Source organism: Bradyrhizobium sp. USDA 3262, assembly GCF_054060035.1.
This window is the reverse complement of the sequence record NZ_JBSSCT010000001.1, coordinates 5,511,166-5,623,116: the sequence shown is the minus strand read 5'-3', so window position 1 is coordinate 5,623,116 and position 111,951 is coordinate 5,511,166. Positions and strand designations below refer to the sequence as shown.

Here is a 111,951-nt window from a genome sequence, read left to right as displayed (position 1 = left end):
CGATGCAGGCGTCGTTGCCGCTCGGGATGATCGCGCCATGCAGGAGATCGTCGACCGAGACCTTGCTGTTGATCGCCGCGAACATCGTCGAGGTGCCGGACGGCGCCCCGCCCCGCCGCCAGGCGCTCTCGCTGATCCGGTACTCGTCCGTGAGCTTGATGTCGCCCTTCTTGAGGGCGTCGAACACCACCTCGGCCGTCATCAGCTTCATCATGCTGGATGGCGCGCGCAGCTCGTCGGCGTTCTTCTCGAACAGCACGCTGCCGCTGCTGGCCTCGACCAGAATCGCGGTCGGCGCATCGCCGTCGAACCCGCCCTCTTCCTTCTTGGCGCCCTGGACGCTGTTGTTGGCGGCATAGACCATTCCGCCGCAACCGATCGCCAGCGCGACCGCGGCCGCGACCAGGCCGCGCCAGCAACGCCCGGCGCGAGCTGACAACGTGCGGGGAACTGCGGTTGGGGCTGCCATCGGCGATGTCCTGAAAGACTGCGTTCTAACAGCTGGAAGTATCGCAAACAACTGAGGTTTCTGCGTTTGTGCACGGCAAGCTGGATTGCCGCCTGCGTTGAACGTCCCTATCCTCGGAACCAGCTAACGTCAGCAGAACCGGCAAACAAGGCGGAAACGCGAATGTCATCCTCCCGCACCATTTCCGCCAACGGCATCGACATGTTCGTGCGCGAGGCCGGGCAAGGCCCGCTGGTCGTGCTCTGCCATGGCTGGCCGGAACTGTCCTATTCATGGCGGCACCAGATCGCGGCGCTGGCCGCGGCAGGCTTTCGGGTCGTCGCGCCTGACATGCGCGGCTTCGGCCGCACCAGCGCGCCGGCCGAGGTCGGTGCTTACACGATCTTCGATACGGTCGGAGACATGGTCGCGCTGGTTGCCGCCCTCGGCGAGACCCGCGCGATGATCGTCGGCCATGACTGGGGCGCGCCGGTGGCCTGGCACGCCGCCCTGTTCCGTCCCGACATCTTCACGAAAGTCGCCGGCCTCAGCGTGCCGCCGCCATTCCGCGGCCGTGGTCGCCCGCTCGAGACCCTGCGCGACGGCGGCATCACCAATTTCTACTGGCAGTACTTTCAGCCGCCCGGCGTGGCCGAGGCCGAGTTCGAGCGCGACATCGCCCACACCATGCGGCTGGTGCTCGGGCGTGGCGTCTCCGATCCAAGCTCGATGTTCGTCGACGAGGCCAAGGGCTTCCTCGGCAAGCTGCCGGCCGGAATGCCGTTGCCGGCCTGGCTGACCGAGGCCGACATTGCCGAATTCGCCGAAGGCTATCGGCACTCCGGTTTCCGCGGCGGTCTGAACTGGTATCGCAATCTCGATCGCAACTGGGAGCTGACCGCGCCCTGGCAGGACGCGCAGATCCATCAGCCGTCGCTGTTCATCGCCGGCTCGAACGATTCGGTGATCACCGGGCTGATTGGCGCCAAGCGGGTCGCGGACATGGAGCGCGTGCTGCCGAACCTCAGGCAGAAGCTGATCATCGAGGGCGCCGGCCACTGGATCCAGCAGGAGCGCCCCGACGAGGTCAACAAGGCGCTGATAGCGTTTCTGAAATGATCAGGCCAAGGGCTTGATCTGTAAGCGCATGGCTCAGTAGAGCCCGCGCCCGCTCAGGACTTCGGCCGGCCCCCGCGCGTCGATCGGGACATAGGCGGCTGCCGGGTTCGGACTTGCGGCATAGCGCGCGTCACCCTCATAGGAGACTTCGCGCGGATTGTTCGTGGCGCGCCGGTGCGAGCGGCTCGAGGCCGACATTTCGGAGGTGGCGCTCACCGAGGCGTAATCGGCCTGGGTGTTGCCGAGGCTGTAGGGCCGTCCCTCCGGCAACGGAACGTCGCCGCGAACCCGGCCCGAGGAGGACGACATCTCAGGCACGAACGGCCGTGCGGAGGCGACCCGGACCATCGACGGGGACGGCGCTGGAGTACCGGTGCGCAAGGTCGCCATCAGCTGGCGGTCGTCGGACCCTTCGAGCGGCGCCCGGCCGACATATTCGACGCGGACGCGAGCCACGCCATTGCCTTTGAATTCAAGCAGTTCTGCGGCTTTGTTCGAGACGTCTATGAGGCGATTGCCGTGGTACGGGCCGCGGTCATTGACCCGAACGACGAGCGATCTGCCATTGCTCAGATTGGTGACGCGGGCATAGCTCGGCATCGGCAAGGTCGGATGGGCGGCCGTGAGCGAGCCCATGTCGAACACCTCGCCATTGGCGGTCAGGCGGCCATGGAAGTCGTCGCCGTACCAGGACGCCATGCCCTCGGCGCGGTAGTTCTCATTCTCCTCCGGCACATACGTGCGGCCGGCGACAACATAAGGCTTGCCGATGCGATAGGTGCCGCCGCCTTTCGGCACGGGGTCACCCAGCGCCACCACGCGCGGACTCGACGACACCCCGTATTTGGGGTCGACCCGGCTGGCGAACTTGTTCGAGGAGGCACAATTGGCGAGGACGAGGCACGTCGCCACCGCAACGGCGCCGCGCGCCGTCCGGATCATCGAATCTGGCCGTCTAATCCCCATCTGCCCCAAGTACCATTCTGCCGGACCTGCGCCTACTCCGAGGCGTCGAAGTCCCTTGCCGTCGCTGTGCGGCCCACCTCCGCACCAGAGCGTGACGATATCGCAACCGGAACACGGCGGAAATGGGGAGAGCCGGCGGGCGGTGGCGTCTTGGTGAATGGTCTGTTGCGCCTCCTCCGTCGTTCTACTGACCTTCGTCTCCGCCCAACGCCCTCGCCTGTCCCGCGATCAGACACACTGTTGCAGCAAATCATCAGTCGGGGGGCATCTTGGATTCCAACAATTGAATCTTTTTGACTGTGCAAGGCTGCAATCGTTTTCTCGTCCGCGTGGGGCGCAAAGGAAGTTTGCGATGATCGAGACGGTTACAGCGGTGATGGGCCTGGTGAGTGCGGCGATCTTCTTGGCGCACGCCGTGGAAGGCTATCGGTACCGGGCCTGACAGTCCGTTGAAGGCGGAAAGACGCGTCACCTCTTTCCAGGAGTGAATGTTCGGAAAGCTTTAATCAATTCGGATGAGCATCGATTGAAGGCAGGTGTGTCATGCGTAATCACGATTTGGTCTCCGACGGATTTCTGACCCTGACCGCAGCGAGCCTCGTGCTGCTGTGCTCGAGCCTGCTGGCGTTCGCGTTCGGCTGAACGTTTTTGAGACCTCGGGCGCGATCGGCGCCCGTGCGACTGTGATCGATTACCCCTATCTCACTCCCCGCCGATCGGGTTGCGGCAGGCGTGCGGTCTTCCCCCCGCCCCACTCGTGACGCATCCTCGCCTTTTCCAGCAGAGGATGCACGGATGACCGGCAGTGTCAGAGAGGGAACGTCCGCCCTTCTCGTCAGCACAGATGGCCGGCTGCTCATGCAACTGCGCGACGACCTCCCACATGTTACCGATCGCGGAAAGGTCAGCCTGTTTGGCGGACGGCGGGAAGGCGCCGAGACCTTCCTCGAATGCGTGGTGCGCGAGATCCACGAGGAGATCGGCTACTATTTGCCGCCGGAGCGTTTTGAGTTGATCGGCCGCTATTCCGGCGCCGATCATGCAACGCCAAACGGCACGCTTCGCGGCGAGGTGTTCCTTGCGCGCGATGTGCCCATCGACCAATTGACGGTGACCGAAGGCCGCCTTGAGATCGTCGCCATCGACGACCTCGAACGCATCAGCGGCATGCTCGCGCGCCCGGCTACGTTTGCGCTGGAGATCTTCCTGAAGCGCGAACCGATGACCTGAGCGCTGAAACCAGCGCGCGGATGTGATCGTCGATCATGGCCAACGCGACTGACGGATGAGCAAAGTCGATATCGTCTACGTGCCAGTAAGTCACCCTGTCGGCGACCTCGGGGAACCGGCGCTCGATCAGCGGACGGTGCTCGGCCTCCTTGAGCGCGATCACGAGGTCGGCGTCGTCGAAGTCCGCCAATGAACAGGGCTGCGGAAAGCGCGCTGCGCCTTCCGGCACGATACCGCTGGCGCGAAGACGATCATCGGTGAAGACTGACATGGGCCCGACATTGTCGGGCGATCCCCGCTCGGCCGCGCCTCTGGAGGACGCGCGCCACGCCAGTTGTTCGGCTCTTGCAAGATGATTGAACAGTTCCTCTGCGTATCGACTGCGATAATAGTTGCCGGTGCAGAGAAAGAGGACACGCTTCATGGGCGTCATGATGGCCAACGTGGGCCCTCGCGGTCAATGGCGTTGCGAGCATGAGCCTCTTTCAGCTCACGGACCGGGCGAATGACGGGCCGGCCCGGGGGTTCTTGAAACGACGGAACCGACCAGTCCTCAATCATCCCTGCCCGTCCCGTTGAGTTGGGTGCCAATTGCGGTGCCAATTTTGAGCAGCGGGCCGCAAACGAAAACGGCCCCAGCGTGGGTTGCTGAGGCCGTCATTCCGTCTGCTGGGGCGCGGGCGCCAGTGAGCAGGCCGCCTCGGTTCAGCAGAGCGCCGGTACATCCGCGGCTGTCTGAATTGTACTCGATGTCGTAGCGTGCCTGGCGAGGTCTCAGGGGGTACCCCACAGGGCGCATCCGGAAATGAGACCCGTTAGCAAATCAGCAACGTGATCGGCGCAGGCTTCTCTGAGGGACGGGACCGTTGGGGACGCAGCACGGTCACGTTTCGGAGGAGCTGGCGCGCCGGCCCTGAGCGTCGGCTCCTCTTTTGGACCTTGTGTGAGTTAGGCAACAGCCGTCACTCCGGGTACCTGCTAAGCAAGTGACGTTGGGAATTTCAGGGCCCTAGCGCTGGGAATGACAGGGCGCCGCCGGGACAAACCATTTCGGGCCCGGCGGCGTAGTTTTTGAGATTTGCCGCGCTGACGCATGAGAGGCGTCTCGAGAATGTCTGGCGACAAGATTGCTACAAAGACCGTGCTGTTAGCGCTGGCCATAGGCATTGCGGTATGGGCAACCATGGGGGCGCCCGAGCCAGGCACAAATTCGCCGATGCACGTCGCCAGCAGGCGATGAGGCCCTGCCGGCACGACCCATGCAGTTAAATTGACGCTGGGGATTTCAGTGTCCCAGTTCAGGAAGGAAACGCCGCCGGGCGTGTATTTTTGAGACCGGCGGCGTCTTTTCCTCGCACAGCAAGCTGGCGCGATTGCCCTGCCTGCCCGTCTGGCGGTTTAGTCGCCTTGGGAGATTGGGCGCGCTGTCGCTTTAGGTCGGCGTCATTCGAGCGGTAGAGAAAGCGCGGGCAGCGGCTTATTGCCCTGCTCGCAACCTGTTCGCCCCTTGAGCGGTAGAACCGGCGTTGAGGCATCCGCCGCAGTCCGGCCCATGAAATGGGTCAGATTAACGCCCGATGACCACTCCACATAACCAACAGCCGAAAAGGTAACCGCTCCCACGATGACAATACTGAGCACTGAAGCGGCGGCTGCTGACGCCAAGCTTTGGCTGCTGAAAAACGGCATCACGATTCTCCGACACCGAGCTGCCACCCGCTCATGCATTAGGCCAACTCGCGATGATCGAGTGTGAACCGCCTCACATTTCACGGGCACTTGATGCCGAGACCGGGCCCGCCGATGCCGGTTCACGGCCGGCGGGCCATTTTTGCCAATTCAGATACAGGCCGCTGCCCAGCCGGGCAGATACGTTCTTTGATCCTCGGCCGCAATTGAAGCGCTTCCGGCCGCCTCAATTGGCGGCCTCTTTCAACCGCAATTCATCGAATGGCGCTCAATTGCCTAGCGTTTTCGAACCTTGCTTGGGCCTCTCAGAGGGCACTGTCGATGGCGAGTCCCAGTCAATCATTTTCAGGCAAACGAGGAGTTCGACATAGCTTTGCACTTGCCCTGACCCCGCCAAGAGTTCGCAACTTTCACGCGGTCCTGCCGGGACAGTTAGCCAGATCGAGTTTAGCTGCTGCCGCGCAACCGTCTCGTCACTCACGCACTTGCTCGCGTCCTTGGGAAGTCCCGACGCTTCATCGTCAACGGAAACGTCCGCGCAGAGCGCCTTGATGTCGAAGTTGGGAACACTGTCTGAAACTTGTACGGGCGGCTGAGCAACGAGCGACAATGCCAAGAGCGCTGCCTTCATAAGATCTCCCTCCCCGTCCGGTGCGCCCAGCTGGAAGGCGGATTAAGCCGGGACTGGCGCGGCTTCGGAGGCTGAAGCGGCCACCCTCCGCCCACGACGTTACATTGCGCCTTTTTCCCAATTTCTATCCACCACGAACCGCAATGCTGCGGCGCGCTACTACTTTTGCGCACGCGATTTGCCTGCCCGTCTGTTGGTTAGGACTAGTTCGGAATGGCAATTGCCGCGGCTGCCCCGCCGGTTTCGAAGCATGTTCAGCGGGCGCGATCGACAAAAATAGTGCTGTCCAGATCACCCCGACAGTAACGGCGGGGTTGGCGGTGTATCCGCAAATCCACGGTTCGCCACCTTAACGTTAAGCCGAAAACCGATGCCCGCACCGACGTGGCGTCGTGTAGTGTCTGAGATATTTCATTTTTTCTTCGTCAAGGCCAATTGCCAAAGTTCAGCGATTTAAATCAATGATCGTGGAGTTCGGTATCGCGAGCACGATCGTGGGATCGGTGCTCGCCCTTTATGCGAGACGGCATCGTTCAGTCATCTTGGAAGCGTGCGCAGGCGCGCTGCTGATTGTCGGCCTCGCCTGCATTGGCGCGGGGCTGCCGCATGTGTGAGCTGTTCCTTCAGCAGGGACCGGGCGAATGACCGGCCGGCCCGCGTTTCGCTGCCAAGTTCGCGTTGCGTTCGGCGCAGCCCTACGCTAAGGGCCTGATCCTTGATCCGGAAGGGTGGCCGAGTGGTTTAAGGCACCGGTCTTGAAAACCGGCGTGCCCGCAAGGGTACCGTGGGTTCGAATCCCACCCCTTCCGCCACAATTTATTGAATTCACTTTGTTATTTGCCCACGACGATTTCGTGCGCCCAAGTGATCCGGCCCACGGGGCCAGAACCGACAGCCGCATTGATACCGGCGTCGATGCGGCCGTTACGACAATCCCACTATTGTTATGACGCGGGGCATTGCGGACCAGCTGACATTACGCCGCCGAGACAAACCGTTTCGGCCCCGGCGGCGTAATTTTCGCGTACTGCTCATTCAAAGTTCAATCTCGATCGCCATGTTCGCGCGCACGAGGGTGGTCAAGCCCGCCTTCAATCTTTTCGCTTGCCAAGTGTGGAAGGCTGGATCGGCGTTGAGTTTGTCAACCGCCGCGCCGTAAGCCGAAAACGTCTCGAAATTCACTGAGAAAACGAAATTGCCGGCTTCACCGACGGCGACAGACCAGAACCTTGGTTTGCCACCGTGCTTGCGCCAAAGCCCGGCGCTCTCCTTTGCCAATTCGAGTATTCCTGCGAGGTCGCCGCCTGGATTCGGCTTGACCACATACTGCACGACGACTGCCATGCTACCCTCCAATTGAAATGACAGGGGGCCCGCATATGACGCTGTTCTCGATAGATGGGGCTTGATCTAGGTCAAGGAATCCAGCGATGCGGCATGCATACTTAGCCGTCCCGCGTGAACCGATGGCATCATCTCTGCACTTTTGACGGTGCTGGGGATTTCAGTGTCCCAGTCCAGGAAGAAAACGCCGCCGGGCGTATATTTGTGAGACCGGCGGCGTCTTTTCGGGACAATGCCACGATCAGGCCGGCGTCACAGCGTCGATACCGAGCGATTCAGCACCGCGCGAAGTCGGCCGGGCTCAGAGCTGAGACTAAAGCGGCTGCGCGATATCCAACCACCGGATGGCCGCAACGATGGTAACGGGTTGCGCGCCGCCGTATCCAGCAACCTCCCGCAGGACGTGATCCGCATAAAGTGATCGCTCCGGCGTTGTGCGGTTGTTTCTGAATATTGCTCGGGCTGGAGCCGCGATGGTAGCTCTGACGAACAATGCGTCGCGCACTACCTTGGGTTTTGGCCGTTACTTTTCTGATTGGTTTTGTCGCTTCCTTTGCGGAGCTGCAGAGGATGCGCAACCGCTTCGGTGAAGTGTCTCAGCACGCCTTTCACGATCATGCCGCGGTGCGCGAATTCATGATACGCGCCGCGCTCGCCGACGCGCCGGCGCCGATCGTTGTGCTGGGCGATAGCATCACCGAAATGGCTCCGCTGCCCCGGCTGCTCTGCGGACGTCCGGTCGTCAATGCCGGCGTTGGCGGTCAGACCATCCCGGAGGCAAAGCAGCTCGCCGGGCGCGTGCTGCCGGACCAGGGCGCATTCCTGCTCGTCCTCGCGGTGGGCGCGAACGATGCCGGATCGCCAACGGCGCAACGCGACTTCACCGACCTCATCGATGCCGTCAAGCCGCTGTCGACGCGGCCATTGGTGGTCATTGCCGTCGCAGCTGACGAACGGACCAACCGCGCGATCGAAGCTGCCGCAGTTGCGCGCGGTGTTCGGTTTATCGACCCGCATTTGCCGCCCGGCGCGAAGATGGCCGACGGCATTCACTTCACCGCGGCCGCCTACAAGGCCTGGGTGCCGGCACTTGAGGCGGCGATCTCGGCGGAATGCACGATGTGACGTGCGACGGCCGGACCGGCTGGCACTGCCCACAATACAGGAGCGTCGCACGGTCCGTGCTGCCCTGCCCGCAGTACGCGATCAGACGCGCAGTCACGTCTGCCAGATGAATTCCGCAATCAGGCCGGCGATTTCCTCAGGCGCATCCTCGAAACAGTAATGCCCGACACCGGCAAGGCGCCTGACCGGTGCCGTCGGGAAGATTGCGGAAAACAGCGGCAGGAAATGCTCTGCACGTAGCGTGCGGTCCGCCTCGCCCCAGATCGCGAGCGCAGGCTTGCTGCGAATCAAACGGTCGGCGGCGGGATCAGGCGTCTGGAATTGATGCGCGCCGGTCGCAAAACCCTTGGCCCAGCCGATCGCACCGAGGCAGTCCGCCGGACGCGCGAAGTGCGCGCCGTAGGCGGCGAGCCAGGCGTCGGTGATGACGGCGTTGTTCTCGAATCCGTTGAGCTTCAGCGTGCTCAAGATGTTGAAGCCGAGCTGCCCGAGAACCGGCTCGAGGTCGCCGCTCGCCTCGGCCTTTGCGATCCATTGAAACCACGGCGAGGCCTGCGCGTTGGCGGCGACGCGATCGAACAGATCGCTCTGCCCGAACGGCGTTGGCCCATTGGCGGAAACGATGCGGCGGATCCGGTCCGGATGCCGGGCCGCTAACCCCATGCCGACCGGGCCGCCGAAATCATGCATGACCAGCGTGATGTTGGTGAGATCGAGCGCGCGGACCAGCGCTTCGAGATTGTCGACATGGTCCTGCAGCCAATAGCTGCGATGCGCCGGCGTCGCGCTCTTGCCAAAGCCCATGTGATCCGGAACGACCACCCGGTGCGTCGCACTGAGGCCTGGCACCAGGTGGCGGAACAGATAGCCCCAGCTTGGCTCGCCGTGCAGGCAAAGCACCACCTCGCCGTCCCGCGGGCCTTCGTCGACATAATGCATCTGAAAGCCCGGCGCCGCGCTGAAATGCGGCGAGAACGAAAAAGTGCCGTCGAACGTGGCGTCGGCTTGGATCACGGCTCTGACCTCGTATGGTTTCAAGTTGAAACCGACGTGTAACGCTTGAGGTTTTAGTTTGCAACCAATATATCAACCGAACGATCCGGGTGGTTTTCCGGCCGCGCCGCTGAGCGCCGATCACCCCCAGGGAATGAATATTGAGGATCACGATGGCCAAGCGAGTGAGCCACAGGGACTCGATGTGCGGCGTCGCCCGGCCGCTGGATGCGATCGGCGACTGGTGGTCGCTGCTGATTGTCCGCGATGCGTTCGACGGGCTGCGCCGCTTCGGCGAGTTTCAGAAGAGCCTCGGGCTTGCCAAGAACATCCTCTCGGCCCGGCTCCGCAATCTTCTGGCGCACGGCATCATGGAGACGGCGCCCGCACGCGATGGCAGCCCCTACCAGGAATATGTGCTGACCGAAAAGGGACGCGGGCTCTTCCCTCTTCTCGTCGCGCTCCGGCAGTGGGGTGAGGACTTCTTCTTTGAACCCGACGAGGCGCATGTGCTCCTGGTCGACCGCAAGAACGGGCTGCCGGTGCGGCGGCTCGAGTTGCGCGCGCAAGACGGACGCGTCGTTGGCGCGGAGGACACGATGGTGCGGCTGCCGCCGGCTCCGCCTGAGTGAGAAGCGCGCGTGTCGCGCGCGCCATCAACTGCAACCGGATGTTAACGCTCCGTGCCGCAGCATCCGCGCGTGGAGGTTCGACCAATGCAAACATTCCGGATTTCGCTGAGCGATGGGACGCGGCAATTCCACACGGCGATTCAGGCGCCGGATCCCGCTTCCGCGCGCATCAAGGCCGCCTACTTCTTCGATATCTCGAAGTGGCGGATTCTGAGCGTGTCGCTGAGTGGAGCCAGCGCCGCGGCGGCGTAATCGCTGCGCGCTCTACGCCATCCGGTCGAGCTCCGCGGCGGCGAGCTGTGCGATGGTAAGGTCGATTTCGGCGAGCGGATCGCCGTCCCCCAGAAACCAGGCTGCCGACAAGCCGTTCCAGGCCACGATCCATGACAGCAGGCGCCGGCGATCGAGCCGCGCGGCTTCAACGACAAGGTCGAGCCGCCGGGCAAAGCGTCCGGGTTTGGTCGCGACCGGCCGCGTCGGATCCGCAAGATCCGGATTGGTGAAGATGTTGGCGAAGTCGAACCCGCGCTCTCCGACGAGATGCTTCGGATCGATCGCAAGCCAGCCGCGCGCGCCGAAGTCGAGCACGTTGTCGTGGTGCGGGTCGCCATGCAGGACCACGATCCCACGCTGATTGCCCAGCAGAGCTTCGGCAACTTCCGCCGATCGGTTCAGAATGCCGCCATGTGCCCTTGCCGCGGGCCACAACTCACGAAACCAGTGCGTCAGCGGCGTCAGATCCGGCCGCGGCTTCGCTCTCTCGGCGTGAAGCCGATCGGCCGTTGCACAGAGAATCCTGCAGGCCTCGTCGTCCCGGCCGGTTCGCGCCATTTCGCTGAGCGAAGCCGATCCCATCGCCCTCTCGAGCAGAAGGGCGTCGCCGTCACGGGCAAGAACCCGCGCCGCACCTTCGCCGTCCCACCACTCCATCACGACGGCGCCGAGGCGTTCGTCCGGCTCGTGCGAAAGCTTGAGCATGGCCGGCTCCCCATGCCGGCGCACCGGCAGCAACCGTGCGGCGTGCGTCACGGTCGGGTCGCCGTCGGGGACAAGACTCCAGGCCGAGAGATAGGGAGCGAACATTTGGGTGGACTGACCGGGGACGAAGAAGCGAGCCTCGTGGTTCTAATCATTGCTTCCGCGCGCTGCCACGCCGGTTCCCTGCGGCGCATCGTGGCAGGGCCACGCGAACCGGTTCCCCGCTGCCCTGCCCATGTTGGCTGATGACAGCCCCCACCCATCTCGCGCTACAATGTCGCAGCCGGTGCTACGGAGGGTGTGGCGATGCCGCGAAAGGGAATTACCGGACACGACGAATGGGTGGTCACGGAGGCCCTGGCCACAGCGCTGGTGGCGCTCGAACAGTTGCCGTCAAAGCATCAGCCGCGCGCGCATATGGAGGATGTCCGAAAAATCCTGACCGCCAGATGTGAGGCCGGCGCCGTCACGCTGCATCTTGCGCAGGCCAAGTGCCGGTTGTTTCCCGACACCGATCCCCTGACCATCTACGAGGAATATGGCCTCAAGGACGGGCTCGGCTAGCGCGCGCCGTCTGCAGCATTAGTCGCGGCTGACGCGCCAGATCGTGCCGTTGCCGTCTTCGGAGACCAGCAGTGCGCCGTCGCGCGCGACCGTCACACCGACCGGACGGCCCCAAACCTCATTGTCGCCGATGACGAAGCCGGTGACGAAATCCTCGTACTCGCCGGTCGGCACGCCGTCCTTCAGCCTGATGCGAATGACTTTGTAGCCGGTGCGCTTCGACCGATTCCACGAGCCGTGTTCGGCGGCAAACGCATCGCCGCGATATTCTGGCGGAAAACTGCTGCCGGTGTAGAAGGTCAGGCCAAGCGACGCCGAGTGGGCCTGCAACAGCACGTCGGGGACCGTCACCTTGTCCTTCAGGTCGGGCCGCGCGCCGGCATGCGCGGGGTCTTCGTTGCCGCCGATGTAGTACCAGGGCCAGCCGTAGAACGCGCCTTCGCGGACCCGTGTCACATAGTCGGGCACAAGATTGTCGCCGAGGCCATCGCGCTCGTTGGTCGAACACCACGGCGTACCGCTTCCGGGCTGGATCGCAAGTCCGACGCAGTTGCGGATCCCTGTGGCAAACAGCTTCTGGTTCTTGCCATCAGGATCGAAGGCGAGCACGGCGGCGCGGTCGGTCTCGTCGCCCCAGGCAGCGCCGAGCGCGTGGTCGCGGCTCCAGGCCTCGATCCCTTTCGGCGGGCGGCCCAGCCCCTCGCCTGCGTTGCCGGCGGAGCCGACCGATACCAGCATCCGCTTGTCGTCCGGCGTGAACACGATATCACGCGTGGAATGGCCGTAGCCGGGCGGCAGCCGGGCGACGATCGTCTCGGGCTTTCCCGACGCCTTGAGATCGCCGTTACGGTAGGCAAAGCGCACGACGCTGCCGGTGTTGGCGACATAGAGCCATTGCGGAGCGTCGCCGCTCGGGAAGAACGCGATGCCGAACGGCTGGTTCAGGCCGGTTGCGTAGACTTCATTGGTCGCAGGCTTGGCGGCGCCGTCGGCGCTGCGCAGGATACGAATGCGGCTGGAGCCGGTTTCCACCACGAAGATATCGCCATTGGGCGCGGCCCGGATGATCCGCGGGCCGCTGAGCCCGCTCGCAAACAGTTCGACCTTGAACCCTGCCGGCACCTGCGGCGCGGCCGATGCAGGTCTCGGCATGACGCGCGGAAACTTGCTGCTCGACGCCGTTGCCCCGGGCTTGGGTAAGTCCTGCGGCGTGATCAGGCGCACCCTGCCCGGCTTGTCGCGTTGCCAGCCGCCGAAGGCTTCCGCGCCTTTCAGCACGGGCTCGGCGCCCGACCGCGTGATGCTGATCGCCGCGAGGAAGACGACCGACAGACCCGCAGCGGCAAGACTCGTCCTGGGCATATGCTCCTCGCGCGATTTCCCTTCGGCCACGCCGTTCATAGCGCGGTTCGGCCGCTCCCGCGTTCACAATGTCGTCTGCTCTAATGTCCCTTGGGTGGCGCCGTCAGATCGACCGGTTTGATGATCAGCGCCAGCGGGATCATCACGAGGCCGATGATCGAGAGCATCCAGAACACGTCGATATAGGCGAGCAGGTCGACCTGCCGCTGCAAGGTCTGGCCGACCCAGGCGACCGCCTGGGACGCGGCGTCCGATGCGTTCGACCCCTGCGCCTGAAAGAAGCGCGTCATCGTGTCGATGGTCTGCTGATACCCGAGATCGGACGGCGCGGCATGCTCGATCAGCCGGCTCTGGTGGAATTGCTGGCGTTGCGCCAGTGCGGTCTGGGCGAGTGCGACGCCCATCGACCCGCCGATATTGCGCGCGACGTTGATCAGTGCCGAGGCCTGGTTGGTCTTGTCCGGCGGCACGCCGTCATAGGACGCCGTCGTGACCGGCAGAAACAGGAACGGCAGCCCGGCGGAGAGGAAGATGCGCGCGAGCGCGGCGTAGCCATAGGTGATGTCGCCGTTCAATCCCGTCAGGTGCCACATCGAGAATGCAACGATGCAGCCGCCGATCGCGATCAGATATTTCGGCTGAACGCGGCTGACGAGGTTGCCGACCACCGGCATCAAGATCAGCGTGACGATGCCGCCGGGCGACAGTGCGAGCCCTGCCAGCAGCGCAGTATAGTTCAGCTCGGTCTGCAACAGCTGCGGCAGGAGCTGCGTCGACGAGATCAGCACCGCGCCGGTGCACAGCATCACCAGGAAGCACGATCCGAACTGGCGGCGTCCCAGCAGACGGAGATCGACGATCGGGTCCTTGCGCGTCAGCTCCCAGGGAACCAGCGCGATCAGACAAATCGCCGAGGCCAGCGCGAAGCCGACGATCATGTTGGACCCGAACCAGTCCTTGCGCTGGCCTTCGTCGAGCACGAATTCGAGCGAACCGAGCCCGATCGCGACCAGCACGAAGCCGATGTAGTCGACGCGCAGGCCGTTCTTGAGGAGCTGCTTGCGCTCCTGCTCGGCACCGGAGGGCTCCTTGACCAGCGTCCCGACCAGGAACAGCGAGAGCAAGCCCATCGGCACGTTGATCAGGAAGATCCAGTGCCAGCTATAGGTATCGGTGATCCAGCCGCCGAGCGTCGGCCCAACCACGGGAGCAACCACCACCGCGACGCCGTAGATCGCGAACGCCTGGCCACGCTTGGCCGGCGGAAAGGAGTCGGCGAGGATCGCCTGCTCGCTCGTCGCCATCCCGCCGCCGCCAAGGCCCTGGATGATCCGGAACAGAACCAGCGCCTCCAGGCTCCAGGCAAGCCCGCAAAGCAGGGACGCAAATGCGAAGGTGCCGACGCAGATCATGTAGAAGCGCTTGCGGCCGATCACGGTCGAGAGCCAGCCCGAGATCGACAGCACGATCGCGTTGGCGACCAGATAGCTGGTGATGACATAGGTGCTCTCGTCGATGCCGACCGCCAGGCCGCCCGCGATATGACGCAAGGCCACATTGGCGATCGTGGTGTCCAGCACCTCCATGAACGTCGCGATCGAGACGACGAAGGCGATCATATAGGGATTATGTCCGCCGGCAGCCGAACGCTCCGGCGACCAGGCCGCGCCGCCGCCTGCCGCAACGTCGGTCATCGCACCCTGGTCCAGGGCACGACCGACATGCCGGGTCCGATCGGAACGTCATCCGGCCAATTGTCGATCACGATCTTCACGGGAACGCGCTGCACGACCTTGACGAAATTGCCGGTCGCGTTCTCCGCCGGCAGCAGGCTGAACGCAGTGCCTGAGCCCGGCTGAACCGAAGCCACGCGGCCGGTGAGCTTGCGCCCCGGATACGCGTCGATCCTGATCTCGACCGGCTGGCCCGGGCGCATGTCCGTCAGCTGCGTTTCCTTGTAGTTGGCGGTGATCCAGACCTCGTCGGGAACGAACATCATGACGCTCTGGGCCGGCGCCACATAGGTGCCGACCGCGCCACTCAGTTTGACGACGCGCCCGGATTGCGCCGCGACGATGCTTGTATATCGCAGGTTCAATTTAGCCTGATCGAGCTGTGCCTGCGCCTGCTCCAGCGATGCCTTGCTGCTCTTGAGCTGAGCCTCGAGCGTCTTGACGCCGAGTTCGGCCGCGGTCACTGCCGTCCTGGCGCGGCTGGCATTGGCCTGCTGGGCGTCGAGATCCGAGCGCGTCTGCTGCTGCCGCTGCACCGTGCCCGCGCCCTTTTCGACGAGGTTCTGGGCGCGCTCCGCCTCCTCCCGCGCGAACTTCAATTGCGCCTCGGCCTGCTGCTGCTGCGCCTTGGCTTCCTTGATCTGCTCCTGCTGGCTGTCGATCTGGGCCTCGACATTGGCGATGTTGGCCTCTGCGACCGCGACTTGTGCGCTGGCCTGATCGACGGCGATCTTGTAGTCGCGCTCGTCGATCCTCGCGAGGAGATCGCCGGCATTGACGTGCTGGTTGTCGGTGACGGGGACCTCGACGACGTAGCCGCCGACCTTTGCCGCCACCGCAAAGCTGCGTGCGGCCACGAACGCGTCATCTGTCGATTCATAATGACGGGCATCGAGCCAGTAGCTCACGCCACCGATGATCGCGAGCAGGAGCAGACAGGCGCCGACTGTGGCAAGCAGCCAGTGCTCGCGCAGCCGATCACGCATCGATGGCTTGCGCCCGGTCTCCTGCTGCGGCAAGGATTCGCGGTCGGGTCGCGTTTCTTGCTCGGGATTGCGCTCAGGCTGCCGCGGCTTCTCCGCGGACGGCCCGCGCTCACGGGTTTGGGCATCCACGGCAGCACCTCAAGCCACGAACGGAGCGGTCAAGCTTCGTTAACCGCAGCGTCCGGCGCTTGGTTCCTGTTCGGCCGCGACGCGCTACACGGCTCTGGAACTGGCCAAGGGCTTGCGTTCGGCTGCCGACGGTTCGCGGAACGCCGGCGTCTCGCCGACAAGCGCCTTGAGCGGAACCGTGAGCCGGCACACCAGGCCCTCGGCGCGCCAATCGAAGTCGGCGCGCCCGCCGAGCTGGGTTTCGATGCTGGCGATCACGCTTCGGGTGCCGAAACCTTTCTGCTTCGGCTTGGTCACGGGAGGTCCGCCGGATTCCACCCAGGCCAGGATCAGCGTGTCATCGTGCAACTCCCAGGTGATCGCGAGCCGGCCCGACAACACCGAGAGGCTGCCATATTTGGCGGAGTTGGTGACGAGCTCATGCAACGCCAGTGCCAGCGTCTGCGCGGTCGCGGGCTGCAACTGCACCTCCGCGCCGTCAATCTGGATCTGCCCGGCCTCCGAATACGGCGCGATCTCCTCGGCGACCAGCCGCCGGATTTCAGCGCCCTGCCAGCTCGACAGCGACAGCACGGTGTGAACGCGCGCCAGCGCCGTGATGCGGCCCTCGACCGCCCGCACGTAGGCGGTCACGTTCTGTGCGCGCGTCAGCCGCACGATCGATTGCGCCAGCGCGAGCGCGTTCTTGGCGCGATGGTCGACCTCGCGGGTCAACAGGCTCTGCCGCTCCTCGGCCTTCTTGCGATCGGTGATGTCGACGGTGACGCCGCTCACCCGAACCACCTTGCCGTTGCGGTCGCTGGTGGCCGCGGCCGTGCCGACGCACCAGCGCACCTCGCCGTCCGGCCGCATGACACGGAATTCGGTTTCGTAGGACGTCTGGCCCTTGCCGAAGCCGGTCCAGGCTTGCCGGAGGTGTTCGACATCGTCGGGATGAAACAGCGCCTGTATATTGTCGGAGGTGAGCTTGAAGGACTTCGGGTCGACGCCGAAGATCTTGTATTGCCCCTCGTCCCACATCCAGTCGCCGTTGACCCAATCCCAGTCCCACGAACCCATCTTGCCGGCGGCAATCGCCATGCTGCGGCGCGCCTCGCTCTCGACCAGCCGCGTGGTCGATTGCTCGAGCTCAGCGGTGCGTGCGCGCACCCGGTCCTCGAGCTCCGCGTTGAGGCGTTCGAGCTGCCGTGTCTTGCGGTAGAGCTCGGCGAACACGCGAATCTTTGCCCGCAGCACCTCGGGCACGACAGGCACCGGGACGTAATCGACTGCGCCCATCTCGTAGCCGCGAAGCCGGTCGATATCGCTGACCTGGATTGCCGAGATGAAGATCATCGCGGTCTTCTGGAAGCGGGGATGTTCGCGGATCATCGCCGCGAGCTCGAAGCCGTCGAGCTCTGGCATGCAGACGTCGACCAGGATGACCGCGACTTCGTTCTTGAGCAGGAACTCCAGCGCCTCGCGGCCCGACGACGCGGCGACGAGCGTCTCGCCGAGCTCCTTCAGGATGACCTCATAGGCCAGCAACTTCGCCGGCTGGTCATCGACCAGAAGGATGTTTACCTTTTCGTGGTCCATCATGTTCGATCGCCGATCAGCGGTGCAGCCACATGCGGATCGCCAGCAGCAGTTGCTCGGTGTTCACGGGTTTCGCCAGATAGTCGGACGCGCCTGCCTCCAGGCATTTCTCTCGATCGCCTTTCATCGCCTTCGCGGTCAGCGCGATGATCGGCAGCCGCGCGAAGGTGGAGTTTTGCCGGATGGCGCCGATGGTCTGGTAACCGTCCATCTGCGGCATCATGATGTCCATCAGCACGATCGCAATCTTGGGATTGGATTCGACCAGCGAGATGGCCTCGTGACCGGTCGTCGCAGTCAACACCTTCATACCTCGCCGCTCCAACACGCTCGAGAGCGCGAAGATGTTGCGGGCATCGTCGTCGACCAGCAGCGCGGTCTTGCCAATAAGATCCTCGTCGGAACTATTGAGCTTCTCCAGCATCCTCTGTTTTTCGACGGGCAATTCCGTGATCACACGGTGCAGGAACAGTGACGTTTCGTCGAGCAGACGCTCCGGCGATTCCACGCCCTTGACGACGATGCTGCGCGCCATCGTATGCAGTTCCGCGTCTTCCTCCGCCGAAAGTTCCCGGCCCGTAAACACGACAACGGGAATATTGGAAAGCGTCTCGTCCTTGCGGATGTGATCCAGCACCTCAAAACCGCTCATGTCGGGCAGGCGCAAGTCGAGCACGACGCAGTCGTACGGATTTTCGCGCATCGTTGAGAGCGCCCCTGCCCCGGTGCCGGTGGTCACGATCTCGATATCCTCGTGCCCGAGCAGTTCGGTAATGCTGAGCTGCTCGGCCGCGTTGTCCTCCACAATCAACAGGCGCTTGCGGCGTGGTCTGGCGTATTCCTTGATCTGCGACAGCGCGGCGCTGACGCCTTCCGTCGTCGTCGGCTTGTTGACGAAGGAGAAGGCGCCGCGCGCCAGCGCGTGCTGTCGGTCCTCGTCGAGCGTGATGATCTGAACCGGGATGTGACGGGTCAGCGGACTGTGCTTGAGCTGGCTCAGCACCGTCCAGCCCAGCATGTCGGGCAGGAAGACGTCGAGCGACACCGCGCTCGGCTGGAACTGCTTGGCCAGGTCCAGCGCCTCGGCACCGCGGCTTGCGACCAGCACCTTGAAGCCCTTGTCGCGCGCCAGATCGATCAGCACCCGCGCGTAATGCGGATCGTCCTCGACGATCAGCAAGATGGTGTCGCCGGGCTCGAGATTGAGCCGGTCGTCCGGAAGCTGCTCGATCACACGGTCCTGCGCGCCTGACGCCTGCAGCGCCGGCGCCGGCGTGTGCGGCATCGGGAACGGCTGGGCCTGCTGACGCAGCGCCACCGAGGGGCCGGCATATTTCAGCGGCAGATAGAGCGTGAAGGTCGAGCCCTTGCCCGTCGCGCTGCGCAGATGGATCTCGCCGCCGAGCAGGCCTGCGAGCTCACGGCTGATCGCCAGTCCAAGACCGGTGCCGCCATATTTGCGGCTGGTGCCGGCGTCGGCTTGCTGGAACGCCTCGAAGATCAGCTTCTGCTTGTCTTGTGGAATGCCGATGCCGGTATCCGACACCTCGAACGCAACGACCGCAGGCGCCGCATTGAGGATCGGATGCTCCACACTCCAGCCGCCGAGCGCGGCCGACACGGTCAGGCTGACGCCGCCTTCCGCGGTGAACTTGAACGCATTCGACAACAGGTTCTTGAGCACCTGCTGCAGCCGCTTGGAGTCGGTCACCATGCTGCGCGCAAGATTAGCGTCGACATCGATGCTGAACGAGAGATGCCGGTTCTCCGCCTCGTGCCGGAACGGTCGTCCGACGGTCTCGAGCAGGCTCGATGTCAGGATTTCCTCGGCGTCGACCGTCACCGTGCCGGACTCGATCTTGGAGAGATCGAGGATGTCGCTGATCAGGTTCAACAAGTCGGTGCCGGCACCGTGAATGGTGCGGGCGAACTCGACCTGCTTGCCGGTCAGATTGCCGTCGGGATTTTCGGTGAGCTGCTGGCCCAGGATCAGGATCGAGTTCAGCGGCGTCCGCAACTCGTGCGACATGTTGGCAAGGAATTCGGATTTGTACTTCGAAGTCAGCGACAGCTCGGTCGCCTTCTCTTCCAGCGCGCGTCGCGCCTGCTCGATTTCCTGGTTCTTGCGCTCGACGTCGACGTTGCGTTCGGCAAGCTGCTGGGCCTTCTGCTCCAGCTGATCGTTGGTCTGCTGCAATTCCTTCTGCTGGGTCTGCAGCTCGCCGGCGAGCTGTTGCGACTGCTTGAGCAGCGCCTCGGTCTGCATCGTCGCCTCGATGCTGTTGAGCACGATGCCGATGCTGTCGGTCAGCTGTTCGAGGAAGGTGATCTGCGAGGTCGTAAACGAGGAGATCGAGGACAGCTCGATCACCGCCTTGACCTGGTTCTCGAACTGCACCGGAAACACGACGAGGTTCTTCGGCATGATCCGCATCAGCGCCGAATTGATCGGCACCGCATCGCCGGGAATCTCGGAGACGAGGCGCTGGCGCTTGTCGAGCGCGCATTGGCCGATCAATCCCTCGCCGAACTGGACGATCTGCGGATGCGGATTGCTGCTGTCGCTGGCATAGGCCGACAAGAGGCGCAACTGCGCATTCTCGGGATTGTCGACCTGGTAGATCACGCCCATATGCGCGTTGATCAGCGGCGCAAGCTCGGTCAGCAATAGCCGACCGACGGTCGCAAGATCGCGCTGGCCCTGCAGCATGTTGGTGAAGCGCGCCAGATTGGTCTTCAACCAGTCCTGCTCGGTGTTGCGCTCCGTGGTGAGACGGAGGTTGCCGATCATCGTGTTGATGTTGTCCTTGAGCTCGGCGACCTCGCCGCGGACGTCGACCTGGATCGAGCGCGTCAGGTCGCCCTTGGTCACGGCGGTCGCCACCTCCGCGATCGCGCGCACCTGGGAAGTCAGGTTGGCCGCGAGCAGGTTGACGTTGCCGGTGAGATCCTTCCAGGTGCCGGCCGTGCCGGGCACGTTGGCCTGACCGCCGAGCCGTCCCTCGACGCCGACCTCGCGCGCCACGCTGGTGACCTGTTCGGCGAAGGTCGCGAGCGTCTCGGTCATGTTGTTGATGGTGTCGGCGAGCGCGGCCACCTCGCCTTTCGACTTCACCGTCAGGTTCTGCTTCAGGTCGCCGTTAGCGACCGCGGTCACCACCTTGACGATGCCGCGCACCTGCTCGGTCAGGTTGACCGCCATGACGTTGACGGTGTCGGTGAGGTCCTTCCAGGTGCCGGCAACGCCGCGCACCTCGGCCTGGCCGCCGAGCTTGCCCTCGGTGCCGACCTCGCGCGCCACGCGCGTCACCTCGCCGGCGAAGGCGTTGAGCTGGTCCACCATCGTGTTGATGGTGTTCTTGAGCTCGAGGATTTCGCCCTTCACGTCGACCGTGATCTTGCGCGAGAGGTCGCCGCGCGCCACCGCGGTGGTGACTTCGGCGATGTTGCGCACCTGGGTGGTCAGGTTCGCGGCCAGCAGGTTGACGTTGTCGGTGAGGTCCTTCCAGGTGCCGCCGACGCCGGGTACCACGGCCTGGCCGCCGAGCCGTCCCTCGGTGCCGACCTCGCGCGCCACGCGCGTCACTTCGGCGGCGAACGAGCGCAGCTGCTCGACCATCGTGTTCAGGGTGTCCTTGAGCAGCAGGATCTCGCCGCGCACGTCCACGGTGATCTTCTTCGACAGGTCGCCGCCGGCGATCGCGCTCGCGACCTCGGCGATGTTGCGGACCTGCGCGGTCAGGTTCGACGCCATGAAGTTGACGTTGTCGGTCAGATCCTTCCAGGTGCCGGCGACGCCGGGCACCTCGGCCTGGCCGCCGAGCTTGCCTTCGGTGCCGACCTCGCGCGCCACGCGCGTCACCTCGCCCGCAAACGCATTGAGCTGGTCCACCATCGTGTTGATGGTGTTCTTGAGCTCGAGGATTTCGCCCTTCACGTCGACGGTGATCTTGCGCGACAGGTCGCCGCGCGCCACGGCGGTGGTCACCTCGGCGATGTTGCGGACCTGCGCGGTCAGGTTGCCGGCCATCGAGTTGACGTTATCGGTCAGGTCTTTCCAGGTGCCGGCGACGCCGGGCACGTTGGCCTGTCCGCCGAGGCTGCCGTCGGTGCCGACCTCGCGCGCCACGCGCGTCACCTCGCCCGCGAAGCGATTGAGCTGGTCGACCATCGTGTTCAGCGTTTGCTTCAGCTGAAGGATCTCGCCGCGCACGTCGACCGTGATCTTGCGCGACAGGTCACCGCCGGCGATCGCGGTCGCGACTTCAGCGATGTTACGGACCTGCGCCGTGAGATTGCCGGCCATCGAGTTGACGCTGTCCGTCAGGTCCTTCCAGGTGCCGGCGACGCCGGGCACCTCGGCCTGGCCGCCGAGCTTGCCGTCGGTGCCGACCTCGCGCGCCACGCGCGTCACCTCGCCCGCAAACGCGTTGAGCTGGTCGACCATCGTGTTCAGCGTTTCCTTCAGCTGAAGGATTTCGCCCGACACGTTCACCGTGATCTTCTTCGACAGGTCGCCCTTCGCCACCGCGGTCGCGACCTCGGCGATGTTGCGGACCTGCGCGGTCAGGTTCGAGGCCATCGAGTTGACGCTGTCGGTGAGATCCTTCCAGGTGCCGGCGACGCCGCGCACCTCGGCCTGGCCGCCGAGCTTGCCTTCGGTGCCGACCTCGCGCGCCACGCGCGTCACCTCGCCCGCGAAGGCGTTGAGCTGGTCCACCATCGTGTTGATGGTGTCCTTCAGCTCGAGGATTTCGCCGCGCACGTCCACCGTGATCTTCTTGGAGAGGTCGCCGCCCGCGACCGCCGTCGTCACGGCGGCGATGTTGCGGACCTGCGCGGTCAGGTTCGACGCCATGAAGTTGACGTTGTCGGTCAGATCCTTCCAGGTGCCGGCGACGCCGAGCACATTCGCCTGGCCGCCGAGCTTGCCTTCGGTGCCGACCTCGCGCGCCACGCGCGTCACTTCCGACGCGAAGGCGTTGAGCTGGTCGACCATGGTGTTGAGCGTTTCCTTCAGCTGGAGGATCTCACCCGACACGTTGACCGTGATCTTCTTCGAGAGGTCGCCGCCGGCGATCGCGGTCGCGACGTCGGCGATGTTGCGGACCTGCGCGGTCAGGTTCGACGCCATGAAGTTGACGTTGTCGGTCAGGTCCTTCCAGGTGCCGGCAACGCCGGGCACCTGGGCCTGGCCGCCGAGCTTGCCTTCGGTGCCGACCTCGCGCGCCACGCGCGTCACTTCCGACGCGAACGAGTTGAGCTGGTCCACCATCGTGTTGATGGTGTCCTTCAGCTCCAGAATCTCGCCGCTGACGTCGACCGTGATCTTGCGCGACAGGTCGCCGCGCGCCACGGCCGTGGTCACGTTGGCGATGTTGCGCACCTGGGCGGTCAGGTTGCCGCACATCGCGTTCACCGAGTCGGTGAGGTCCTTCCAGGTACCGGCGACGCCGGGCACGATCGCCTGGCCGCCGAGCTTGCCGTCGGTGCCGACCTCACGCGCCACGCGCGTCACTTCCGAAGCGAACGAACGCAGCTGATCGACCATCGTGTTGATGGCTTCCTTCAGCTGCAGGATCTCGCCGCGAACGTCGACCGTGATCTTCTTGGACAGGTCGCCGTTGGCGACCGCGATCGTCACCTCGGCGATGTTGCGGACCTGGCCGGTCAGGTTGTTGGCCATCGAGTTGACGCTCTCGGTCAGGTCCTTCCAGACGCCGGTCACTTCCGGCACCTGGGCCTGGCCGCCGAGCTTGCCCTCGGTGCCGACTTCGCGCGCCACGCGCGTGACCTCCGAGGTGAACACCGAGAGCTGCTTGATCATCGTGTTGACGATGTTCGCCGACTGCAGGAATTCGCCGCGCAGCGGCCGGCCCTCGACGTCGAGCTGCACGGTCTGCAGCAGGTCGCCCTGCGCCACCGCGGCGACCGCGCGGGTGACTTCGCGGGTCGGCCACAGCAGATCGTCGATCAGCGTGTTGACCGAGCTCTCCATATCGGCCCAGGCGCCGCTGGCGAGGCCGAAATTGACGCGCTGGCGGGTCTGTCCCTCGCGGCCGACGACCTGGCCGACGCGCGCCAATTGCTGCGCCATGCGCTCGTTGGCGGCTGCGATTTCGTTGAAGGCGTCCGCGATCTTGCCGTCAATGCCGAGATAATCGCCACGCATCCGGACCGAGAAGTCGCCGGCGCGCATCGCTTGCAGCGACTGCAGCAGATCGTGCGAGGAATCGAGGCTTCCGTTTGATGATTGGCTGCGGCGTGTATCAGCACGGGGACGAGGCGGCGAACCGAGATCGGTCATGTAATTTCCCCTACGCGCTGGCCGCGAATCCAGAGACTCGGCAATGCCAGTGTGACCATAAGAATGACTGCCCTTGATCTATTCAAGCGGGAAAACGCCAAAACCGCAATTTGTGACGCAAACCGAGTACCTTAATCGCGACTGGAACCAAAAAGTTCCAACCGCCGGCGGGACTTTTCTGAAGGCCAACCCAAGCCGGTCGGATTACCCCGCAGTCCTGGTGTTCGCATGGAACATTGGCTTCCCCCGCGCGTTTCGGGCGGGGGCAGGATCGGTGATGGTTAAGAAATCAGAACAGCTCGAACACGGTATTGTTGCGAACCGGCGCAATTTTCGGCCAGCGGCTGGCGGCGTGGTCGACTACGCCATTTGCGTGCTCGCTCCCGATGGCCGGGTCATCAACTGGAACAAGGGCGCTGAGCGCATCACCGGCTATCCGGCCAAGGCGATCCTCGGCAAGCACTTCTCGATCTTCTATCCTGCCGAAGACCGCGCATCCGGCGTTCCAGCGAAAGCGCTGCAGATGGCGCGGAAGGAAAAGCACTCAGCGGCCGAAGGCTGGTGTCTCCGCAAGGACGGATCGCAATTCTACGCCGCTGTGGTCATCGATCCGATCCATGAGAAGCGCAAGCTCGTCGGCTATGTGATGGTCATCCGCGACATCGCCGAGCGGCATCAGGCGCGCGAGGACCTCGAGGCCAGCGAAAGTCAGTTCCGTCTGCTGGTGAGCAATGTCACCGACTATGCGCTCTATATGCTGACGCCGGCCGGCATCGTTGCCAATTGGAACGCCGGCGGTGAGCGCATCAAGGGCTATTCGCCCGGCGAAATCATCGGCCAGAGCTTCTCGCGGTTCTATACGCCGGCCGACCAGGCCGCGGGCAAGCCGGCCCGCGCGCTCAAGATCGCCGAAGAGACCGGGCACTATGAGGAGGAAGGCTGGCGGGTTCGCAAGGATGGTTCGTTCTTCTGGGCGAGCGTCGTGATCGATCCGATCCGCGATAGCGACGGCAGCCTGGTCGGCTTTGCCAAGATCACACGGGACATTTCCGAGCGGCGCGACGCGCAACAGAAGCTCGAACAGGTGCAGCGTCAGCTGGCGGAGTCGCAGAAGATGGATGCGCTGGGCCAATTGACCGGCGGCGTCGCGCACGACTTCAACAACCTGCTGATGATCATCTCCGGCAATCTGCACCGGATCAAGCGCGAGGTGACGAGCGAGCGGAGCAAGCTTGCGCTCAGCGCGATCGAAACCGCATCCGAGCGTGCCGCGTCCCTGACCAGGCAGCTCCTCACCTTCGCGCGTCGGCAGAGTGTCAATCCGCAGACCATCAATGTCACTGACAGGATCACCGCGGTGCGCGAGGTTTTGACCAGCGCACTCGGCGGCGCGATCAAGCTGAACATGGAGATCAGAGCGGATCTCTGGCCGATCTTCGTCGATCCGACCGAATTCGAGACCGCGCTGATCAACCTCGTGGTCAATGCGCGGGATGCGATGGCCGGCGGCGGCACGCTGACCATCGCGGCGCGCAATGTCCCGGAAGCCGCCCAGGTGGTCGTCAGCGTTACCGACACCGGCGAAGGCATTCCTGACGATGTCATGAACAGGGTCTTTGATCCCTTCTTCACTACCAAGCCAGTCGGCAAAGGGACCGGCCTTGGGTTGTCCCAGGTTCACGGTTTCGCGCACCAGGCGGATGGCCGGGTCGAGATCACAAGCGCGCTCGGCAAGGGCACGACGGTCAGCATCTACCTGCCGCGGGGCACTGCGGCCGCAAAGTGCACGGCTACGGGGCGCAGCGTGCCCGGCTCGGCCACGATCCTGCTGATCGAGGACAATCCCGCCGTCGCCGATGCGAGCACGGGCCTGCTCGAACAGCTCGGTTACACCGTGCATTGGGCGTCGAACGCAGAAGCCGCCTTGTCGGAAATCGACGCCAACGGGATCGATCTGGTGTTCAGCGACATCGTGATGCCCGGCAGGATCGACGGGCTGAAGCTGGCGCGCACGATCCGCGACCGGAAGCCCGAACTGCCGATCCTGCTGACGACAGGCTACAGCGAGAGCGCACGCGACGTCAGGTCCGACTTTCCGGTGCTGCGCAAGCCGTACCACATCCACGACCTCAGCCGCGAACTCGCGAAGTTGACGGGGCACGGGGTCGACAACGCGACGAGTAGCCCGTCCGCCGACGCTTCGGGCGAGTTCGATGCCATCGCGCGCGACGTCGCGGCCAGACAAAAGGCGAAAGCCCGCTCCTAGTGCAAAATGGAAAGGCTAGCGTTCCGCCGGCCAGCTACGCCGTACCAATTGCACCCGCTCGATGCGGCTGCATTGCTCGCAGCGGTACTGAAGGATATCCCTGCCCTCACTGCCCGGATGGCTGCTCTCGAGCCGCATCGTCCTGATGCAGCTGATGCAGGAGATCAGCGTCAGCAACGGACTGCGATCGTCATTCATCGATGCCCGCGGTGGCGCGGTCGGATCGGCGATCATGGCGCTGGGCGATGCTATGGTATTGGCTCTCACCACAAGAAAATGCAGATCCTGCGGCTCGGGTTCCAGCCTTGAAACCTATTTGGGCCTGAGCCGGTGTTCAAGGCTCCCTTCTTTGGTCGAACGGCCCGATCACACCCGAGCGTTGCTGTGACTGGGCCCGGGCTTCTTCGCCTTGTCCAGCTTGACCTTCGCACCGGCACGGTCCTCGAAGCTCCGGCTGAGCCGCTCCCGCACCGTGGGGAGACGCTCGCCGCCGCCGGCGGCCTTCCACCGGCCGACGAGCTCGGCCACTTCGGCTCGCATCGCCATCAGCCGGTACGACGCTTCACTGCAATCGAGGTCGCGGTTGACCTGATCCCGGATCGACGCCTCGACCAAGGTCATCTCGGCTCGCAACGTGCTGATCTTGCGCCGAATTTCATTGATTTTATTGTCCATGGCTTGTTAGAACAAAAATAGAACATATTGTCAAGTCACGATCCAGCAAGCGAGGCAAGCAATGAGCGTGGCAGCGGTAAGATATGGTGGGGTTGCGGAGCGCCTTGGCGGGCTGATGACCCGCGCCCAGGCGCTGCGGTTGAGGAGCCTTGCCGAGGAGGCCTATCAGCCGAACCAGTACGCGCGCGACCTGACGTCCGAGGAAGCCGAACGGCGCATCGATGCGCTGAAGGCGGAGATCGCGCTGGCGGATTCTTTCTGAACCGTCCGCTCCAACCAGGCCGGACGTCCCCTTAAGGCTTTGATATAGCGGCGCAGCTAGGTCTGTTCCTGTTATTGCTGCTTTGTCCTATTGCTGCTTGGTCCTGGGGGAGCCTGACGTGCTGGAGCTGGAGAAGCGGTCGCCGCTTGCGTTCCCGATTACGCTGAAGGACGGGCGAACGCTCGCGACGGTTGGCGACGCTGCGGACTACCTGTCCGCGCTGAACCTGGATCAGCGTGAGCGCAGCTACTGGAAGACGGCGATCATGATGTTCAACAACGCCATGCGCGAGCCGGGCTATCTGAAGATCGCAACCATGAACCTCCGGTCCGCGCTCGTGTATGACCGCCTGGTCGACGACGTCGGCTCCTGATTGTGGTGCGGCGGCTACAGCCGAATCGGCGGTGGTTGCGTAAGGCCCTGTTCGTTATGGCCGCAAACAAGGTAACGGCGGTACACGCGACGGCCGGGTGCGCAATGCGCTTCAGCCGCACTCTCGGGCCGCCTTGGAGGGCCAAGGGAACACCAAGGCGGCCCATTTTCCTTTCAAAGCAATTTCGCGCGGACGAACAGGATCCGCAACGCGTTGGTCGCCTGCACCGTCAGCATGGCGTTGCCGGCCGCCATCTCGAGCGCAACCAGCGCCTCGTCATGCAGCGAGCGGAACTCCATCCATTCGACGGCGCTGAGATTGCTGATGAAGTGATAGGCCTGGCCGACGGTCGCGAGCGTCACCGTCTCGCCGTTCAGCCGCACCTTGAACGTCGCCTTCAGCGGCGTGTCGGATTTGGATACGTCACCCATGGCGGGGTTGTGCGCCGCGCCACGTTAATGTCAATCTAATTTCTCTGCGTCCGCCTCGGCGCGTCGGCCCCAATGAATCGCAATGTCTGTTAGCGTTTCGTGGGGGTGATTCGTGACTGATCTTGCCAACACTGCCTATCTCGATGCGCTCAATGCCGAGCAGCGCCGTGCTGTCGAGCACGGGGTCGGCAAGGATTGCATCGTCGGCGCGCCGCTGTTGGTGATCGCGGGCGCGGGGTCCGGCAAGACCAACACGCTCGCCCATCGAGTCGCACATCTGATCGTCGCCGGCGCCGATCCGCGCCGCACCCTGTTGATGACCTTTTCGCGGCGCGCCGCCGCCGAGATGGCCGGCCGCGTCGAGCGCATTGCGCGCCGCGTGCTCGGCGATCGTGCCTCGGTCATGACCGACGCGCTGAGCTGGGCCGGCACGTTCCACGGCATCGGCGCGCGGCTGCTGCGCGAATTCGCCGAGCGTATCGGCCTCGACCCGGCCTTCACGATCCATGACCGCGAGGATTCCGCCGACCTGATCAATCTGGTCCGCCACGATCTCGGTTTCTCCCGCACCGAAAGCCGGTTCCCCACCAAGGGCACCTGCCTTGCCATCTATTCGCGCTGCGTGAACGCGGAGATGCCGATCGAGGCCGTGCTCGGCCAGTTCTTCCCGTGGTGCTCCGGCTGGGCCAGTGAATTGAAACAGCTATTCGGCGCCTATGTCGAAGCCAAGCAGCGGCAGAACGTGCTCGATTACGACGACCTCCTGCTCTACTGGGCGCAGATGGTGACGGACGCCGCGCTGGCCGAGGAGATCGGCGGCCGCTTCGACCATGTGATGGTCGACGAATATCAGGACACCAACCGCCTGCAGTCCTCGATCCTGCTCGCACTCAAGCCCGCGGGACGCGGGCTCACCGTGGTCGGCGACGACGCGCAGTCGATCTATTCGTTCCGCGCGGCCACCGTGCGCAACATCCTCGACTTCCCGGCCCAGTTCAGCCCGGCCGCCGAGATCGTCACGCTCGACCGCAACTATCGCTCGACGCAGCCGATCCTTTCGGCCGCCAATGGCGTGATCTCGCTCGCCAAGGAACGCTTCACCAAGAACCTGTGGACCGACCGGACCTCGACGCGCAAGCCGCTGCTCGTCACGATCCGCGACGAGGCCGATCAGGCCCGTTACATCGTCGAGCAGGTGCTGGCCAATCGCGAGGAAGGCACCTTGCTGAAGCACCAGGCGGTGCTGTTCCGCACCTCCTCGCACAGCGGACCGCTGGAAGTCGAACTGACCCGCCGCAACATTCCATTCGTGAAATTCGGTGGCCTCAAATTCCTCGACGCCGCGCATGTCAAGGACATGCTGGCGCTGCTGCGTTTCGCCGCCAATCCACGCGACCGGGTTGCAGGTTTTCGTATCCTGCATCTGTTGCCCGGCGTCGGACCGGCCTCGGCACAGCGGGTGCTCGACCGCATGACCGAGGCTGCCGATCCGATTGCTGCGCTCGTTGCACTGCCCGCTCCGCCCCGCGCCGGTGCGGACTGGCGGCTGTTCGTGGAGGCCATCGAGAACCTCCGCTACTCGGAATGGCCCGTCGACATCGAGCGCGCCCGCCTCTGGTACGAACCGCATCTCGATCGCATCCACGAGGACAGCGAGGTGCGCCGCGCCGATCTCATCCAGCTCGAGCAGATAGCCGCCGGCTACCCGTCACGCGAACGTTTCCTCACCGAACTCACGCTCGATCCACCCGATGCGACCAGCGACCAGGCCGGCGTGCCGCTGCTCGACGAGGATTATCTGATCCTGTCGACGATCCATTCCGCCAAGGGGCAGGAATGGAAATCCGTCTATGTGCTCAATGTCGTCGACGGCTGCATGCCCTCCGACCTCGGCGCCGGCACGTCGGCCGAACTCGAGGAGGAGCGCCGCCTGCTCTATGTCGCGATGACCCGCGCCAAGGACGATCTGCATCTGCTGGTGCCGCAGCGCTTCTTCGTCCACGGCCAGGCCGCCAAGGGCGACCGCCACATGTACGCCTCGCGCACCCGCTTCATCCCGGAACGATTGCTGCCGATGTTCGAGCGCACCACCTGGCCGCGCGCCGCAACAGCGCAAGCATCCTCGGCCAACCGCGCGCCGCCGATCGACATCGGCGCCCGGATGCGCGGCATGTGGCGCTGATGGCGGCCCCGAACGAGTTTTGACGCGGCCTGGAACGAACTTGCCTGCCGCGCGTTGAGGCGCGTTCGTAATCGGCAAACGACCATTCCCCGACGGCTTCGGCGCGCAGTTGCACGCTGGAGCCGTCTTTTTTGCGCCGCGCCAATTCACGCGAAAGCCAATTCACGCAGGAAACAGTGTGACGGGCTGGTCGAAGCCCTTCAGGGTGTAATCGGCACCGGTTGCCGTGATCATGTCGCGGGTTCGATCCCGCACCGCCGTCGTCACTAGAATCTCGCCTGACTTGGCGGCCGCCTGCGCGCGTGCCGCGCGATTGACCACGGTGCCGACTGCCGTCAGATCGCGGTGGGCCTGGCCGAACTCACCGAAATTGGTGTCACCGCTATCCATCCCAATTCCGATGCCGATCTCGAGGTCGCCGGCGCCGATCGCCCGCACCAGCGCGTCGTGCCTGTCGCGAAAACTGCGCTGGATCTGGCGCGCCGCGAGCAAGGCCTGCACGGCATGATCGTCGCGCCGCACCGGGAAATTGAAGATCGCGAACACGGCGTCGCCGATGGTCTTGTTGAGGATGCCGTCATAGCGCCAGATCGCGGCGGCGCAGTCGTCGTAGAACGCGTCGAGCAGCGAGGTCAGCCCGTCCTGCGCGATGGTCTGCGTCAGCGTGGTGTAGCCGCGCAGATCGGCGAACAGGATGGTGGCGTCGATGGTCACGGCGCGCGCCTTCATGATCTTCGAGAAGGCCATCTCGCAGATCGTGCATGTATTCGGGTTCATGCGGCTCGGCCGGACGCCAAACAGACGGAACGGCGCCGACAAGGGACCGCGCAACGGGATCGGCATATGCAGGTTTTGCCAGCAGCCAAGGCAGATCGTTGCAGGTTCCGGAGTCATCGGCGGATCACCTGCTGTTCCAGCAACGAAACCCGGGCCCGTTGGCACGCTGGTTCATGGGCGTCCCCAATCGAGATTGCCGCGCTCAGGCGGTCGCCACGAAACTCACTCCAATTCGCGACTTCTTACTCCAGATCACCTGGCACTCATAGACAACCGAGGCGTCGCGGGCCATCACCAGGCGGAATCGGTGCGGGACGAAGGCCGGATTCTCGACTTCGATGGCGGCGCCCTCCGGCGAGATGTTCACGATCGTGCAATGCATGACCGAACCGCCCGACGAGACATAGCCGGGTTCATTGACCTCGGTTCGCGGATGCTTGCGCTTTTCGTCCACCCAACCTGCTCCCCGCCTTCTTCACGTAAACGTGGGCGATCGGCAATGCAGGAGTCAACGGCTCCGGCGGCCCCCATCGGGCTTTCGCACCACCATTTGTGCGCAGCAGTAAGCCGAACCGCTTATCGCGCCAGTGCAGATGAGCCCCGCGTCGGCGCGGCTTGTCGTTCGTGCAGGCGCGAGGATAGCCTCATCCTATGGGCGATGCGCTGGCGCGACGCACGCTCCGAACAATAATGAACAGGCGCCATGGGGAAACGCGCCATGTTCGAGATTCTCGATCGCCGGACGACTCTGACCGGCAACCAGATCAAGATCCTTGCGGCGGCCATCATCGGCGATGCGCTGGAATTCTTCGACTACTTCCTGATCGGCTTCGTGCTCGCGTTCCTGATCGGGCCCTGGAAACTCACCTTCGGCCAGTCGGCCACCGTGCTGATGAGCTCCGGCATCGGCGCCATCCTCGGCGCCTATCTCTGGGGCTGGCTCGCCGACCGGGTCGGGCGGCGTATCGTGTTCATCGGCACGGTGCTGAACTTCTCGATCGCAACCGGCCTGCTCTACTTCACGCCCGATAATGGCTGGGTCTACCTGGCAATCCTGCGCTTCTTCGTCGGCACCGGCGTCGGCGGTCTTTATTGTGTCGACCTGCCGCTGGTGCAGGAGTTCATGCCCTCGCACAAGCGCGGCTGGGTCGGCGGCCTCGTCACCTGCGTGATCCCGCTCGGCGTCGGCCTCGGCGCGGTGCTGGGAGCCGTCATGGGAACCGATCAGTGGCGGCTGTTGTTTGCGATCGGCGTGCTGCCGTCGGTCCTGGTGCTGCTGGTTCGGATCTGGGTCCCGGAGTCGCCGCGCTGGCTGTGCCGGCAGGGACGCTATGACGAAGCCCGCAAGTCGCTGGCCTGGGCGCTGCAGGTTCAGCCCTCCGAACTGCCATTGCCGAGCGCCGCCGACGCCGGTCCGATCGTCACGACGAGCTGGTTCGACCTCTTCAAATATCCGCGCAGCCTGATCGTCTCCTGGCTCGGCAATGCCGGCGCGCAGACCGGCGTCTACGGCATCACGCTGTGGGCTCCCGCGCTGTTCGTGCTGCTGCTGAAGGTGACGCCGCAGGAAGCCGCCAAGATGATGATCCTGCTCAGCATCACCGGCTTCCTCGGCCGCATCTCGTTCTCCTGGTTCTCTGAGCTGCTCGGACGGCGTGTTGCCGGCGGCCTGCTCGGCTTCGGCGCCGGCGCGCTGACCATCATTGCCGGCTACCATTACGACGCGACTTTGTTCGGCATGTCGGCGTTCTGGCTGCTGCTGGCCGCCGCCTTCTTCTTCGCCGACGGCGGCTTTGCGATCGTCGGGCCCTATGCGGCGGAGGTCTGGCCGTCGCATCTGCGCACCACCGGCATGGGCTCGGCCTATGGCTTCGGCGGCATCGGCAAGATCATCGGACCGGTCGGGCTGGCGCTGATCGTCGGTTCGAGCAACTACCTCAAGCCTGACGTGCCCCTGACCCAGATCCCGACCGCCTTCGTCTATCTCGGCTGCTGGTTCCTGATGGCAGGTGCCGTCTATTTGTTCTTCGGGCTCGAGACCAGAGGCAAGTCGATCGAGCAGATCGACAAGGAGCTCAACGCGACGGCTGACGTCGCGGCCTCCGCAACGATCCGGCGCGCCTGAGGGAGGCGAACATGAATGTGACTGCTGCGGACCTTATCGGTGATCGCGACGTGATCGCTCGCGCCGAGGCGATCAGGGACGCGGTGGCGGCCGCCTCCAACGATATCGAAACGACGCGCCGCCTGCCGCCCGACCTGCTCGACCGGCTGCATGAGGCGCGGCTGTTCCGCCTGCTGCTGCCGCGTTCAAGCAACGGGATCGAAACCGATCCCGTCACCTTCTTCCATGCCATCGAGACCATCGCCAAGGCGGATGCCTCGACGGCGTGGTGCCTGAGCCAGGCCGGCGGCTGCGCGATGTCGGCGGCCTATCTCGACCTGCCGGTCGCGCAGGAGGTGTTTGCCGACCCGCGCGCCGTGCTGGCTTGGGGCCCGGGCCCGAAGGTCAAGGCGATCGAGTGCGAGGGGGGCTACCGCGTCACCGGGGTCTGGTCGTTTGCCTCGGGCGGGCGGCACGCCACCTGGCTCGGCGCGCACTGCCCGGTCTATGCCGCGGACGGCTCGCCGCGCCGGGATGCCAATGGCGAGCAGGTCGAGCGCACCATGCTGGTGCGGACCGAGGACGTCGCGTGGACCGACATCTGGAACACGGTCGGATTGCGCGGCACCGCCAGCGACCAGTTCGCGCTCGACGACTTCTTCGTCCGCGCGGACCATTCGATCACCCGCGAATTCGACCGCGAGTGCCGCGAGGACGGGCCACTGTACCGGATGAGCAACCACACCTGCTACCAGATCGGCTTTGCCGGGGTCGCCTGCGGCATTGCCCGCAGCGCGCTCGACAATTTTGTCGACGTCGCCCGCAACAAGGTGCCGCGCGGCATGAAGAAGACGCTGCGGGACAATGCCGTGGTGCAGTCCGGCCTCGCCCAGGCCGAGGTCAATCTGCGCGCTGCCCGCGCCTTCCTGCTGCAGTCGATGGCCGACATCTGGAAGGATCTGGTTGCCGGCCACAGCATCACGGTCGCGCAGCGCATGACGATCCGGATGGCGGCCACGCACGCCATCCACAAGGCGCGGGAGGCCGTCGATTTCGCCTACAACGCCGCCGGCGCCACCGCGATCTTCGACGGCCATCCGCTGGAGCGGCGCTTCCGCGACATCCACACCGTGACCCAGCAATTGCAGGGCCGCTTCAGTCATTTCGAGACCGTCGGCGCCTGGATGCTGGGCGTCGAGGCCGACCTCAGCTTCGTTTAACCCGATTTCTCAAGGAGAAGAACCATGCCATTGGGTGGACTACAGCATTACACCATCGAGCCGCAGGATCTGGAGAGGACCAAGGAGTTCTATTGCGATGTGCTCGGGCTCGAGAACGGCGAACGGCCGCCGCTCGATTTCCCCGGCTACTGGCTCTATTCCGGCGGCCAGGCCACGGTCCATCTGATGGGCACCCGCAAGCCGCGCGACGGCATCGTGGTGCGCGGCACCGAGAAGAAATATGACGACACCGGCCGCCTCGACCATATCGCCTTTGCCGCCAGCGACGTCGAGGCCGTGCGCAAGCGCCTGCAGTCGAAGAACGTCACCTTCCGTGAGCAGATCGTGCCGCGCACCGGCGACACCCAAATCTTCCTCTACGATCCGGACGGCGTCGGCGTGGAGCTGAACTTCCCGAAGAGCTGAGCGTCGGCGTTTTGCGGATCGCTGATTGCCGGGCATAGCCGTCCGAAGGACATCGTCGCTTTTGCGCGCCGATGTCCCGGTCATTGACGGCTCAATCCGCGCTGGCCTCAGGCGCTGTGGATGGTTCCCGACAAGGCCCTGACTCGGCCATCACTCGGGCGTGATCCGGTCCGCTTTTCTTCAACATTGAATGACGAATTAACCGGGCCGCGCCGCTGCGGCAGAATAGCCGGGTGCTGCGCCTTTAACCTACCCCAGGGCTTGGTGGCCCGGCTATTCGTCCCCACCTGGCCAGCGAGGCCTCTCAGTCGAGCCCGCGTTCGTGGCTCAGGCGGACCATTTCGTTGATGAAGATTTGTTTCTGCTTGTCGTCGAGGCTGGCAAACAGCGGCTCGGCGGCGTCGGCAACGCCGCGCTGATCGACCGCCCGGTCATTGAGGAACTGGGCCTCGTTGCGCATCTGCTCGATAATGTCATCAGGCGGATCGCGCTGCGCCCGCGCGATGCGCAGGTTGAGGCGGTCGGCGCCGTTGTGGCCGAGATAGTGCATCGCACTGTTGAAGCCGGCCCAGTTCTTCTCCTGCTCCGGCGTCAGGTTGAGCTCCTTCTTGATCCGTTCGATGTTGGCGTCGCTGTTGGCGACGATCTGTTCGGCTGTCAGCTGCGGCGCGCCGGCCTGGGTCAGCACGGTCGGCGCTTGCTTCGCGCCCTTGTCCTTGGCGGCGGCCTTGGCCGACTTGGAGGCCTTGGCGCCGGCCGCCGGGGCCTGCGCGTTCTTGCTGCTGCCGGGAGCGTTATTGCCATTGTTGCCGGTCAGTACTCCGGTGACGCCGGTCACCACTCCGACAACGCCGCCGATCGCTCCGCCGAGAACGCCGCCGACCGGCCCGGCGGCCTTGTTGCCCTCGCGCGCGCCCTTTTCGACGCCCTGCACGATCTGCGCGTCGACCATATGAGGCACTGCGAGCAACATGACGGTGGCGGCCCCAACCGCGGCGCACAATCTCCATTGCGCTCGCAGCTTCGCTACCGGGATGAGCATGATCGGGTCTCCGTGATCGGTGGTGGATTGCGGAATTGATGCGGGGGTAGGTTTGACGAATCCGGACTTTAGCGTTTCCGGCTTCCGCAAGTCTATCGGCCGCGGCGGGCATCACCATGGCGGAACAGAGTTCGCTAAGGCTTGACCGGAAAGCTGCGGCTCAACCGCGCACACCGTCTGCGACCTTGTCTGCGTCACCGTCCGCGTGCATCGCAGCATGATCGCAAGACACGCGGCAAACCGCTGGCAACTGCAATGATGCGAACGACACTGCCTGCTATTTGACCACAACGTTAGTTCTACGTGGCATCAGCATCTCGTTTCTCGACAGATGCCGGCAATTCTGTTCTGATCAGTGTCAACGCAATCCCGCGACGTCGCGTAAACGCGACGCACAAAAACAACACGGGATTCAAAAAAGTCTTTTGTCCGTTGGCTACCAGGGAGGGAATGCCATGTCACGGAAGAAGCTCTCGCGCCGAGAATTCGTCGCGGCGACAGCGCTGTCATCGGCCGCGCTGATTACAGCCCCCTACGTGCGTGGCGCCTACGCAGCCGGAAAGCTCTCGATGGGCTTCTGGGATCACTGGGTGCCCGGCGCGAACAGTGCGTCCACCGAGCTGGTCAATGAATGGGCTGCCAAGGAGAAAGTCGAGGTCCAGATCGACTACATCACCAGCCAGGGCAACAAGAACATCGTCACCATCGCCGCCGAGGCGCAGGCGAAATCCGGTCACGATATTTTCCAGATGCCGACATGGTGGCCGCAGGCCAACGCCGAGCTGCTCGAGCCGGTCAACGACATCATGGATCCGCTCCTCAAGCTGAACGGCGACGTCAACGGCACGGTGAAATATCTCGGCCAGGCCGGCGGCAAATGGCTCGGCGTACCCGCCAGCGTCGGCAGCCAGATCAAGGGTCCCTGCTCGCGCATCGACCTGATGAAGAAACACGCCAACATCGACGTGCAGGAGATGTATCCGGTCGGAAGCGAGCCGAAAGCCGATAACTGGACCCTCGATACGTTCCTCAAGGCGGCTGAAGCCTGCCACAAGGCCGGATTCCCGTTCGGTATCGGCCTCGGCGAAACCAGCGACAGCGTCGACACCGCCGGCGCGATCTTCCAGTCGTTCGGCGCGCAGCTGGTCGATGCGAAGGGCAACCTCACCGTCAAGACCGACGCGGTGCGCCAGGCCCTCGACTACTACAAGAAGCTGCTCGCCTTCCTGCCGCCCGATGTGGCGGCATGGGACGACGCGTCCAACAACAAGTGGCTGGTCGCCGGCAAAGGCGCGATGATCCTGAATCCGCCGAGCGCGTGGGCGGTCGCCAAGCGCGATGCTCCGCAAGTCGCGGAGCAATGCTGGACGCACGGGTTCCCGGCCGGGCCGAAGGGACGCTTCGCGCCCTATCTGCCGTTCTTCTGGTCGATCTGGTCGTTCTCGAAGAACAAGGAGGCGGCCAAGAGCCTGCTGTCCCACCTGTCGCAACCTGCATCGATCGAGAAGATGGTGGTCGCAAGCGGTGGCTATGACCTGCCGGCCTACGAAAAGCTCACGACCTTGAAGGTCTGGGCGGAGCAAGCGCCGCCAAAGGGGACGCTCTACCACTATCCGAACCCCTACAAGCACCAGACGCTGTCGATTGCGGCCTCGCCCGCGCCGCCCAAGATCGCGCAGCAGATCTACTTCCAGGCCACGCTGACCAAGATGTGCCTGCGGTACTACCAGGGTGAAAGCATGGAAAAGACACTCGCCTGGGCCGAGGGCGAGTGCGAAGGCTTCATGCGAAGCTGACGACAAGCGAGGTCTCGCGCGACCGCCCGTAATGTTGGCCGCGCGAGGTCCCGTCTTCACATCCCAGCCGTCGGACCGGCGAGCTGTGCAACCAACCCGCGCGAGGGACCTGCGTTATGGTTGATGTCGCATTCCAATCCAACCGCGCAGCCGCTGCCCAGACGGGACGAAGGCGCGTCGGCCTGCGCAACGCGCTGCGGCGCAAGTCGATGGCCGCGTTCCTGATGACCTTGCCGCTGATCCTCCTGATCGCGATCCTGGTGCTCTACCCGGCCCTCTACTCCTTGCACCTTGCGACGCTGAACAAGGCGATGACGAAGTTCGTCGGGTTCGGCAATTTCGAGTTCCTGTTCAAGCGCGACACCTTCTGGCTGGTGGTCAAGCAATCCTGCATTTTCGCGATCTCGGCGGTGATCTTCAAAGCCCTGATCGGCTTCATCGTCGCGCATTTCGTGCACAACGTACCCGCCAACAAGCAGCGCAAGTGGCGCGGCATGCTGCTGGTGCCGTGGGTGATCCCGCCGGCGATGAGCACGCTGGCGTGGCTCTGGCTGTTCGACCCCTCCTACAGCGCCTTCAACTACACGCTTTCCTTCTTCGGCATCGGGCCGATCCCGTGGACCGGCGATGCGATGTGGGCGCGCTTCTCGGTGATCCTGGTCAACGTCTGGTACGGCGCGCCGTTCTTCATGATCATGTATCTGGCGGCGTTGAAATCGGTACCCGACCAGCTTTATGAGGCGGCCGCGATCGACGGCGCCAATTGGTGGCAGCGCATCTGGTACGTGACCCTGCCGATGATGCGCAACATCATCGCGATCACGACGCTGTTCTCCCTGATCGTGACCTTCGCCAATTTCGACATCGTGCGCATCCTGACCGCGGGCGGCCCGCTCGACCACACCCATATCTTCGCCACCTGGGCATTCCGCGTCGGCATCGAGGGCAGCGATGTGCCGCTCGGCGCCAGCGTTTCGCTGTTCATGGTGCCGATCCTCGCGGTCGCGGCGATCTTCATCCTGCGCGACATCACCAAACGCGGGAACGAAGCCTGATGAGCTCGCTGACGATCGACAAGTCCGGACCGACCCGCAAGGTGAAGTACGGCAGCATGAGCCGCGACCGCGCCTGGGCGCTACGCTGGTCCTATTTCTTCCTGGTGCTGTTTGCGATCTTTTCGCTGGTGCCGCCGCTCTATATGCTGATCACCTCGCTGAAGAGCAGCGCGGAGATTTCCGCGGCGACCAACCCGTGGTGGGTCTATCATCCGACGCTCTCCAACTACGCCGAGTTGCTGACCTCGAATCAGTTCCTGCGCTTCTTCTGGAATTCGGCCTGGGTCTCGATCATCGTGGTCACCATCACGATGCTGATCAGCGTGCCGGCGGCTTTTGCGCTGGCACGGATGAAGTTCTGGGGCTCGGCCACGCTCGCGACCGGCGTATTCCTGACCTACCTTATCCCCGACAGCCTGCTGTTCATCCCGCTGTTCAAGATGTTCGCGGTGATCGGCGACTGGACCGGCATCCAGCTCATCAATCGCTGGTATGTCCTGCTGTTCATCTATCCGACGCTGACGGTGCCGTTCTGCACCTGGATCATGATCGGCTATTTCGCCTCGATCCCGAAGGAGCTTGACGAGGCGGCGATCATCGACGGCGCGAGCTGGTTCCAGACGCTGACCCGCATCTTCATCCCGGTCGCCCTGCCCGGCCTGATCGCGGCCACGATCTTTGCCTTCACCGTCTCCTGGGCCCAGTTCCTCTATCCGCTGGTGTTCACGACCTCGACCGATCAGCTGGTGCTGCCGGTCGGCATCATCACGACCCTGATCAAGGGTGATGTCTTCAACTGGGGACAGATCATGACTGGCGCCCTGCTCGGCGCCGCGCCGCCGCTGATCATCTACGCCTTCCTGATGGACTACTACATTGCCGGCCTGACCGCCGGTGCGACAAAGGGTTGAACTTATGGCTGACGTCAGTTTGCGGAAGGTTGTGAAGCGTTACGATGAGGTCGAGGCGGTGCGCGGCATCGACCTTGATATCGCCGACCATGAGTTCGTGGTGCTGGTCGGGCCGAGCGGCTGCGGCAAGTCGACGACGCTGCGGATGATCGCCGGCCTCGAGGACATTTCCGACGGCGACATCATGATCGGCGGCGACGTCGTCAACGACGTGCCGCCGAAGGACCGCGACATCGCGATGGTGTTCCAGAACTATGCGCTCTATCCGCATATGACCGTTGCCGAGAACATGTCGTTCGGTCTGCGGCTGAAGCACTATCCCAAGGCGGAGATCAAGAGCCGGGTCACCGAGGCCGCCCGCATGCTCGACATCACCGATCTGATCGATCGCAAGCCGAAGCAGCTCTCCGGCGGCCAGCGCCAGCGCGTCGCGATGGGGCGGGCGATCGTGCGCAATCCGAAGGTGTTCCTGTTCGACGAGCCGCTGTCCAACCTCGACGCCAAGCTGCGCGTGCAGATGCGGATCGAGATCAAGAAGGTGCATCAGAAGGTCCGCACCACGACCGTCTACGTCACCCACGACCAGGTCGAGGCGATGACGCTCGCCGACCGCGTGGTGGTGATGAACCACGGCAGGATCGAGCAGATCGGCACGCCCAACGAGCTCTACCACAAGCCGGCGACCCGGTTCGTCGCAAGCTTCATCGGCTCGCCCGCGATGAACTTCGTGCCCTGTCGGCTCGAGGACACCGCAGGCAAGCTCAACGTGCGGCTGACCGATCGCCTCGCTTTCGCGCTGCCGCCGGCACGCGCCGCCCGCTACCAGGCGCTCTCCCGCACCGACAAGCTGTTGCTGGGCATCCGGCCCGAGCACGTCATGGAGGCGCGGCCGCATGCCGAACCGGGCGTCGAGCCGTTCGACGCGACGCTTGACGTCACCGAGCCGATGGGGATGGAGACCTTGGTCTATTTCACGCTCGAGGGCACCCAGGTCTGCGGCCGGGTCAATCCCAATGCCGGTGCGCAGGATGGCAGCCCGCTCCGATTGGCTGTGGACCTCAACAATATGCATTTGCTAAACGAGGTGACCGGCGCCGTCCTTTGACGGCGCACAAGAAACCTCAAGGGCAGGAAATGGCCACCAACAAGAAGAAGATCTTTATTACCCAGACTCTGTCGCCGGGGGCACGGGTGCTCCTCAACGAGCGGGACGACGTCGAACTCATCGAATTTCCCAACCTGATCTCCGCCAAGGACTTTCAGACCATGCTCGAGCAGCATGCGCCGGTCCATGGCGTGGCGCTCGGCGCAACCCGCTTCGGCGAGGCGGAGCTGGAGGCGTCCAAGGGCATGATGGTGGTGACCCGGATCGGCGTCGGCTATGACGCCGTCGACGTTCCGGCGCTGTCGCGCCGCAAGGTGCCGCTGATGGTCGCAGGCACCGCGAACTCGCCGTCGGTCGCCGAACAAGCCTTGTTCATGATGCTGACGCTGGCCAAGCGCGCGCAGGAAATGCACGCGATGGTCAAGGACGGCACCTGGGCGAGCCGGCTCGGCGTGCTGCCGTTCGACCTCTACGGCAAGACCGTGCTGATCGTGGGCTTCGGCCGCATCGGCTCCCGCACCGCCAAGCGCTGCCTCGCCATGGAAATGAGCGTGCTGGTCTACGATCCCTACAAGCCCGCCAGCGAGATCACCGCGACCGGCTGCGAGGCCGTGTCGAGCCTCGAAGCGGCGCTGCCGCGGGCGGACTTCGTCACCATCCACTGCCCGAAGAATCCCGAAACGGTCGGGCTGTTCAATGCCGCGCGGATGCGGCTGATGAAGCCGACCGCCTATCTCATCAACACCGCCCGCGGCGGCATCGTCGACGAGAAGGCGCTGCACGACGCGCTGGTGTCGGGCAAGCTCGCCGGCGCCGGCCTCGACGTGTTCGAGGTCGAGCCGCCGCCGGTCGGCCAGCCCCTGCACGCTTTGCCCAACGTGATCATGGCGCCGCATGTGGCCGGCGTCACGGTCGAGGCCGTCGATCGCATGAGCGAGCAGACCGCACGCAATATCCTGAGCGTGCTGGATGGCAGTCCGCTGCGCCAGAATGTGATCAACCAGGACGTCCTCGGCTGAGCTTTCAGCCTTCCTCGTTTGCGCCGCGGCCGATCCGAAAGATCGGCCCGGCGATGCGGAGTACCCACATGGCCTTCAAGGAATTCGGCAACTACGACGCGGTCGGTCTCGCCGAGCTCGTCCGCAACAAGGACGTGACGCCGAAGGATCTGCTCGACGAGGCGATCACGCGCACCGCCGCCGTCGATCCCAAGATCAACGCTGTTGTCGTCAAGCATTACGACTATGCCGAGCGCCAGATCGCCAAGGGGTTGCCTGACGGTCCCTTCACCGGCGTGCCGTTCCTGCTGAAGGACCTCGATCTGCTCGAGGGCACCCGCACCACGTCGGGCGCCAGCCTGCTGAAGGACTTCGTCGCGGATCACAACGGCACCCTGGCCCAGCGCTTCCTCGATGCCGGGCTTGCAATCTTCGGCAAGAGCTCGAGCCCGGAATTCGGGCTGATGCCGACGACGGAATCCCGCCTGTTCGGCCCGACCCGCAATCCCTGGAATCTCGACCATTCCTCCGGCGGCTCGTCCGGCGGCGCTGGCGCTGCGGTCGCAGCCCGCATCCTGCCCGTCGCGCATGCCAGCGACGGCGGCGGCTCGATCCGGATCCCCGCCTCCGCTTCCGGCGTGTTCGGCATGAAGCCGACGCGCGCCCGCAACCCGGTGGGTCCCGATCGCGGCGAAGGCTGGGGCGGCTTCTCAGTCGGCCATGTGCTCAGCATCAGCGTCCGCGACAGCGCGGTCATGATGGATGCGATCCACGGTCCGGAGCCGTCGAGCCTCTATGTCGCGCCGCCGCCGGAGCGACCGTTCTCGCAGGAAGTCGGCCGCGATCCCGGCCATTTGCGCATCAGCTTCACCGACAAGTCGCCCTATGGCGATGCCATTGATCCCGAGATCGCCGCGGCGGTGCGCGACATAGCCAAGCTGCTGGCGGGCCTCGGCCATCATGTCGAGGAGCGCGCGCCGCCGCTTGCCGCCGATCCCGCCGCAGTCATGACGACCATCGTCGGCGGCAACACCGCGCTGACCGTCCGTCTGCTCGAGCAGCGCGTCGGGCGCACCCTGACGTCGGACGATGTCGAGCGGCTGACGCTCGCCAGCGGCCAGAACTCGGCCAAGATGACGCCGGCCGACTACGTCGCCGCGCAGCTTGGGGCATTCCAGATCTCGCGCGCGCTTGCGACCTTCTTCGAGGGCTGCGACATCTTCCTCAGCCCGACGCTGTGCGCGCCGCCGCTCCGCCTCGGCGAGCTCAACACGATGTCCGAGGACCTGACCCACATCGCGCCGGTGCTGCGCCGCTACATGCCGGGCACCTCGATGTTCAACATGTCCGGACAGCCGGCGATGTCGGTGCCGCTGGCCTGGAACAAGGCCGGTCTGCCGCTCGGCATGATGTTCGCTGCCAAGCTCGGCGAGGAAGGATTGCTGTTCCGCCTGGCCGGCCAACTCGAACAGGTCCGCCCCTGGAAGGACCGGCGTCCGCCGGTTTGCGCCTAGCGGCGCTTTCAAGCGAAGCGAATCTCGCTTCGCTTCAAGGCTGCGCGCCGGAACCGCCAGGGCTGACAAAGGATAGTCAGATCAGGTAGATAGAGAGGGCGTCGGCACGATTCCGCGCGGCGTCAGCTTGGGAGACCAAACCGTGAATGATCCGACCGACAATGCGCTGGCCGCAATCGCGAGCATTCTCGACCAGACGACCACACCTCCCGAGACCTCCAAATCGACCGACAAGACGGCGGACAAGCCAGCCGAGCCCGCCGCGGAGCCGCCGGCCTCGATAGCAATGCCGCCACCTTTGCCGCCGTCCATCCAGGTCGTGTCCGTCACGGCCGTGTCCGTCGAGGCCGCGCCTGCCGAGCCGACCGTGGTCGAGCCGCCTCCGATCGAAGAGCCCGAACCGGTCGAACAGCCTGAGCCAAGTGAAGCTGAGGCAAATAAAGCTGAAGCAAGTGAACCGGAGCCAAGCGAACCGGAGCCGAGCGAGCCGGAAGCGGAGCCGGAGCCGATCCAGCCGCCGCCCCAAGCGATCGAGGCCAATGGCTATTCGAAATCCGGCCCAGGCCCGATGGCCGCGCTGCGCTTCCGCTGGACGGTGCGCCAGGACGGCGCCCAATATTATGTCGACGAGACCGTCGGCGAGGCATCGACCCCACTCGTCAACGGCCCGATGGACGGGGATGCCGCGATCAGATTCGTCGACGATCGCGAGGCCGAAGCGCGGCGGCGTTTCGAGCATTTCAAGCACGAGATGCTCAGCCGCTCTGCGACCGCCGTTCAGGCGAACAGGGATAGCAACGAAGCCTAAAGCGGGATGGGTTTAGGTTGAATCGATTTGGGATTCCCAAATCAGTGTGTTTCTGATTCACCATGCTGGCTGGATAGGAGGCCGGCATGGATGGGCAAGCCTTATTCCCTGGATCTCCGTAACCGTGTCGTAGCCGCGATTGAGGGCGGGATGTCCCGCAATCGGGCCGCCAAGCAGTTTGGGGTGGCGATCAGCACTGCCATCGGCTGGATGCAGCGTGTCGATGAGACCGGCAGCGTTGAGCCTGGCCAGATGGGCGGTCACAAGCCGAAGGCGGTTTCGGGAGACCACGCAGTCTGGCTGTCGCAGCGGATCAGGGACGGCGATTTCACCATACGTGGTCTCGTTGCCGAGCTCGCCCGTCGCGGCCTGAAGGTCGATTACCACTCGGTGTGGGACTTCGTCCATGCCGAGAAGCTCAGCTTCAAAAAAAAGCGTGGCGGCTGGCGAACGCGATCGACCCGAGGTCGCGAGGCGACGAGCCCAGTGGACAAAGTATCAAGATCGCGTCGAAGCTGAGCGGCTGGTCTTCATCGACGAGACCTGGACCAGGACCGATATGGCGCCCTTGCGGGGATGGGCGCCGCGCGGACACAGACTTCACGCCAAGGTTCCTCACGGCCGCTGGAAGACCATGACCTTCCTGGCGGCCTTGCGCCATGACCGGATCGATGCGCCATGGTTCATCGAAGGGCCGATCGATGGCGTGAGCTTTCGCACCTATGTCGAGAAGGTTCTGCTGCCCGTCCTTCGACCCGGCGATATCGTCATCTTGGACAACCTCGGCAGCCACAGGAGCAAGGTAGTTCGCCAGCTCATCCGCTCGGTCGGCGCCAAGCTCTTCTTCCTGCCAAAATACTCGCCCGATCTGAACCCGATTGAACAGGTCTTTGCCAAGCTCAAACACCTGCTTCGCAACGCCGCCGCGCGAACCGTCGACGCAGTCTGCGCCGCTATCGGCCACGCGCTCGACGCCTTCACCTCCGAGGAATGTGCCAACTACCTCAAAAATTCAGGCTATCGAACTTAATGCCATCACGCTTTAGTCTAGCCCTGCGGTGGCCTCGGTGGTCCCAGAAAGTCCTTCTTCGCGAGGTCGACACCGGCATGACGCAGGATGTCGTAGGCCGTTGCGACATGGAAGAAGAACTGCGGGACGCTGAAGGTCAGGATCAGGGACTTGCCGGTGAATGGCCTGGTCGCGCCGCTCCGGAACGTGAAGACGACATCCTTGCCGGCGGCGGCGTTGATCACTTCCCGCGGCAGGCTCTGCGCAAAATCAATCGTGGCCGCAATCCGCGCCTTCAGATCGGCGATGCCAGGCGTTGCGTCGGCGAAGACCGGCGGCGCGCACCCTGCCAGCAGCGCGCAGCTCAGCACGACATGCCGGTTCGCCTCCCCGACCTGCTGGCGAAGGCTGTACATGTTCGGCGAGAGCCGCATTCCGAGCAGCACGTCAGATTCGATCTTGCGAGCCCTGGCGTAGGCTTCCGCGTGATCGAGCAACGCTGAAAGATTGCGCAGATACGGCACATAAACGCCGACGGATGCTTCGTGGAGCGAGATGGTCATCTTGCGCCCGCCATGCTGGCTCGATCGTCCCATCTGGTCTAAATGCTCCGCAACGACATGTCATCGGAATTGACGGAGAAGTTTGATGTTTCGCGCGCTCGCCGGCCTCGCTCTGGCTTTGCTCCTGTCTGCCGCGCATGCGCAGCAGGCTCCGTCCCGGCTCGACGAGATCGTCAAGCGCGGTATCCTGCGCGTCGGCATGACCGGCGACTACTTGCCCTTCACCTATCTCGACAAGGAGACGAAGGCGTTCCGCGGCTTCGATGTCGACATGGCGCAGTCACTCGGCAAGGCGCTCGGCGTCAAGGTCGAGTTCGTGCCGACATCGTGGCCGCAGATGACCAGGGATTTCGAGGCCGACGATTTCGACATCGCGATGGGCGGCGTCTCCATCACGTTCGATCGGCAGAAGAAGGGTCTGTTCTCCACGCCAATCATGCGCGAGGGCAAGACGCCGATCACGCGCTGTGCCGACACGGGCAAGTTTGAGACGATCGCCGAGATCGACAAGCCCGGAACCCGCGTCATCGTCAATCCCGGCGGCACCAATGAGCGCTTCGCGCGCGCCCATGTGAAAACCGCCGAGATCCGGGTCTTCGACGACAACACCAAGATCTTCGACGAGATCGCCAAGGGCGACGCCGACCTGATGATGACCGATGCGTCCGAGACGCGCTATCAGCAGAAGCTGCATCCCGGCGTGCTGTGCGCCGTGCATCCCGACAAGCCGTTCGACTTCGCGGAAAAGGCCTACTGGATGCAGCGCGACGTTGCCTTGAAGGCGTTCGTCGACCAATGGCTTCACATCGCGCGCGAAGATGGTAGCTACGCGAAGATCTACGCCGCGTGGTTCGAATAGCTGCATCACGCGAATAATTTGAAGCGCGCGGCCTGAAACCAGACCGCAATCCAGCGATTTGAACCTAAGCCGCAAGGATACGACTCATGTTCTGACCGTGATCTGGGGCACGTTCAACGAGGCGGTCACCGGATAGCCTTGCGAACGGAGTTCCCTGCATCGGAGATCGAGATGAGAAAGCTTCTGGCGATCGCCGCGCTCGTACTTGCGAGCACGGCCGCAGCGCAGGCGCAGTACACATTCGATTACGGCGGCCGCACCGTTCGCATCGATCCCGATCGCGGCACGGTTTCGATCCCCGGCGTCTACGACAATACCGGCCGCGGCACCAAGCGCGCCAAACGCGACGACACCGAGCAGAAGCGCAAAGCTCCGAAGGAAGCCAAGACGGACGCCAGGACGGACACCAAGACGGATTCCCAGGTCGCGCCGCCGGGCGCGCCCGCGGCGGCTGCTCCGCAGGCCGTTGATCCGGCCGCCGTCCCGCCAGAGCCGGCCGGCACGGGTGTTTTGGCCACGCCGCCTTCAGCTACCGCAGCGACCACACCGCCACCGCCCGCGCCGCCAGCCGTCCAGCAAACTGCTGCGCCAGCCGCAAAGCCCACCACCGCTCCAACCGTTGGTGCCGCCTCGCCGAACGCTCCAGCGCCCAAGCCGCTTGCCAATCCCGTGCAAGCAGCGAACTCGCCGCTCGGCGTCTGGCTCACCGAAGAGAAGGAAGGCAAAATCCGCATCGAGCAATGTGGTGCCAATCTCTGCGGGTACGCCGCCAATGGCGAACAGGTGCTGATCAACATGAAGCCGGGCAAGGACAAATGGAGCGGCCGCATCTTCGATCCGAACAGCGGCAGCACCTACGATTCCAGCATCGCGATGAAGAGCCCGGACACGCTACGCGTCCAGGGCTGCGCGTTCGGCGGCATGTTCTGCGGCGGCCAGACATGGACGCGGGTGAATTAATCGGCCGGAATTCGTAGCCCGGATGAAGCCAACGGGTCGCGCGAACGCGCGCCCGATGACAGGCTCCACGAAATCCGGGGTTTTCACCGAGAGAGAGATTGCCCTGGATTGCGCTTCGCTCCATCCGGGCTACGCATACGAAAAGCCCCGCTCAAGAGCGGGGCCTTCCTTTGTGCTAGCAACTACGGCTGCTCAGCCGACCCTGCCGTTGTATTCCTCGTCGGTGACGTGTTCCATCCAGGTCGAATAGACGCCATCGAGCGCCTCCTGCATGGCGATGTGGGTCATGCTGTTGTCCGGCGAGGCCCCGTGCCAGTGCTTCTCGTTCGGCGGAATCCAGACGACATCGCCGGGACGAATCTCCCTGATCGGGCCGCCCTTGGCCTGCACGCGCCCGATGCCGGAGATCACATAGAGCGTCTGTCCGAGCGGATGAGTGTGCCAGGCGGTACGTGCGCCGGGCTCGAACGACACGCGCGAGGCGTTGAGCCGCGCCGGCGCAGGCGCCATGTTGATCGGGTCCTGCAACACCGTGCCGGTAAAATTCTCCTTCGGCGCGCGGCGGGTCGGCCGCGAGCCAGAAACGTGGATGTCCATGGGGTTACCTCCCTTTCTTGACGTTATTTCTTGGTGGCGGCGTAGCGCGCCTTGGTCTCAGCATTCATCGGATACAGGCCGGGCAGCTGGGCGCCATTGTTCACCTCATTGACGATCCAGGCTTCCATCCGTTCCTGCTCCGGCCCCTCGGCCAGCACGTGATCGAGGAACGCCTGCGGGATCAGCACCGCGCCGTCCTGGTCGGCCACCACCACGTCGTTCGGGAATACGGCAACGCCGCCGCAGCCAATCGGTTCGCCCCAGCCGACGAAAGTCAGACCTGCAACTGACGGCGGAGCCGCGTAGCCGTCGCACCACACCGGCAGGCCGGTGCCGAGCACCCCCTCGAGGTCGCGCACCACGCCGTCGGTGATCAGCGCCGTCACCCCGCGCTTGACCATGCGGGCGCAGAGGATGTCGCCGAAAATGCCGGCATCGGTGATGCCCATGGCGTCGACTACGGCAATGCAGCCCGTCGGCATCGCCTCGATCGCGGTGCGGGTCGAGATCGGCGACGACCAGGATTCCGGCGTCGCCAGATCCTCACGGGCCGGCACGAAGCGCAGCGTGAAGGCCGGTCCGACCAGCCGCTTCTGCCCCGGCTTCAGCGGCTTGGTGCCGCGCATCCAGATGTTGCGCAGGCCCTTCTTGAGCAGGACGGTCGTGATGGTGGCGGTGGACACATGCGACAGCGTCGCGATCGCTTCGGCGGACAGTGACATCTCGAAAGAGTGCTCCGATGGAGGAAAAGACCGGTGCATGTTGCCGGGCAAAGGCCTTGCGTCAAGGGCTGCGCGAAAAAGCTGCGATCATCCAAATTTATCGCCGGCATGCCGATTAATTTATTGAAGTTGCTGCATCATTTTGCACGAAGCGAATTCCGTTTTATCTCGAAACACGCTAGCTTGATGGCTGACGACAGCGCTTGACCCAATGGCCGAACCCTTAAGTCCTCCCCGCCTTTTGCCGAGTGGCGACAGCGCCATCACGGTGGAATTCAGCCGCACCATCGATGACGCCGCCAACCGGCGGGTGCTGGCGCTCGACCGCGTGATATCCGCCGAGCCGATCGCCGGCATCACCGAGACCGTGCCGACCTACCGGTCGCTGCTGGTGCATTACGACCCCATCCAGATCACTTTCGATGCGCTCGGCGAGCAACTGCTGGCACGCGCCGCCAAGGCGCCGCCGACCGAGACCGGAACGCGGCGCTGGCGTATCCCGGTGACCTATGGCGGCGAGCACGGCATCGATCTCGAGGATGTCGCGAAGGCGCTCCAAACCACGCCCGACCAGATCGTGGCCCGCCATGTCGCCGGCGACTATCGCGTCGCCATGATCGGCTTCACGCCGGGCTGGTCCTATCTCAGCGGACTGGAGAAGTTCCTGCACATGCCCCGGCGCAAGGATCCGCGGCTCCTGACCCCGGCCGGCACCATTTCGATCGGCGGCATCCAGACCGGCGTGCAGTGCCTGGCCGGCCCGAGCGGCTGGCACCTGCTCGGCCGCACGCCAGTTCGAACCTACCAGTTGCATCGCGATCCGACCTTCCTGCTCGAGCCGGGCGACGCCATCACCTTCAACGCAGTCGACGCCAAGACGTTTGCCGAACAGGACCGCGCCGCCGAGGCCGGCGAGTTCGTCGCTGAACTGGTGACGCCATGAGCAAGCTCGTCGTCACCTCGATCGGCCCGGCAAGCTCGGTGCAGGACGCTGGTCGTCCGGGCTCGCAGCGCTACGGTCTCGTGCCGAGCGGTGCGATGGACCGGCTTGCGCTGGCCGCCGCCAATACGCTGGTCGGCAACGACCTGTTCGCCGCCGCGGTCGAGATCGGCCCGTTCGGTGCCAGCTTCACCGCGCGCGGCAGCGCGGTGCGTGTCGCCCTCGCCGGCGCGTCGCGCAATGCGGATATCGGCGGCCGGCCGGTCGCGTTCGACAGCTCGGCGACGCTCGCCGAAGGTGAGACGCTCACTCTCGGCTTTGCCCGCAGCGGCTCGTTCAGCTATCTCGCGATCGAGCACGGCATCGAAGGCGAGCCGATGTTCGGCAGCCTCGCCGTCAACGCCCGCGCCGGACTCGGCAGCCCCTACCCGCGGCCGCTGCAAAGCGGCGACGAGTTGACGACGCAGGCCGCGAGCGGCGCGCCCGAACGCCGCATCGAATTGCCGGCCGCGACCGATGCGCCGATCCGCATCGTGTTCGGCCCGCAGGATGACGAGTTCGCCGAGGACCACAAGAAGCTGTTGGTCGACAGCGAGTGGAGGATCTCGGCGACCAGCGACCGCATGGGCTATCGCCTCGAAGGTCCCGTCATCAAGCATCTCGACGGCCACAACATCGTCTCCGACGGCACCGTGAACGGCAGCATCCAGGTGCCCGGCAACGGCCAGCCGATCGTGCTGATGCCGGACCGCGGCACCAGCGGCGGCTATCCGAAGATCGCAACCGTGATCACGGCCGATTTCGGCCGCTTCGCGCAGATCTCGGCCGGCCGGCCGTTCCGCTTCAAGGCGGTGACGATGGCGGAAGCGCAGGCCGAGGCGATCAAGTTCCACGAGCTGCTGCGTTCCCTGCCCGACCGCCTCCGCGGCATTGAGGACTTTGGTCTCAACATCGAAGCGCTGCGGGATGCGAATGTCGCGGGTCAGGCCGTCAACGCCGTCGATGTGTCGACCTGGCAAGTTGCGCTACCCTGAATCTGTACAACAACAGACGGATCGATCGTCATGACCTCAACCATCGACCTCAATTGCGATCTCGGCGAAAGCTTTGGCCCCTGGGAAATGGGCAATGATGCCGCGATGATCGAGCTTGCGACCTCGGTCAACGTTGCCTGCGGCTTTCATGCCGGCGACGCCGACATCATGCGCAAGACGGTCGAGCTGGCGAAGGCGCGCGGCGTCAGCGTCGGCGCCCATCCCGGCTATCGCGACCTGCACGGCTTTGGCCGCCGCCCGATGCCGGGACTGACGTCCTCGGAGATCGAGAACCTGATCGCCTATCAGATCGGCGCCCTGCAGGCGATTGCGACCGCGGCCGGCCACAAGGTCACCCATGTGAAGGCCCATGGCGCGATTTCCAACGTCGCCTGCGAGGACGACATGACCGCAAGGGCGATCGCCAATGCGATCAAGGCGGTCGACCCGAACCTGATTTTCGTGGTGCTGGCGAATTCGAAACTGGTGCGTGCCGGCGAGGCTGCCAATCTGCGCATGGCGCATGAGGTGTTCGCCGACCGCGCCTATGAGGACGATGGCAACCTGGTGTCGCGCAAGAAGCCCGGCGCGGTGCTGCACGATCCCAAGGCGATCGCCGATCGTGTGGTGCGGATGGTGCAGGACGGCGCGGTCGTCTCGGTCACCGGCAAGGTGATCAAAATGCAGACCGATACCGTCTGCATCCACGGCGACACGCGCGGTGCCGTCGAGATTGCGCGCGGCCTGCGCGAGGCGCTGAAGCAGGCGGGCATCACCGTTGCGCCGTTCAAGACCGCGCACTGAGCCGCGAATGCATCGATCAGAAAAGGGCCGGCCGCGCGCCGGCCCTTTTAGATTCCGTTAAGAGTCTTCTTAAACCCAAACTTGCCGTTTGATTGTTAGGTGCAGCTTCCGAGCCTTTGATTGTCCTCTTAGGAAATTGGGTACGAAAGCATGTTCCGCACCAGCCTCTCCCTCACCATCGCCGCGGTTACTACCGCCGCTTTCACCAGCGCGGCATCCGCCGGCTGCAACAGCTGCTATACGCCGCCGCCGCAGCCGTGCACGACCTGCTATCAGGTGCAGAGCGTGCCGCCGCAATATCGCACGGTGCAGGAAACCGTAATGGTGGCGCCGGGCCGCGTCGTCGCACATCGCACGCCGGCGCAGTACCGCACCGTGATGGTGCCGAAGACGGTGATGGTCGCGCCCGAAGGCGTCGCCTATGAGCGCATCCCGCCGCAATACGCCACTCAGGAGCGCGTGCAGATGGTCTCGCCGGGCTATTCCTATTATGCGCCGGTTCAGCCGACCTGCAACACCTGCGGCGGCGGCTACGGATACGGTTACGGCTACTGAGCTGCCAGCATCCACCCAACACAAAGCCGCCGCCTGAGGATATCAGGCAGCGGCTTTTGAATGTTCCGAAGCGCCTAGAACGGGTGGACGGACAGCGTGCCGAACACGATGGCCGCGATCACTGCAAAGGCGCTGTACAGCGCTGCCGTGTGAATTCCGGTCCCGGACTTCCGTGAAATGTTTCGCGCGTAAAGGTGCAGGCGGGCTTCCGCCGATAGCTCGCGCATGGTCGATCTCCAACGCCCCATTCTCGGGCATATGGAATATCGTTCGCGGGCGGATTCAAGCGGGCGGCAAAAATAGCGATGCCGCCGCCTTCGGGAACCCGGTTCCGAGAGGAATATTCCTCCTCGCGCGCTCGACCGAGAATCCTATTCGCTGCAATTCGAGGCGTCGGGAACCCGCACCAGTCCCGCACTAACCAAAATCTCGAAAACAACCCCATGCAAAGTAGCCGGAGGCGGAGTTGCGTCGCGCTCAGGCCTTCCAGCGCCCGATCTTGAACGCCGCCAGATGCCCGGGAACGTCGCTCGGGTCGAACGGCGGGCCGGCGAACGCCCCAATGGCACTGGAGGCGCCGGCCGGGCGCCCCGATGCAGCGTCGTAGAGGTCGGGCCTGAACACGGCCATGGCGGTCTTCAGCGCCTCCGGCCGGTACGGCGCCTGGGCCCAGCGAACCATCTGCGCATAGAGCCAGGCCGCTTGCCCCGGATCAGGCCGCGCCGCGGCCTCTCGCCCGACCAGCAGATAGCGATTGCTCTCGCGCATGGTGCCGTCGGGCGAGATCTTCAGGTGGCCATCGAGCGTGCGCTGGATGACACTGGCATCGACGCCGATCCGCTCGGGCTGCGCCAGGATGCGCGCGACCTCGGACCGGTTCTCGGGCCGCTCGATGAACTCCACGGCGCGCAGATGTGCACGCACCAGCGCCGCCACGATACCGGGATGCTTCTCCGACCAGCTCTGCCGCACCGCCAGCACCTTTTCCACCGCGCTAAGCAGGATGTCGGAGACGAAATGCAGGATGTGGCCGATGCCGAGATCGACCGCGATCGAATTCCAGGGCGCGCCGACGCAGAACGCGTCGACATGGCCGTTGGCGAGGCTGTCGACCATGTAGGGCGGCGGCAGCACCACGAGCTGGACGTCCTCGTCGGGATCGACGCCGCCGGCGGCCATCCAGAACCGCAACTGGTAATTGTGGGTCGAGAACGGGAAGGTCATGCCGAAGGTCAACGGCTCCGCCCCGCTCTTGCGCCGCTTGGCCACCACGCGGGCGAGCGCCTGTGCGGTTGCCATCGGATCGAAGCGGTCGCCGTCGAGCTCTTCCATCAGCGCGGCGTGCAGCGCCGGCGATACCGTGATGGCATTGCCGTTGAGCCCGAGATTGAAGGGCGCCGCGATCGGCACCTTGACGTGGCCGAGCCCGAGGCTCGAGGCGATCGCCACCGGCGCCAGCAGATGGGCGGCGTCGAACAGGCCGATATTGAGCTTGTCGCGGACGTTCGACCACGACACTTCCCGCACCAGCGTGACGTCGAGGCCTTCGGCCGTGGCAAATCCCTTGTCGACGGCAACGATCAGCGCGGCAGCGTCGACCAGCGGAATGAACCCGATGCGCAACGGTGTGGTCATTTCAGGAGCTCCGACGCCGTCAGGATCGATTGCGCGATCTCGCCGATCTTCTTTTTCTCGCGCATCGCGGTCGAGCGCATCAACACATAGGCCTCCTCCTCGGTCAGCCCCTTCACCTTCATCAGGATGCCCTTGGCGCGGTCGATCACCTTGCGCTCCTCCAACGCATGCTTGGTGCGATCGAGCTCGTCCTGCAATTTGGAGAAGGCATTGAAGCGCGACACGCAGAGATCGAGGATCGGTTTCATCCGCTCCTTCTTGAGGCCATCGACGATGTAGGCCGAGACGCCCGCCTCCACCGAGGCCTGGATCGAGGCAGCATCGCTCTGATCGACGAACATCGCGATCGGCCGGCGGACCGCACGGCTGACCTGGAACATTTGTTCCAGCACGTCGCGGCTGGGATTCTCGAGGTCGATGACGATGATCTCGGGGTCGAGCGCATAGATCCGCGAGAGCAGGCTCTGCATCTCGCTGATATGGACCACGTCCGTATAGCCGGCCTCCCGCAGCCCCTCCTCCAGGATGGCTGCGCGGATCGGGCTCTCGTCGACTATGACGATCTTGGGAGACGACTCAGCGCTCATCGACGACTCTTAAGGACCCGGCAAGGCCATCCATATCATGCCGGAAGCCCCGGGAAAGGGTTGTAATTCTCGGCAATTGGGACTAGCTCCTGCCCTTCAATCAGGCAGATTTGGGAAGATATGCAAGAGGCCGCCTCGCCGAAAGTGAGCTTTGTGTCCTTGGGGTGCCCCAAGGCGCTGGTCGATTCCGAGCGCATCATCACCCGGCTGCGCGCGGAAGGCTATGAGCTGGCGCGCAAGCATGACGGCGCCGACATCGTCATCGTCAACACCTGCGGCTTCCTCGACAGCGCCAAGCAGGAATCGCTCGCCGCGATCGGCGAGGCCATGGCCGAGAACGGCAAGGTCATCGTCACCGGCTGCATGGGCGCCGAGCCGGAGCAGATCGAGAGCGCCTATCCCGGCGTGCTCTCGATCACGGGGCCGCAGCAATATGAGAGCGTGCTGGACGCCGTGCACCGCGCGCTGCCGCCGGCGCACAATCCGCATATCGACCTGGTGCCGCCGCAAGGCGTCAAGCTGACGCCGCGGCACTACGCCTATCTGAAGGTTTCCGAAGGCTGCAACAACCGCTGCAGCTTCTGCATCATCCCGAAGCTGCGCGGCGATCTGGTGTCGCGGCCGGCCAATGACGTGCTGCGCGAGGCCGAGAAGCTGGTGAAGGCCGGCGTCAAGGAATTGCTGGTCATCTCGCAGGACACCTCGGCCTATGGCGTCGACCTGAAATACGCCGAGAGCCCCTGGCAGGATCGCAGCGTCCGCGCGAAATTCTTCGATCTCGCCAAGGAGCTCGGCGAGCTCGGCGCCTGGGTACGGCTGCAATATGTCTACCCCTACCCGCATGTCGACGAGGTCATTGGCCTGATGACCGAGGGCAAGGTGCTGCCCTATCTCGACATCCCGTTCCAACATGCGAGCCCGGACGTGCTGCGTGCGATGAAGCGCCCGGCCGCGCAGGAGAAGACGCTGGCGCGGATCCAGAAATGGCGCGAGCAGTGCCCCGAGCTGACGCTACGCTCGACCTTCATCGTCGGCTTCCCCGGCGAGACCGATTCCGATTTCGCCTATCTGCTCGACTGGCTCGATGAAGCCGGGATCGACCGCCTCGGCTGCTTCAAATACGAGCCGGTCGCCGGCGCCACGTCGAACGCGATCGGCAATGCCGTGCCCGACGAGGTCAAGCAGGAGCGCTGGAATGCGCTGATGGCCCGCCAGCAGAAGATTTCAACGAAGCGCCTGAAGCGCAAGGTCGGCACCCGCCAGCAGGTCATCATCGACGAGGTCGGTCCGACGGTGGCGAAGGGCCGGTCAAAGGCCGACGCGCCTGAGATCGACGGCGCCGTCTACCTCACCAGCCGCCGCCCGCTGAAGGTCGGCGAGATCGTCACCGCCAAGATCGAGCGCTCCGACGAATACGACCTGCACGGCAGCGTCGCGGGATTCTGACGCTTGACACGTTCCGGCGTTCGGCTGTATGGCCGTGCGCCATGAAGCTGAACCGGACCCACCGCCGCGCCATCTGCCGTCGTCGCACCCGCGACGATGCTGGGCTGCGCCGTGTCCGACGCCATCGCTGATCTTATAAATCAGCCAAGGTTTTCGAGAAGGCCGCGCCCCCAAAGCGCGGCCTTCTCGCTTTTCGGCCTGCCCTTTCCCAACACCGACCCCAGAGGAGAACGACATGACCAACGCTACCCCTCCGTTCGATGCGCTGATGGACATCACCGCGCGCCCCGAGGTCGTGTTCGTGCGCGGCGCCGGCTCGTATTTGTGGGACAGCAACCGCAACCGCTATCTCGATTTCGTGCAGGGCTGGGCCGTGAATCCCCTCGGCCACTCGCCGGTGATCGTGGCCGACGCACTGGCCGCGCAGGCCAGACGGCTGCTCACGCCAAGCCCCGCGTTCTACAACGAGCAGAGCCTGAAACTGGCAAAGCTGCTGGTCGACAACAGCTGCTTCGACCAGGTGTTCTTTGCCAATTCGGGCGCGGAGGCCAATGAAGGCGCGATCAAGCTCGCGCGGAAATTCGGCGCCAAGTACAAGAACGGCGCCCACGAGATCATCACCTTCGAAGGCGGCTTCCACGGCCGCACGCTCGCGACCATGTCGGCCTCGGGCAAGAAGGCGTTCGAGCCGCTGTTCGAGCCGAAGGTCTCGGGCTTCCGCAAGGCCCGGCTGAACGACATCGAGTCGGTGCGAAAGTTGATCTCGTCGTCGACGGTCGCGGTCATGCTGGAGCCGATCCAGGGCGAGGCCGGCGTCTGGCCCGCGACGGATGAGTTTTTGAAGGAGTTGCGCGCGCTGACCCAGCAGCGCGGCCTGCTGCTCATTGTCGACGAGATCCAGACCGGCATCGGCCGGACCGGAAGGCTGTTCGGCTATCAGCACGCCGGGATCGAGCCCGACATCATGACGCTCGGCAAGGGCATCGGCGGCGGCGTGCCGCTCGCGGCCCTGCTCGCGACCGAGCATGCCTCGTGCTTCGATCACGGCGATCAGGGCGGCACCTTCAACGGCAATCCGCTGATGTGCGCCGCGGGGCTTGTCGTGCTCGATCAGGTCGGCAAGCCCGATTTTCTGAAATCGGTTGTCGATGCCGGTCTTTTGCTCGAGCGCGAATTGCAGCGGCTGTCGTCGCGGCATGGGCTCGGCGAGATCCGGGGCCGCGGCCTCCTGCTGGCGCTCGATCTCAAGATGCCGATCGGCGCGGCCGTCGTCGCCGAGGCGTTCGCGTCCGGCGTGCTGATCAACTCACCACAGCCGGACACGCTGCGCTTCATGCCGGCGCTCAACGTGACGCGGGAGGAGATTTCCCTGGTCATCGACTGCCTGGATACGGTGTTGACCAAGGTCGGCGCTGCGCGCCGGGTGGCGTAGTCGCGACCACCCCGTCATTCCGGGGCGATGCGCAGCATCGAACCCGGAATCTCGAGATTCCGGGTTCACGCTTCGCGTGCCCCGGAATGACGATCTACTTACGGCCGCAGGATCGCCGCGCCCGTGGTCGCCCTGCTCTCCAGGTCGATATGCGCCTTGGCGGCGTCCTTGAGCGCATAGGCGTGGTTGATCGGCACGTGCAGCTTGCCGTTGATCACGGCGGCGAACAGCGTGTCGGCGCCTTCGAGCAATTCCTTGCGGGTGCCGACATAGTCGTTGAGCTTGGGCCGCGTCGCGAACAGCGAGCCGTGGTTGTTGAGCTCGGCGAGCGGGAACGGCGGCACCGGACCCGACGCGTTGCCGAAGGAGACGAACAGGCCGCGCGGCCTGAGGCAGGACAGCGATCCCGGGAACGTGGTCTTGCCGACGCCGTCATAGACGACGTCGCAGAGCTCGCCACGGCTGATCTGCTTGACGCGTTCGACGAAGTTCTCCTCGTTGTAGAGAATGACGTGATCGCAGCCATTGGCGAGCGCGAGATCGGCCTTCGCCTTCGAGCCGACGGTGCCGATGACATGGGCGCCGAGTGCCCGCGCCCATTGGCAGGCGAGCAGCCCGATGCCGCCCGCCGCGGCGTGGATCAGCACGCGATGGCCCTGCTCGACCTTGAAGGTCTTGTGCAGAAGGTACCAGACCGTGAGCCCCTTGAGCATCAGCACGGCGCCCTGCTCGTAGGTGATGTGGTCGGGCAGTTTGACGAGCTTGTCGGCCGGGATGACGCGCTCGGACGCGTAGCCGCCGAGATTGTAGTAATAAGCGACGCGATCGCCGGGGTGGAAATTGGTCACCCCCGGACCCACGGCCAGGACCTCGCCTGCGGCCTCATTGCCGGCGATGAACGGCAGGCCGGGCGCCTTGTAGAGGCCGGTGCGGAAATAGACGTCGATGAAATTCAGACCGACCGCATGCTGGCGGATCCGGACCTCGCCGGTCCCCGGCGCGCCCACCTCGACGTCCTCATAGGTCAGGACTTCCGGGCCCCCCACCTGGTGCACGCGCACAGCCTTGGTCATGTCGTCGCTCCCCTCAGATATCAGCGTCAAGCGAGCGAATGCCATCGCGGCCGGCTTGTCAACCAAGCGGGCCGGAACCGGCTACGGCATGATCCGGAAAAGCGCCAAGCGGCTTTCCCTCGCGACCAACGCGCAGCGTTGGCGCGGAGACAATGCCCATTAGCGCGCCGGCTTCCTGCGGTTGCGCTTGGCCATGACGTTGAACGCCTCGACGGCGGCCGAGAAGGCAATCGCGAAATAGATGTAGCCGCGCGGAATGTGGAATTTGAATCCGTCGGCCACCAGCGCCACGCCGATCAGCACCAGGAAGGCCAGCGCCAACATCTTGGTGGTCGGATGCTCCGCGACAAAACGCGCCACCGGTCCCGACGAGATGTACATGATGGCGCAGGCGATCACCACCGCAGCGACCATGATCTCGATGTCCTGCGCCATGCCGATCGCGGTGATGATCGAGTCCAGCGAGAACACCAGGTCGATGATGATGATCTGCACGATCACCCAGAAGAACGCGCTGGCACTCGGCCTGTCGTCGGCTTCCGCCTCGCGCGCCTCGACCTCGCCGTGGATCTCGTGGGTCGCTTTCGCGATCAGGAACAGGCCGCCGCCGATCAGGATGATGTCGCGCCACGACAGCTCGACATCCCTGACTGATATCACCGGTTGCGTCAGCCCGATCAGCCAGACCAGGATCGAGAGCAGCAGAATGCGGAACACCAGCGCCAGCAGCAGGCCGATCTGCCGCGCGCGCTTGGCCTGTGCCGGCGGGATCCGCGACACGATCACCGACAGGAAAATCACGTTGTCGATGCCGAGCACGATCTCGAGCGCAGTCAGGGTCAACAGCGCCGCCCAGGCTTCCGGGCTGGTGATCAATTGCATCATGCTCTGAAGGCTTTCATCCGGCGGATCACGGTATCGCTGCCGATGATGTAGGCGGCGATGGCGCAGAGCCCGAAGGTGATCGGAGCTCCCACCACGAAGTCGTTGGCGAGCGTGTACATGCCGAGCAGCGCCCATGCGAAGAGCAGCCACAGCGTCAGCCAGCGCAGCCGCACCACACGCAGCGGGTGCAGCACGTGGAACGGCGCGAAGGTCAGCGCGATCAGGGCCGCGACCACGATCGTCGACAGCACCGGCGGCAGGTGCAGCAGGAACAGATAGAACGCCGCCGCATTCCACAGCGCCGGGAAGCCGCGGAAATGGTTGTCATCGGCCTTCATGCGGCGGTCGGCGAAATACAGCGCGCTGGAGACCACGATGCCGATGCCGAGGATCGGCGCGGCCAGCGGCAGCAGCATGCCGCTCGCGGTGATCGCATAGGCCGGCACGAACACATAGGTGACGAAATCAACCACCAGGTCGAGCACCTCGCCCGACCAGTTCGGCTGTAGCCGCACCACGTCGAGCCGGCGCGCCAGCGGGCCGTCGATCCCGTCGATGATCAGCGCGACCCCGAGCCAGGCGAACATGTTGGCCCAGTGCTCGCGCACCGCCTCCAGCATCGCCAGCAGCGCCACTCCGGCACCGAGCGCCGTGAAAATATGAACGGAGAATGCGGCGGTCCGCATCCGTTCTGGCAACGCATCGGGCTGGCTCGAATGCTCCATCGGCCGAAGTGCTATCAGGAATCGGACCGGTTTGCATATGCGGTCTTGCGGCGTTCCGCCGCGCAAAGCGTTGGAAACTCTTGGTGGTTAGCGATGGCTTGAAAATCGGGCCAAGCATGTCAAATGTCCTGATATGATCGACAGCTCGCTGGATTATGACGTTATCGTAATTGGCGGCGGTCCGGCCGGATTGACGGCTGCGATTGCCCTTGCCGACGCCGGTGCGCGGACCGCGCTGCTGGCGCGCCGCGCGCCCTATGCCGACAACCGGACCACCGCGCTGCTCGGTGCCTCGACCGATATCCTGGACCGGCTCGACGTCTGGCGGCGCTGCAGCGACCGAGCGGCGGCGCTCAAGACCATGCGCCTCGTCGACGACACCGGCCGCCTGATCCGTGCGCCCGAGGTGCGCTTCTCCTCCGACGAGATCGGCCGCGAGCAATTCGGCTTTAATATCGACAACCGCTCACTGGTCGCGGCGCTCGAGGACCGCGCCGGAGAACTGTCCGCGCTGACGCGGTTCGACGATGAAGCCGCCTCGGTGCGGCCGGACGATGCCACGATCACCGTGGTGACGCGGCAGGGCCAGTCGCTTCAGGCCCGGCTCGTGGTCGGTGCCGACGGGCGCAATTCATTGTCCCGCGAGGCCGCCGGCATCGAGGTGACGAGCCGCGACCTCGGGCAGTCCGCCCTCACCTTCAACATCACCCATACCCGCCCGCACCACAACATCTCGACCGAGTTCCACACCGAGCACGGCCCCTGCGTGTTCGTGCCGCTCAGCGGCGTCAGAAGCAGCGTGGTGTGGGTCTCGGCACCCAAGGAGGCCGAACGGCTGATGGCACTCGGCGACGACGAATTGTCCCTCGCCGCCGAGCGGCAATCGCATTCGATCCTCGGCCGCGTCGAAGTCCAGGGCGGCCGTCACGTGTTTCCGCTGGCGATCGAGCGGCCGCGGCAATTCGCCAAGGACCGGATCGCGTTGGTCGGGGAATCCGCCCATGTGCTGCCGCCGATCGGCGCGCAGGGCCTCAACATGGGACTGCGCGATGCCGCCGATATCGCCGAGATCACGGGGCAGGCGATCGGTCGTGGCGAAGATCCCGGCGCGCCCAATGTGCTGTGGCGCTACCAAGCGGCGCGGCGCCCCGATGTCGCCAGCCGGACCTGGGCGATCGACATCGCCAACCGGTCGCTGCTGAGCGATTTCCTGGGCATGCAGACGGCGCGTGCTGCCGGCCTGCATCTGCTCGGCGCATTCGGCCCGTTGCGGCGACTAGCGATGCGCGAGGGCCTCGCGCCGTCGTGGCGGCGGTGAGAACGGCGTACGTTAAGGAAACACCAGCCGTCCGCTCTGGATGAACCACATCACGCTGGTCAGCGTGACCACCGAGGCGAAGGTGCCGATCAGCACCGCGACCGACGCCGGCTCGATCCAGGTGTCGTTCTGCCGTGCGATCACGAACACGTTGAGCGCCGGCGGCAGCGAGGCCATCAGCACCGCTGTCGCAGCCCAAGGCTGCGCGAACGGGCCGAACAGCAGCATCAGGCCGAACGCCAGCAGCGGATGGATCAAAAGCTTGATCGCGACCACGCCCGGGACCTCCCACGGCACCCGCTCGAACGGCCGCAGCGCCACCGTGATGCCGAGCACGAACAGCGCCGTCGGCGCGGCGGCGTTTTCCAGGAACTGGATGGTGCGATCGAGCGCGACCGGGATCGGGATGTGAAACGCCGCGACCAGCGCCCCGAACACGGCCGACATGATCAGCGGGTTCTGCACGATCTGCCGCAGCACCACGCCAAGTGCGTGCAGCAGCGAGGGATGGTCGCGGTCGGTGAGCTCGATCAAGAGCGGCACGATCGAGAACAGGAAGATGCTGTCGCAGCAGAAGATCAGCGCGGTCGGCGCCGCGGCCTTGGCACCGAGCACGGCGAGCGCGAGGCCAGGCCCCATGTAACCGATATTGCCGTAGGCGCCCGACAGGCCGGCCAGCGTCGCCTCGCGCAGCGTGAGCCCGCCGATCACCTTGCCCGCGACCATCGCCAGGAAGAACGCGAGCACGGTTCCGAGCGTGGTGGCGATCAGGAATGGCGGGTTGTTCAGCTCCGCAAACGGCGTCTTGGACATGATCCCGAACAGCAGCGCCGGCAACGAAACGTAAAGCAGGAAGAAATTCATCCAGGCGAGCCCGCTCTCGGGCAAACCCTTGGCCTTGCCGCACGCGTAACCGATGAAGATCAAGCCGAAATACGGCAACGCCAGATTGAGGATATCGATCATTCTGAAAGTAGTTTCTCGGCCGGATTTCGGGTCGTTTTTGCAGGGCTGGAATCGGTAAAGCGCGGGTTAATTCGGACCTTAGCCCCTAGCATCGGCCACAATGTTGGTCTATCGACGAGCCATGATCAAAGCGCGCACCGCCAAGTTTCAGATCGGGCAGATCGTCCGTCACCGGGTGTTCTCCTTCCGGGGCGTGATTTTTGATATCGACCCGGAGTTCAACAACACCGAGGAATGGTGGCTGTCGATCCCCGAGGACATGCGGCCCCACAAGGACCAGCCGTTCTACCATCTGCTCGCGGAAAACTCGGAGACCGAGTACGTCGCCTATGTCTCGGAGCAGAACCTCCTGCCCGACGAGTCCGGCGAGCCGATCCGGCATTCGCAGGTGGCGGAGATCTTCATCAAGGACAAATCGGGCGGCTACCGTCCGCGCAACCCGTCGCTGAACTGAGCTTCGGCGGCGCTCCGGCGAATGCCACCGCGTTCGCGCTGCCACGCTCACACCCCCTCGCGCCTGGCCAAGACAACCGCGATCGCCCAGACGGCAAAGCCCGCCAGCGCCAGCCCCGCGCCGACGAGGCCGGTCGACGTCCAGCCATAACCCGCGGCAACCGCCATTCCGCCGAGCCACGGACCCAGCGCATTGGCGACGTTGAAGGCGGAATGGTTGAGCGCGGCGGCGAGGCTCTGCGCCTCGCCCGCGACGTCCATCAGGCGGGTCTGCAACACGGTGGCGAGCGCCCCGCCCAGCCCGATCAGGAACACGTCGGCGGTCAGCGTCCAGAAATTTCCGGCCGCCAGCGGATACAGCGCGAGCGTCGCCGCCGACCATAGCAGGAGCCCGCCTGCGGTTGCCATCAGCGCGCGGTCGGCAAAGCGCGGCACGATGATGTTGCCGGCGGTGAGGCCGGCGCCGAACACGCACAGCGTGACCGGCACCAGCGCCGGCGACGAGTGGGTTACCGCCAGCATGGTCGACGCCAGATAGGTGTAGACCGAGAACAGCCCGCCGAAACCAATGGCGCCGATCGCCAGCGTCAGCCAGACATGCTTGCGCCCGAGTGCCGACAGTTCACGCAGCGGGCTCGCCTTGCTGTTGGCGGCATCACGCGGGGCGAAGATCAGGACCAGGATCGCGGTCAGGAGCGCGAGGCCGGCAACGATCGCGAAGGCCCAGCGCCAGCCGATGGCCTGCCCGACCCCGTTGGCGAGCGGAACGCCGATCGTCGTCGCGACGGTGAGCCCCAGCAGCACGCGGCCGACGGCCGCCGTGCGCCTGTCCATTGGGACCAGCGAGGCTGCGACCAGCATGGCGATGCCGAAATAGGCGCCGTGCGGCAGCCCCGCCATGAAGCGCAGCGCCAGCATGGTGTGATAATCGGGCGCGAGGCCCGAAAGGCCGTTCATCAGCGCGAAGAAGCCCATCAGCGCGATCAGCAGCGTCCGCCGCGTCATGCGCGCCGACAGCACCGCGATGACCGGCGCACCGACGACGACGCCGAGCGCGTAGGCGCTGATCGCGTGGCCGGCCTGGGGCTCGCTGACGTGCAGATCGTGGGCGAAGAACGGCAAGAGGCTCATGGTCGCGAATTCGGCGATGCCGATCGCGAACCCGCCCATCGCCAGCGCGAGATGGACGATGCCGGGATGAAAGTTACCGGGGGCGTTATCCTGGCTGACGCGAACGCCAGCATCGACCGACGCACCGCCGGTCGGCCGTTCCGGAGGCCGGGAGCGCGGTTCGCGCCGCTGCGTGCTGACTTGCTGGGACATAGCGCGACTTCCGTGACTGCGAACGGCGGCCAGGATTCGCGGAAGAACCACGCGCAGATTTGCGCATCGAAGGCGCGCTGTCCGCGCTTTCGTCTGGCCTCCCGTATCGGATTTATGATTGTACTTCGACGCCGGACCTGTCCGGACGAGGCACCCACGATGCGCGCTCATCGCGCGACGCAATCGAAGCACCCTTCGATGACCATCGCACACGATCTGCCCGATCACCAGCGCAGCAGGCTGCCAGCAGCCAGTCTGTTTCGCATGACAAAAAAAGGCGCCCTTCCGGGCGCCTTTTGATCGCGATGATCTCGCGTTTTCTTGAACGCGAGATTGAAGTGTTTACTTGGCCGCCGGATTGGCTGGTGCCGGAGCCTGCGCAGAGCCACCGCCCGCGCCTTCCAGCTTCTTGCGCTGCTCTTCGGCGCGCTTCTGCAACTCTTCCTGCAGCTTCTTCGAGTTTTCCTCGAACACCTTCGGATCGGTCGGCGGGCCGTCATAGGCCTTGGCGAATTCGGTGTTGAGCGGCAGCGGCAGCGTCAGCGGCGCGCCGTTCGAATTGATCGCCTGGACCACGAGGTTCTGGCCCTTCTTCATGTTGGCGATCAGCTCGGGCGTCGCTTCATAGTCGGACATGCAGCCGTTCTGGAAGCAGATCACATAGGGCGCCTGCTGCGGCGGGTTGCCGTCGACGATGATGCGGGTGCCGTGCACGAGCTGCATGCCGAGCGGCAGCGTGACGCGCAGGATCTTCTTCGGCTCGCCTTCCGGCTCGATGATCACGGCGGCAATCACCGGCTGGCCGGACTCGATGCGGCCGTCCTTGCCGGTGAAGCAGACCTGCTTGGCGTTGGCTTCCTGGCCCTTCAGGCAGAACTTGGTCCAGGGGGCGTAGATCAGCTGGATCTGCTGATCCTGCGCCGGCGGCTGGGCGGCCGCAGCGGGCGGCTGGCCGGCGGCCGGTGCTTGGGCGGGCGCCTGGGCTGCCGGAGCCTTCGGAGCTGCCTTGGGTGCCGCCTTGGGCGCAGCCTTCGGTGCCGCAGGCGCCGGCGCTGCCGGCTGCTGGGCCCGAGCGGCAGGAACCAGGAGCGCTGCAGAGAATGCCGTCGCCGCCATCAGGGCAACAATTCGCCCATGCGGCCGGACCGGGGCGGCCAAGATACGGAAATTCATTGCGGAAAACCCTTTCTGAACGGAAGCCCGAAACCGCTGCAGGCGCCGACACATAGCCGTTTGGGCGGCTGTCTCCTAGTCAATTGAGGCGGATACGTGACAGGCGTTCCCGCCTTCGAATTGCACGCCTTCAATACAGCGGCGCGCGGAAAGATCAATGCCGACAAGCGTATTTGCGCCCATCTCCCGGCGGGTTTCAGCGGCCTGTGATAAACCTCCGGACGTGACGTTTCGCGAATCAAATCCGGCGCCTCACGCACGTGTTCCCGGGCACACTTGGCGCGCCGCATTGGCCGCGATCTGGCTGGTCTTGGGATTGTTGATGAGCGGGCTGGCCCCTGCGGCGGCCGCCGAGAGCCACGCGATCGCGATGCATCGCGCCCCCGCGCTGCCACCCGACTTTACCCACCTGCCCTATGCCAATCCCGACGCTCCCAAGGGCGGCCGCCTGATCCAGGGTGTGATCGGCACCTTCGACAGCCTCAATCCGATGATCATCAGGGGCGTCGCCGTGCCGCAGGTCAGGGGCTACGGCTATGAGCGCGGTTATGTCTACGAAAGCCTGATGGCGCGGGGCAACAACGAGCCGTTCACGCTGTACGGCCTGCTCGCGCGCAGCGTCGAGACCGACGACGCCAGAAGCTATGTGACGTTCCACATCGATCCCCGCGCCCGCTTCTCGGACGGCCAGCCGGTACTCGCCGACGACGTGCTGTTCTCGTTGGCGCTGCTGCGCGACCACGGCCGTCCGATGCACCGTCAGTATTATTCGAAAGTCGCAAAGGCCGAGGCGCTCGACCCGCTCACGGTCCGGTTCGATTTCGGCGGCGTGGCGGATCGCGAATTGCCGCTGATCCTCGGCCTGATGCCGATCCTGCCGCGGCACGCCATCGAACCGGAAAAATTCGAGGAAACAACCTTGGCGCCGCCGATCGGGTCCGGCCCCTACCGCGTGACGGCGGTCAAGCCCGGCGCCAGCGTCACCTTCACGCGTGATCCCAATTATTGGGGCCGCGATCTGCCCATCAACCTCGGCCTCTGGAACTTCGACGAGATCAGGCTCGATTACTACCGCGAGGCCAACGGCATGTTCGAGGCCTTCAAGCGCGGGCTGTATGATTTCCGGACCGAGACCGAGCCGCTGCGCTGGCACGACGGCTATGACTTCCCGGCGGCGCGCAACGGCGAGGTGATCCGCGACACCATCAAGATCGGCACGCCGCGGCCGTCCGAATTCCTGGTGTTCAACAGCCGGCGGCTGAAATTTGCCGACCTGCGGGTGCGTCAGGCACTGGCGATGCTGTTCGATTTCGAATGGGTCAACCGCAACTACTATTTCGGACTGTTCTCGCGCGCCGGCGGTTTCTTCGCCGGATCGGATCTGTCCGCCTATGGCCGTCCCGCTGACGATCGCGAGCGCGAGCTGCTCAAGCCATACCTGTCGCACATCCAGCCCGATATCCTCGACGGCCGCTATCGTCTGCCGGTCACCGACGGGTCGGGACGCGACCGCAGCCTTCTGCGCAGTGCGCTCGCGCTGCTCGCCGAGGCGGGCTACGCGCTCGACGGCACCGTCCTGAAGCAACGGTCGACAGGGACGCCGCTGCGCATCGAGATCCTGGTGACGACGCGCGAGCATGAGCGGATCGCCCTCGCCTATCAGCGTGACCTGAAGCGGGCCGGCATCGAAGCCACTGTGCGGGTGGTCGACGCGGTGCAGTTCGAGCAGCGCCGGGTCGGCTATGACTTCGACATGATCCCCATCCGCTGGGACCAGTCGCTGTCGCCCGGCAACGAGCAGTGGTTCTACTGGGGCAGCCAGGCCGCCGATGTGCCAGGCACAAGGAACTACATGGGCGCCAAGAATCCCGCCATCGATGCCATGATCGCGGCGTTGCTCGCGGCGCACGAGCGGCCGGCCTTCGTCTCGGCGGTACGGGCGCTGGACCGGTCCCTGATGTCGGGCTTCTACGCTATCCCCCTATTTAACTTGGGAGAGCAATGGATCGCGCGCTGGAATCGGATAGAACGGCCTTCGACCACGGCGTTGACGGGCTACCTGCCGGAGACCTGGTGGCAGAAGCCCGGCACGCAATCCAGATGATTTGCCGAGTGATGCGACCCGACGCGGCATGATCTGGTCCGACCGAAGCGATGCAACCGACGTTGAACCCGTGAACCAGTCGATCACCTCGCCAACGCTCGATACCCTGTTCAAGCGCACTTTGGCGCGGCAGCCCGAGGCGCTGGCGCTGGTCGACCCGCTCAACAAGCAGCGCATCACCGGACAGACCCGCAAGCGCCTGACCTATGCCCAGGCCGATCGCGCGATCTCGGCGATCGCCGCCCACTTCGTCCAGAGCGGATTGCCGGCCAACACGGTGATCGCCGTGCAGCTGCCCGGCACGGTTGAATTCGCCCTCACGGTCCTCGCCGCCCATCGGGTAGGCTTGGTGGTGGTGCCGCTGCCGCTGCTGTGGCGGCAGGCCGAGCTGACGTCCGTGCTCAACCGCACCGCGGCGCGGGCGATCGTCAGCTGCGGCCGGATCGACGGCGTCTCCTATGCCGACATCGCCATGAACGCCGCGGCGGAAGCCTTCTCGATCCGCCATGTCTGCGGCTTCGGCACCGATCTGCCCGAAGGCATGGCCTCGCTCGACCAGGCGATCCTGGAGGACACCCGGGCCTCACGCCCGATGATCGAGGACGGCCGCAAGCCGGCGCTGATCTCGTTCGACGTCACCAGTGAAGGTTTGCGTCCGGTGCCGCGGGCGCATTTCGGCCTGATTGCCGGCGGACTCGCTATGTCGCTGGAGAGCGATCTGCCGCCAGGCGCCACCATCATGTCGGCGTTCGCGCCGATGTCGTTCGCCGGCATCTGCGCGTCGCTGGTGACCTGGCTGCTGTCGGGCGGAACGCTGGTGCTGCACCACCCGTTCGACGAGGACGCGTTCGAGACCCAGTTCAACGAGCACGGCTGCAATACGCTGATCGCGCCGGCGCAGCTCGCGCTGCGGCTCGACGAGCGCGGCCTGTCGGAGCGCCTGCCCAGCCTGCGCAACGTGATCGGCCTCTGGCGTACGCCGGAGCAAGTTGCCTCCAGTGCGCATTGGACCTCGCGGCCGGTGACCATGACCGACGTCTATCTGTTCGGCGAGGCCGGGCTGTTCGGCGCCCGCCGCACCGGCGAGGACGGATCGCCGGCCCTGATCAAGCCGGGGCCGCACAGCGCGCCGCGCGAAGCGCCCGGCGCATCGATCGCCGGCGAGATCCTGCTGACGCCGAAGGGCACGCTCGGCCTGCGCGGTCCGATGGTGCCGGTCGCCGCCTATGCGCCGCCGCCTCCGCCCGGCGACAGCCTGATCGCGCCGCCGCCGCGCGATTTCGTCGACACCGAATATGCCGCACGGGTCGATCGCGCGACCGGGGCCATCAACATCACCGCGCCGCCGTCGGGGGTGATGACGGTCGGCGGCTACCGCTTCCTCGCCCAGGAGCTGCAGGAGTGGTCGCGCCGCCTCGGCCAGGGTGCGCTGCTCACGGCATTACCGGACCGTCTCAGCGGCCACCGCCTGGCCGGACGGGCGCAGGACAATGCGCGCGCCCGCGACGCCCTCACAGAACTTGGGCTTAACCCCTTGATGGTCGAAGCATTTCGCGACCGTGGTGGCGCCGGACTGAGTTAAAATCTTATCATTGCGTTAGTCTTATCATTGTGTTGACGCTGCATTAAGCCATGCGAACTAGCATCGCAGCCGTTTGCTGATCTTAAGCATTGGTTTCGAGCGTTCGAATGTCCCAACAAGGTCCGGTCCTCATCGTATCGGCGTCGACAAGGCCGTCGTTCGCCGCAGTCCTCGATGAGACGAAACTGTTCCCGGTCGTGGTCAGCGACTGGAACGAGGTCGGACGGGCCATCGAGCAGGTCAAGCCGGCAGCGATCATCGCGGCCGCCGAGGGCGTCGACTTCGTCACCCTGTCGGGTCTCGCCAAGCGCGCCGCCGCCCGCGCGCCGTATCTGCCGCTGATCGCGGTCGATCCTGCGACCACCCTGCCCGACACCGTGATCGCATTCTTCCAGAACAAGGGTCTGCCGGATCGGCTGGTCGCCCGGCTCAATGCGTCCTTACGCGTTCGCGGCCTGCATGCAACCGTGATGCGCCGCCTGGTGCCGCCGGCACCGATCGCCCTGTCTGACATCGATCCGATCGGAGAGGCCACCGCGCTGTTGATCGGCCGCGGCGGCGCCTACCCGACGCTGTCGGTCGCGCTCGGCGAACGCGCCGGCGTGGTCGGCGCGCTCAGCATCGAGGCCGCCGCCAAGCATCTCTCGAGCCGCGATATCGACGGCATCGTGCTGGCGGAAGGATTCACGCCGCGGGTGATGGATGCGTTCCTGACCGTGCTGACCGAGGATGTCCGCTTCCGCCCGTTGCCCGTGATCGTCGCCTCGGGCGAACTGACGCCGCGATACGAGCTGCCCAATCTCGAGATCGTCACGGCCGGACCGACCCGCATCGCCGACATGGCGCTGCCGATGATCCGCCAGCACGCCTTCGAGGCGCGGCTCGGCCGCATGCTGAAGGCGATCGACGCCAAGGGCCTGATCGATGCCCGCACCGGCCTGCTCACCAAGGCCGCGTTCGAGCGCGACTTCGCCACCGCCGTCTACCAGACCGCCGAGCGCGGCGGCGCGCTCTCGGTGGCGCGCTTCACCTTCGACGACACGCAGCCGCGTGCGCAATTCGACGGCGCGCGGATCATCAGCCGGCTGATGCGCCAGGCCGATTTCGGCGCGGTGCACGACGACCGCTCGCTGGTCGTGGCATTCGCCGGCACCGACCTGCGCAACGCGCAAGCGATCACGCGGCGATTGGCGAGCGTCATGCGGCACACCCAGAACGGCCGCCGCGATGCCCGCTCCGAGCCTGCCGTCAGCGTCGCAACGCTGATGCCGGGCGATTCCGCGATCTCCTTGCTCGGACGCCTGTTCGGAGCGCCGGAGCGCGCGGCGTCGTAAGGCCCGCGGATTTTAGGGCACGGTCATCGCCGGCGCAGCATACCCCATCCAGCCGCTGCAATTTCAGTCCGGCAACAATCCCATGCCCGCGGCAAGCAGCACGAGAGCCTCCATGATCATATGGGCGCAGAGCTGGGCGGCCATTCCCTGAACGTCCTGTGGCGGGCTGACCGTGTTGAAATCCATCGCGACGATGTTCAAGCCTGAAAGGCTGCGCAGCAATTCGATCCCCTCGCGGGCCGACAGGCCTCCCCAGGCGGGCGTGCAGACGCCGGGAGCGACCGATGGATCGAACACATCCATGTCCCAGCACAGATAGACCGGTCGCGCGCCGACGACCTGGCTGAATTCCGCGACGGTCTGCGCGAAACCGCGCCGCATCAGCTCCTCGATCGTGACGACGCGAAATCCGAGCGACCGCGTATGTTCGAGCACACCCGGGCAATAGGTGAATCCGCGCACGCCGATGTGCCAGGATCGGCCGGCGTTCACCACGCCTTCCTGCGCCGCGTTGGTGAACTGCGTGGCCGCATTGTACCGATCGTCGGGCGTATACGGATATGCATCGGTATGGCTGTCGATATGCAGTGCGACGAGATCCTTGTGATACCGGGCGGCGGCGCGCATCAGCGGAAGCGAGACCGAACCGTCGCCGCCGATCCCGACCGGCACCGCGCCAAGCTCGAGAATTCGACCGGCGGCAGCCTCGATCTTGACAAAGGCGTCTTCGATGCGTCCCGGCACCAAGGCAACATCGCCGGCATCGACTGCACCCAACAATGACAGCACGTCGACGTCGGCGAGCGACGGATGATAGCGGCGAATGAGCCGCGACTCCCGCCGGACCTCCAGCGGGCCTTGCCGGGCGCCGACGCGGAACGGATGCGTGCCGCAGTCGAACGGCACGCCGAGCACGGCAGCGCGGCTGCCCGGCCGCGGTAACCCCGCCGGCAATCCCATGAATGTTTCCGGACCCACGAAACCCGCCACGTCGCTCATTTTCTGTTCTCTCCTGTCAGCATGTCGAAGGCGGTCAGCGCGTGCACGCGCGACACCGTCGCCAGTTCGGCGATGTCAGCGTACTCATCCGGCGCGCCCATGTTGTGAGGAGTCGGCCCATAGACCACCGTCGGGATTCCCGCCATTCGAAACCAGCGCGCATCGGAGCCGCCGACGCGCATGTTGATCGCCGGCGCCCTGCCGATGATGTCCGTCGCTGCAGTTGCGCAGCGCGTGACGATCTCGTCACCGGGGCCGGTGTGATTGGGTTCGAAGCAGCGCAACACGCGCCATGTGATGCCGGGCAGATCGAGCACCTCCCGCAACAGCGCGAGGACAGCTTCCGACGTGACGCCGACCGGCAGACGCAGGTCGATGGCCGCTCGCGCCTGGCTCGGCACCAGGTTCGGCGACGAACCGCCACCCACCGTTCCGATGTTGACCGTGACGCTCGACAGGACGTCGGCTTCGCCGGCGCCGCACAGCGGTTCGGAGACAGGCCTTGCACGGCGGATGGCGTCGGCGACATTGACCGGCATCGCAACCGCCAGGCTGCGCAGCTCACTCACTCTGTCCAGCGCTTCACGCAAGCGATCGATCGCATTGATGCCGAGATGGACATGCGCGCCGTGCGCCGCGCTGCCCTCCGCCTCGATCTCGATCCAGAGGAATCCCTTCTCGCCGAAGCGCAGCACCATCGGTGAACCGGCGTCGCCAATGATCACGGCGTCGCCGCTGGCATGGGGGACCTGGTCGAGCAGGTATTTGGTCCCGTATGGACCCATACTTTCCTCGTCGCCGGCGAGCGTCAGCACCACCTCTCCCGCCCATGCCGCGCGCTGCTCGGCCAATGCGGCCATCGCGGCCATCGATGCCGCGATGCCGCCCTTCATGTCGGCAGCGCCGCGGCCGTAAAGGCGGCCGCCTACGACCTCTCCGTCGGGATTGACCGACCAGCTCATCCGCTCGCCCAACGGATAGGTGTCGAGATGGCCGTTGAACACGATGCGGCGGCCGGGGGCGTGGCCCTTGATCCGCGCGACGACGTTGACGATCTCGGCTGTCCCCGGATGCAGCTCAACCGCAACGCCAGGCACATGCGCCCCGAGAAGATCGGCCGCCAGCGCCGCCACGGCGCGCGTGTCGCCGTCCGGATTTGGCGACGGCACTCCGATCAGCCGCATCGCCAGCTCGACGACCTGGCTGGTCCGATCGCTCGAAACCGCGCGGCGAACTTGATCAACGTCGTGCAAGGCGCGCTTCCCATATGCGGATTGAGTGGGTGAGCGGCCAGCAGATCGCGAAATACACCACCGCGATGAAGGTGAATATTTCCAGCGGCCGGAACGTCGACGACGACAACTCCATGCCGCGCCGCGTGACCTCGCCGACCGACACCACGGACGCAAGCGAGGAATACTTGATGAGCTGGACGAAATTGGCGGCCAGCGGCGGCAGCACGCTGCGAATCGCCTGCGGGCCAACGATCCGCACAAAGCTCTGCGCGGGCGTCAGGCCGAGCACCTGCGCCGCTTCGCGGTGCCCTACCGGAACGGTCTGGATGCCCGCTCTGAAGACCTCGGAGATGAACACCGCCGAATAGAGCGAGAGACCGAGGATCGACGCGGCCAGCGCATCGATCCTCACATTGAAGACGATCGGCAGCACGTAATAGACCCATAGCAGCTGCACAAGGATTGGCGTATTGCGGACGATTTCGCCGACCGAAAGCGCGATGATGCGCGCGAAGCGGAAACGGGACATCTGCATGATCGCGATGACGAGCCCCAACAGGGTCGCCACCACGAGCGTGACAATTGAAATGAACAGGGTCATTTCCATGCCGGAGGCAAGAAAACCCAGATTGTTCGGGATGACGTCCCAGCGAAAGCTGTAGCTTTGCATCTGATGTCTCAGGGCGCGACGATCGGTCCGAGCTTGTTCTTCTCGGCGGCGGCCTTGAGCCGGCCGTCGAGCTTGATGGTGCGAACGAACAGGTTCACGTAGTTCAGCCAGATCTGGTCACCCTGGTTCATGACGTACGCGTACGGCGTCACGGACAGGTTTTCCGGCGGCGCCACCGTTGTGGTCCAGTCGAACTGGGCATTCATTTTGATCGAGGCCGGATAATCGGTCATGACGACGTCGACGCGTTGCGCCATCAGCTCAGCCGGGGTCGTGGCCGGAGGTGCAACCGCGACGGTCTTGGCGTTCTTGAAGTAGGACCGCATGAAGTTCTCGACATAGCTGCCGAGCGAGACGCCGGCGTTGACGCCCGGCTTGTCGATATCCGCCCAGGATGTGATCGGGCCGCCCTTGCGCACGACGGCATAGACGCCGCTCGTCAGATACGGGTCCGAGAACGCGACGGCCTGCGCACGCTTCATCGTCGCCCCGACGCCGAACATGCCGAGATCGCATTTGTTGGCCTGCAGGTCGGCGATGAAACTGCCAAAGCTGGTCTCCACATAGTCCAGCTTCACGCCCATGTCCTTTGCGAGCTCCTTGGAGAGGTCGATGTCGATCCCCTCGAGCTGTCCGCTATCCGGATTGCGGAACGAAATCGAATAGTACATGGGCCAGATGCAGACCCTGAGTACCCCGCTCTTGGTGATCTCGTAGAGGCGCGATTGCGTCTGCTGGGCAGCCGCCGGCGTCATCGAGAGAAAGAGCGCGCAAACGAAGGCAAGTCGGCGCAGATTTGGCATGAGCTTCAATCTCCTGTCGTGCGGTGATCACTCGTCAAACTGATTGAGAAAGCGCTTGGCGCGCTCGGTTGTCGGCCGTTCGAAAAAGGCGGCCGGCGCGCCGTGCTCAACGATCATCCCCTCGTCCATGAACACGACATGGCTCGCCACGCGCCGGGCGAAGCCCATCTCGTGCGTCACCACGAGCATCGTCATGCCTTCGAGCGCGAGCGTGCGCATGACCTGCAGCACCTCGCGGCGAAGTTCGGGGTCGAGAGCCGACGTCGGCTCGTCGAACAGGAGTATCTTCGGCTGCATGGCAAGCGCCCGGGCGATCGCCACGCGTTGCTGCTGGCCTCCGGACAGCCTGGCCGGATAGGCATCGCGCTTCGCCTCCATGCCGACCTTCTGAAGCAGCCGTTCGGCCGTGACGACCGCCTCATCCCGGCTGACCCCGCGCACGCGCATCGGGGCCTCGATGATATTTCCCAGCACCGTCATGTGCGGCCACAGATTGAACTGCTGGAACACCATTCCGATTTCCGGCCGCACCTTGCGGGCAGCGAGCCGCACATCCGACGATGGCCGGGCCTGCGAGACCGTCGCCCCCTCCATCACGACGCGCCCGTCGGAAGGAGCTTCCAGCAGCGCCATGCATCGCAGAAGGGTCGTCTTGCCCGAGCCGCTTGGACCGATGATGCAGGTCGACTGCCCGGTGCCCAGCGCAAGGTCGACGCCGTTCAGAACGGTGTGGGCGCCGAAGCGTTTGACGACCGCCTCGGCGGCCAGGACCGACGCGGCACATGATGCGTGGCTAACGTTCATCCCCGCAGACCCTCCAGACGAGTTCATCCCGAAACATAAGCAAATATAATGCCAATGCTTGTCACGCTCAGATTGCGGTAACATTATCTGGAATTTCGTCGGCGTGATGTGCGAAAATTCCTTGTATTATTGGCGTTTCCCTCCATGCTCATACCACGAGCAGCATCGAAACGATATATAGATATTCGTTATGGATCGTCGCCTTGTTGAGATTTTCCATGCTGTTATGCAGCATCGATCGGCAACTGAGGCCGCGCGCGCACTCGGCATATCGCAGCCGGCTGTGAGTACGGCCTTGAAACGGCTGGAAGCGGATGTCGGGTTTGCGCTGTTTCGCCGGGAGAGCCGCCATATCGTGCCTACGCCGGAGGCGCATCTGCTGCACAATGAAGCGATCCGAGCGCTCGCCGGGTTTGCCGAACTGGAGGATGCCGCTGCCGGGATCTCCGCAGGCAAGCGCGGCGTTCTGACGATCGCGAGTCCGGGACCTGGGATAGTCTGGCTTCCGGGCGTCGTCAGCCGCTTCCAGCGCGAGCGGCCGTCAACGACGATCAGGCTCCTGACCCGAAGCTCCGAGAATGTCCGGAGCCTGGTCTCGGCGCGTGCATTCGACTTCGGAGTCGCCGAGCCGCCGTTCGACCGCACCAATGTCGTGTTGCGGCGCTACCGGATGTCGCTCGACTGCGTGATGCCTGCAACGCATGCACTGGCTGACCGGAAAGTCGTCACTCCCGATCTTCTCGAGCGACATGATCTGATCATCACCTCGCAGAGCCGATCGACCTATGCCGCGGTATCGCGCGCCTTCGAAGCCAGCGGTACGCCGTTTCATCCGGCGATCGAGTGTGAATTCTTCGCCGTCGCGCTCAACCTCGTCATCGATGGCGCGGGCGTCTGCCTCGTCGACGCGCTCAGCGCGTCCGAAACGCTCAGGCGAACCAGCGGTGCGAGCACGCTCGTCGTCCGCCCCTTCGCGCCGGCGATCCACTACGAGGTCGGGGTCCTCAAGCCGACGATCGGCGAACTCAGCGTTCTCGCCGAGCAGTTCCTGAAACTGCTCGACGACCACGTTGCGCCATATTTGATCCGATCCTGAGCAGGGGTTTGCGTCGAACCGCGTGTCAAGCCGCCTTCTTGCTCTCCGCGAGGTTCGCAAGCTGGCGCAGGATCTCGGTGGTGCCGGCGAGGCGCTCTTCGGGCGTATCCCATTCCTGGAAGAACACCACCTTCATATCGGGCCGCACCTTGGCGGCCTGGCCGTGCTGGCGGATGAAGCTCACGAGACGCTCCGGATGGGCAAAGCTGTTGTCGCGAAATGCGATCACGGCGCCCTTCGGGCCGGCGTCGACCTTCCCGACATTGGCCCTTCGGCAATAGGCCTTGATCGCCGCGACCTTGAACAGATAGCGCACCTCGTCCGGCAGCACGCCGAAGCGGTCGCGCATTTCGGCAGCAAAGGCGTCGATGTCCTCGTCGGTGTCGAGATCGGCGAGCCGACGATACAGCGACAGCCGGACGCTGAGGTCGTTGACATAGTCCTCGGGGATCAGGACCGGCATGCCGATCGTGATCTGCGGCGACCAGCGGTCGGCAGCCGGCTCGGCGACGCCGGCCTTGAGGTTGACGATCGCCTCCTCCAGCATCGACTGGTACAGCTCGAAGCCGACTTCCTTGATGTGGCCGGACTGCTCTTCGCCGAGCAGATTGCCGGCGCCGCGGATGTCGAGGTCGTGCGAGGCGAGCTGGAAGCCGGCCCCCAGCGTCTCCAGCGATTGCAGCACCTTGAGCCGGCGCTCCGCCTGCGCCGTGATCTTCTGCTGCGCCGGCAGCGTGAACAGTGCATAGGCGCGCAGCTTGGAGCGGCCGACGCGGCCGCGCAGCTGGTAGAGCTGGGCGAGGCCGAACATGTCGGCGCGGTGCACGATCAGCGTGTTGGCGTTCGGGATGTCGAGGCCGGACTCGACGATCGTGGTCGAGAGCAGGATGTCGTACTTGCCGTCGTAGAACGCGGACATGATGTCCTCGATAACGGTCGGCGGCATCTGGCCGTGGGCGACCGCGACCTTCATCTCCGGCACGTTCTTGTCGAGGAAGTCCTTGACGCCGGCGAGGTCCTCGATCCGCGGCACGACGTAGAACGCCTGTCCGCCACGGTAGCGCTCGCGCAGCAGCGCCTCGCGGATCATCAGGGGATCGTGCGGCGCGACGAAGGTGCGCACCGCAAGGCGATCGACCGGCGGCGAGGCAATGATCGAGAGCTCGCGAACGCCGGTCAACGCCAGTTGCAGCGTGCGCGGGATCGGGGTCGCCGACAGCGTCAGCACGTGGACCTGGGCGCGCGCAGCTGCTTCAGCCGCTCCTTGTGGCTGACGCCGAAATGCTGCTCCTCGTCGACGATCAGCAGGCCGAGATCCCTGAACTTGATGGCCTTGCCAAGCAGCGCATGGGTGCCGACGACGATGTCGACATTGCCGTCGGTGAGCCCCTTCTTGACCTGGTTCAGCTCCTTGGTCGAGACCAGCCGCGAGGCCTGCGCGATATTCACCGGGAAGCCGCGGAAGCGCTCGGTGAAGGTCCGTGAGTGCTGGCGCGCCAAGAGCGTGGTGGGCACCACGACCGCGACCTGCTTGCCCTCCAGCGCCACGGCGAACGCGGCGCGCAGCGCCACCTCGGTCTTGCCGAAGCCGACGTCGCCGCAGATCAGGCGGTCCATCGGGCGGCCGATCTCGAGGTCCTTCAAGGTCGAGGTGATGGCCCCGAGCTGATCCTCGGTCTCCTCATAGGGGAAGCGCGCGCAGAATTCGTCATAGACGTGCGGCTGCAGCGGGAATTTCGGCGCCTCGTGCAGCTGCCGCTCGGCGGCGATCTTGATCAACTCGCCCGCGATCTCGCGGATGCGGTTCTTGAGCTTGGCCTTGCGGGCCTGCCAGCCGCCGCCACCGAGACGGTCGAGTTCGACATTGGCGCTATCGGAGCCGTAGCGCGACAACAGCTCGATGTTCTCGACCGGCAGGAACAGTTTTGTCTCGGCGGCATAATGCAGCTCGAGACAGTCGTGCGGCGCGCCGGAGACTTCGAGCGTCTGCAGCCCGACGAAGCGGCCGATGCCGTGCTCGACATGGACCACGAGATCGCCGGTCGCAAGGCTCGTCACCTCCGAGATGAAATTGTCGAGCTTGCGGCTCGCCTTGCGCGGCCGCACCAGGCGGTCGCCGAGAATGTCCTGCTCGCTGATGACGGCGAACTCGTCGGTCTCGAAGCCGGATTCCATGCCGAGCACGGCCAGCATGGTCTCGTTGCGCGGCGTCGCCTGCACGATCCGCCAGGTGTTGACGCTGGTCGTGTTCAGGAGCTTGTGGTCGCGCAGCATCGCGCCCATGCGGTCGCGCGAGCCCTCGCTCCACAGCGCGATCACCACCTTCTTGCGCTGCGACTGCAGCGCGCCGACATGACCGACCACGGCCTCGAACACGTTGACGTTGGTGTCGGCGCGCTCGGGGGCGAAATTGCGGCCCTGCCGCGCGCCGGCGTCGAACACGTCGGGCGTGCCTTCGGGCACCGCGAACGGCGTCAGCCGCGCCAGCGGCGCATCGCCGAGCAGCTTGGTCCATTCGGCCTCGGTCAGATAGAGCTGGTCCGGCGGCAGCGGCTTGTAGATCGCGCCGCTGCCCGGATGCTCCAGCGCCTCGCGCCGCGCGTCATAGTAGTCAACGATCTGCGAGAACCGCTCGCGCGCGGCGTCCTCGCCCTGCGGCTCGATCGCGACCGTCGCGCCGTCGAGATAATCGAACAGCGTGTCCATCCGCTCCTGGAACAGCGGCAGCCAATGCTCCATGCCGGGATGGCGCCGTCCCTCGGACACGGCTTCATAAAGCTGATCGTCGCGCTCCGGCGCGCCGAACGCGGCGACATAGCCCATGCGGAAACGCCGTATGGTCTCAGTGGTGAGCTGGAATTCGGAGACCGGCACGAGGTCGAGCCCGCGCATATCGAGCAGCGTGCGCTGGGTCTCGGCATCGAAGGTGCGGATCGACTCAAGGGAGTCACCGAAGAAGTCGAAGCGCACCGGCTGGTCGAGGCCGGCCGGAAACAGATCGAGGATGCCGCCGCGCACGGCATATTCGCCGGGCTCGCGCACCGTTGACGAACGGGTGTAGCCATTGTGCTCGAGCCAGGCCACGACCGAATCCATCGGCACCACATTGCCGGGCGCAACCGACAGCGCTTGCGCTGCGACCTGGTCGCGCGCCGGTACCCGCTGCACGGCGGCGTTCACTGTCGTGAGCACGATCAGCGGTTTGTCGCTGCCGACCAGCCGCGACAACTTGGCCAAAGCGGTCAGGCGTTGCGCCAAAATGCCTGAATGCGGCGAGACGCGGTCATAGGGCTGGCAGTCCCAGGCCGGAACCTGCATCACGGCGATGTCGGGTGCAAAGAACTCCAGCGCGCGGGCGAGCTGCTGCATCCGCGCGCCGTCGCGGCACACCACGGCAAGGCTCACCGCCGGACGCTTCGGCTGCGCCGCGATGGCGCGCGCCAGATCCGAGATGACGAGCCCCTCGGCGCCCTCGGCGACGTTGGCGATGGTCAGCACCCGGCCGGGCGCGAGCATCGCGGCCGGTGATTTCATCGGCTGTTTCATGCGCTGGGATCCGCGACCCGAAACGCCTTGATGCGGGCAAACAGCGCGGTGGCATATTCGGCCGGCAGCACCTTGTCGCCGGTCAGCGCCGAATAGAGGTCGGGATCCGGCACCTCGATCAGATGCTCGAGCTCGCCGAGCTCGTGGTCGGACAGTTCGCCAATGGTCGCGTCGGCGAAGCGGCCGAGGATCAGGTCCATCTCCCGGGTGCCGCGGTGCCAGCAGCGAAACAAAAGCCGCTTGCGGCGGTCATCGAGCCCGCTGCTCGATCGTGTCGATCCCGTCATGTCCCAAAATCCATCCAACGCCAAAAGCCCGGACGTGCCGGGCGGGCTTGATATAGCCATGGCGAAGGCCGATGTCAGCCCTCATTCGCCGCGTTTTGGGGTTTCCCTGGGCGCATGCCGTCGCCGGGCTTGCGCGCCCGTCGAAGCCTTGTAGACGGGACCCGGCCGACATCAGCTCCAAAAAAAGACGTGGATGCCCGGCACAAGGCCGGGCATGACGGTGTGAAACGGTCTTGGATTCGTCGATGCGCCCAGCCCTGCTCAATCCGCTGTTTGCCCAGGTCACGACCCTGCAAGGGGTCGGCCCGAAGCAGGACAAGCTGCTGCGCTATCTGCTCGACCGCAGCGAGACGCCGCGGCTGGTCGACCTGCTGCTGCATCTGCCGGCGAGCGTGATCGACCGCCGCGCCCGGCCGAAGATCCGCGACGCCGCGGTCGGAACCATGGTGACGCTCGAGGTCACCGTCGACCGCCATCGCCCGCCGCCGCCGCGGAATTCGCGCGCGCCCTACCTCGTCTATGCCAGCGACGACACCGGCGACGTCGTGCTGACCTTCTTCCGCGCCCAGCCCGGCTATGTCGAGAAACTGCTGCCGGTCGGCGAGAAGCGCTACGTCTCCGGCACGCTGGCGATGTATGACGGCATCCCGCAGATCGTGCATCCCGATCGCGTCGTCGATGAAGCGGGATTTGCAAAACTGTCCGGCATCGATCCGGTCTATCCGCTGACCGAGGGGCTCGCGATCGGCTCGCTCCGCCGCGCCATCGCGCAGGCGCTGACCAGGCTGCCGGATCTGCCGGAATGGATCAGCCCCGAGGTGCTGCGCCGCTGCAACTTCCCGCCGATCAGGGAGGCGCTGACCCGCGTGCATGTGCCGGTCGAGCTGACCGACATCCTGCCCGACGGCCCGTTCTGGTCGCGGCTCGCATTCGACGAACTGCTCGCCGGCCAGCTCGCGCTCGCCCTGATCCGCGCCACGCTGCGCCGCCCAGCCGGCGTGCGCAACGCCGGCGATGGTCATCTGCGCAGGAAGATCATCGATGCCCTGCCCTATGCGCTGACCAGGTCGCAGCAAGAGGCGGTCGCGGCGATCATCGCGGACCTGCAGCAACCGGTGCGAATGTTGCGCCTCGTGCAGGGCGATGTCGGTTCCGGCAAGACCGTGGTGGCGCTGCTGGCAGCCGCTGCCGTCGCGGAAGCCGGCAAGCAGGCCGCGCTGATGGCGCCGACCGAAATCCTGGCGCGCCAGCACATCAAGACCATCGCGCCGCTCGCCGAGAGCGCCGGCCTGCGCGTCGCCATCCTCACCGGTCGCGAGAAGGGTAAGGAGCGCCGCGAATTGTTGGCGCAGCTTGAAGCCGGCGAGATCGATCTTTTGGTCGGCACCCACGCGCTGATCCAGGACGATGTGATCTACAAGGCGCTGGCGCTCGCCGTGGTCGACGAGCAGCATCGCTTCGGCGTGCGCGAACGCCTCGCGCTGACCTCCAAGGGCGAGGCCGTCGACGTGCTGGTGCTGAGCGCCACGCCGATTCCGCGCACGCTGGTACTGACTTACTTCGGCGACATGGACGTCTCGGAGCTGCGCGAAAAGCCCGCCGGCCGCCAGCCGATCGACACCCGCGCCGTGCCGATGAGCCGGATCGAGGACGTCATGGACGGCGTCGGCCGCGCGCTCGCCGCCGGCAAGCTGGTCTACTGGATCTGCCCGCTGATCGATGAATCCGAGGCCGAGGGCACCGAGCATCTCACCAACGCGACAGAACGTTTCGAGAGCCTGCAGAAGCGGTTCGGCGATCGTGTCGGCCTCGTGCACGGCCAGATGAAGGGCACCGAGAAGGATCGCGTGATGGCGCAATTCGCCGCGCATGAGATCGGCCTCCTGGTGGCAACCACGGTGGTCGAGGTCGGCGTCGACGTGCCCGCGGCGACCATCATGGTGATCGAGAACGCCGAACGTTTCGGGCTTGCGCAGCTGCATCAATTGCGCGGGCGCATCGGCCGCGGCTCGGAGGCCTCGACCTGCCTTCTGCTCTACAAGGAGCCGCTCGGCGAGATGTCGAAGGCGCGGTTGAAAGTGATCCGCGAAACCACGGATGGATTCCGGATCGCCGAGGAGGATTTGAAGCTGCGCGGCGAAGGCGACGTGCTCGGCATCCGCCAGAGCGGCCTGCCCGGCTACCGCATCGCGCGCTCCGAAGTGCACAGCCAGCTGATCACCCAGGCCCGAGACGAGGCGCTGCGGATCATGAAGGACAATCCGAAGCTGAAGGGCGAACGCGGCGAAGCGCTGCGCGTCCTGCTCTACCTCTATGAACGCGACGAGGCCGTGCCGCTGATCGGGGCTGGGTGAATTGCACGGTCATTCCGGGATGCGCGAAGCGCAGACCCGGAATCTCGAGATTCCGGGTTCGCATCTTCGATGCGCCCCGGAATGACTCCCACCTATCCTTCCACCTTCGCCGGCGCGGGCTGTGTGGCCGGCTGCAGCGAGGCGTGGTTGGTCGAGGCCTGGTTGGCGATCCGCGCGGCGTTGGCCATGCCGGCGAGCGCCGCGGTGCGCTTCTGGTCGTTGGCGCCGGGCTGCACCACGCCGGCCGACATGATCAGCGTCGCGGCATCCTCGGTGCTCATCTCGAGCTCGATGATCTTGCTCTTCGGCACATAGAAGAAGAAGCCGGTGGTCGGGTTCGGCGCGCACGGCAGGAACACCGAGATATGCTCCTCCTCTCCGGGGAAGCTGGCGGCGAGCTCGGTGCTCGGCGCCTGTGAGATCAGCACGATCGACCACATGCCGGGCGAGGGAAACTCGACGAGGCCGACGCGGCGGAAGCTCGAGCCGTTGCCGGAGAACAGCGTTTCGAACACCTGCTTCAGGCCGCGATAGATCGCGCGCACCGCAGGGATGCGGCCAAGCAGCCGTTCGCCGAGATCGACCAGGGTTCGCCCGATCAGGTTGGCGGTGAGGAAGCCGAGCAGCGTCAGCGCGATGACCGCGACGATCAGGCCGGAACCCGGCAGTCCGAACGGCAAATAGGTTTCCGGCCGGTAGGCCGTGGGCACGAACGGGCGGACCAGATTGTCGACCCAGTTCACGAACCACCAGGTCAGATACAGGGTGATCGCAACCGGACCGGCCACCACGAGGCCGGTGAGGAAATAGTTGCGAAACCGCGCCATCAGCCCGCGCGGGGCATCCGGGGGCAATTCACCGGTCGAGGCGGGAGGCACTTGGTTGGAGGTCATTGCGGTTCCAAGGTCGTCGAAGCGGCGTCGGAGCGGCCGTAGTCCATCACCCAGCTAAGCCATTCTAGCAGCTTTTTGAAGGGCCGCGTGAAGCCGCGGCTTGCGACTATTCGACCGTGACCGATTTGGCCAGATTCCGGGGCTGATCGACGTCGGTGCCCATCACGACAGCGGTATGATAGGCGAGCAGCTGCACCGGAACGGCGTAGACGATCGGCGCGAAGGTCGCCCCCATGTCCGGCATCACGATCGTCACCAGCGACTGGATCGTCGCTTCCGCCGCGCCCTTGGCGTCGGTCATCAGGATGATCTTGCCGCCGCGGGCGGCGACCTCCTGCATGTTGGAGACGGTCTTCTCGAACACCTTGTCGTACGGCGCGATCACCACGACGGGCATGTGCTCGTCGATCAGCGCGATCGGCCCGTGCTTGAGCTCGCCGGCGGCATAGCCCTCGGCGTGGATGTAGGAGATTTCCTTCAGCTTCAGCGCGCCTTCCAGCGCCAGCGGATAGCTGGTGCCGCGGCCGAGATAGAGCACGTCGCGCGACTTCGAGATCTCGCGCGCCAGCTTCTCGATCTGCACTTCGGTGGTGAGCGCTTCCGACATCAGGCGCGGGATCTCGACCAGGCCATGCACCAGCTTGGCCTCGTCGGCATCGGACAGCTCACCGCGCGCCTTGCCGGCGGCGACCGCGAGCGAGGCAAGCACCATCAGCTGGCAGGTGAACGCCTTGGTCGAGGCGACGCCGATCTCGGGGCCGGCGAGCGTCTGCAGCACGGTCTCGCTCTCGCGCGCGATCGTCGAGGTCGGCACGTTGACGACCGAGAGCGTGTGCGCACCCTGCGCCTTGGCGTAGCGCAGCGCAGCCAGCGTGTCGGCGGTCTCGCCCGATTGCGAGATGAAGACCGCAAGATCGCCCTTGCGCAGCGGCGCCTCGCGGTAGCGGAATTCGGAGGCGACATCGAGCTCGACCGGCAGCCGCGCCAGCCGCTCCAGCCAGTATTTCGCGACGAAGCCGGCATAGCTCGCGGTGCCGCAGGCCGTGATCGAGATGCGCTGGATATCCTTGAAGTCGAACGGCAGTTTCACCGGCATGGTGACGCGCTCGGTCGCCATGTCGACATAGCGCGCCAGCGTGTGCCCGACCACTTCGGGCTGCTCGTGGATCTCCTTCGCCATGAAGTGGCGGTAGTTCGCCTTGTCGACCAGCGCCGTCGCCGTGGTGTGCTTGATCGCCTCGCGGTGGACGATGGCGTTGTCCTTGTCGAAGATCGTGGCGCCCTTGCGGTTCAACACCACCCAGTCGCCGTCCTCGAGGTAGCTGATCGTGTCGGTGAATGGCCCGAGCGCGATCGCGTCGGAGCCGAGATACATCTCGCCCTCGCCATGGCCGACCGCGAGCGGCGGACCGTTGCGGGCGCCGATCATCAGGTCGTCCTCGCCGGCGAAGATGAAGCCGAGCGCGAACGCGCCGCGCAGCTGCGACAGCACCGCCCTCACCGCCTCGATCGGCTTGACGCCGCCCTTCAGCAGATTGTCGACCAGATGCACCACGACCTCGGTGTCGGTCTCGGTCGAGAACGCCGCGCCCTTGGCCTCGAGCTCCTCGCGCAGCTCGCGGAAATTCTCGATGATGCCGTTATGCACCACGGCGACGCGCTCGGTGGCGTGCGGATGCGCGTTGTTCTCGGTCGGCCGGCCGTGGGTGGCCCAGCGGGTGTGGCCGATGCCGGTGTGGCCGCCGAGCGGCTTGGCCTCGAGCCGGGCTTCGAGGTTCTTCAGCTTGCCCTCGGCGCGACGCCGCGCCAGGCCGCCATTCTCCAGCGTGGCAACACCGGCGGAATCATAGCCGCGATATTCCAGCCGCTTGAGCGAATCCACCAACTGCTCCGCGACCGGAGCGCGTCCAAGAATGCCGACGATGCCGCACATGCGGTTCAATATCCCCAAAAATCGCCGAAAATTTGCCAAAGCGGCGACACGGTCCCTTAACGGGAATCGCCAGCCGCAAGATACTCAATAATTATTGCCGATTGCGACAGCCTTAAACGGCAAGGTTGATGCGAAAGGCTGGTTAATCGGGGCTAACCATTTTGGCAAGAGTGCGTCAGCGGGGATCCGCCGGCGCTGGCCACGGTTTCGCCTCCCAAATCGTGGTCCATTCTTGACCCGCGCCGCACGCAGGCGCGCTGACCTCGACGCGAACCACGACAAAGCTTTCGCGATTGGTCACGTCCAGCCGATAGACATGCCGCAGGTGTCGGCTGGGACACAGGTCCGATCCGGTTTCGGCCTGAAACAAGCCGGCCTCCTCCCTCCATGTGATGAAACCCGGAGTGTCCGTCGTACCGAAGCCGTTCAGCGCGACGTACGGAAACTCCATTGGCTTTGGTCTGCTGACGTCGGAGAGATCGAACGCGCGATGCGATCCGGTCACGGAAAAGCGACAGAACATCAGCGCGAGACGGTGCCCGGCCACTTTCATGAAGCGAACCGGCAGCTTTTCGATATCGTCCCTGTATTTGCAGCCGGATTGCTCGGCCGCAAGCGCAAGCACCCTTGGCACCAGGGCCGGATCGGAAATTTCAAAGTCCGTGCGTCCATTGGCAAGACTGCTCCATTCGCGAAGCGCCTCGCGTCGTGCATTGATGCTCGAAGTTTCGTCGCCGCGCGCGACGTGCGCGAGCGGCGGACCGGCCGTGAGAAGACCTCCGAGCAGCACCTTGATCAATCCAGCGATCAGCCGCGCGCTCACGGTTCCCATCCCCGGCCACGCAGCCAGACGTCGCGGCAGGTAACCAGCATGCCGTGCAGTCCGTTCTTGAGGAAAAACAGATAGAGCGCGAACAGCAGCACGAAGCTGAGCCGATCGTCGCCCCAGGAAACGAACTCAGGTTGGTCGTGTGTCTTCCGGGACAGCACCGCCAACTGTCCGGTCTCGGCCCATTGGCAGAGTCGCGCGGCGCTGAAGTACGTCACAAGGCTGCAAAAGACTCCAATCAAAGCGGTCGCAGCATGTTTGCGCATGACGTGTTTTGCCTCGTCGCCTCCTAAAAGCGATGAAACCGCCGGCGGCAAACGCCGTTAACCGCATCAATACGTCATTAACGCCTTTCGGCGAGGCCAGCCGACGCCGGAGGTAGTCGGCGCTCCCAGAAGGTGCTCGGCTGCACGCTATGGCAGCGCATCCTCGGCGCGCGGTAGAGACGCACCTGCGATCCCGGACCGGCGCGCGGCGATCCGGTCGACCTCCCCAAATCACTGAAAATTTGCCGGCTCCGCGACACCCTCCCTTAACGAAGCGTCGCCGGTCGCGCCGCGACATCTTCGCCGCAACCGGGCCCGGGCCAGAAAATGACATGGCGAACTGCCAACATCGGCCCCACGGAGATCGCGAAAGCCAATCACGCAGAAAGGTCGCCAATGACTGAAGTCGCAGCTTCCGGCACGCCCACCTTCGAGGTCGAAACCGACGCGTCCAGGCGCTACTGGCACAACGGGAGCCACAACACGCTGCCGCCGCCGGACATGATGGGCGCGTACATGCGCAACCGTCCCGTGTCGAATCAGCCGGTCGAAGCCCGCAAGGCCTGGATCATCGGCAGCGGCATCGCGGGACTGGCCGCGGCCTTCTACATGATCCGCGACGGCGGCATGAAGGGCGACGACATCACCATTCTCGACACCATGCACATCGAGGGCGGCTCGCTCGACGGCGCCGGTGATCCCGAGAACGGCTACATCATTCGCGGCGGTCGCGAGATGAACTGGAACTACGACAATCTCTGGGACATGTTCCAGGACGTCCAGGCGCTGGAATTGCCCGAGGGTTACAGCGTTCTCGACGAATACCGGCTCGTCAACGACAACGATCCGAACTTCTCCAAGGCGCGGCTGATGCACAAGCGCGGCCAGATCCGCGACTTCTCGACGCTCGGCCTGTCGAAGCCGCAGCAATGGGAATTGATCCGCCTGCTGCTGAAGCGCAAGGAGGATCTCGACGACATCACCATCGAGCAGTACTTCAGCCCGGGCTTCCTCGATACCAACTTCTGGTTCCTCTGGCGCTCGATGTTCGCCTTCGAGAACTGGCAGAGCCTGCTCGAGATGAAGCTCTACATGCATCGCTTCCTCGATGCGATCGACGGGCTGAGCGACATGTCGGCGCTGGTATTTCCGAAATACAACCAGTTCGACAGCTTCGTCCGTCCGCTGGTGACGCATCTGCGTGAGCGCGGCGTCAAGGTGCAGTTCGATACCCGCGCCCACGATCTCGACATCAAGGTCGACGGCGATGCCCGCACGGTCACCGCGATCCACGCCAAGGTGGGCGGCGCCGACATCACCATTCCGGTCGGTCCGAAAGATCTGGTCTTCGCGCTCACGGGATCGATGACCGAGGGCACCGCCTATGGCGACATGGACCACGCTCCGGTTCTTCAGCGCGGCAAGCATGATCCGGGTCAAGCCAGCGACTGGACGCTGTGGACGAACCTGGCGAAGAAATCGCCGATCTTCGGCAAGCCCGAGAAGTTCTACGGCAATGTCGACAAGTCAATGTGGGAGTCGGTCACGCTCACCTGCAAGCCGTCGCCCTTCGTCGACCGGCTGAAGGAGCTTTCAGTCAACGATCCCTATTCCGGCAAGACGGTCACCGGCGGGATCATCACCTTCACCGACTCCAATTGGGTGCTCAGCTTCACCTGCAACCGGCAGCCGCACTTTCCGACCCAGCCGAAGGACGTCCTGGTGGTCTGGGTCTACGCATTGCTGATGGACAAGGAGGGCAACTACGTCAAGAAGCCGATGCCGGCCTGCACCGGCCGCGAGATCCTGGAGGAGCTCTGCTACCACCTCGGCATCGAGGACAAGCTGGATGCGGTAGTGGCGAACACCAAGGCCCGCCTCGCCTTGATGCCCTACATCACCGCGATGTTCATGCCCCGCGCGGCGGGCGACCGGCCGCATCCCGTCCCCGCGGGCTGCACCAATCTGGGCCTGATGGGCCAGTTCGTGGAAACATCGAACGACATCATCTTCACGATGGACAGCTCTGTCCGCACCGCGCGGGTCGCGGTGTACACGCTGCTCAAGCTCGCCAAGCAGGTGCCGGACATCAGCCCCACGCAATATGATATCCGGACCATCCTGAAGGGCGCCCGTGCCTTGAACAACAACGAGCCGTTCCCGGGCGAACGCCTGCTGCACCGGCTACTCGACAAGACCTACTACGCCCACATTCTTCCGCCACTGCCCGAGCCCGATTCCACGCGGCGAGGCAGTGCCGAGCGCGAGCTGGCGGGACTTCTCGGCAAGGGCGATCAGGCGCTCGGCGCCATCATCGGCTGGCTGGAACGGATTCGAGAGAACATCTCGACCCGCAAGGGCTAGAGCACGATCCGGGAAAGCGCGATGCAACGCCGACGTCGATCCTTGCCGGACGCCCTAATGCTCAACCCGGTAGAGCCGCCATCGCTCCGGCACGCCTTTGAGCTGGTGCGCGCCGCGGTCCTTGAAGCGGATTTCGGACTTTGACATCAGGTCCTTGACGGCGCTCGAGACCAGCACTTCGCCGGCCCGCGCTTTCGCTGCGACGCGCGCGCCGATGTGAAACGCAAGACCGATCACCTCCGCCCCACTCACCTGGTATTCGCCAGCGTGCAGTCCAACCCTGATCTCCAGCCCCAACGTGCGCACGGACTCGCGGATTGCGGTCGCACAACGGATCCCGGCTGCCGGCGCGCGGAACGTCGCCAGCACCCCGTCCCCCGTCGTCACGACTTCCTTCCCCCGCAAGGCCTTCAGCTCCCTGCGCACAGCGACGTAGTAGTGATTCATCACCGTCGCCCAGCGCGTGTCGCCGAGCCGCGCGGCCTTTTCGGTGGATCGGACTATATCGACATAGAGGATCGTGGCGAGCGCCTGCTTGAGCTGTGAGTCCCGATCGGCGGTTCGGCGCCGGTTCGCGATATTCCCAGCCAGCGGCTCATAGCGATGGCTGCGTCGCCGCGCGATGGCGGCCTTGGTGTAGTCCTGGGCGCGCTGCACCGTGCGGCAGCGAATGGTTTTCTCCTGCGGTGGAAACGTCCAGTAGACCTTTCGCCCGTCGCCAGCGCCATCAACCTGCACGGCGCCCCACTTCAGGAAAACCGTCGAGCCGGCCCGTCGAATGCACCATGCCTTCGACGTGTATCCGGAAACGTTCGACTGATGGACTCCGATGCGAAGGAATTTTGGCATGAGCGTCCGGCCGATCGAAGAAGCGTTTGGCAGCCTACCCAGGGTAAAGCGTAGCCATACATTCCCGCGTTGGCAACGGTGCAGGTTTACGGGCTATCGAGAATGCCGGACTGCGATGTTCGCATCGGGTCCCGCAAGCAGACGAAGGATTGTATGAGGCCGCACCAGCTCTTCGTCAGCTCCGGCAGTCGCGCCCCTGCCCGTTCATACCCGCGTCGGCATCGACCGACAGAATTGCCGCGTCTTGCACTTGCGCTATCGGCTGATCTGCATCGCGGAATCGCGCCGGGGTCAACCGGCTGCGGTCGACCGTCACGCCAAAGATATCGAAGCGGTTGTAGTAACCGACCACGTCATGAAACTGTTTCGGCTCGACGCAGCGATTGAGATCGATCTCCGCGTAGGCGATCCCCTCCTCGTCCTGCAATCCATCGCCGAAGACGCTGCCCGTCGGATCGACGAAGAAGCTCGCCGCACGTGGCGTCTGGTCGATCACGTCGGCGATCGTTCGATCGCGTTCGATGAGGAAGGCGCGCATCGCCTGGTCCATGTAGCCGGCGGTGACGATCCCGAATACCTTGGCTTCGAAGCAGTGGGCGCTGGCCCGGATGCGGTTGGCGGCCACGTTGTCGAAATTGCCGCCGCCTGCCGGGCGCCGGGTGGGCCACATCGGCGGCCAGCTCGAAATGTGCACCTGCTCGCCCTGCGCCATCAGCGCGAAGCGGGCCAATGGATTGGTATTCTCGCCGCAAATCAACCCGCCGATCCGGCCCTGCCGCGTCTCCGCGACCTTAAGGCCCGCACCATCCCCTGACGACCACACCAGCTTCTCATAGAAGGTCGGAACCAGCTTACGGTGATGGATGAGAATTTCACCGGTCTCCCCGATCAGCAGGTTCGAGTTCCACAGCCCCCCGACGCTGACGGCCGAGCGCTCGCTGATGCCGATCGAGACCGTGACGCCGAGGGCGCGCGCCTCGGCGCACAGCCGCGCCACTTCCGGTCCGTCCGCCAGCACGGATTGCTCCGCCATGCGCACGAACAGATCGTGGTTGTCGATCGGAGGCCACAGCGCGGCCCAGACCGGAAAGGCGGGAATATAGGTCTCGGGAAACGCGATCAGCTCGGCGCCGGCTCTGGCCGCCTCGCGAATGATGGCGATCGCCTTTTCGGTGGTCGCCCAGCTGTCGAGGAAGACGGGCGCGGCGTGGACGGCAGCAGCCTTGAAACGAGGAAGCATGTCGAAAATCCCGGCTAGGACTAGGGGAGCGAAGCGGTATCATCCCTGCCTTGCCGGCGTGCATGGGAATTGTCGCAAGGTCGGTTGCGAAGGATCGGAACCGCCACGCGCTGGAACGGGAATTGCTTTGCTGACAAGGGCCGCAATTTCAACGGCCGCAACCGGGAGGCAGGTGATGTTCGATACGATCAACTGGGACGATCTGCGGGTGTTTCTCTGCGCCGCCCGCGCCGGGAATTTGAGCCAAACAGCAAAGCGGCTGCGGCTCGACCATTCCACCGTCAGCCGGCGCATCGCCCAGATGGAAGCTTCCCTCGGGGTGGCGGTGTTCGAACGTCACCGCACCGGGCTCAAGCTCAACGAGGTCGGCGAGCGGCTGTTGCGTCATGCCGAGCGGGTCGAGAGCGCGGTGATCGCCATTCGCGAGGAGGCCAGCGCCAGCGACACCCAGGAGCTCATCGGGACCGTGCGGCTCGCCACCATGGAGGGGATCGCCTCGCTCTATCTGGCGCAACGCTTTGCCAAGCTGCGTCGCACCACGCCACAGCTCACCGTCGAACTCGTCACGTCCGCCCAGACGGTCTACGTCCATAAGCGCGAGGCCGATCTGTTCGTGTCCTTCTTCCGGCCACCTGGTCCCGGCCTGATCTCGGAGCGCATCGGCAAGTTTCGGCTCGGGCTATTCGCGAACCAGGACTATCTCGACAACCACGGGATGCCCGCAAGCCTGCGCGACCTGCAGGATCATTGGTTCGTGTCCTATATCGAGGACCTGATCCAGGTCGATTCGGTGCGCTGGCTCGCCGACGTCATCGAAGAGCCGAAAATCGCCTTCCACTCCAATAGCATGATCGCGCAGATGAACGCCGCGGCGGGCGGCCTCGGCATCGTGATGCTTCCGAGCTTTGCCACAAGGGACCGGCCCGACCTGATACCCGTGCTGCCCACTCTCGCCGGCACCGTTCGCGAGGTCTGGCTCAACGTCCATGGCGACCTGCAATTCGCCCCGCGCATCCGCGCCGTCCGCGCCTTCCTGAAAAATACCCTGAAGCAGGATCCTGACATGCAGGTCACGCTGGCCGACGTCGTGCCGCAGCCGCGCACAGCAGATTGCAAAAATCCATAATTCCCTTCCGTCAGACCCCGGCTGAAGCTCGTCCGATTGGCGCAAGCAGAGCGCGCTGAAGTTTTGAGGGGGCCGATATGAACGTGGTTATTCCCGGCAATGCCGATCCGACGCCGAGCGGCGGCGCATTGGCCAAGAAACCGGCCAAGAAAGCGGCCGAGCAACTGGCCAAGAAGCGGCTGATCGTCGCGCTCGTTCTGAGCGTCGCGATGATCGCGATCTATTTCGGCTTCATGGGGCTTTTCGCGTTCGACAAGCCGCTGCTCGGCACCATCCTGATGCCCGGCCTGTCGCTTTGTATCGTGCTAGGCCCGCTCGTCATCATCTCTTCCTTCGTGCTCTGCCTGGTCTACGTGCTGTGGGCGAACCGGGTGTTCGACGCAGGCGTTCGCGAGCTTCGCTAGGGGGACAGGCAAATGGGCAGCAGCACGCTTTCGATCGGGTTCTTCTTCGCCTTCATGGCGTTGACGCTGGCGATCACCTATTGGGCTGCGCGGCGCACGCGCACCACCGAGCACTTCTTCGCCGCCGGCGGCCAGGTCACGCCGTGGCAGAACGGCTGGGCACTCGCGGGAGACTTCCTCAGCGCCGCGGCTCTGCTCGGAATTGCCGGCATCGTCACCTCGAACGGCTTCGACGGCATGATCTATTCGATCGGGTGGCTGGTCGGCTGGCCGATCATTCTGTTCCTGATCGTCGAACCATTGCGCAATGTCGGCCGTTTCACCTTCGCCGACGTCGTGGCCTATCGCCTGCGCCAGCGCCCGGTGCGCCTCGCCGGCGCCATCGGTACACTGGCCGTGATCCTGTTCTACCTGATCGCCCAGATGGTCGCGACAGGATCGCTGATCAAGCTGCTGTTCGGCCTGCCCTACACCTGGTCGGTCATCGTCGTCGGCAGCGTGATGCTGGTCTATGTGCTGTTCGGCGGCATGCTGGCGACGACCTGGGTGCAGGTGGTCAAGGCCGTGCTGCTGATGGGCGGCGGCATCCTGCTCGCGTTCCTCGTGTTGACCCATTTCGACATGAACCCGCTGAAGCTGTTCGCCGCGGCGTCCGAGAAATACGGCACCAAGGTGCTGCAGCCGGGATCGAAGGTGGTCTCGGGTCAATGGGATGCCATCTCGCTCGGGCTCGGCCTGATGTTCGGAACCGCCGCGATGCCGCATGTGCTGATGCGGGCCTATACGGTGAAGGATTCCAAAGCGGCACGGCTGTCGATCCTCTATGCCACCGGCCTGATCGGCGTCTTTCATCTCATGGTCTTCATCATCGGCTTTGGCGCCATGGTGCTGGTCGGCCCCGAGGCGGTGGCCAAGGCCGGAGGCGGCGGCAACATGGCAGCGCCCCTGCTCGCACTCACCGTCGGCGGCAATGCGTTCTTCGGCTTCATCTGTGCGGTCGCGTTCGCGACCATGCTCGCGGTCGTCGCGGGGCTGACGCTGTCGGGCGTCGCCACGCTCTGCCACGACGTCTGGACCAATGTGATCCGGAACGGCACCGCTCAGGAGGCCGAGCAGCTCAAGGTCGCGCGGGTCGCGACTGTTCTGATTTCCATCCTCGCCATCGGCCTGGGCATCGCGTTCGAAGGCCAGAATGTCGCCTTCATGGCGGGACTTGCGTTCTCGATCGCCTGCGCCGCCAACTTCCCTTCGCTCGTGCTCGCCATCACCTGGCGCCGCTTCACGACGCCTGCTGCCGTGGCGAGCATCCTCGTCGGCACGCTGAGCTCGCTGGTGCTGATCTATCTGTCCCCGACCATCCAGGTCGACATTCTCGGCAAGCCGCTCGCCGCGGTCGAGCATCAATGGTGGTTCGTGTCGCTGCGCAATCCCGCGATCATCAGCATGCCGCTATCCTTTGCGGTCGCGATCCTGCTGTCGCTGGTCACCCGCGAGAAGAACGCAAACCTCGCCTTTGACGAGATGCAGCGGCGCATCCTGCTCGGACCGGTCGAGCAGAAGACCGACGAGCCGCGCCAGGCGAAGAATGCGGCATGAACCGCGGCGCGGGGGACGCAGATGTATGTCTCACTGACCGTGCCACCTGTTCGGTGTCGTCCCTGCGAAAGCAGGGACCCATAACCGCCGATGGTTATTGTTTCACGATGCTGGAACGACGAGTCCCGTTCACAACGCCGGCCGCGGAGTATGGGTCCCTGCTTTCGCAGGGACGACAACTTCGTGGAGACTCGGAATCACGTCGCGAGAAGATCACTTCCCCTTCGCGGCCTTCTCCTTCAGCTTCGCCGTGCGGTAGCGCGCGGCGCCGCCTTCGCGGATGGACTGCTCGCTGCGCTCGAGCGCCATCGCATCGTCGGGAACATCCTTGGTGATCACCGAGCCCGAGCCGATATAGGCGCCCTTGCCGATCGTGACCGGCGCGACCAGCGACGTATTGGTGCCGATGAAGGCGCCCTCGCCGATCAGCGTCTTGTGCTTGAGAAAGCCGTCATAGTTGCAGGTGATGGTGCCGGCACCGAGGTTGGAATTGGCGCCGACATGGGCGTCGCCGACATAAGAGAGATGGTTGACCTTGACACCGGCCTCCAGCCTCGAACCCTTGGTCTCGACGAAATTGCCGATCTTCACGCCATCGCCGAGCGAAGTGCCGGGCCGCAGCCGCGCGTAGGGTCCGAGCTCCACCTTCTTGCCGAGCGTGGACTGGGTGATGTGCGAGAAGGAATGGATCACGGCGCCGTCGTCGATTGACACGCCGGGACCGATCACCACGAATGGCTCGATCGTGACGTCCTTGCCGAATTTGGTGTCAGCGGCGAGATAGACGGTCTCCGGCGCGATCAGGGTCACGCCGGCCTCGAGCGCCTGCTTGCGCAGCCGCGCCTGCATCACGGCCTCGGCCTCGGCGAGCTGCGCCTTGGTGTTGATGCCGCGCACTTCGTCTTCGCTGGTCTCAATCACGACGGCCTCCAGTCCGAGTTCCCTGACGATGCCGACGGCATCGGTCAGATAATATTCGCCCTTGGCGTTGGCGTTTCCGATCTTCTCGATGATCGCGAGCGCCTTCTTGCCGTCGAACGCCATCACGCCGGCATTGCACAGCGTGATCTTGCGCTCTTCGGCACTGGCATCGGCCTGCTCGCGGATCGCAACCAGCTTGCCGTTCTCGACCACCAGCCGGCCGTAGCCGGTCGGGTCGGCGGCACGGAAGCCGAGCACCGCAAGGGCCGCGCCGCCGCGCAGCGGCGCGCGCATACGGGCAAAGGTCTCGGCCGAGATCAGCGGCGTATCGCCGAATGCGATCAAGAGGTCGTCGGCGCCGCGGGCGATCGCCTCGCGCGCCGCCAGCACCGCATGCGCGGTGCCGAGCCGTTCGCGCTGCACGAAGGTCTGCGCGTCGGGCCGCACCCGCCGCGCCTCGGCGGCGACCGCCTCGTGGTCCGGGCCGATCACGACCGCCAGCTGCGATCCCTCGCCGGAGGCCGCGGCGTCGAGCACATGCGCCAGCAGCGGCTGCCCGGCCACCGGGTGCAGCACCTTCGGCAGCGACGAGCGCATCCGCGTGCCCTCACCGGCCGCAAGCACCACTGTCAGGCTCGTTCGCGCAGTCATTCGCAATCCTCGATGTTGCGCGCAGTTCGCTGCGCAAAGCTTTCTTCGAGGCCGTCTTTAATTGTTTTCCCCGGCAGAAGAAACCGATTCGCCTCCGTGGCGCTCCGGATTCAAGTTCCCGGTCCATTTCCTGTTAATCTTTGCCTCGTGATTCGGCGGGCCTTGAGGAGGGCAAAGCGGGCTTTGGCCAAAGATCGCGACAATCTGGCGGCGGAATTCGACACCGAGAGCACCACCGGCTTTTTGGCCGAGGAGGAAGCTCTGGATCGCCGCATGCTGTGGCGGCTCGGCTCGTGGGGCGTTGCCGCGGTCGGCGCCGTCACCGTCGCGGTGATGGCCAACCAATCGGCGTTGACGCTGCGGCGCGACCAGGTCGCCGCCGCGGACATTGCACGACAGGCCCAGCAGTTGCAGACGCTGGCGAAGGAGAGCCACAACGAGACGCGCCGGCTGGCCTCCGCGATCGATACGCTCAACGGCGACCGCGACCGGCTGTATTCGCGCGTCACCACGCTGGAGCAGGGTCTCGATTCCGTGACCGGCGCGATCGCCAAACAGCCGCCGGCACCAGCGGCGGCACCATCGCCCTTGGCGGCGGCGCCCGGTGCCTCGCCCGCAACCGCCAGTTCGTCCCCCGCAGCCTCCGCGCCAACCGTTGCCGCTGTCGCAACGACGCCGCCGGTCGCATTGGACAAGCCGGCGGCGATCGACAAGCTGCCTGCAGCCGGCGACAGCAAGGCGACTGGGCCGCTCGAGAAGCCGGTTGCGGCGGCCGAAAAGCCCGTGACGGCCGACAAGAAACCGGCGCTCGCGGCCGCCAAGCCGCAGGCCGCCGCGGAGAAGCCGCCAGCCTCCGACAATTCGCCGCCGAATTCCGCCTCCGCCGCATCGATCGCCAGTCCGATGAGCGCCGCGGCGGCCAGCGCCGAGGATGGACCCGCTGCGCCGGCGCCGATCGCGGACAAGCCGCCTGCCGACAAGCCGGTCCTGGCATCGCTCGATCCTGCAGCGAACAAGGCAACCGAAGCGGTCAAGCCGCCGACCGCCAACGATGTCACCGCCGCACCGATCCCTCCGCTGGTGATCACGGCGGATCCGGACTCCGAGGACGATGCGCCACAGGCACAGATCCACCGCACCGAGTTCGGCGTCGATCTCGGCACGGCCAATTCGGTCAATGGACTGCGCGCGCTGTGGCGCGGCCTGTTGAAATCGAAGGCCAACGCGCCGCTGGCGGCGCTGCGGCCGATCATCGTGATCAAGGAGAACAGCAACGGGCTCGGCATGCAGCTGCGCCTGGTGGCCGGACCGCTGAACGATGCCGGCACCGCCGCCAGGATCTGCGCGGGCCTCAACCTGGTGCAGCGGACCTGCGAGACGGCGATCTATGACGGACAGCGGCTCGCCCTCAACGAGCCGCCCGCCGGAGCCAAGCCGGCGCCATCGCATCGGCGGGCCGTGCCGAAGCGCGCCGTCGCACCGCCGCCGCCGCAGCAGCAGCCGGTCGCCGAGGACAAGAAGCCGGAGCCGACCACGATCTCCTCGATGTTCCGGCGGAACAGCCAATAATCATGCCAGCCAAGGGATTGCGGCCGGATTTTCAACCGATTTCGATGCTCCGACCTAGCTTGTCCCGCAACCCGATCCCGACCATAGTGCCGCGATGACAAAACCTCCGTTCCGCCTCTCCCCGTATCAGGTCCAGTTCCTGATGGTCGTGGGCTTCGTCACCGTCGGCTACGCGCTCTATGTGCGCTATCTGGCGATCGAGTTCTCTCCCGTTGCGCTGGCCTGCGACGCCGGCACGCAGACCATGCTCTGCAAGGCTCGCGCGCTGTCGACCGTACTGTTCAAGAACTCGGTGTTCGGGATCACCGCGCTGGTAATCGCGGTGCTCAACCTGACGCGGCCGTCGATCGTGCTGCTCACCGTCGGCTTGATCGCTGCGGGGCTCGGGATCGTGCTCTACAACGTCGTGCTGTCGGGGCTTGCGATCGGGCTGTTCATCCTGGGTTTTGCGCGGCCCGCGCCCGCCACAGCGTAGCGGCAAGCAAAAGGTACATCACGCAGGTCCAGTCCGACTGCCAGTTGATCGTACCCTCATTGTAGATCGTGTAGAGGGCGGCGATCGCCAACAGGCCGGCGAATACGGATTCCGCGAGCGGCCGGATACCTTCCTTCGGGCGATTGAGCATGGTCAGCAGCGCGAATGGCACCACCGCCATGGTCAGCGAGGCATACGGGAAATCGCGGTAGCGCGGATCGAAGGTGAAGCCGAGCGCGGTTTCGGCAGCAATCACCGTGGTGATGATCAGCACAATCGCCAGCACCGCGCCGATCACGCCCTTGCCGCGATAGTCGCGCGGCCCGATCAACTCCAGGAAGGTCGGCAGCGACCGCCCGGCGATCAGCGCATGCGCCGTCAGCAGTGGCGCGGCAATGCCCGCCGCGAGCAGCACGCCCCAATGCAGCCAGCCGCCGACGCCGTAGCTCTCGTAATACATCTTGTCGCCGGCAATCCCGAGCAGCGCCCCCGCCGTCGTCGCCGAAATGGCGACCGCGATCCAGGCCGACGGCCGCGGCGTCCAGGGCCGGCGGCGCAGCGTCAGCCAGGCCGCGAGGAAGGTGGCGACGGACAGCGCCATGCCGCCCGCCATCTGCAGCTTCCAGTCCGGATAGTTCGTGATAGCAACGCCGGGCGGATATTTCACCTGCCGCTTGACCGAATCGAACAGGCCCCAATTGCCGCCGACGGTGCCCTCGAGCTTGCGCTTCCAGGGCTGGTCATAGGCCTCGATCAGGTTGACGCGAAAGCCCTCGCGCTTGGCGAGGTCGAGGATCTCGGACACCACCCGCGCCTGGTTGGTGCGCGACGGCAGTGCGCCCTCCCGCATCCGCCCCTGGCTCGGCCAGCCTGTCTCGCCGATCAGGATCTCCTTGCCGGGGAATGTCACCGCCATCCGCTTGCGGATATCGTCGACATGCGCCGCGGCGTACTTCGCCTTGACCGGGATGTCCTCCCAATACGGCAGGATGTGAATGGTGACGAAATCGACCGCGTCATAAATCTCGCGGTTCTTCACCCAGTATTCCCAGACGTCGGCATAGGTGACGGGAAGATTGCCCGCCGCCGCCTTCACCGCGCGGATGTTGCCGGCAAGATCGTTGGCGGTCATCTCGCCGCGCAGCAGCACCTCGTTGCCGACGATCAGCGAAGTGACGACGCCGGGATACTCCTTGGCGAGCCGGACCGCGATCGCGATCTGCTGCAAATTCTTGAAACGGTTGCTGCTTAGCCAGATGCCCTGCATCACCTTCAGCCCGACCTTGGCCGCAACGCCGGGGACCTGGTCGAGGCCGTTCTCGATCGAATAGGTGCGCACGCAGTCGGTGACCTTCGCGAGATCGGTCAGATCCTGCTCGATCTGCTCGACTGGAATCTGCGTGGTGGGATCCAGCGGCGTCTGCGCGCCGCGGAACGGCGTATAGGATACGCATTGCAGCTTTGCAGCGGGATCGATCGGCGCGCGCACGAGCGTAATCGGCGTGGCGAGCCACCACCACACGGATGCAATCACGGCGAGCGAGATCAGGAGAAGCGCCAGCGGCGTACGAAGCGAAATCGGTTCCATCCTCCGGGGGACCGTCGAATTAGCCGGTCACAGCCCATCTGCCAAGAGCGGGATTAGGTCAATACCATGGTTGTCCTGCGACAGTTTTGCGCTGGGTCGATAAAGTTGTGAGTTTGCTGGACAAAATACCAAATTCCAGTCATGGGATTCCGCCAGAGTCTCCGCCGCACTGGAGACCTATTTGGACGGCATCACGCGAGCCGTTAGGATGATCCCGCGGGGGCAGGAACATTATCGGGGAATACATGCGTCGACGGCTGCTTGAGTTGAAGAACACTGCTTTGCGCCACCTTGCCATAACCGGCGTTGTCACAGGCCTTGCGCTCCTGACCGGGGCCGGCGGTGCTTTCGCCCAGAGCGGCACGCCCAATCCGCCCGACCAGGCCAAGCAGCAGCCTGGACAGGCCGACGCGAACGCCAATGCGGCGCGGGAGGCCAACCAGCGCAAGGTCGAGGAATTCGTCGAGGCCCAGCAGGCGATCAACGGCCCGGCCGGCAACCCGGAATGCGTCTGGCTCGGCCGCCGCGTCGTCCGCCTGATGTGGAACGACGACCTCGACACCGCGTTCCGCCATCTCGACCTCTACGATCGGTTCGGCTGCCCCGGCGGCCACGTCCAGGCGGCGTTCCGCTGCCTGACCCGGTTCGGCGCCCAGATCGACGACAAGGTCCGCGGCAGCCTCGACGGCCGTATCCACGCCTGCTGGATCAATCCGGGCGCGCAGCCCCAGGCCGCGGCGGCCGCTGCTCCGACCCCGGCGCCGGCGACGGCTGGCACCGCCGCACCGGCACCGGCAGCGTCGCCCTCGCCTGCACCGAGCCCGTCGGCGTCACCTGCGCCGGCGTCGAAATAGCCGTATCCGGCGACCGGGTCCGGCCGCGATTTTTTTCGCGGCTGGAACGGCTTGCGCCCTTAAAACGCCATCGCGGCACACCAGTTGTTAAATCGGATGGCGGAGATATCTTTCCCTCCGCCATCGTATTGGTCGAACCCAGGGGACGGGTTCGCTTAGTCCTCAATCTCAGGCCCCGTATGGTTTAACCGCGATGCGCGCCGTCGTCGCCGTCCTGTTGCTTGTCACCGCCGCCCACGCCGCCCTGTGGGGTCTCTTCCAGGAGAAGCAGTCGGCGCCCGATTTCCGTGGCACGCTGCCGAGCCTGTCCTACGCCCCGTTCGAGTCGGCTCACACGGTCGCTGACGTTGCCGCCGACACCGAGAAGGTGCGCACCGACCTGAAGAAGCTCTCCACGCTCACAAAAGCGGTCCGCCTCTATTCGTCGACGGAAGGCAACGAGCTGGTGCCGCCGGTCGCCGCCGAGTTCGGCATGAAGGTCACGGTTGGCGCGTGGATCGACAAGGACGCCAACCGCAACAACCGCGAGATCGAAGCCGCGATCAACCTGGCCAAGCGCAACAGCAATGTCATCGGCATCGTGGTCGGCAACGAAACCGTGTTCCGCGGCGAACAGGTGCCGCTGGAAAACCTTGGCTCGGTTCCGGAGATCGGCGTGCCGCCCGAGGAGTCCGAGCGCATCCTTCGCGAGGAAGCGCAGCGCCTTCACGACGCGGAAATGCAGCCGGATGAAAGCGGCAGCAGCGGCTTGAGCAAGCGCGCTGAAGCGATCAAGTGGGCAGTCGCCGAAAACAACGTGCACCGGCTGATCAAGGTGATCCAGCGGGTCAAGAAGTCGGTCAACGTTCCCGTCACGACCGGTGAAATCTGGAACATCTGGCGCGACCATCCGCAGCTCGCCAACTCGTCCGACTTCGTCGCCGCGCACGTGCTGCCCTATTGGGAAAACTTCACCGACAAGCAGGCGGTGGACCAGGCGGTCGACCGCTACAATTTGTTGCGCGACTCCTTCCCCGGCAAACGCATCCTGATCGCCGAATTCGGCTGGCCGAGCCAGGGCTACAATCTGCGCAGCGCCGTTCCCGGCCCGTTCCAGCAGGCCACGGTGCTGCGCAACTTCGTCACCCGCGCCGAAGCCATCGGCATGGACTACAACATCGTCGAGGCGATCGATCAGCCGTGGAAGTTCTTCGAAGGCGGCGTCGGACCCTATTGGGGCATCCTCAATGCCGACCGCGAGCCGAAGTTCGCCTGGACCGGTCCGGTCACCGATCCGAACTACTGGAAGATCGCGCTGGTCGCTGTCCTCGTCGGCCTGTTCATGTCGCTGCCGATCCTGCGGCTGGACCAGCCGACCGTGATGCAGGCGCTGCTGCTGTCGGCCGCGGCCAACGGTGTGGGCGCATGGGTCGCAACCGTGTTCTCGTACTGGACCACGCACTACTTCGTCTGGGGTTCGGCCTTCGCGCTCAGCCTCGGCCTGGTGCTGCTGGTTCCGCTGGTCCTAATCGCGATGGCGCGGATCGAGGAGATCGCGGCGGTGGCGTTCGGCCGAGGCCCGCGCCGGCTGATCGGCAAGAGCGCGCCGCTTGCGCCCGCCACGATCGGCGAGAACGTGAAGTTTCCGAAGGTCTCGATCCACATCCCGGCCTATTTCGAGCCGGTCGAGATGCTGAAGCAGACGCTCGATGCGGTGTCGCGGCTCGACTATCCGAACTTCGAGTGCGTCTGCATCATCAACAACACGCCCGATCCCGACTTCTGGCGGCCGATCCAGGACCACTGCCGCCTGCTCGGCGAGCGCTTCAAGTTCATCAATGCCGAGAAGGTGCAGGGCTTCAAGGCCGGCGCGCTGCGCATCGCGATGGACCGCACCGCGGCGGATGCCGAGATCATCGGCATCATCGACGCCGACTATGTCGTGCATCCGGACTGGCTGAAGGATCTCGTGCCGCCGTTCGCCGATCCGCGCGTCGGCCTCGTGCAGGCGCCGCAGGAGCATCGCGACGGCGACCGCTCGCTGATGCACTACATCATGAACGGAGAATATGCCGGGTTCTTCGACATCGGCATGGTCCAGCGCAACGAGTTCAACGCCATCATCGTGCACGGCACGATGTGCCTGATCCGCCGCGCCGCGATGGACAAGGCCGGTGGCTGGTCCAGCGATACGATCTGCGAGGACACCGATCTCGGCCTCTCGATCCAGCAGCAGGGCTGGCTCACGCACTACACCAATGTGCGTTACGGCGAAGGCCTGCTGCCCGACACCTACGAGGCCTTCAAGAAGCAGCGCCACCGCTGGGCCTATGGCGGCTTCCAGATCGTTAAAAAGCATTGGCGGCGCTTCCTGCCTGGCGCCAGCCGGCTGACGCCCGATCAGCGCCGCGAGTTCTCGCTGGGCTGGCTCAACTGGCTCGGCGCCGAGAGCCTCGGCGTCGTGGTGGCGATCCTCAATCTGATCTGGGTGCCGATCGTCGCCTTCGCCGACATCGCGATCCCCGACAAGATTTTGACGCTGCCGATCATCGCATCCTTCATCGTCTCGCTGGTGCATTTCGTCGCGCTCTACCGGCTGCGCGTGAACATCAAGGCCGGGCAGATGCTCGGGGCCATGATCGCGGCGATGAGCGTGCAGTGGACGGTGTCGCGCGCGGTGGCGCAGGGCCTGATCACCGAGCATCTCGCGTTCGCCCGCACCTCCAAGGGCGGCCTGTCGCGGATGTCGATCGAGTTTCAGGCGTTCTGGGAAGCCGTGATCGGCGTGTTGCTGCTGATCGGCGCCGTCGTGCTGGTCGTCACCAATGGCTACAAGCAGGTGCGCGAGATCTACATCTTCGCCGGCGTCCTGGTGCTGCAGAGCCTGCCATTCCTGGCGGCGGTCTCCATCGCGATCCTGGAGAATTCGCGGATCAACGAGTTCGCATTCTGGCGCAACAGCGCGATCCGCACCGCGGAACTGATCGGGTTGCGCCCGGTCAGCCTGCCCTCGGTCGCCGCCCCGTCGCAGCCGGTCGGCTCGGAAATCCGCCGTGACAACTAGCGGCGGATCTAGCCGACTTCAAGAAACGGCCCTAACCGCAGGCGCCGGAACGGCAAATCCGGCGCAGCGGTGCACAATTGACCGCCCCTCGGCTATTGACCCGATGGGCCCTGCCCCCTACACAGCGCGGGCTGGAGCACGATCCCGAGATGCGGGTTAACCCGCTGACGTCCGGATCCGCTGTTCAGGTGAGTGAGCGCGTAGCTCAGGCGGTAGAGCACGTGACTTTTAATCATGGGGTCGAGGGTTCGAGTCCCTCCGCGCTCACCAAACAAATTCAGATACTGAAGCCAGAAATACAGCCTCCAAGCCGGTTTCAAAGTTTCGTCTTGCACATGCGTTGCACACAGTAGTGCGGCAATGACGATAGCCCTCATGGTGCTCGGCGCAGCTGCCGCAGGCGCCGGTGCTATTCATGGCCGCCCGGCCCCTGGCGCCGGTTCTTCTTCTTAATTTTGTGTGAACCAAGCCACAGTTGTTCGGCGTGATCTTTAGTAGGTTTTCGGCGCTGGGGATTTCAGGGCCCAGAGGCTGGAAGAACAGGGCGCCGCCGGGACAAACCATTTCGGGCCCGGCGGCGTAATTTTTCGGAATGGTCACCGCAACCCCGATGCTCGGATCAGACGCATTCGGACGCCAACGGCTCGTTGCTCTCCCTGTCGCGGTCATCATGCTCGGCGTCGCCCACGTCGAGCCCGCCTGCGGTTCTCAGGACCGGTCGGCGGCGGGTGTATTGCGGCATAGGCCTTGCTCTTTACGTGGCGCAGGGAATTTCAGTGTCCCGGTTCAGGAACAAGCTGTCGCCGGATGTGTCTTTTGGAGACGACCAGCTGGATTCATTGGGAGGTATCGTTGAGATACGCAGCGCCCCTACCGTCAAGGTTTATCGTTCGGAGAGGAAGCACCGACTGGATGGTCTATGATCGAGAGCTCAAGGGGCCAGCGCAGTCTTTCCGGTGGGCAGCCGCGCCTCGACGAGATGGCGCTCGATGCGGCGACGGCTGCGTTCAGCGATCTCGTGCTCTGCAATGGTGGCGAGGAAGCGCGCCGCCGGCCAGCCTTCCTTATCGGACTGCTCGGCAAATTGCGGCCACAGCACCTTGATGGCGGGCAGCCGCAGCTCGTTGAGCAACAGATTGAGGCGCGCGGTGTCGACTACGTTGGTTGTGCTCATGCGGCACCTCCGATCTCGGCAGTACCGATGAGGCATTCATAGGTGGCGAGCGGTGCGAGGCGCACCACGACGTTCGGCATCTGGGCGGGATCCGGGGCGAAGTGAGTACGTAGCCGGTTGAGGTCGGGCAGCCGGCCGTCGTTCAGGTCGGCCGTGAGCTGATCGGCGAGTTCGGCCTCGCAACCGCGCTCATGGGCGAGTGCGAGGAGATCGACCATGATCCGGCAGGCCTTCTTGTCCGGTAAGCGTTTGCGCAAGACGTCGAAGGCTCGGCGGTAAGCTTCCCGGGGGAACAGCTGGTCGCGGTAGACCAGGTTGAGGAGCGCCATCGGCTTGCGCCGCAAGGAATGGATCACGTGCCGATAATCGACGACCTGATCGTGCTTGCCATTGGGATGCGGCCGCCCGCGCGGCAAGGTGAGGAGATGCGTGCCGCCGACAAACACGTCGAGGTGATCGTCATACAGGCGCACCCGCAGCCGATGGCCGATCAAGCGCGACGGCACCGTGTAGAACACCTTGCGCAAGGTGAAGCCGCCGGACGATGTCACGTGGACGATCACCTCTTCATAGTCCGACGTGCGGCGGTCCGGCAGATCCTGAAGTGCGGTACGTTCGCTGTCGATCCGCTTGGCGTTGCGGGCATTGCGGCGGCTGACGATCTCATCGATGAAGCCACGATAGGCAGCGAGATCGTCGAAGTCGGCGGTGCCACGCAGCAACAGCGCGTCGCCGACCGCCCGCTTGAGATGGCCATGCGAACTCTCGATCGCCCCGTTCTCGTGGGCGATGCCACGATTGTTGCGGGAGGGGCGCATGCCGTAATGGGCACAGAGGTCTTCGTATCGCCGCGTCAGATCGTCTTTGGCGTCGCGGTCGAGATTGCAAAAGGCGGCCGACAGGCTGTCGGTGCGATGCTCCCGTGGCGCTCCACCGAGTGACCACAAGGCATTCTGCAGGCCTTCGGCCAGAGCGATGAAGCTCTCACCGCCGAGCACGACATGGGCGTGCTCAAACCCGGAATAGGCCAGCCGGAAGTGATAGAGACGATGGTCGGCGGCACGCCCGCGATCGCCCACGTCGAGCCCGCCTGCGGTTCTCAGGACCGGTCGGCGGCGGGTGTATTGCGGCATAGGCCTTGCTCTTTACGTGGCGCAGGGAATTTCAGTGTCCCGGTTCAGGAACAAGCTGTCGCCGGATGTGTCTTTTGGAGACGACCAGCTGGATTCATTGGGAGGTATCGTTGAGATACGCAGCGCCCCTACCGTCAAGGTTTATCGTTCGGAGAGGAAGCACCGACTGGATGGTCTATGATCGAGAGCTCAAGGGGCCAGCGCAGTTGAAGAAAGACGGCCGCTTCGCCGAGAAGCTGACGAAGGAACAGGCCGAACACATCAAGCAGGCATTGACTGACGCCCTGAAACCCGAGCCGTAGGCAGAGCTAGCTCGAATACCCCGATCGGTGACGACACAAACCGCGAACAGATGACATCTGTGTTACCTCGTAAGGTATATGAACAGAGTTGGGCAAAGCGAACGAGGCGCGGCAAAACCGCGGCGCATCAGTGGAGCAAATTAGGCCGTTGCGGAATTCAGCCTTGACTACCGGCCATTTAGTCGAGCCACCGCGCGTCGCCGCAGAGGAACGATCAGTGAACAGCTCAAAGGCATAGCGGAAGCCGCCCGCGCCGGTGAAGGCCACCTGCGCACCAAGGGGAGCGCGAACGCATGATGCCGAAAGCGCACGAAGCTCAGCGGGCAATTCGGAGCGAACATTCGGAACGCTGCAAGAGTTCAGCCATCAAGCCAACGGCAACTCGCCTTGACCGCCTGTCCAGTCGATGATGTCGATCTGGAGTCCTCGCTTCAACATCTCGGCCTCGAGACTGCCGGCATGCCGTTTCCATTCGAGCGTTGCGCGGACGCGGAATCTTGGATCTTCGCCGGCTGCCTCGAATTGGTCGTCGGCCTTGAGCGCACCGCGGACGGCCTCGTACATCATCTTCAGGCTGGCGTCGCTGAAGGCGCCGTAGTCCATCGGTGGTCTCCCTTGGCACTGTGACACGCAAAAGGCCGCCACGTAGTCACTCGTGGCGGCCTTCTGCAAGCGGCCCATCCAGACGGCCTGGGACGACGTTGCGTGAGTCGGGTTAATGAAACGTTGTTCGTGCGGCGGCGCGCACTCAGACAGCGATGCGGTCGAAGTCGATGGCTATCCGGCTGTTCGGGAAAATCCTCGTCGCCTCCGCCAGAATGTCCTCGTCCGGGTAGCGGCCGGAGATGTGCGTGAGGATGAGCTGCTTGACCCCGCTCCGCGCCGCAAGCGCGGCGGCTTCGCTGGCGGTCAAATGCCCGTAGTCGCGCGCGATGGCTGCGTCACGCTCGAGAAACGTCGCTTCGATCACCAGCACATCGGCGTCCCTGACGTGGTCAGCCAGACCATCGGTCGTTTCGGCATCACCGACGATGACGAGCTTCTTCCGCCCTTCAGCCGGGCCAAGCACCTGCTCTGGATCGATGGTACGACCGTCGTCCAACTTCACCTGCCGTCCCTCCGCCAGCGCCCGCCGAACGGGCCCATCGGGCACGCGCAGCGCGAGGAGCTGGTCCGGGAGGAGATGCCGGCGCATCGCGCTCTGAAAGGAGAAAGCGAAGCTGTCCGTATCCCGGTGGCGGACCGGAAAGCAATCGATGGTGAATTCGCCGGCGTCGAGGACTCGCCCCTCGCTCAACGGCACCAGATCAAGCGGGATCGGCGCTCTGCCCTCGCTCCAAAGCCCTGCCAGCATGCGGACGACGACATCGAGCGCGCCGGGCCCGGCATGAATCGTCATCGCATCCGAGCTTTGCCGCAACCGGAGGGTCGAAAACAGCCCGGGGATGCCGAGCACATGATCGAAATGCCCGTGGGTCAGCAACAGGCGATCAAGCCGTCGAAAGCCGGCGCCACTCCGCAGCAGCTGGCGCTGCGTTCCCTCGCCGCAATCGACCAGAATACGACTGCCGGCTGCCTCGACGAGGATGCCCGGGTGATTGCGCTCGGGAGACGGCACGCTTGCCGACGTTCCCAGAAAAGTCAGCGAGAACATCGCAGCACCTCGCCTTCCGACTGCCGACGGCGCCATGCCGCCGAGACCGCGCAATCTGATGGCAGCGTCGCCCGGTGTGTTCAAGCATTTCGATTCCGACGACGTGGGACCAAAGCGTCCCGAAGCCGGCGGCTTAAAGGGCAAGCCGCATCTGCGCCATCGGGATCGGTTGTCGTGACCGGCGCACGCGGCGCCCTTGTCGCGCCCTCAACCGGTCACAGCCTCAAACATCGAAACAGCTGCGCGAGCGCGGTGTTGGCGGATTGCGCGCGCCGCTCGACGATTTCGGCCGCAGCGGCATAGTTGCGCGCCAGGATCTGGAGCGCGCGGCGAGCATCCGGCAGCGTGGATTGCTCCGCCATCTCCAGGCACTGATGCTCGAAATATCTGAGCTCCTCAAGTTCGGTCATTCGCGAATCGTCCGATCGGTTCCTGCATTTTCGAACTCAGTGCGCCAGCGACCTAGTGAAAGTTTGGCAAGTTTGTTGCGGGGGTCGGGCAATCTGGTCGGAGTGTTTCTGGACGCACGATTTGATCATCACCGCTCCGTGACCGATGCGAGGGTGAGCTGCGCGGATCGACAAGCGCGTGCAATCGTTTCACAATGCGGCGGTCTCGCTTGGCGAGCTTTGGAACATGCGCGGTTGATGCGGTATCGAATTGGCTTTGTTGGACCGATGAGGAAACGCGATTGGGCTTTCGTGGCGGCCTGTGTGGCAGGCGCACTGCTGTTCGGCGTCTGGAGTTTCCAGATGGGTATCGCGTTTCATCGATCCCAGCACGGCGCGACCGACCTCTCCAGTTCGCATCGGCGGAGCCAGGACGGCGCGTCCGCGCGCAGCCCGGCCCGGCTCCAGGCGGATGACGGCGATCAGCAGGCCGGACAGCCGCGATAGGCGCCGCGATCGCGTTCGTCACCACCACATCGTGTCCGACTAGGCCCAAGCCAGGCCTGCCATGCCGGCGGCGCCATCGTCATCTGTCTTGGCATGCGTGAGCCGCCTGCGGCGCGGACTGTCCTTGGCACGACGGTGACGAACGCCAAACCTGTGCAGCGCCATCGGCACATGCCGCATCACGCCGCGGACGAGATCGATGGCCTGCCTGACGACGGCCACCACCGTCGCAACGCGGGTAAAGAAGCCGATCAGGAAGATCATCGAGAAGATGTCGATATAGGCCAGCACATCGCCAACCAGCATCAGCTCGGGAGGAAGCGGAATCCGGTGCCAATAGGCGCCGATCACGATGGCAACCGGGATCAGCGCGATCAGCTTCCGTAACGTCAGCCGATCGAGCAAGGCGGCGAGCTCAACGACCAGGATCTGCCACAGCCAATCGCCAAGCGCGGCCGGCTTGTCGATCGTCCAAGTTTGCCATGACCGCTGCCACAAACGCTGCCACATCGCCGCTCCGCCTCCCCTTGCGCGCAATACCGGCGCTACGGCTTCGACGACGCCTCGCTGCTGCCTTCGTTTGCGGCGCCTTGCGCATCAGCCGGATCGGCCGATGGAAAGATGCGCTCATAGTTCGCACGCGCCTCGCGGATCAGACGCGCGCGCTCGCGTTCGGACTTCGAGATGAACCTGATGATCTCGCCCATGTTCGCTCCAACGCAGAAAAAATGATCCGACCGTCAGCTATGCAACCATCGTGCCCGACGATCGCTTGGCCCGACCTCCTCGCACCGCTCAGCGGAACGCCCGCGGCGCCATCCGCTGCTGGCTGAAGGCAACGCGCGGATTGATGCCGCAATAGGCGTCGCGGCCCGACGCGGATGCCTGGCACTGCTGATAGGTCTGGTAGCCGCAATAGCCGGGATATCCCTCCTGCCGGCCCTGGATGCACCAGGGATACTCATAGGGATCGGCCGCCGCAGGCGACGCGGAACCGACAATCCAGCTCGTTCCGAGCGCCGCGAACGCCAGAATTGCCCAATTCGTCCTGCGCATGATCGTGTTTCCTTGCTCAATCGGCACCCAGCCGCTGATCTAGGTACGCCGGCAAGATCTGCGAGGTTTCCGGGCACCGCCTCAAGAAGCTGTGACGATGGTTCAAAGCCCGGTCGCGGCACGGTGAGGACCGGCCGACCGGTCATCGGCCCTCGCGGCCTCCAGACCCTGCTGGCCCGCTGCCCGCCGGGCCACCCCAGCGCATGTAGTTAACCGACGCCTAATCGAGGATGCGCGGTTGAAATGTACGATTTAAGCGCGCCGCAAGGCGGCTGCCCTAGTCTCCCGCGCGGCTCAATGGACGACGACACCCGGAGAGGCTCGTCGCACGGGGGATAATCATGCGCAGCGCGCTCATTGCTTCAATGATCCTGTCACTTGCGGTCGGGCCGGCCGTTGCCGGACCACGAACGTCGGGGTCGTCCGAGGCGGCACCGGCCAGCGTCGAGAAATATCGCGGCTACGTCTTCGATCTTTCCGAGAACGCCGACCGCAAGGACGTCACCAGCATCGCCGATATGGTCCGCCGCCAGCTCGACGTCGTGGAAACCGCAGGCTTCAGCCCCAAGGTGCTGCAGTTCTTCCATCGCGTGCCGATCGTTGCCAGCGAGATGGCGTGTCTCGACGAAGGCGCGGCGGCGGCCTGCTATGGCTTGACGCCACCGGAATGGGACCGCGGCACGACGCGCGACGTCACCATCTGGGATCACGACAAGCAGCAATGGACCAATTCGGATCCGCTCGCGCTTGCGCTCGATTCCGGCATCGGCATCATCAGGATGCGTCCGAACATGATGCGCTACGCGAAGGAGCCGGTGCTGCTGCACGAATTCCTTCATGCCTATCACGCCCGGCTGTTGCCGAACGGCTATGAGAACAAGGGCATCAAGGCTTTCCTCAGCCAGGCGAAGTCGAAGGAGCTGTTCGCCAAGGACGCCTACGCACTGAAGAACCAGCAGGAGTTCTTCGCGGTGACAGCGAGCATCTTCCTGGCCGGCAAGGATTCCGAGCACGAACCCTATACGCGCGCCACGCTGAAGGAGAAGATGCCGGACTACTACAAGTATCTCGTCGGCCTGTTCGGCGCCGATCCCGAGGAAACCAGCGTCACGCCGGTCGCATCGGCCGACTGAGCCCGGTATCCCACAAAAAAACGAGGCCCGGTGTGCCTAGGAGACCGGGCCTCGTTTCTGATGTCCCCCGCCTCGTGGCGGATCAGGTGTTGTCGATACGCGACCTTGTCCGCGCGATCCATCCCGGATGATTACGGGGTCAGGCGCGCGCCGGCCTCACTTGCTGTAGCTGTAGAACCCCTGCCCGGTCTTGCGGCCGAGATGGCCGGCATCGACCATCTCCTTCAGCAGCGGCGCCGGCCGGTATTTGGGGTCGTTGAAGCCGGTGTAGAACACCTCCATCACCGACAGCATGGTGTCGAGCCCGATCAGATCGGCGAGCGCGAGGGGGCCGATCGGATGATTGCAGCCGAGTTTCATGCCGGCATCGATCTCCTCGGCGGTGGCAATGCCTTCCTGCAGCGCGAAGATCGCCTCGTTGATCATCGGGCAGAGGATGCGGTTCACCGCAAAGCCGGGGCTGTTCTTCGCCGTGATCGCGACCTTGCCGACCCGCTTGGCGAAGGCTTCGGCCTTGGCGACGGTGTCGTCCGAGGTCTGCAAGCCCCGGATCAATTCGAGCAGCGCCATCACCGGCACCGGATTGAAGAAATGCATCCCGATGAAGCGGTCGGGACGATCAGTCGAGGCCGCAAGGCGAGTGATCGAGATCGACGAGGTGTTGGTTGCGACCAGCGCGCTCGGCTTCAGCCCCGCACAGAGATCCTTCAGGATCTTGATCTTCAGCTCCTCGTTCTCGGTCGCGGCTTCGATCACGAGATCGCAGGCGGCGAGCTTGGCCTTGTCGGTGGTCGCGTTGATGCGCCCGAGCGTCGCGTCGCGGTCGGCCGCGGTCATCTTCTCCTTGGCGACCAGCCGCTCGAGACTGCTCCCGACCGTTTTCAGGCCGCGCTGGACCGCCGCGTCGGAGATATCCACCATGGTCACGCCGAGGCCTGCCGCCGCGCAGATCTGCGCGATGCCGTTGCCCATGGTCCCGGCGCCGATAATGCCAACCGTCTCAATCATCGCGTTCGTCCCTCGTCGCTTGCGCGGCCGCGCGGCCGCATCGTCAAAAACGGCGGACCGAAGGGGTCCGCGGATGGCGCATGAATAGCAGTCCGGCCGCGCGGCCGATACAGTGGAAGCCGGTATTCCGGTGGGGTCTATTCGGGGCGCGGCGGGTGCGGCCGCCGTGGCGGAACGGCCGGCCGCGGCGGCAATTGGGTGCGCGGTGGTTCGGCCGCGCGCGACGGTTCGAGCACGCGGTTAAGTCGTACAATCCACCAGGCCAGCTGTCCGTAGCTGCGGCGCAGCGCCGATCCGAATCCCTCGTCGATGTCCTGATCACGATCCATACCCCTATCATTAACGTGCATCCTTGAAGGAACGGTGAGCGCCATCACGTGCAGCGCCGGCAATCGTTAGCAACCTGGCAACCATCCACGCGCAGGCTCTACGCGGGTGCCGGTAGTCTCCCGGATTGCACCGGGAAGTCTCCGCGCTGCAACATCGCGGTGCCGGTCCGACTCGCATTTTGTTGATCGAATTTTCCGCCGAGCGCCGCGACATAAGGACATTAGACGACGAGGGCTACGCCCATGCTTGCCGAGAAATTCATTCTGTTGCTCGAGACATTGCTTAACGGCCAGACCCATTCCGACGGAAGTCCCCGCGTGGTGAGCACCTCGCCCCACATTCCGGTGAAGCTTCCCGGTGGAAGCCAACCGCAAGGCAGCCTGCCTCGCTAGGCTCCTACTGCCCGCAGGTTAGGTCGCCGCGAGATTCTCAAGGGCGTCGCAGCCACGTCGCTGCGGAATGCTGGTCGCGACATTTGTCTCCGCCAGTTTTTCCTGTCGTGACGCACGAAGCCATTTGGACGGCGCAACCCCTCGCCCGTGATCCAGCTCATAGGTGGTGAAGCCGAGCCACGCTACACCCTCCGGCAACGACGTGGTGCCGCCGTGGACGATAAGACCGACAGCAAGACCGATTTCGGAAGCATCGCCGTCGCAATCTGCGTCGCCGCCTACATCGCGATCATGCTGGCCTATCTCGCCCAATACGATCTCGGCCTGACCGCCGCGCAGACGCGTCATCTCTCGATGCTGGCAGCGCTGTTCCTCGCGCTGCCGGTCGCGCTGGATTTGCTGCGCACCGGACCCGGCGACGCTCGCTGACGCGGACACGAACGCGCCCGCCGCCGCCGATCTCCCCTGCCGCAAACACGCCTGCGCAACATAGCGCTAGGTGAAGCGACGCGAATCAGCGTTACTTTGCAACTGATCGCTTCGTGGGATTTGGCGGCATGACCCAGCCCGACGTGTTTGATCAGAAGGTTCTGGATCAGAACATTCGCGAACTGCAGGAATGGCTGCGCAGGGCCTGGCA

The 111,951-nt window shown here is 64.7% G+C and carries 103 protein-coding genes, 2 tRNA genes and 3 pseudogenes (2 of these 108 cut by a window edge); 51 read left to right on the top strand and 57 right to left on the bottom strand.

The window, feature by feature from the left end:
* Window positions 1-364 carry the 5' end (the start) of a serine hydrolase gene (locus ACVWYP_RS26315; RefSeq protein WP_439711201.1) on the bottom strand. The gene continues 791 nt to the left of window position 1, outside the view, so the window shows 364 of its 1,155 coding nt (coding positions 1-364); the start codon lies at window positions 362-364; the stop codon falls past the left edge of the window.
* Window positions 365-631: 267 nt separating this feature from the next.
* Here ACVWYP_RS26315 and ACVWYP_RS26310 point away from each other — a divergent pair, with 267 nt between their 5' ends.
* The gene (locus tag ACVWYP_RS26310; RefSeq protein ID WP_304495406.1) at window positions 632-1,567 is read left to right on the top strand and encodes an alpha/beta fold hydrolase; all 936 of its coding nucleotides are present in this window, start codon (window positions 632-634) and stop codon (window positions 1,565-1,567) included.
* Between the two features lie 33 nt (window positions 1,568-1,600).
* On the opposite strand, the gene ACVWYP_RS26305 is transcribed toward ACVWYP_RS26310, so the two are convergent.
* Window positions 1,601-2,509 carry a septal ring lytic transglycosylase RlpA family protein gene (locus tag ACVWYP_RS26305; protein WP_304495405.1) on the bottom strand — a complete coding sequence of 303 codons (909 nt, stop codon included), beginning with the start codon at window positions 2,507-2,509 and terminating at the stop codon, window positions 1,601-1,603.
* Between the two features lie 819 nt (window positions 2,510-3,328).
* Between ACVWYP_RS26305 and ACVWYP_RS26300 the strand changes: the two genes are divergently transcribed.
* Window positions 3,329-3,763 (top strand): NUDIX domain-containing protein, encoded by a 435-nt coding sequence (locus ACVWYP_RS26300; RefSeq protein ID WP_304495404.1) that lies wholly within the window; start codon window positions 3,329-3,331, stop codon window positions 3,761-3,763.
* On the opposite strand, the gene ACVWYP_RS26295 is transcribed toward ACVWYP_RS26300, so the two are convergent.
* The 3 genes from ACVWYP_RS26295 to ACVWYP_RS26285 all read right to left on the bottom strand — a co-directional run bounded on the left by ACVWYP_RS26295 (window position 3,717) and on the right by ACVWYP_RS26285 (window position 6,083).
* Window positions 3,717-4,196, bottom strand: a complete 480-nt coding sequence (locus ACVWYP_RS26295; RefSeq protein ID WP_304500305.1) for an arsenate-mycothiol transferase ArsC — start codon at window positions 4,194-4,196, stop codon at window positions 3,717-3,719. The genes ACVWYP_RS26300 and ACVWYP_RS26295 overlap by 47 nt on opposite strands.
* A 1,010-nt stretch (window positions 4,197-5,206) precedes the next feature.
* Window positions 5,207-5,452 carry a hypothetical protein gene (locus ACVWYP_RS26290; protein ID WP_304495403.1) on the bottom strand — a complete coding sequence of 82 codons (246 nt, stop codon included), beginning with the start codon at window positions 5,450-5,452 and terminating at the stop codon, window positions 5,207-5,209.
* Between the two features lie 268 nt (window positions 5,453-5,720).
* The gene (locus tag ACVWYP_RS26285; protein ID WP_304495402.1) at window positions 5,721-6,083 is read right to left on the bottom strand and encodes a hypothetical protein; all 363 of its coding nucleotides are present in this window, start codon (window positions 6,081-6,083) and stop codon (window positions 5,721-5,723) included.
* Window positions 6,084-6,544: 461 nt separating this feature from the next.
* Here ACVWYP_RS26285 and ACVWYP_RS26280 point away from each other — a divergent pair, with 461 nt between their 5' ends.
* Both ACVWYP_RS26280 and ACVWYP_RS26275 read left to right on the top strand, forming a co-directional pair.
* The gene (locus ACVWYP_RS26280) at window positions 6,545-6,697 is read left to right on the top strand and encodes a hypothetical protein (RefSeq protein WP_304495401.1); all 153 of its coding nucleotides are present in this window, start codon (window positions 6,545-6,547) and stop codon (window positions 6,695-6,697) included.
* A gap of 108 nt (window positions 6,698-6,805) precedes the next feature.
* A tRNA-Ser gene (locus tag ACVWYP_RS26275) sits at window positions 6,806-6,895 on the top strand.
* A gap of 223 nt (window positions 6,896-7,118) precedes the next feature.
* Here ACVWYP_RS26275 and ACVWYP_RS26270 read toward each other — a convergent pair.
* A complete protein-coding gene (locus ACVWYP_RS26270; RefSeq protein ID WP_100213607.1) occupies window positions 7,119-7,427 on the bottom strand; it encodes a hypothetical protein in 309 nt (102 codons plus the stop codon).
* A gap of 570 nt (window positions 7,428-7,997) precedes the next feature.
* Between ACVWYP_RS26270 and ACVWYP_RS26265 the strand changes: the two genes are divergently transcribed.
* Window positions 7,998-8,552 carry an SGNH/GDSL hydrolase family protein gene (locus ACVWYP_RS26265; RefSeq protein WP_304495400.1) on the top strand — a complete coding sequence of 185 codons (555 nt, stop codon included), beginning with the start codon at window positions 7,998-8,000 and terminating at the stop codon, window positions 8,550-8,552.
* A 93-nt stretch (window positions 8,553-8,645) separates the two neighbouring features.
* Here the strand turns inward: ACVWYP_RS26265 and ACVWYP_RS26260 are convergent, their stop codons facing one another.
* Entirely contained in the window at window positions 8,646-9,566 is a 921-nt protein-coding gene (locus ACVWYP_RS26260) for an alpha/beta fold hydrolase (RefSeq protein ID WP_304495399.1), read from the bottom strand.
* 152 nt (window positions 9,567-9,718) lie between these two features.
* Between ACVWYP_RS26260 and ACVWYP_RS26255 the strand changes: the two genes are divergently transcribed.
* Both ACVWYP_RS26255 and ACVWYP_RS26250 read left to right on the top strand, forming a co-directional pair.
* A complete protein-coding gene (locus tag ACVWYP_RS26255) occupies window positions 9,719-10,177 on the top strand; it encodes a winged helix-turn-helix transcriptional regulator (RefSeq protein ID WP_304495398.1) in 459 nt (152 codons plus the stop codon).
* An 84-nt stretch (window positions 10,178-10,261) separates the two neighbouring features.
* Window positions 10,262-10,429 carry a hypothetical protein gene (locus ACVWYP_RS26250; RefSeq protein ID WP_016847764.1) on the top strand — a complete coding sequence of 56 codons (168 nt, stop codon included), beginning with the start codon at window positions 10,262-10,264 and terminating at the stop codon, window positions 10,427-10,429.
* A 12-nt stretch (window positions 10,430-10,441) separates the two neighbouring features.
* On the opposite strand, the gene ACVWYP_RS26245 is transcribed toward ACVWYP_RS26250, so the two are convergent.
* A complete protein-coding gene (locus ACVWYP_RS26245; RefSeq protein WP_304495397.1) occupies window positions 10,442-11,260 on the bottom strand; it encodes an aminoglycoside phosphotransferase family protein in 819 nt (272 codons plus the stop codon).
* Between the two features lie 201 nt (window positions 11,261-11,461).
* Between ACVWYP_RS26245 and ACVWYP_RS26240 the strand changes: the two genes are divergently transcribed.
* Window positions 11,462-11,719, top strand: coding sequence for a hypothetical protein (locus ACVWYP_RS26240; protein ID WP_028340659.1), 258 nt, complete (start codon window positions 11,462-11,464; stop codon window positions 11,717-11,719).
* Between the two features lie 18 nt (window positions 11,720-11,737).
* Here ACVWYP_RS26240 and ACVWYP_RS26235 read toward each other — a convergent pair whose 3' ends face one another.
* From ACVWYP_RS26235 to ACVWYP_RS26215, 5 genes are all read right to left on the bottom strand, one after another.
* Window positions 11,738-13,081: a PQQ-dependent sugar dehydrogenase gene (locus ACVWYP_RS26235; RefSeq protein ID WP_304495396.1), complete on the bottom strand. Its 1,344-nt coding sequence runs from the start codon at window positions 13,079-13,081 to the stop codon at window positions 11,738-11,740.
* 80 nt (window positions 13,082-13,161) lie between these two features.
* Entirely contained in the window at window positions 13,162-14,775 is a 1,614-nt protein-coding gene (locus ACVWYP_RS26230) for a DHA2 family efflux MFS transporter permease subunit (RefSeq protein ID WP_028340661.1), read from the bottom strand.
* Window positions 14,772-15,929 carry an HlyD family secretion protein gene (locus tag ACVWYP_RS26225; protein WP_028340662.1) on the bottom strand — a complete coding sequence of 386 codons (1,158 nt, stop codon included), beginning with the start codon at window positions 15,927-15,929 and terminating at the stop codon, window positions 14,772-14,774. Before ACVWYP_RS26225 ends, ACVWYP_RS26230 begins: the two co-directional genes overlap by 4 nt.
* An 84-nt stretch (window positions 15,930-16,013) precedes the next feature.
* The gene (locus tag ACVWYP_RS26220; protein WP_304500304.1) at window positions 16,014-17,507 is read right to left on the bottom strand and encodes a sensor histidine kinase; all 1,494 of its coding nucleotides are present in this window, start codon (window positions 17,505-17,507) and stop codon (window positions 16,014-16,016) included.
* Window positions 17,508-17,523: 16 nt separating this feature from the next.
* Window positions 17,524-23,814 carry a HAMP domain-containing protein gene (locus ACVWYP_RS26215; RefSeq protein WP_439711095.1) on the bottom strand — a complete coding sequence of 2,097 codons (6,291 nt, stop codon included), beginning with the start codon at window positions 23,812-23,814 and terminating at the stop codon, window positions 17,524-17,526.
* 277 nt (window positions 23,815-24,091) lie between these two features.
* On the opposite strand from ACVWYP_RS26215, the gene ACVWYP_RS26210 reads away from it, so the two are divergent.
* On the top strand, window positions 24,092-26,080 hold the full coding sequence (locus ACVWYP_RS26210) for a hybrid sensor histidine kinase/response regulator (protein ID WP_369525520.1): 1,989 nt from the start codon (window positions 24,092-24,094) through the stop codon (window positions 26,078-26,080).
* Between the two features lie 15 nt (window positions 26,081-26,095).
* On the opposite strand, the gene ACVWYP_RS26205 is transcribed toward ACVWYP_RS26210, so the two are convergent.
* Together ACVWYP_RS26205 and ACVWYP_RS26200 are read right to left on the bottom strand one after the other, a co-directional pair.
* Entirely contained in the window at window positions 26,096-26,314 is a 219-nt protein-coding gene (locus ACVWYP_RS26205; RefSeq protein ID WP_016845796.1) for a hypothetical protein, read from the bottom strand.
* Window positions 26,315-26,446: 132 nt separating this feature from the next.
* A complete protein-coding gene (locus tag ACVWYP_RS26200; protein WP_035631559.1) occupies window positions 26,447-26,755 on the bottom strand; it encodes a hypothetical protein in 309 nt (102 codons plus the stop codon).
* A 61-nt stretch (window positions 26,756-26,816) separates the two neighbouring features.
* On the opposite strand from ACVWYP_RS26200, the gene ACVWYP_RS26195 reads away from it, so the two are divergent.
* Window positions 26,817-27,017 carry a DUF3072 domain-containing protein gene (locus tag ACVWYP_RS26195; protein WP_026192767.1) on the top strand — a complete coding sequence of 67 codons (201 nt, stop codon included), beginning with the start codon at window positions 26,817-26,819 and terminating at the stop codon, window positions 27,015-27,017.
* Between the two features lie 118 nt (window positions 27,018-27,135).
* Window positions 27,136-27,390, top strand: a complete 255-nt coding sequence (locus tag ACVWYP_RS26190) for a hypothetical protein (RefSeq protein ID WP_137480661.1) — start codon at window positions 27,136-27,138, stop codon at window positions 27,388-27,390.
* Between the two features lie 173 nt (window positions 27,391-27,563).
* Here the strand turns inward: ACVWYP_RS26190 and ACVWYP_RS26185 are convergent, their stop codons facing one another.
* Window positions 27,564-27,821, bottom strand: coding sequence for a hypothetical protein (locus ACVWYP_RS26185; protein WP_304495395.1), 258 nt, complete (start codon window positions 27,819-27,821; stop codon window positions 27,564-27,566).
* Window positions 27,822-27,933: 112 nt separating this feature from the next.
* Here ACVWYP_RS26185 and ACVWYP_RS26180 point away from each other — a divergent pair, with 112 nt between their 5' ends.
* Complete coding sequence (locus tag ACVWYP_RS26180) at window positions 27,934-30,003, top strand: ATP-dependent helicase (protein ID WP_304495394.1); 2,070 nt, start codon at window positions 27,934-27,936, stop codon at window positions 30,001-30,003.
* Between the two features lie 162 nt (window positions 30,004-30,165).
* Here ACVWYP_RS26180 and ACVWYP_RS26175 read toward each other — a convergent pair whose 3' ends face one another.
* Together ACVWYP_RS26175 and ACVWYP_RS26170 are read right to left on the bottom strand one after the other, a co-directional pair.
* Window positions 30,166-30,897 carry an adenylate/guanylate cyclase domain-containing protein gene (locus tag ACVWYP_RS26175; protein WP_304495393.1) on the bottom strand — a complete coding sequence of 244 codons (732 nt, stop codon included), beginning with the start codon at window positions 30,895-30,897 and terminating at the stop codon, window positions 30,166-30,168.
* 85 nt (window positions 30,898-30,982) lie between these two features.
* Entirely contained in the window at window positions 30,983-31,234 is a 252-nt protein-coding gene (locus ACVWYP_RS26170; protein WP_076828861.1) for a PilZ domain-containing protein, read from the bottom strand.
* A gap of 264 nt (window positions 31,235-31,498) precedes the next feature.
* Between ACVWYP_RS26170 and ACVWYP_RS26165 the strand changes: the two genes are divergently transcribed.
* From ACVWYP_RS26165 to ACVWYP_RS26155, 3 genes are read left to right on the top strand one after another with little or no spacing between them, the layout of a single operon-like run.
* Window positions 31,499-32,905 (top strand): MFS transporter, encoded by a 1,407-nt coding sequence (locus ACVWYP_RS26165; RefSeq protein ID WP_304495392.1) that lies wholly within the window; start codon window positions 31,499-31,501, stop codon window positions 32,903-32,905.
* An 11-nt stretch (window positions 32,906-32,916) separates the two neighbouring features.
* A complete protein-coding gene (locus ACVWYP_RS26160; protein ID WP_453946015.1) occupies window positions 32,917-34,104 on the top strand; it encodes an acyl-CoA dehydrogenase family protein in 1,188 nt (395 codons plus the stop codon).
* Between the two features lie 24 nt (window positions 34,105-34,128).
* Window positions 34,129-34,530, top strand: a complete 402-nt coding sequence (locus tag ACVWYP_RS26155) for a VOC family protein (protein ID WP_304495390.1) — start codon at window positions 34,129-34,131, stop codon at window positions 34,528-34,530.
* A gap of 304 nt (window positions 34,531-34,834) precedes the next feature.
* Here the strand turns inward: ACVWYP_RS26155 and ACVWYP_RS26150 are convergent, their stop codons facing one another.
* Entirely contained in the window at window positions 34,835-35,572 is a 738-nt protein-coding gene (locus ACVWYP_RS26150) for a Spy/CpxP family protein refolding chaperone (RefSeq protein WP_439711094.1), read from the bottom strand.
* Window positions 35,573-36,027: 455 nt separating this feature from the next.
* Between ACVWYP_RS26150 and ACVWYP_RS26145 the strand changes: the two genes are divergently transcribed.
* From ACVWYP_RS26145 to ACVWYP_RS26110, 8 genes are all read left to right on the top strand, one after another.
* A complete protein-coding gene (locus tag ACVWYP_RS26145; protein WP_028340671.1) occupies window positions 36,028-37,368 on the top strand; it encodes an ABC transporter substrate-binding protein in 1,341 nt (446 codons plus the stop codon).
* A gap of 116 nt (window positions 37,369-37,484) precedes the next feature.
* Complete coding sequence (locus tag ACVWYP_RS26140) at window positions 37,485-38,423, top strand: carbohydrate ABC transporter permease (RefSeq protein WP_028340672.1); 939 nt, start codon at window positions 37,485-37,487, stop codon at window positions 38,421-38,423.
* Window positions 38,423-39,334, top strand: a complete 912-nt coding sequence (locus ACVWYP_RS26135; protein ID WP_028340673.1) for a carbohydrate ABC transporter permease — start codon at window positions 38,423-38,425, stop codon at window positions 39,332-39,334. The genes ACVWYP_RS26140 and ACVWYP_RS26135 overlap by 1 nt, the downstream gene beginning before the upstream one ends.
* 4 nt (window positions 39,335-39,338) lie before the next feature.
* Window positions 39,339-40,439: an ABC transporter ATP-binding protein gene (locus ACVWYP_RS26130; RefSeq protein ID WP_028340674.1), complete on the top strand. Its 1,101-nt coding sequence runs from the start codon at window positions 39,339-39,341 to the stop codon at window positions 40,437-40,439.
* Between the two features lie 29 nt (window positions 40,440-40,468).
* A complete protein-coding gene (locus ACVWYP_RS26125) occupies window positions 40,469-41,458 on the top strand; it encodes a hydroxyacid dehydrogenase (protein WP_304495389.1) in 990 nt (329 codons plus the stop codon).
* 68 nt (window positions 41,459-41,526) lie between these two features.
* Window positions 41,527-42,951 (top strand): amidase, encoded by a 1,425-nt coding sequence (locus ACVWYP_RS26120; protein WP_304495388.1) that lies wholly within the window; start codon window positions 41,527-41,529, stop codon window positions 42,949-42,951.
* Between the two features lie 142 nt (window positions 42,952-43,093).
* Entirely contained in the window at window positions 43,094-43,759 is a 666-nt protein-coding gene (locus tag ACVWYP_RS26115) for a hypothetical protein (RefSeq protein ID WP_304495387.1), read from the top strand.
* 90 nt (window positions 43,760-43,849) lie between these two features.
* Window positions 43,850-44,789, top strand: a protein-coding gene (locus tag ACVWYP_RS26110; protein WP_370143840.1) for an IS630 family transposase whose coding sequence is annotated in 2 segments (ribosomal slippage) — window positions 43,850-44,185 and window positions 44,187-44,789 — 939 coding nt in all. Because the reading frame shifts where the segments join, the coding sequence is not laid out codon by codon here.
* 17 nt (window positions 44,790-44,806) lie between these two features.
* Here the strand turns inward: ACVWYP_RS26110 and ACVWYP_RS26105 are convergent.
* A complete protein-coding gene (locus ACVWYP_RS26105) occupies window positions 44,807-45,364 on the bottom strand; it encodes a DUF1993 domain-containing protein (protein WP_304495386.1) in 558 nt (185 codons plus the stop codon).
* Between the two features lie 52 nt (window positions 45,365-45,416).
* Here ACVWYP_RS26105 and ACVWYP_RS26100 point away from each other — a divergent pair, with 52 nt between their 5' ends.
* On the top strand, window positions 45,417-46,190 hold the full coding sequence (locus tag ACVWYP_RS26100) for a transporter substrate-binding domain-containing protein (protein WP_304495385.1): 774 nt from the start codon (window positions 45,417-45,419) through the stop codon (window positions 46,188-46,190).
* A 171-nt stretch (window positions 46,191-46,361) separates the two neighbouring features.
* The gene (locus ACVWYP_RS26095; RefSeq protein ID WP_304495384.1) at window positions 46,362-47,150 is read left to right on the top strand and encodes a DUF2147 domain-containing protein; all 789 of its coding nucleotides are present in this window, start codon (window positions 46,362-46,364) and stop codon (window positions 47,148-47,150) included.
* A gap of 192 nt (window positions 47,151-47,342) precedes the next feature.
* Here the strand turns inward: ACVWYP_RS26095 and ACVWYP_RS26090 are convergent, their stop codons facing one another.
* On the bottom strand, window positions 47,343-47,747 hold the full coding sequence (locus ACVWYP_RS26090) for a (R)-mandelonitrile lyase (protein WP_304495383.1): 405 nt from the start codon (window positions 47,745-47,747) through the stop codon (window positions 47,343-47,345).
* 23 nt (window positions 47,748-47,770) lie between these two features.
* Window positions 47,771-48,469, bottom strand: coding sequence for a ribonuclease activity regulator RraA (locus ACVWYP_RS26085; RefSeq protein WP_304495382.1), 699 nt, complete (start codon window positions 48,467-48,469; stop codon window positions 47,771-47,773).
* A 211-nt stretch (window positions 48,470-48,680) separates the two neighbouring features.
* Here ACVWYP_RS26085 and pxpB point away from each other — a divergent pair, with 211 nt between their 5' ends.
* From pxpB to ACVWYP_RS26065, 4 genes are all read left to right on the top strand, one after another.
* Window positions 48,681-49,412, top strand: a complete 732-nt coding sequence (pxpB, locus tag ACVWYP_RS26080; RefSeq protein WP_304495381.1) for a 5-oxoprolinase subunit PxpB — start codon at window positions 48,681-48,683, stop codon at window positions 49,410-49,412.
* A complete protein-coding gene (locus tag ACVWYP_RS26075; RefSeq protein WP_304495380.1) occupies window positions 49,409-50,443 on the top strand; it encodes a 5-oxoprolinase subunit C family protein in 1,035 nt (344 codons plus the stop codon). The genes pxpB and ACVWYP_RS26075 overlap by 4 nt, the downstream gene beginning before the upstream one ends.
* A gap of 30 nt (window positions 50,444-50,473) precedes the next feature.
* The gene (locus ACVWYP_RS26070) at window positions 50,474-51,247 is read left to right on the top strand and encodes a LamB/YcsF family protein (RefSeq protein ID WP_057018693.1); all 774 of its coding nucleotides are present in this window, start codon (window positions 50,474-50,476) and stop codon (window positions 51,245-51,247) included.
* 150 nt (window positions 51,248-51,397) lie between these two features.
* Window positions 51,398-51,802: a hypothetical protein gene (locus tag ACVWYP_RS26065; RefSeq protein WP_304495379.1), complete on the top strand. Its 405-nt coding sequence runs from the start codon at window positions 51,398-51,400 to the stop codon at window positions 51,800-51,802.
* Between the two features lie 74 nt (window positions 51,803-51,876).
* Here the strand turns inward: ACVWYP_RS26065 and ACVWYP_RS26060 are convergent, their stop codons facing one another.
* The 3 genes from ACVWYP_RS26060 to ACVWYP_RS26050 all read right to left on the bottom strand — a co-directional run bounded on the left by ACVWYP_RS26060 (window position 51,877) and on the right by ACVWYP_RS26050 (window position 54,024).
* Window positions 51,877-52,029, bottom strand: a complete 153-nt coding sequence (locus ACVWYP_RS26060; RefSeq protein WP_016844408.1) for a hypothetical protein — start codon at window positions 52,027-52,029, stop codon at window positions 51,877-51,879.
* 250 nt (window positions 52,030-52,279) lie between these two features.
* Entirely contained in the window at window positions 52,280-53,437 is a 1,158-nt protein-coding gene (locus ACVWYP_RS26055) for a CmpA/NrtA family ABC transporter substrate-binding protein (protein WP_304495378.1), read from the bottom strand.
* A complete protein-coding gene (locus ACVWYP_RS26050) occupies window positions 53,434-54,024 on the bottom strand; it encodes an ANTAR domain-containing response regulator (protein WP_018271619.1) in 591 nt (196 codons plus the stop codon). Before ACVWYP_RS26050 ends, ACVWYP_RS26055 begins: the two co-directional genes overlap by 4 nt.
* A 120-nt stretch (window positions 54,025-54,144) precedes the next feature.
* On the opposite strand from ACVWYP_RS26050, the gene rimO reads away from it, so the two are divergent.
* Together rimO and ACVWYP_RS26040 are read left to right on the top strand one after the other, a co-directional pair.
* On the top strand, window positions 54,145-55,470 hold the full coding sequence (rimO, locus tag ACVWYP_RS26045) for a 30S ribosomal protein S12 methylthiotransferase RimO (protein WP_304495377.1): 1,326 nt from the start codon (window positions 54,145-54,147) through the stop codon (window positions 55,468-55,470).
* Between the two features lie 235 nt (window positions 55,471-55,705).
* The gene (locus ACVWYP_RS26040; RefSeq protein WP_304495376.1) at window positions 55,706-56,902 is read left to right on the top strand and encodes an acetylornithine transaminase; all 1,197 of its coding nucleotides are present in this window, start codon (window positions 55,706-55,708) and stop codon (window positions 56,900-56,902) included.
* Between the two features lie 98 nt (window positions 56,903-57,000).
* Here the strand turns inward: ACVWYP_RS26040 and ACVWYP_RS26035 are convergent, their stop codons facing one another.
* The 3 genes from ACVWYP_RS26035 to pcsA all read right to left on the bottom strand — a co-directional run bounded on the left by ACVWYP_RS26035 (window position 57,001) and on the right by pcsA (window position 59,585).
* Entirely contained in the window at window positions 57,001-57,975 is a 975-nt protein-coding gene (locus ACVWYP_RS26035; protein ID WP_026192759.1) for a quinone oxidoreductase family protein, read from the bottom strand.
* 159 nt (window positions 57,976-58,134) lie between these two features.
* Window positions 58,135-58,860, bottom strand: coding sequence for a TerC family protein (locus ACVWYP_RS26030; protein WP_304495375.1), 726 nt, complete (start codon window positions 58,858-58,860; stop codon window positions 58,135-58,137).
* Entirely contained in the window at window positions 58,857-59,585 is a 729-nt protein-coding gene (gene pcsA / locus ACVWYP_RS26025; protein WP_304495374.1) for a phosphatidylcholine synthase, read from the bottom strand. Before pcsA ends, ACVWYP_RS26030 begins: the two co-directional genes overlap by 4 nt.
* Window positions 59,586-59,718: 133 nt before the next feature.
* Here pcsA and ACVWYP_RS26020 point away from each other — a divergent pair, with 133 nt between their 5' ends.
* Window positions 59,719-60,903 carry a UbiH/UbiF family hydroxylase gene (locus ACVWYP_RS26020; RefSeq protein ID WP_304495373.1) on the top strand — a complete coding sequence of 395 codons (1,185 nt, stop codon included), beginning with the start codon at window positions 59,719-59,721 and terminating at the stop codon, window positions 60,901-60,903.
* A gap of 12 nt (window positions 60,904-60,915) precedes the next feature.
* On the opposite strand, the gene ACVWYP_RS26015 is transcribed toward ACVWYP_RS26020, so the two are convergent.
* Window positions 60,916-61,869, bottom strand: a complete 954-nt coding sequence (locus tag ACVWYP_RS26015) for an AEC family transporter (protein ID WP_016845765.1) — start codon at window positions 61,867-61,869, stop codon at window positions 60,916-60,918.
* A 121-nt stretch (window positions 61,870-61,990) separates the two neighbouring features.
* Between ACVWYP_RS26015 and hspQ the strand changes: the two genes are divergently transcribed.
* Window positions 61,991-62,323 (top strand): heat shock protein HspQ, encoded by a 333-nt coding sequence (gene hspQ, locus ACVWYP_RS26010; RefSeq protein WP_021081543.1) that lies wholly within the window; start codon window positions 61,991-61,993, stop codon window positions 62,321-62,323.
* 47 nt (window positions 62,324-62,370) lie between these two features.
* Here hspQ and ACVWYP_RS26005 read toward each other — a convergent pair whose 3' ends face one another.
* Window positions 62,371-63,645: an MFS transporter gene (locus ACVWYP_RS26005; RefSeq protein WP_304495372.1), complete on the bottom strand. Its 1,275-nt coding sequence runs from the start codon at window positions 63,643-63,645 to the stop codon at window positions 62,371-62,373.
* A 342-nt stretch (window positions 63,646-63,987) separates the two neighbouring features.
* Window positions 63,988-64,818, bottom strand: a complete 831-nt coding sequence (locus tag ACVWYP_RS26000; protein WP_028340693.1) for an invasion associated locus B family protein — start codon at window positions 64,816-64,818, stop codon at window positions 63,988-63,990.
* A 322-nt stretch (window positions 64,819-65,140) separates the two neighbouring features.
* Between ACVWYP_RS26000 and ACVWYP_RS25995 the strand changes: the two genes are divergently transcribed.
* The 3 genes from ACVWYP_RS25995 (at window position 65,141) to ACVWYP_RS25985 (ending at window position 69,838) form a co-directional block, all read left to right on the top strand.
* On the top strand, window positions 65,141-66,922 hold the full coding sequence (locus ACVWYP_RS25995; protein WP_304495371.1) for an extracellular solute-binding protein: 1,782 nt from the start codon (window positions 65,141-65,143) through the stop codon (window positions 66,920-66,922).
* Between the two features lie 28 nt (window positions 66,923-66,950).
* Window positions 66,951-68,504 carry an AMP-binding protein gene (locus tag ACVWYP_RS25990; protein ID WP_304495370.1) on the top strand — a complete coding sequence of 518 codons (1,554 nt, stop codon included), beginning with the start codon at window positions 66,951-66,953 and terminating at the stop codon, window positions 68,502-68,504.
* 107 nt (window positions 68,505-68,611) lie between these two features.
* Window positions 68,612-69,838 (top strand): GGDEF domain-containing protein, encoded by a 1,227-nt coding sequence (locus tag ACVWYP_RS25985; RefSeq protein WP_304495369.1) that lies wholly within the window; start codon window positions 68,612-68,614, stop codon window positions 69,836-69,838.
* A 63-nt stretch (window positions 69,839-69,901) separates the two neighbouring features.
* Here the strand turns inward: ACVWYP_RS25985 and ACVWYP_RS25980 are convergent, their stop codons facing one another.
* Genes ACVWYP_RS25980 through ACVWYP_RS25960 form a run of 5 tightly spaced genes read right to left on the bottom strand, consistent with a single transcriptional unit; the run spans window position 69,902 to window position 74,349 of the window.
* Window positions 69,902-70,837, bottom strand: a complete 936-nt coding sequence (locus ACVWYP_RS25980) for an arginase family protein (RefSeq protein ID WP_018271602.1) — start codon at window positions 70,835-70,837, stop codon at window positions 69,902-69,904.
* Window positions 70,834-72,090 carry a M20/M25/M40 family metallo-hydrolase gene (locus ACVWYP_RS25975; protein ID WP_453946017.1) on the bottom strand — a complete coding sequence of 419 codons (1,257 nt, stop codon included), beginning with the start codon at window positions 72,088-72,090 and terminating at the stop codon, window positions 70,834-70,836. The genes ACVWYP_RS25980 and ACVWYP_RS25975 overlap by 4 nt, the downstream gene beginning before the upstream one ends.
* A complete protein-coding gene (locus tag ACVWYP_RS25970; protein WP_018271600.1) occupies window positions 72,077-72,742 on the bottom strand; it encodes an amino acid ABC transporter permease in 666 nt (221 codons plus the stop codon). Before ACVWYP_RS25970 ends, ACVWYP_RS25975 begins: the two co-directional genes overlap by 14 nt.
* Before the next feature lie 8 nt (window positions 72,743-72,750).
* Entirely contained in the window at window positions 72,751-73,545 is a 795-nt protein-coding gene (locus ACVWYP_RS25965; RefSeq protein ID WP_304495366.1) for an ABC transporter substrate-binding protein, read from the bottom strand.
* Between the two features lie 27 nt (window positions 73,546-73,572).
* Window positions 73,573-74,349 carry an amino acid ABC transporter ATP-binding protein gene (locus tag ACVWYP_RS25960; protein ID WP_304495365.1) on the bottom strand — a complete coding sequence of 259 codons (777 nt, stop codon included), beginning with the start codon at window positions 74,347-74,349 and terminating at the stop codon, window positions 73,573-73,575.
* A gap of 190 nt (window positions 74,350-74,539) precedes the next feature.
* Here ACVWYP_RS25960 and ACVWYP_RS25955 point away from each other — a divergent pair, with 190 nt between their 5' ends.
* Window positions 74,540-75,445, top strand: a complete 906-nt coding sequence (locus tag ACVWYP_RS25955) for a LysR family transcriptional regulator (RefSeq protein WP_041482655.1) — start codon at window positions 74,540-74,542, stop codon at window positions 75,443-75,445.
* A gap of 25 nt (window positions 75,446-75,470) precedes the next feature.
* Here the strand turns inward: ACVWYP_RS25955 and mfd are convergent.
* Together mfd and ACVWYP_RS25945 are read right to left on the bottom strand one after the other, a co-directional pair.
* A pseudogene (mfd, locus tag ACVWYP_RS25950) lies at window positions 75,471-78,991 on the bottom strand (transcription-repair coupling factor).
* Window positions 78,988-79,278, bottom strand: coding sequence for an FAD assembly factor SdhE (locus ACVWYP_RS25945; protein WP_304495363.1), 291 nt, complete (start codon window positions 79,276-79,278; stop codon window positions 78,988-78,990). The pseudogene mfd and the gene ACVWYP_RS25945 overlap by 4 nt, the downstream one beginning before the upstream one ends.
* A gap of 245 nt (window positions 79,279-79,523) precedes the next feature.
* On the opposite strand from ACVWYP_RS25945, the gene recG reads away from it, so the two are divergent.
* Window positions 79,524-81,632, top strand: a complete 2,109-nt coding sequence (gene recG / locus ACVWYP_RS25940) for an ATP-dependent DNA helicase RecG (RefSeq protein WP_304495362.1) — start codon at window positions 79,524-79,526, stop codon at window positions 81,630-81,632.
* A gap of 92 nt (window positions 81,633-81,724) precedes the next feature.
* On the opposite strand, the gene ACVWYP_RS25935 is transcribed toward recG, so the two are convergent.
* From ACVWYP_RS25935 to ACVWYP_RS25920, 4 genes are all read right to left on the bottom strand, one after another.
* A complete protein-coding gene (locus ACVWYP_RS25935; RefSeq protein ID WP_304495361.1) occupies window positions 81,725-82,525 on the bottom strand; it encodes a DUF502 domain-containing protein in 801 nt (266 codons plus the stop codon).
* A gap of 106 nt (window positions 82,526-82,631) precedes the next feature.
* Entirely contained in the window at window positions 82,632-84,458 is a 1,827-nt protein-coding gene (glmS, locus tag ACVWYP_RS25930) for a glutamine--fructose-6-phosphate transaminase (isomerizing) (protein ID WP_028340707.1), read from the bottom strand.
* Window positions 84,459-84,633: 175 nt separating this feature from the next.
* A complete protein-coding gene (locus ACVWYP_RS25925; RefSeq protein WP_304495360.1) occupies window positions 84,634-85,281 on the bottom strand; it encodes a hypothetical protein in 648 nt (215 codons plus the stop codon).
* A complete protein-coding gene (locus tag ACVWYP_RS25920) occupies window positions 85,278-85,553 on the bottom strand; it encodes a hypothetical protein (RefSeq protein ID WP_304495359.1) in 276 nt (91 codons plus the stop codon). The genes ACVWYP_RS25925 and ACVWYP_RS25920 overlap by 4 nt, the downstream gene beginning before the upstream one ends.
* A 396-nt stretch (window positions 85,554-85,949) precedes the next feature.
* Here ACVWYP_RS25920 and ACVWYP_RS25915 point away from each other — a divergent pair, with 396 nt between their 5' ends.
* Window positions 85,950-87,917: an oleate hydratase gene (locus tag ACVWYP_RS25915; protein ID WP_304495358.1), complete on the top strand. Its 1,968-nt coding sequence runs from the start codon at window positions 85,950-85,952 to the stop codon at window positions 87,915-87,917.
* Window positions 87,918-87,971: 54 nt separating this feature from the next.
* On the opposite strand, the gene ACVWYP_RS25910 is transcribed toward ACVWYP_RS25915, so the two are convergent.
* Both ACVWYP_RS25910 and ACVWYP_RS25905 read right to left on the bottom strand, forming a co-directional pair.
* On the bottom strand, window positions 87,972-88,766 hold the full coding sequence (locus ACVWYP_RS25910; protein WP_038376465.1) for an adenylate/guanylate cyclase domain-containing protein: 795 nt from the start codon (window positions 88,764-88,766) through the stop codon (window positions 87,972-87,974).
* A 175-nt stretch (window positions 88,767-88,941) separates the two neighbouring features.
* The gene (locus ACVWYP_RS25905; RefSeq protein ID WP_304495357.1) at window positions 88,942-90,006 is read right to left on the bottom strand and encodes a carbon-nitrogen hydrolase family protein; all 1,065 of its coding nucleotides are present in this window, start codon (window positions 90,004-90,006) and stop codon (window positions 88,942-88,944) included.
* Window positions 90,007-90,181: 175 nt separating this feature from the next.
* Between ACVWYP_RS25905 and ACVWYP_RS25900 the strand changes: the two genes are divergently transcribed.
* From ACVWYP_RS25900 to ACVWYP_RS25890, 3 genes are all read left to right on the top strand, one after another.
* Window positions 90,182-91,132 carry a LysR family transcriptional regulator gene (locus ACVWYP_RS25900; RefSeq protein ID WP_304495356.1) on the top strand — a complete coding sequence of 317 codons (951 nt, stop codon included), beginning with the start codon at window positions 90,182-90,184 and terminating at the stop codon, window positions 91,130-91,132.
* 77 nt (window positions 91,133-91,209) lie between these two features.
* On the top strand, window positions 91,210-91,536 hold the full coding sequence (locus ACVWYP_RS25895) for a DUF485 domain-containing protein (protein WP_304495355.1): 327 nt from the start codon (window positions 91,210-91,212) through the stop codon (window positions 91,534-91,536).
* Window positions 91,537-91,548: 12 nt separating this feature from the next.
* Complete coding sequence (locus ACVWYP_RS25890; protein ID WP_304495354.1) at window positions 91,549-93,132, top strand: solute symporter family protein; 1,584 nt, start codon at window positions 91,549-91,551, stop codon at window positions 93,130-93,132.
* 213 nt (window positions 93,133-93,345) lie between these two features.
* Here ACVWYP_RS25890 and glmU read toward each other — a convergent pair whose 3' ends face one another.
* The gene (gene glmU, locus ACVWYP_RS25885; RefSeq protein ID WP_304495353.1) at window positions 93,346-94,704 is read right to left on the bottom strand and encodes a bifunctional UDP-N-acetylglucosamine diphosphorylase/glucosamine-1-phosphate N-acetyltransferase GlmU; all 1,359 of its coding nucleotides are present in this window, start codon (window positions 94,702-94,704) and stop codon (window positions 93,346-93,348) included.
* 183 nt (window positions 94,705-94,887) lie between these two features.
* On the opposite strand from glmU, the gene ACVWYP_RS25880 reads away from it, so the two are divergent.
* Together ACVWYP_RS25880 and ACVWYP_RS25875 are read left to right on the top strand one after the other, a co-directional pair.
* Window positions 94,888-96,273, top strand: a complete 1,386-nt coding sequence (locus ACVWYP_RS25880) for a hypothetical protein (protein WP_304495352.1) — start codon at window positions 94,888-94,890, stop codon at window positions 96,271-96,273.
* A 94-nt stretch (window positions 96,274-96,367) separates the two neighbouring features.
* Complete coding sequence (locus tag ACVWYP_RS25875; protein ID WP_018271584.1) at window positions 96,368-96,748, top strand: hypothetical protein; 381 nt, start codon at window positions 96,368-96,370, stop codon at window positions 96,746-96,748.
* On the opposite strand, the gene ACVWYP_RS25870 is transcribed toward ACVWYP_RS25875, so the two are convergent.
* Window positions 96,708-98,336 carry a glycoside hydrolase family 17 protein gene (locus tag ACVWYP_RS25870; RefSeq protein WP_304495351.1) on the bottom strand — a complete coding sequence of 543 codons (1,629 nt, stop codon included), beginning with the start codon at window positions 98,334-98,336 and terminating at the stop codon, window positions 96,708-96,710. The two genes, ACVWYP_RS25875 and ACVWYP_RS25870, sit on opposite strands and share 41 nt — an antisense overlap.
* Before the next feature lie 245 nt (window positions 98,337-98,581).
* On the opposite strand from ACVWYP_RS25870, the gene ACVWYP_RS25865 reads away from it, so the two are divergent.
* The 3 genes from ACVWYP_RS25865 to ACVWYP_RS25855 all read left to right on the top strand — a co-directional run bounded on the left by ACVWYP_RS25865 (window position 98,582) and on the right by ACVWYP_RS25855 (window position 102,503).
* On the top strand, window positions 98,582-99,190 hold the full coding sequence (locus tag ACVWYP_RS25865; protein WP_304495350.1) for a beta-1-3, beta-1-6-glucan biosynthesis protein: 609 nt from the start codon (window positions 98,582-98,584) through the stop codon (window positions 99,188-99,190).
* Between the two features lie 193 nt (window positions 99,191-99,383).
* Window positions 99,384-102,233, top strand: coding sequence for a glycosyltransferase (locus ACVWYP_RS25860; protein WP_304495349.1), 2,850 nt, complete (start codon window positions 99,384-99,386; stop codon window positions 102,231-102,233).
* A gap of 194 nt (window positions 102,234-102,427) precedes the next feature.
* Window positions 102,428-102,503, top strand: a tRNA-Lys gene (locus ACVWYP_RS25855).
* Here ACVWYP_RS25855 and ACVWYP_RS25850 read toward each other — a convergent pair.
* The 3 genes and pseudogenes from ACVWYP_RS25850 to ACVWYP_RS25840 form a co-directional block, all read right to left on the bottom strand.
* Entirely contained in the window at window positions 102,498-102,905 is a 408-nt protein-coding gene (locus tag ACVWYP_RS25850) for a hypothetical protein (RefSeq protein WP_304495342.1), read from the bottom strand. The genes ACVWYP_RS25855 and ACVWYP_RS25850 overlap by 6 nt on opposite strands.
* A gap of 274 nt (window positions 102,906-103,179) precedes the next feature.
* Window positions 103,180-103,407, bottom strand: a pseudogene (istB, locus tag ACVWYP_RS25845) (IS21-like element ISBj11 family helper ATPase IstB); the annotation flags it as partial.
* Window positions 103,404-104,501 (bottom strand): annotated as a pseudogene (locus ACVWYP_RS25840) (IS21 family transposase); the annotation flags it as partial. The pseudogenes ACVWYP_RS25840 and istB, both read right to left, overlap by 4 nt.
* A gap of 209 nt (window positions 104,502-104,710) precedes the next feature.
* Between ACVWYP_RS25840 and ACVWYP_RS25835 the strand changes: the two are divergent.
* A complete protein-coding gene (locus tag ACVWYP_RS25835; RefSeq protein ID WP_259243485.1) occupies window positions 104,711-104,842 on the top strand; it encodes a hypothetical protein in 132 nt (43 codons plus the stop codon).
* A gap of 366 nt (window positions 104,843-105,208) precedes the next feature.
* Here ACVWYP_RS25835 and ACVWYP_RS25830 read toward each other — a convergent pair whose 3' ends face one another.
* From ACVWYP_RS25830 to ACVWYP_RS25805, 6 genes are all read right to left on the bottom strand, one after another.
* Window positions 105,209-105,514 carry a hypothetical protein gene (locus tag ACVWYP_RS25830; RefSeq protein WP_304495341.1) on the bottom strand — a complete coding sequence of 102 codons (306 nt, stop codon included), beginning with the start codon at window positions 105,512-105,514 and terminating at the stop codon, window positions 105,209-105,211.
* A gap of 76 nt (window positions 105,515-105,590) precedes the next feature.
* The gene (locus tag ACVWYP_RS25825; protein ID WP_304495340.1) at window positions 105,591-106,496 is read right to left on the bottom strand and encodes a ribonuclease Z; all 906 of its coding nucleotides are present in this window, start codon (window positions 106,494-106,496) and stop codon (window positions 105,591-105,593) included.
* Between the two features lie 215 nt (window positions 106,497-106,711).
* The gene (locus tag ACVWYP_RS25820; protein WP_016846119.1) at window positions 106,712-106,906 is read right to left on the bottom strand and encodes a hypothetical protein; all 195 of its coding nucleotides are present in this window, start codon (window positions 106,904-106,906) and stop codon (window positions 106,712-106,714) included.
* A 525-nt stretch (window positions 106,907-107,431) separates the two neighbouring features.
* Window positions 107,432-107,902, bottom strand: a complete 471-nt coding sequence (locus ACVWYP_RS25815; protein ID WP_304495339.1) for a hypothetical protein — start codon at window positions 107,900-107,902, stop codon at window positions 107,432-107,434.
* A gap of 35 nt (window positions 107,903-107,937) precedes the next feature.
* Complete coding sequence (locus tag ACVWYP_RS25810) at window positions 107,938-108,099, bottom strand: hypothetical protein (protein WP_304495338.1); 162 nt, start codon at window positions 108,097-108,099, stop codon at window positions 107,938-107,940.
* A gap of 88 nt (window positions 108,100-108,187) precedes the next feature.
* The gene (locus ACVWYP_RS25805; RefSeq protein WP_028340725.1) at window positions 108,188-108,448 is read right to left on the bottom strand and encodes a DUF3551 domain-containing protein; all 261 of its coding nucleotides are present in this window, start codon (window positions 108,446-108,448) and stop codon (window positions 108,188-108,190) included.
* A gap of 341 nt (window positions 108,449-108,789) precedes the next feature.
* Between ACVWYP_RS25805 and ACVWYP_RS25800 the strand changes: the two genes are divergently transcribed.
* Window positions 108,790-109,581, top strand: coding sequence for an anthrax toxin lethal factor-related metalloendopeptidase (locus ACVWYP_RS25800; protein WP_304495337.1), 792 nt, complete (start codon window positions 108,790-108,792; stop codon window positions 109,579-109,581).
* A gap of 156 nt (window positions 109,582-109,737) precedes the next feature.
* Here ACVWYP_RS25800 and ACVWYP_RS25795 read toward each other — a convergent pair whose 3' ends face one another.
* Complete coding sequence (locus ACVWYP_RS25795) at window positions 109,738-110,589, bottom strand: 3-hydroxybutyryl-CoA dehydrogenase (RefSeq protein ID WP_304495336.1); 852 nt, start codon at window positions 110,587-110,589, stop codon at window positions 109,738-109,740.
* A gap of 137 nt (window positions 110,590-110,726) precedes the next feature.
* Entirely contained in the window at window positions 110,727-110,918 is a 192-nt protein-coding gene (locus tag ACVWYP_RS25790; protein ID WP_304495335.1) for a hypothetical protein, read from the bottom strand.
* Window positions 110,919-111,524: 606 nt separating this feature from the next.
* Here ACVWYP_RS25790 and ACVWYP_RS25785 point away from each other — a divergent pair.
* Window positions 111,525-111,740 carry a hypothetical protein gene (locus tag ACVWYP_RS25785; RefSeq protein ID WP_028340727.1) on the top strand — a complete coding sequence of 72 codons (216 nt, stop codon included), beginning with the start codon at window positions 111,525-111,527 and terminating at the stop codon, window positions 111,738-111,740.
* Window positions 111,741-111,868: 128 nt separating this feature from the next.
* Window positions 111,869-111,951, top strand: partial view of a hypothetical protein gene (locus ACVWYP_RS25780; RefSeq protein ID WP_028340728.1) — the 5' portion only. It continues 175 nt past the right edge of the window; 83 of the gene's 258 nt are visible here — the first part of the coding sequence; its start codon is at window positions 111,869-111,871; its stop codon lies off the right edge, out of view.

Excerpts from the sequence above, each read along its gene's own strand:
- ACVWYP_RS26310 (WP_304495406.1), top strand. The coding sequence starts at position 632 with ATGTCATCCTCCCGCACCATTTCCGCCAACGGCATCGACATGTTCGTG.
- ACVWYP_RS26305 (WP_304495405.1), bottom strand. The coding sequence starts at position 2,509 with ATGATCCGGACGGCGCGCGGCGCCGTTGCGGTGGCGACGTGCCTCGTC.
- ACVWYP_RS26300 (WP_304495404.1), top strand. The coding sequence starts at position 3,329 with ATGACCGGCAGTGTCAGAGAGGGAACGTCCGCCCTTCTCGTCAGCACA.
- ACVWYP_RS26295 (WP_304500305.1), bottom strand. The coding sequence starts at position 4,196 with ATGACGCCCATGAAGCGTGTCCTCTTTCTCTGCACCGGCAACTATTAT.
- ACVWYP_RS26290 (WP_304495403.1), bottom strand. The coding sequence starts at position 5,452 with ATGCCGTTTTTCAGCAGCCAAAGCTTGGCGTCAGCAGCCGCCGCTTCA.
- ACVWYP_RS26285 (WP_304495402.1), bottom strand. The coding sequence starts at position 6,083 with ATGAAGGCAGCGCTCTTGGCATTGTCGCTCGTTGCTCAGCCGCCCGTA.
- ACVWYP_RS26280 (WP_304495401.1), top strand. The coding sequence starts at position 6,545 with ATGATCGTGGAGTTCGGTATCGCGAGCACGATCGTGGGATCGGTGCTC.
- ACVWYP_RS26270 (WP_100213607.1), bottom strand. The coding sequence starts at position 7,427 with ATGGCAGTCGTCGTGCAGTATGTGGTCAAGCCGAATCCAGGCGGCGAC.
- ACVWYP_RS26265 (WP_304495400.1), top strand. The coding sequence starts at position 7,998 with ATGCGCAACCGCTTCGGTGAAGTGTCTCAGCACGCCTTTCACGATCAT.
- ACVWYP_RS26255 (WP_304495398.1), top strand. The coding sequence starts at position 9,719 with ATGGCCAAGCGAGTGAGCCACAGGGACTCGATGTGCGGCGTCGCCCGG.
- ACVWYP_RS26250 (WP_016847764.1), top strand. The coding sequence starts at position 10,262 with ATGCAAACATTCCGGATTTCGCTGAGCGATGGGACGCGGCAATTCCAC.
- ACVWYP_RS26245 (WP_304495397.1), bottom strand. The coding sequence starts at position 11,260 with ATGTTCGCTCCCTATCTCTCGGCCTGGAGTCTTGTCCCCGACGGCGAC.
- ACVWYP_RS26240 (WP_028340659.1), top strand. The coding sequence starts at position 11,462 with ATGCCGCGAAAGGGAATTACCGGACACGACGAATGGGTGGTCACGGAG.
- ACVWYP_RS26235 (WP_304495396.1), bottom strand. The coding sequence starts at position 13,081 with ATGCCCAGGACGAGTCTTGCCGCTGCGGGTCTGTCGGTCGTCTTCCTC.
- ACVWYP_RS26230 (WP_028340661.1), bottom strand. The coding sequence starts at position 14,775 with ATGACCGACGTTGCGGCAGGCGGCGGCGCGGCCTGGTCGCCGGAGCGT.
- ACVWYP_RS26220 (WP_304500304.1), bottom strand. The coding sequence starts at position 17,507 with ATGGACCACGAAAAGGTAAACATCCTTCTGGTCGATGACCAGCCGGCG.
- ACVWYP_RS26215 (WP_439711095.1), bottom strand. The coding sequence starts at position 23,814 with ATGACCGATCTCGGTTCGCCGCCTCGTCCCCGTGCTGATACACGCCGC.
- ACVWYP_RS26210 (WP_369525520.1), top strand. The coding sequence starts at position 24,092 with ATGGTTAAGAAATCAGAACAGCTCGAACACGGTATTGTTGCGAACCGG.
- ACVWYP_RS26205 (WP_016845796.1), bottom strand. The coding sequence starts at position 26,314 with ATGATCGCCGATCCGACCGCGCCACCGCGGGCATCGATGAATGACGAT.
- ACVWYP_RS26200 (WP_035631559.1), bottom strand. The coding sequence starts at position 26,755 with ATGGACAATAAAATCAATGAAATTCGGCGCAAGATCAGCACGTTGCGA.
- ACVWYP_RS26195 (WP_026192767.1), top strand. The coding sequence starts at position 26,817 with ATGAGCGTGGCAGCGGTAAGATATGGTGGGGTTGCGGAGCGCCTTGGC.
- ACVWYP_RS26185 (WP_304495395.1), bottom strand. The coding sequence starts at position 27,821 with ATGGGTGACGTATCCAAATCCGACACGCCGCTGAAGGCGACGTTCAAG.
- ACVWYP_RS26175 (WP_304495393.1), bottom strand. The coding sequence starts at position 30,897 with ATGACTCCGGAACCTGCAACGATCTGCCTTGGCTGCTGGCAAAACCTG.
- ACVWYP_RS26165 (WP_304495392.1), top strand. The coding sequence starts at position 31,499 with ATGTTCGAGATTCTCGATCGCCGGACGACTCTGACCGGCAACCAGATC.
- ACVWYP_RS26160 (WP_453946015.1), top strand. The coding sequence starts at position 32,917 with ATGAATGTGACTGCTGCGGACCTTATCGGTGATCGCGACGTGATCGCT.
- ACVWYP_RS26155 (WP_304495390.1), top strand. The coding sequence starts at position 34,129 with ATGCCATTGGGTGGACTACAGCATTACACCATCGAGCCGCAGGATCTG.
- ACVWYP_RS26150 (WP_439711094.1), bottom strand. The coding sequence starts at position 35,572 with ATGCTCATCCCGGTAGCGAAGCTGCGAGCGCAATGGAGATTGTGCGCC.
- ACVWYP_RS26145 (WP_028340671.1), top strand. The coding sequence starts at position 36,028 with ATGTCACGGAAGAAGCTCTCGCGCCGAGAATTCGTCGCGGCGACAGCG.
- ACVWYP_RS26140 (WP_028340672.1), top strand. The coding sequence starts at position 37,485 with ATGGTTGATGTCGCATTCCAATCCAACCGCGCAGCCGCTGCCCAGACG.
- ACVWYP_RS26135 (WP_028340673.1), top strand. The coding sequence starts at position 38,423 with ATGAGCTCGCTGACGATCGACAAGTCCGGACCGACCCGCAAGGTGAAG.
- ACVWYP_RS26130 (WP_028340674.1), top strand. The coding sequence starts at position 39,339 with ATGGCTGACGTCAGTTTGCGGAAGGTTGTGAAGCGTTACGATGAGGTC.
- ACVWYP_RS26125 (WP_304495389.1), top strand. The coding sequence starts at position 40,469 with ATGGCCACCAACAAGAAGAAGATCTTTATTACCCAGACTCTGTCGCCG.
- ACVWYP_RS26120 (WP_304495388.1), top strand. The coding sequence starts at position 41,527 with ATGGCCTTCAAGGAATTCGGCAACTACGACGCGGTCGGTCTCGCCGAG.
- ACVWYP_RS26105 (WP_304495386.1), bottom strand. The coding sequence starts at position 45,364 with ATGGGACGATCGAGCCAGCATGGCGGGCGCAAGATGACCATCTCGCTC.
- ACVWYP_RS26100 (WP_304495385.1), top strand. The coding sequence starts at position 45,417 with ATGTTTCGCGCGCTCGCCGGCCTCGCTCTGGCTTTGCTCCTGTCTGCC.
- ACVWYP_RS26095 (WP_304495384.1), top strand. The coding sequence starts at position 46,362 with ATGAGAAAGCTTCTGGCGATCGCCGCGCTCGTACTTGCGAGCACGGCC.
- ACVWYP_RS26090 (WP_304495383.1), bottom strand. The coding sequence starts at position 47,747 with ATGGACATCCACGTTTCTGGCTCGCGGCCGACCCGCCGCGCGCCGAAG.
- ACVWYP_RS26085 (WP_304495382.1), bottom strand. The coding sequence starts at position 48,469 with ATGTCACTGTCCGCCGAAGCGATCGCGACGCTGTCGCATGTGTCCACC.
- pxpB (WP_304495381.1), top strand. The coding sequence starts at position 48,681 with ATGGCCGAACCCTTAAGTCCTCCCCGCCTTTTGCCGAGTGGCGACAGC.
- ACVWYP_RS26075 (WP_304495380.1), top strand. The coding sequence starts at position 49,409 with ATGAGCAAGCTCGTCGTCACCTCGATCGGCCCGGCAAGCTCGGTGCAG.
- ACVWYP_RS26070 (WP_057018693.1), top strand. The coding sequence starts at position 50,474 with ATGACCTCAACCATCGACCTCAATTGCGATCTCGGCGAAAGCTTTGGC.
- ACVWYP_RS26065 (WP_304495379.1), top strand. The coding sequence starts at position 51,398 with ATGTTCCGCACCAGCCTCTCCCTCACCATCGCCGCGGTTACTACCGCC.
- ACVWYP_RS26060 (WP_016844408.1), bottom strand. The coding sequence starts at position 52,029 with ATGCGCGAGCTATCGGCGGAAGCCCGCCTGCACCTTTACGCGCGAAAC.
- ACVWYP_RS26055 (WP_304495378.1), bottom strand. The coding sequence starts at position 53,437 with ATGACCACACCGTTGCGCATCGGGTTCATTCCGCTGGTCGACGCTGCC.
- ACVWYP_RS26050 (WP_018271619.1), bottom strand. The coding sequence starts at position 54,024 with ATGAGCGCTGAGTCGTCTCCCAAGATCGTCATAGTCGACGAGAGCCCG.
- rimO (WP_304495377.1), top strand. The coding sequence starts at position 54,145 with ATGCAAGAGGCCGCCTCGCCGAAAGTGAGCTTTGTGTCCTTGGGGTGC.
- ACVWYP_RS26040 (WP_304495376.1), top strand. The coding sequence starts at position 55,706 with ATGACCAACGCTACCCCTCCGTTCGATGCGCTGATGGACATCACCGCG.
- ACVWYP_RS26035 (WP_026192759.1), bottom strand. The coding sequence starts at position 57,975 with ATGACCAAGGCTGTGCGCGTGCACCAGGTGGGGGGCCCGGAAGTCCTG.
- ACVWYP_RS26030 (WP_304495375.1), bottom strand. The coding sequence starts at position 58,860 with ATGATGCAATTGATCACCAGCCCGGAAGCCTGGGCGGCGCTGTTGACC.
- pcsA (WP_304495374.1), bottom strand. The coding sequence starts at position 59,585 with ATGGAGCATTCGAGCCAGCCCGATGCGTTGCCAGAACGGATGCGGACC.
- ACVWYP_RS26020 (WP_304495373.1), top strand. The coding sequence starts at position 59,719 with ATGATCGACAGCTCGCTGGATTATGACGTTATCGTAATTGGCGGCGGT.
- ACVWYP_RS26015 (WP_016845765.1), bottom strand. The coding sequence starts at position 61,869 with ATGATCGATATCCTCAATCTGGCGTTGCCGTATTTCGGCTTGATCTTC.
- hspQ (WP_021081543.1), top strand. The coding sequence starts at position 61,991 with ATGATCAAAGCGCGCACCGCCAAGTTTCAGATCGGGCAGATCGTCCGT.
- ACVWYP_RS26005 (WP_304495372.1), bottom strand. The coding sequence starts at position 63,645 with ATGTCCCAGCAAGTCAGCACGCAGCGGCGCGAACCGCGCTCCCGGCCT.
- ACVWYP_RS26000 (WP_028340693.1), bottom strand. The coding sequence starts at position 64,818 with ATGAATTTCCGTATCTTGGCCGCCCCGGTCCGGCCGCATGGGCGAATT.
- ACVWYP_RS25995 (WP_304495371.1), top strand. The coding sequence starts at position 65,141 with ATGAGCGGGCTGGCCCCTGCGGCGGCCGCCGAGAGCCACGCGATCGCG.
- ACVWYP_RS25990 (WP_304495370.1), top strand. The coding sequence starts at position 66,951 with ATGATCTGGTCCGACCGAAGCGATGCAACCGACGTTGAACCCGTGAAC.
- ACVWYP_RS25985 (WP_304495369.1), top strand. The coding sequence starts at position 68,612 with ATGTCCCAACAAGGTCCGGTCCTCATCGTATCGGCGTCGACAAGGCCG.
- ACVWYP_RS25980 (WP_018271602.1), bottom strand. The coding sequence starts at position 70,837 with ATGAGCGACGTGGCGGGTTTCGTGGGTCCGGAAACATTCATGGGATTG.
- ACVWYP_RS25970 (WP_018271600.1), bottom strand. The coding sequence starts at position 72,742 with ATGCAAAGCTACAGCTTTCGCTGGGACGTCATCCCGAACAATCTGGGT.
- ACVWYP_RS25965 (WP_304495366.1), bottom strand. The coding sequence starts at position 73,545 with ATGCCAAATCTGCGCCGACTTGCCTTCGTTTGCGCGCTCTTTCTCTCG.
- ACVWYP_RS25960 (WP_304495365.1), bottom strand. The coding sequence starts at position 74,349 with ATGAACGTTAGCCACGCATCATGTGCCGCGTCGGTCCTGGCCGCCGAG.
- ACVWYP_RS25955 (WP_041482655.1), top strand. The coding sequence starts at position 74,540 with ATGGATCGTCGCCTTGTTGAGATTTTCCATGCTGTTATGCAGCATCGA.
- ACVWYP_RS25945 (WP_304495363.1), bottom strand. The coding sequence starts at position 79,278 with ATGACGGGATCGACACGATCGAGCAGCGGGCTCGATGACCGCCGCAAG.
- recG (WP_304495362.1), top strand. The coding sequence starts at position 79,524 with ATGCGCCCAGCCCTGCTCAATCCGCTGTTTGCCCAGGTCACGACCCTG.
- ACVWYP_RS25935 (WP_304495361.1), bottom strand. The coding sequence starts at position 82,525 with ATGACCTCCAACCAAGTGCCTCCCGCCTCGACCGGTGAATTGCCCCCG.
- glmS (WP_028340707.1), bottom strand. The coding sequence starts at position 84,458 with ATGTGCGGCATCGTCGGCATTCTTGGACGCGCTCCGGTCGCGGAGCAG.
- ACVWYP_RS25920 (WP_304495359.1), bottom strand. The coding sequence starts at position 85,553 with ATGCGCAAACATGCTGCGACCGCTTTGATTGGAGTCTTTTGCAGCCTT.
- ACVWYP_RS25915 (WP_304495358.1), top strand. The coding sequence starts at position 85,950 with ATGACTGAAGTCGCAGCTTCCGGCACGCCCACCTTCGAGGTCGAAACC.
- ACVWYP_RS25910 (WP_038376465.1), bottom strand. The coding sequence starts at position 88,766 with ATGCCAAAATTCCTTCGCATCGGAGTCCATCAGTCGAACGTTTCCGGA.
- ACVWYP_RS25905 (WP_304495357.1), bottom strand. The coding sequence starts at position 90,006 with ATGCTTCCTCGTTTCAAGGCTGCTGCCGTCCACGCCGCGCCCGTCTTC.
- ACVWYP_RS25900 (WP_304495356.1), top strand. The coding sequence starts at position 90,182 with ATGTTCGATACGATCAACTGGGACGATCTGCGGGTGTTTCTCTGCGCC.
- ACVWYP_RS25895 (WP_304495355.1), top strand. The coding sequence starts at position 91,210 with ATGAACGTGGTTATTCCCGGCAATGCCGATCCGACGCCGAGCGGCGGC.
- ACVWYP_RS25890 (WP_304495354.1), top strand. The coding sequence starts at position 91,549 with ATGGGCAGCAGCACGCTTTCGATCGGGTTCTTCTTCGCCTTCATGGCG.
- glmU (WP_304495353.1), bottom strand. The coding sequence starts at position 94,704 with ATGACTGCGCGAACGAGCCTGACAGTGGTGCTTGCGGCCGGTGAGGGC.
- ACVWYP_RS25875 (WP_018271584.1), top strand. The coding sequence starts at position 96,368 with ATGACAAAACCTCCGTTCCGCCTCTCCCCGTATCAGGTCCAGTTCCTG.
- ACVWYP_RS25870 (WP_304495351.1), bottom strand. The coding sequence starts at position 98,336 with ATGGAACCGATTTCGCTTCGTACGCCGCTGGCGCTTCTCCTGATCTCG.
- ACVWYP_RS25865 (WP_304495350.1), top strand. The coding sequence starts at position 98,582 with ATGCGTCGACGGCTGCTTGAGTTGAAGAACACTGCTTTGCGCCACCTT.
- ACVWYP_RS25860 (WP_304495349.1), top strand. The coding sequence starts at position 99,384 with ATGCGCGCCGTCGTCGCCGTCCTGTTGCTTGTCACCGCCGCCCACGCC.
- ACVWYP_RS25850 (WP_304495342.1), bottom strand. The coding sequence starts at position 102,905 with ATGATGACCGCGACAGGGAGAGCAACGAGCCGTTGGCGTCCGAATGCG.
- ACVWYP_RS25835 (WP_259243485.1), top strand. The coding sequence starts at position 104,711 with ATGGTCTATGATCGAGAGCTCAAGGGGCCAGCGCAGTTGAAGAAAGAC.
- ACVWYP_RS25825 (WP_304495340.1), bottom strand. The coding sequence starts at position 106,496 with ATGTTCTCGCTGACTTTTCTGGGAACGTCGGCAAGCGTGCCGTCTCCC.
- ACVWYP_RS25820 (WP_016846119.1), bottom strand. The coding sequence starts at position 106,906 with ATGACCGAACTTGAGGAGCTCAGATATTTCGAGCATCAGTGCCTGGAG.
- ACVWYP_RS25815 (WP_304495339.1), bottom strand. The coding sequence starts at position 107,902 with ATGTGGCAGCGTTTGTGGCAGCGGTCATGGCAAACTTGGACGATCGAC.
- ACVWYP_RS25810 (WP_304495338.1), bottom strand. The coding sequence starts at position 108,099 with ATGGGCGAGATCATCAGGTTCATCTCGAAGTCCGAACGCGAGCGCGCG.
- ACVWYP_RS25805 (WP_028340725.1), bottom strand. The coding sequence starts at position 108,448 with ATGCGCAGGACGAATTGGGCAATTCTGGCGTTCGCGGCGCTCGGAACG.
- ACVWYP_RS25800 (WP_304495337.1), top strand. The coding sequence starts at position 108,790 with ATGCGCAGCGCGCTCATTGCTTCAATGATCCTGTCACTTGCGGTCGGG.
- ACVWYP_RS25795 (WP_304495336.1), bottom strand. The coding sequence starts at position 110,589 with ATGATTGAGACGGTTGGCATTATCGGCGCCGGGACCATGGGCAACGGC.
- ACVWYP_RS25790 (WP_304495335.1), bottom strand. The coding sequence starts at position 110,918 with ATGGATCGTGATCAGGACATCGACGAGGGATTCGGATCGGCGCTGCGC.